98 protein-coding genes, 1 pseudogene and 1 riboswitch (1 of these 100 cut by a window edge) are annotated in these 115343 nt (G+C 68.8%); of the genes and pseudogenes, 60 read left to right on the top strand and 39 right to left on the bottom strand.

Translation table 11 applies throughout. The features are described 5' to 3' along the window. Positions 1-59: 59 nt before the first annotated feature. Positions 60-497, bottom strand: a complete 438-nt coding sequence (locus ACLJO0_RS14820) for a PPOX class F420-dependent oxidoreductase (protein WP_410579109.1) — start codon at positions 495-497, stop codon at positions 60-62. A 375-nt stretch (positions 498-872) separates the two neighbouring features. Between ACLJO0_RS14820 and ACLJO0_RS14825 the strand changes: the two genes are divergently transcribed. Genes ACLJO0_RS14825 through ACLJO0_RS14840 form a run of 4 tightly spaced genes read left to right on the top strand, consistent with a single transcriptional unit; the run spans position 873 to position 7891 of the window. Next, positions 873-2324 (top strand): hypothetical protein, encoded by a 1452-nt coding sequence (locus ACLJO0_RS14825; RefSeq protein ID WP_410579309.1) that lies wholly within the window; start codon positions 873-875, stop codon positions 2322-2324. Positions 2325-2371: 47 nt separating this feature from the next. Continuing rightward, on the top strand, positions 2372-3112 hold the full coding sequence (locus ACLJO0_RS14830) for a hypothetical protein (protein WP_125794026.1): 741 nt from the start codon (positions 2372-2374) through the stop codon (positions 3110-3112). Between the two features lie 10 nt (positions 3113-3122). Next, a complete protein-coding gene (locus ACLJO0_RS14835) occupies positions 3123-7628 on the top strand; it encodes a hypothetical protein (protein WP_410579110.1) in 4506 nt (1501 codons plus the stop codon). Continuing rightward, positions 7625-7891, top strand: coding sequence for a type II toxin-antitoxin system Phd/YefM family antitoxin (locus tag ACLJO0_RS14840; RefSeq protein ID WP_410579111.1), 267 nt, complete (start codon positions 7625-7627; stop codon positions 7889-7891). Before ACLJO0_RS14835 ends, ACLJO0_RS14840 begins: the two co-directional genes overlap by 4 nt. Before the next feature lie 140 nt (positions 7892-8031). Here ACLJO0_RS14840 and ACLJO0_RS14845 read toward each other — a convergent pair whose 3' ends face one another. After that, on the bottom strand, positions 8032-8970 hold the full coding sequence (locus ACLJO0_RS14845; protein ID WP_410579112.1) for an AraC family transcriptional regulator: 939 nt from the start codon (positions 8968-8970) through the stop codon (positions 8032-8034). Between the two features lie 87 nt (positions 8971-9057). Between ACLJO0_RS14845 and ACLJO0_RS14850 the strand changes: the two genes are divergently transcribed. From ACLJO0_RS14850 to ACLJO0_RS14880, 7 genes are all read left to right on the top strand, one after another. After that, a complete protein-coding gene (locus ACLJO0_RS14850) occupies positions 9058-9486 on the top strand; it encodes a nitroreductase family deazaflavin-dependent oxidoreductase (protein ID WP_410579113.1) in 429 nt (142 codons plus the stop codon). A 345-nt stretch (positions 9487-9831) separates the two neighbouring features. Next, positions 9832-11019 (top strand): winged helix DNA-binding domain-containing protein, encoded by a 1188-nt coding sequence (locus ACLJO0_RS14855; protein WP_410579114.1) that lies wholly within the window; start codon positions 9832-9834, stop codon positions 11017-11019. Between the two features lie 178 nt (positions 11020-11197). Further along, a complete protein-coding gene (gap, locus tag ACLJO0_RS14860) occupies positions 11198-12202 on the top strand; it encodes a type I glyceraldehyde-3-phosphate dehydrogenase (protein WP_125793806.1) in 1005 nt (334 codons plus the stop codon). 9 nt (positions 12203-12211) lie between these two features. After that, positions 12212-13420 (top strand): phosphoglycerate kinase, encoded by a 1209-nt coding sequence (locus tag ACLJO0_RS14865; RefSeq protein ID WP_410579310.1) that lies wholly within the window; start codon positions 12212-12214, stop codon positions 13418-13420. After that, positions 13420-14205 carry a triose-phosphate isomerase gene (gene tpiA / locus ACLJO0_RS14870; protein ID WP_410579115.1) on the top strand — a complete coding sequence of 262 codons (786 nt, stop codon included), beginning with the start codon at positions 13420-13422 and terminating at the stop codon, positions 14203-14205. The genes ACLJO0_RS14865 and tpiA overlap by 1 nt, the downstream gene beginning before the upstream one ends. A gap of 140 nt (positions 14206-14345) precedes the next feature. After that, positions 14346-14576 (top strand): preprotein translocase subunit SecG, encoded by a 231-nt coding sequence (secG, locus tag ACLJO0_RS14875; RefSeq protein WP_125783705.1) that lies wholly within the window; start codon positions 14346-14348, stop codon positions 14574-14576. Between the two features lie 65 nt (positions 14577-14641). Continuing rightward, positions 14642-14983: an RNA polymerase-binding protein RbpA gene (locus tag ACLJO0_RS14880; protein WP_034311760.1), complete on the top strand. Its 342-nt coding sequence runs from the start codon at positions 14642-14644 to the stop codon at positions 14981-14983. Positions 14984-14990: 7 nt separating this feature from the next. Here the strand turns inward: ACLJO0_RS14880 and ACLJO0_RS14885 are convergent, their stop codons facing one another. The 7 genes from ACLJO0_RS14885 to tkt all read right to left on the bottom strand — a co-directional run bounded on the left by ACLJO0_RS14885 (position 14991) and on the right by tkt (position 24938). Further along, complete coding sequence (locus ACLJO0_RS14885; protein ID WP_199748962.1) at positions 14991-16193, bottom strand: sensor histidine kinase; 1203 nt, start codon at positions 16191-16193, stop codon at positions 14991-14993. Positions 16194-16803: 610 nt separating this feature from the next. Beyond that, positions 16804-17559, bottom strand: a complete 756-nt coding sequence (pgl, locus tag ACLJO0_RS14890; RefSeq protein ID WP_410579116.1) for a 6-phosphogluconolactonase — start codon at positions 17557-17559, stop codon at positions 16804-16806. Next, entirely contained in the window at positions 17556-18557 is a 1002-nt protein-coding gene (gene opcA / locus ACLJO0_RS14895) for a glucose-6-phosphate dehydrogenase assembly protein OpcA (protein ID WP_410579117.1), read from the bottom strand. Before opcA ends, pgl begins: the two co-directional genes overlap by 4 nt. Further along, the gene (gene zwf, locus ACLJO0_RS14900; protein ID WP_125674953.1) at positions 18554-20083 is read right to left on the bottom strand and encodes a glucose-6-phosphate dehydrogenase; all 1530 of its coding nucleotides are present in this window, start codon (positions 20081-20083) and stop codon (positions 18554-18556) included. The genes opcA and zwf overlap by 4 nt, the downstream gene beginning before the upstream one ends. Continuing rightward, entirely contained in the window at positions 20080-21699 is a 1620-nt protein-coding gene (locus tag ACLJO0_RS14905) for a glucose-6-phosphate isomerase (protein WP_410579118.1), read from the bottom strand. The genes zwf and ACLJO0_RS14905 overlap by 4 nt, the downstream gene beginning before the upstream one ends. 8 nt (positions 21700-21707) lie before the next feature. Continuing rightward, the gene (gene tal, locus ACLJO0_RS14910) at positions 21708-22820 is read right to left on the bottom strand and encodes a transaldolase (protein ID WP_410579119.1); all 1113 of its coding nucleotides are present in this window, start codon (positions 22818-22820) and stop codon (positions 21708-21710) included. 15 nt (positions 22821-22835) lie between these two features. Next, complete coding sequence (gene tkt / locus ACLJO0_RS14915; RefSeq protein WP_410579120.1) at positions 22836-24938, bottom strand: transketolase; 2103 nt, start codon at positions 24936-24938, stop codon at positions 22836-22838. A gap of 299 nt (positions 24939-25237) precedes the next feature. Here tkt and ACLJO0_RS14920 point away from each other — a divergent pair, with 299 nt between their 5' ends. The 5 genes from ACLJO0_RS14920 (at position 25238) to ACLJO0_RS14940 (ending at position 30699) form a co-directional block, all read left to right on the top strand. Next, entirely contained in the window at positions 25238-26218 is a 981-nt protein-coding gene (locus tag ACLJO0_RS14920) for a heme o synthase (protein WP_410579121.1), read from the top strand. 145 nt (positions 26219-26363) lie between these two features. Beyond that, the gene (locus tag ACLJO0_RS14925) at positions 26364-27545 is read left to right on the top strand and encodes an MFS transporter (RefSeq protein ID WP_410579122.1); all 1182 of its coding nucleotides are present in this window, start codon (positions 26364-26366) and stop codon (positions 27543-27545) included. Between the two features lie 70 nt (positions 27546-27615). Continuing rightward, the gene (locus tag ACLJO0_RS14930) at positions 27616-29871 is read left to right on the top strand and encodes a HelD family protein (protein WP_410579311.1); all 2256 of its coding nucleotides are present in this window, start codon (positions 27616-27618) and stop codon (positions 29869-29871) included. Positions 29872-29881: 10 nt separating this feature from the next. Next, positions 29882-30454: an FKBP-type peptidyl-prolyl cis-trans isomerase gene (locus ACLJO0_RS14935; RefSeq protein ID WP_410579123.1), complete on the top strand. Its 573-nt coding sequence runs from the start codon at positions 29882-29884 to the stop codon at positions 30452-30454. Next, the gene (locus ACLJO0_RS14940; protein WP_410579124.1) at positions 30454-30699 is read left to right on the top strand and encodes a cold-shock protein; all 246 of its coding nucleotides are present in this window, start codon (positions 30454-30456) and stop codon (positions 30697-30699) included. The genes ACLJO0_RS14935 and ACLJO0_RS14940 overlap by 1 nt, the downstream gene beginning before the upstream one ends. 62 nt (positions 30700-30761) lie before the next feature. Here ACLJO0_RS14940 and ACLJO0_RS14945 read toward each other — a convergent pair whose 3' ends face one another. Together ACLJO0_RS14945 and ACLJO0_RS14950 are read right to left on the bottom strand one after the other, a co-directional pair. Then, on the bottom strand, positions 30762-31298 hold the full coding sequence (locus tag ACLJO0_RS14945; protein WP_410579125.1) for a GNAT family N-acetyltransferase: 537 nt from the start codon (positions 31296-31298) through the stop codon (positions 30762-30764). Next, positions 31295-32266, bottom strand: coding sequence for a quinone oxidoreductase family protein (locus ACLJO0_RS14950; protein ID WP_410579126.1), 972 nt, complete (start codon positions 32264-32266; stop codon positions 31295-31297). The genes ACLJO0_RS14945 and ACLJO0_RS14950 overlap by 4 nt, the downstream gene beginning before the upstream one ends. A gap of 95 nt (positions 32267-32361) precedes the next feature. On the opposite strand from ACLJO0_RS14950, the gene ACLJO0_RS14955 reads away from it, so the two are divergent. Then, positions 32362-32670: a hypothetical protein gene (locus ACLJO0_RS14955; RefSeq protein WP_125783724.1), complete on the top strand. Its 309-nt coding sequence runs from the start codon at positions 32362-32364 to the stop codon at positions 32668-32670. Next, entirely contained in the window at positions 32667-33533 is an 867-nt protein-coding gene (locus ACLJO0_RS14960) for a RimK family alpha-L-glutamate ligase (protein ID WP_125793817.1), read from the top strand. Before ACLJO0_RS14955 ends, ACLJO0_RS14960 begins: the two co-directional genes overlap by 4 nt. A 121-nt stretch (positions 33534-33654) precedes the next feature. On the opposite strand, the gene ACLJO0_RS14965 is transcribed toward ACLJO0_RS14960, so the two are convergent. The 5 genes from ACLJO0_RS14965 to mptB form a co-directional block, all read right to left on the bottom strand. After that, positions 33655-34602 carry an acyl-CoA desaturase gene (locus ACLJO0_RS14965; protein WP_410579127.1) on the bottom strand — a complete coding sequence of 316 codons (948 nt, stop codon included), beginning with the start codon at positions 34600-34602 and terminating at the stop codon, positions 33655-33657. A gap of 116 nt (positions 34603-34718) precedes the next feature. Then, positions 34719-35687 carry a COX15/CtaA family protein gene (locus ACLJO0_RS14970; protein WP_410579128.1) on the bottom strand — a complete coding sequence of 323 codons (969 nt, stop codon included), beginning with the start codon at positions 35685-35687 and terminating at the stop codon, positions 34719-34721. Between the two features lie 64 nt (positions 35688-35751). Then, on the bottom strand, positions 35752-36552 hold the full coding sequence (locus ACLJO0_RS14975; protein WP_410579129.1) for an ABC transporter permease: 801 nt from the start codon (positions 36550-36552) through the stop codon (positions 35752-35754). Beyond that, entirely contained in the window at positions 36549-37475 is a 927-nt protein-coding gene (locus tag ACLJO0_RS14980; protein ID WP_125783734.1) for an ABC transporter ATP-binding protein, read from the bottom strand. The genes ACLJO0_RS14975 and ACLJO0_RS14980 overlap by 4 nt, the downstream gene beginning before the upstream one ends. Positions 37476-37494: 19 nt before the next feature. Next, on the bottom strand, positions 37495-39081 hold the full coding sequence (gene mptB / locus ACLJO0_RS14985) for a polyprenol phosphomannose-dependent alpha 1,6 mannosyltransferase MptB (protein WP_410579312.1): 1587 nt from the start codon (positions 39079-39081) through the stop codon (positions 37495-37497). Positions 39082-39367: 286 nt separating this feature from the next. Between mptB and ACLJO0_RS14990 the strand changes: the two genes are divergently transcribed. The 8 genes from ACLJO0_RS14990 (at position 39368) to ACLJO0_RS15025 (ending at position 46403) form a co-directional block, all read left to right on the top strand. After that, the gene (locus ACLJO0_RS14990) at positions 39368-40129 is read left to right on the top strand and encodes a helix-turn-helix transcriptional regulator (protein WP_410579313.1); all 762 of its coding nucleotides are present in this window, start codon (positions 39368-39370) and stop codon (positions 40127-40129) included. 38 nt (positions 40130-40167) lie between these two features. Next, positions 40168-41574, top strand: coding sequence for a Fe-S cluster assembly protein SufB (gene sufB / locus ACLJO0_RS14995; RefSeq protein ID WP_410579314.1), 1407 nt, complete (start codon positions 40168-40170; stop codon positions 41572-41574). Positions 41575-41576: 2 nt separating this feature from the next. Then, on the top strand, positions 41577-42749 hold the full coding sequence (gene sufD, locus ACLJO0_RS15000) for a Fe-S cluster assembly protein SufD (protein WP_410579130.1): 1173 nt from the start codon (positions 41577-41579) through the stop codon (positions 42747-42749). 36 nt (positions 42750-42785) lie between these two features. Beyond that, positions 42786-43556, top strand: coding sequence for a Fe-S cluster assembly ATPase SufC (sufC, locus tag ACLJO0_RS15005; protein WP_410579131.1), 771 nt, complete (start codon positions 42786-42788; stop codon positions 43554-43556). 38 nt (positions 43557-43594) lie between these two features. After that, complete coding sequence (locus tag ACLJO0_RS15010) at positions 43595-44884, top strand: cysteine desulfurase (RefSeq protein ID WP_125793824.1); 1290 nt, start codon at positions 43595-43597, stop codon at positions 44882-44884. Continuing rightward, positions 44884-45333 carry a Fe-S cluster assembly sulfur transfer protein SufU gene (gene sufU / locus ACLJO0_RS15015; protein ID WP_125783745.1) on the top strand — a complete coding sequence of 150 codons (450 nt, stop codon included), beginning with the start codon at positions 44884-44886 and terminating at the stop codon, positions 45331-45333. Before ACLJO0_RS15010 ends, sufU begins: the two co-directional genes overlap by 1 nt. Beyond that, complete coding sequence (locus ACLJO0_RS15020) at positions 45330-45737, top strand: metal-sulfur cluster assembly factor (protein ID WP_125783747.1); 408 nt, start codon at positions 45330-45332, stop codon at positions 45735-45737. The genes sufU and ACLJO0_RS15020 overlap by 4 nt, the downstream gene beginning before the upstream one ends. A gap of 336 nt (positions 45738-46073) precedes the next feature. After that, the gene (locus ACLJO0_RS15025) at positions 46074-46403 is read left to right on the top strand and encodes a YnfA family protein (protein ID WP_125793826.1); all 330 of its coding nucleotides are present in this window, start codon (positions 46074-46076) and stop codon (positions 46401-46403) included. 128 nt (positions 46404-46531) lie between these two features. Here ACLJO0_RS15025 and ACLJO0_RS15030 read toward each other — a convergent pair whose 3' ends face one another. Both ACLJO0_RS15030 and ACLJO0_RS15035 read right to left on the bottom strand, forming a co-directional pair. Beyond that, on the bottom strand, positions 46532-48496 hold the full coding sequence (locus tag ACLJO0_RS15030) for an ABC1 kinase family protein (RefSeq protein WP_410579132.1): 1965 nt from the start codon (positions 48494-48496) through the stop codon (positions 46532-46534). Between the two features lie 13 nt (positions 48497-48509). Continuing rightward, positions 48510-49727, bottom strand: coding sequence for an MFS transporter (locus tag ACLJO0_RS15035; protein ID WP_410579133.1), 1218 nt, complete (start codon positions 49725-49727; stop codon positions 48510-48512). Between the two features lie 89 nt (positions 49728-49816). On the opposite strand from ACLJO0_RS15035, the gene ACLJO0_RS15040 reads away from it, so the two are divergent. The 4 genes from ACLJO0_RS15040 to ACLJO0_RS15055 are packed head-to-tail and all read left to right on the top strand — an operon-like array spanning position 49817 to position 53331. Next, entirely contained in the window at positions 49817-50386 is a 570-nt protein-coding gene (locus tag ACLJO0_RS15040) for a TetR/AcrR family transcriptional regulator (RefSeq protein ID WP_410579134.1), read from the top strand. A 9-nt stretch (positions 50387-50395) separates the two neighbouring features. Continuing rightward, on the top strand, positions 50396-51625 hold the full coding sequence (locus ACLJO0_RS15045) for a sensor histidine kinase (protein ID WP_410579135.1): 1230 nt from the start codon (positions 50396-50398) through the stop codon (positions 51623-51625). Then, positions 51622-52275 carry a response regulator gene (locus tag ACLJO0_RS15050; RefSeq protein WP_125793832.1) on the top strand — a complete coding sequence of 218 codons (654 nt, stop codon included), beginning with the start codon at positions 51622-51624 and terminating at the stop codon, positions 52273-52275. Before ACLJO0_RS15045 ends, ACLJO0_RS15050 begins: the two co-directional genes overlap by 4 nt. 18 nt (positions 52276-52293) lie before the next feature. Further along, positions 52294-53331, top strand: coding sequence for a serine hydrolase (locus tag ACLJO0_RS15055; protein WP_410579136.1), 1038 nt, complete (start codon positions 52294-52296; stop codon positions 53329-53331). 291 nt (positions 53332-53622) lie between these two features. Here ACLJO0_RS15055 and ACLJO0_RS15060 read toward each other — a convergent pair whose 3' ends face one another. Next, positions 53623-55122 carry a caspase domain-containing protein gene (locus ACLJO0_RS15060; RefSeq protein ID WP_410579137.1) on the bottom strand — a complete coding sequence of 500 codons (1500 nt, stop codon included), beginning with the start codon at positions 55120-55122 and terminating at the stop codon, positions 53623-53625. Beyond that, the gene (locus ACLJO0_RS15065) at positions 55109-55465 is read right to left on the bottom strand and encodes an effector-associated constant component EACC1 (RefSeq protein ID WP_410579138.1); all 357 of its coding nucleotides are present in this window, start codon (positions 55463-55465) and stop codon (positions 55109-55111) included. The genes ACLJO0_RS15060 and ACLJO0_RS15065 overlap by 14 nt, the downstream gene beginning before the upstream one ends. A 519-nt stretch (positions 55466-55984) precedes the next feature. Here ACLJO0_RS15065 and ACLJO0_RS15070 point away from each other — a divergent pair. Beyond that, positions 55985-56128: a hypothetical protein gene (locus ACLJO0_RS15070; protein ID WP_410579139.1), complete on the top strand. Its 144-nt coding sequence runs from the start codon at positions 55985-55987 to the stop codon at positions 56126-56128. A 172-nt stretch (positions 56129-56300) separates the two neighbouring features. On the opposite strand, the gene ACLJO0_RS15075 is transcribed toward ACLJO0_RS15070, so the two are convergent. Continuing rightward, entirely contained in the window at positions 56301-56942 is a 642-nt protein-coding gene (locus ACLJO0_RS15075; protein WP_410579140.1) for a TetR/AcrR family transcriptional regulator, read from the bottom strand. A 91-nt stretch (positions 56943-57033) separates the two neighbouring features. On the opposite strand from ACLJO0_RS15075, the gene ACLJO0_RS15080 reads away from it, so the two are divergent. Then, a complete protein-coding gene (locus ACLJO0_RS15080) occupies positions 57034-58011 on the top strand; it encodes an SDR family NAD(P)-dependent oxidoreductase (protein WP_410579141.1) in 978 nt (325 codons plus the stop codon). A gap of 43 nt (positions 58012-58054) precedes the next feature. Here the strand turns inward: ACLJO0_RS15080 and cysC are convergent, their stop codons facing one another. Beyond that, positions 58055-59881: an adenylyl-sulfate kinase gene (gene cysC, locus ACLJO0_RS15085; protein WP_410579142.1), complete on the bottom strand. Its 1827-nt coding sequence runs from the start codon at positions 59879-59881 to the stop codon at positions 58055-58057. Further along, a complete protein-coding gene (cysD, locus tag ACLJO0_RS15090) occupies positions 59881-60789 on the bottom strand; it encodes a sulfate adenylyltransferase subunit CysD (RefSeq protein ID WP_410579143.1) in 909 nt (302 codons plus the stop codon). Before cysD ends, cysC begins: the two co-directional genes overlap by 1 nt. 77 nt (positions 60790-60866) lie before the next feature. Here cysD and ACLJO0_RS15095 point away from each other — a divergent pair, with 77 nt between their 5' ends. Continuing rightward, on the top strand, positions 60867-61343 hold the full coding sequence (locus ACLJO0_RS15095; protein WP_410579144.1) for a nuclear transport factor 2 family protein: 477 nt from the start codon (positions 60867-60869) through the stop codon (positions 61341-61343). Positions 61344-61381: 38 nt separating this feature from the next. Here ACLJO0_RS15095 and ACLJO0_RS15100 read toward each other — a convergent pair whose 3' ends face one another. After that, positions 61382-62257, bottom strand: a complete 876-nt coding sequence (locus ACLJO0_RS15100; RefSeq protein WP_410579145.1) for a helix-turn-helix domain-containing protein — start codon at positions 62255-62257, stop codon at positions 61382-61384. 87 nt (positions 62258-62344) lie between these two features. On the opposite strand from ACLJO0_RS15100, the gene ACLJO0_RS15105 reads away from it, so the two are divergent. Genes ACLJO0_RS15105 through ACLJO0_RS15115 form a run of 3 tightly spaced genes read left to right on the top strand, consistent with a single transcriptional unit; the run spans position 62345 to position 65464 of the window. Continuing rightward, positions 62345-63514, top strand: a complete 1170-nt coding sequence (locus tag ACLJO0_RS15105; protein WP_410579146.1) for a hypothetical protein — start codon at positions 62345-62347, stop codon at positions 63512-63514. Beyond that, complete coding sequence (locus ACLJO0_RS15110) at positions 63511-64293, top strand: SDR family oxidoreductase (protein WP_410579147.1); 783 nt, start codon at positions 63511-63513, stop codon at positions 64291-64293. Before ACLJO0_RS15105 ends, ACLJO0_RS15110 begins: the two co-directional genes overlap by 4 nt. A gap of 10 nt (positions 64294-64303) precedes the next feature. After that, positions 64304-65464 (top strand): sulfotransferase family protein, encoded by a 1161-nt coding sequence (locus ACLJO0_RS15115; RefSeq protein ID WP_410579148.1) that lies wholly within the window; start codon positions 64304-64306, stop codon positions 65462-65464. A 79-nt stretch (positions 65465-65543) separates the two neighbouring features. Here ACLJO0_RS15115 and ACLJO0_RS15120 read toward each other — a convergent pair whose 3' ends face one another. Together ACLJO0_RS15120 and ACLJO0_RS15125 are read right to left on the bottom strand one after the other, a co-directional pair. Beyond that, positions 65544-67226: an EAL domain-containing protein gene (locus ACLJO0_RS15120; protein ID WP_410579149.1), complete on the bottom strand. Its 1683-nt coding sequence runs from the start codon at positions 67224-67226 to the stop codon at positions 65544-65546. Positions 67227-67298: 72 nt separating this feature from the next. Further along, positions 67299-68426: a lycopene cyclase family protein gene (locus ACLJO0_RS15125; protein ID WP_410579150.1), complete on the bottom strand. Its 1128-nt coding sequence runs from the start codon at positions 68424-68426 to the stop codon at positions 67299-67301. 41 nt (positions 68427-68467) lie between these two features. Here ACLJO0_RS15125 and ACLJO0_RS15130 point away from each other — a divergent pair, with 41 nt between their 5' ends. The 5 genes from ACLJO0_RS15130 (at position 68468) to ACLJO0_RS15150 (ending at position 76233) form a co-directional block, all read left to right on the top strand. Beyond that, positions 68468-70030 (top strand): deoxyguanosinetriphosphate triphosphohydrolase family protein, encoded by a 1563-nt coding sequence (locus ACLJO0_RS15130; protein ID WP_410579151.1) that lies wholly within the window; start codon positions 68468-68470, stop codon positions 70028-70030. Positions 70031-70243: 213 nt separating this feature from the next. Further along, complete coding sequence (locus tag ACLJO0_RS15135; protein WP_410579315.1) at positions 70244-73123, top strand: S8 family serine peptidase; 2880 nt, start codon at positions 70244-70246, stop codon at positions 73121-73123. 280 nt (positions 73124-73403) lie between these two features. Beyond that, on the top strand, positions 73404-74072 hold the full coding sequence (locus ACLJO0_RS15140) for an acVLRF1 family peptidyl-tRNA hydrolase (protein ID WP_410579152.1): 669 nt from the start codon (positions 73404-73406) through the stop codon (positions 74070-74072). Between the two features lie 144 nt (positions 74073-74216). Continuing rightward, positions 74217-75845 carry an ABC-F family ATP-binding cassette domain-containing protein gene (locus ACLJO0_RS15145; protein ID WP_125793848.1) on the top strand — a complete coding sequence of 543 codons (1629 nt, stop codon included), beginning with the start codon at positions 74217-74219 and terminating at the stop codon, positions 75843-75845. 178 nt (positions 75846-76023) lie between these two features. Continuing rightward, entirely contained in the window at positions 76024-76233 is a 210-nt protein-coding gene (locus ACLJO0_RS15150; protein WP_003071237.1) for a helix-turn-helix domain-containing protein, read from the top strand. Here the strand turns inward: ACLJO0_RS15150 and ACLJO0_RS15155 are convergent, their stop codons facing one another. Beyond that, positions 76234-77535 carry a glycosyltransferase 87 family protein gene (locus tag ACLJO0_RS15155; protein WP_410579153.1) on the bottom strand — a complete coding sequence of 434 codons (1302 nt, stop codon included), beginning with the start codon at positions 77533-77535 and terminating at the stop codon, positions 76234-76236. 145 nt (positions 77536-77680) lie between these two features. Here ACLJO0_RS15155 and ACLJO0_RS15160 point away from each other — a divergent pair, with 145 nt between their 5' ends. Next, complete coding sequence (locus ACLJO0_RS15160) at positions 77681-79546, top strand: ABC transporter ATP-binding protein (RefSeq protein WP_410579154.1); 1866 nt, start codon at positions 77681-77683, stop codon at positions 79544-79546. Between the two features lie 110 nt (positions 79547-79656). Here ACLJO0_RS15160 and ACLJO0_RS15165 read toward each other — a convergent pair whose 3' ends face one another. Next, complete coding sequence (locus ACLJO0_RS15165) at positions 79657-80385, bottom strand: SIS domain-containing protein (protein ID WP_125783797.1); 729 nt, start codon at positions 80383-80385, stop codon at positions 79657-79659. Positions 80386-80516: 131 nt separating this feature from the next. On the opposite strand from ACLJO0_RS15165, the gene ACLJO0_RS15170 reads away from it, so the two are divergent. From ACLJO0_RS15170 to ACLJO0_RS15185, 4 genes and pseudogenes are all read left to right on the top strand, one after another. Then, positions 80517-81212, top strand: a complete 696-nt coding sequence (locus tag ACLJO0_RS15170) for an alpha/beta hydrolase (protein ID WP_410579316.1) — start codon at positions 80517-80519, stop codon at positions 81210-81212. Between the two features lie 21 nt (positions 81213-81233). Continuing rightward, positions 81234-82496, top strand: coding sequence for a class I SAM-dependent methyltransferase (locus ACLJO0_RS15175; protein ID WP_410579155.1), 1263 nt, complete (start codon positions 81234-81236; stop codon positions 82494-82496). A 127-nt stretch (positions 82497-82623) separates the two neighbouring features. Next, entirely contained in the window at positions 82624-83799 is a 1176-nt protein-coding gene (locus tag ACLJO0_RS15180) for an LCP family protein (protein ID WP_410579156.1), read from the top strand. A gap of 137 nt (positions 83800-83936) precedes the next feature. Continuing rightward, a pseudogene (locus tag ACLJO0_RS15185) lies at positions 83937-84323 on the top strand (GNAT family N-acetyltransferase); the annotation flags it as partial. Positions 84324-84454: 131 nt separating this feature from the next. Here ACLJO0_RS15185 and ACLJO0_RS15190 read toward each other — a convergent pair. From ACLJO0_RS15190 to ACLJO0_RS15235, 10 genes are all read right to left on the bottom strand, one after another. Then, entirely contained in the window at positions 84455-84919 is a 465-nt protein-coding gene (locus tag ACLJO0_RS15190) for a peroxiredoxin (protein ID WP_410579157.1), read from the bottom strand. Positions 84920-84937: 18 nt separating this feature from the next. Then, complete coding sequence (locus ACLJO0_RS15195) at positions 84938-86785, bottom strand: putative bifunctional diguanylate cyclase/phosphodiesterase (RefSeq protein WP_410579158.1); 1848 nt, start codon at positions 86783-86785, stop codon at positions 84938-84940. Positions 86786-86994: 209 nt separating this feature from the next. Beyond that, on the bottom strand, positions 86995-88440 hold the full coding sequence (locus ACLJO0_RS15200) for a cytochrome P450 (RefSeq protein ID WP_410579159.1): 1446 nt from the start codon (positions 88438-88440) through the stop codon (positions 86995-86997). 136 nt (positions 88441-88576) lie between these two features. Next, positions 88577-90850: a 5-methyltetrahydropteroyltriglutamate--homocysteine S-methyltransferase gene (gene metE, locus ACLJO0_RS15205; RefSeq protein ID WP_410579160.1), complete on the bottom strand. Its 2274-nt coding sequence runs from the start codon at positions 90848-90850 to the stop codon at positions 88577-88579. 98 nt (positions 90851-90948) lie between these two features. Further along, positions 90949-91163: riboswitch (cobalamin riboswitch) on the bottom strand. A 91-nt stretch (positions 91164-91254) separates the two neighbouring features. Then, positions 91255-92331, bottom strand: coding sequence for a ribonucleotide-diphosphate reductase subunit beta (locus tag ACLJO0_RS15210; protein ID WP_396561158.1), 1077 nt, complete (start codon positions 92329-92331; stop codon positions 91255-91257). Positions 92332-92414: 83 nt separating this feature from the next. Further along, positions 92415-95402, bottom strand: a complete 2988-nt coding sequence (locus ACLJO0_RS15215) for a ribonucleoside-diphosphate reductase subunit alpha (protein ID WP_410579161.1) — start codon at positions 95400-95402, stop codon at positions 92415-92417. A 222-nt stretch (positions 95403-95624) separates the two neighbouring features. Then, a complete protein-coding gene (locus ACLJO0_RS15220; RefSeq protein ID WP_410579162.1) occupies positions 95625-96233 on the bottom strand; it encodes an acetoacetate decarboxylase family protein in 609 nt (202 codons plus the stop codon). Next, complete coding sequence (locus tag ACLJO0_RS15225; RefSeq protein WP_410579163.1) at positions 96230-97069, bottom strand: enoyl-CoA hydratase-related protein; 840 nt, start codon at positions 97067-97069, stop codon at positions 96230-96232. Before ACLJO0_RS15225 ends, ACLJO0_RS15220 begins: the two co-directional genes overlap by 4 nt. 41 nt (positions 97070-97110) lie before the next feature. Next, positions 97111-97590 (bottom strand): tetratricopeptide repeat protein, encoded by a 480-nt coding sequence (locus ACLJO0_RS15230; protein ID WP_233611581.1) that lies wholly within the window; start codon positions 97588-97590, stop codon positions 97111-97113. Next, complete coding sequence (locus tag ACLJO0_RS15235) at positions 97587-97979, bottom strand: MerR family transcriptional regulator (protein WP_410579164.1); 393 nt, start codon at positions 97977-97979, stop codon at positions 97587-97589. Before ACLJO0_RS15235 ends, ACLJO0_RS15230 begins: the two co-directional genes overlap by 4 nt. Positions 97980-98029: 50 nt before the next feature. Between ACLJO0_RS15235 and ACLJO0_RS15240 the strand changes: the two genes are divergently transcribed. The 13 genes from ACLJO0_RS15240 (at position 98030) to ACLJO0_RS15300 (ending at position 113859) form a co-directional block, all read left to right on the top strand. Beyond that, the gene (locus ACLJO0_RS15240) at positions 98030-98890 is read left to right on the top strand and encodes an NAD(P)-dependent oxidoreductase (protein ID WP_410579165.1); all 861 of its coding nucleotides are present in this window, start codon (positions 98030-98032) and stop codon (positions 98888-98890) included. 276 nt (positions 98891-99166) lie between these two features. Then, entirely contained in the window at positions 99167-99961 is a 795-nt protein-coding gene (locus tag ACLJO0_RS15245; RefSeq protein WP_410579166.1) for a TIGR03084 family metal-binding protein, read from the top strand. Continuing rightward, positions 99958-101649 (top strand): acyclic terpene utilization AtuA family protein, encoded by a 1692-nt coding sequence (locus ACLJO0_RS15250; RefSeq protein ID WP_410579167.1) that lies wholly within the window; start codon positions 99958-99960, stop codon positions 101647-101649. The genes ACLJO0_RS15245 and ACLJO0_RS15250 overlap by 4 nt, the downstream gene beginning before the upstream one ends. Continuing rightward, positions 101646-102794, top strand: a complete 1149-nt coding sequence (locus ACLJO0_RS15255) for an acyl-CoA dehydrogenase family protein (protein WP_410579168.1) — start codon at positions 101646-101648, stop codon at positions 102792-102794. The genes ACLJO0_RS15250 and ACLJO0_RS15255 overlap by 4 nt, the downstream gene beginning before the upstream one ends. Then, positions 102791-104389: an acyl-CoA carboxylase subunit beta gene (locus ACLJO0_RS15260; protein WP_410579169.1), complete on the top strand. Its 1599-nt coding sequence runs from the start codon at positions 102791-102793 to the stop codon at positions 104387-104389. Before ACLJO0_RS15255 ends, ACLJO0_RS15260 begins: the two co-directional genes overlap by 4 nt. 5 nt (positions 104390-104394) lie before the next feature. After that, positions 104395-106347: a biotin carboxylase N-terminal domain-containing protein gene (locus tag ACLJO0_RS15265; protein ID WP_410579170.1), complete on the top strand. Its 1953-nt coding sequence runs from the start codon at positions 104395-104397 to the stop codon at positions 106345-106347. After that, entirely contained in the window at positions 106344-107510 is a 1167-nt protein-coding gene (locus ACLJO0_RS15270) for an acyl-CoA dehydrogenase family protein (RefSeq protein ID WP_410579171.1), read from the top strand. Before ACLJO0_RS15265 ends, ACLJO0_RS15270 begins: the two co-directional genes overlap by 4 nt. Positions 107511-107522: 12 nt before the next feature. Next, positions 107523-108413, top strand: a complete 891-nt coding sequence (locus ACLJO0_RS15275; RefSeq protein WP_410579172.1) for an SDR family oxidoreductase — start codon at positions 107523-107525, stop codon at positions 108411-108413. Then, positions 108410-109042: a TetR/AcrR family transcriptional regulator gene (locus tag ACLJO0_RS15280; protein ID WP_410579173.1), complete on the top strand. Its 633-nt coding sequence runs from the start codon at positions 108410-108412 to the stop codon at positions 109040-109042. The genes ACLJO0_RS15275 and ACLJO0_RS15280 overlap by 4 nt, the downstream gene beginning before the upstream one ends. Positions 109043-109129: 87 nt before the next feature. Beyond that, positions 109130-109399 carry a hypothetical protein gene (locus ACLJO0_RS15285; protein WP_101606846.1) on the top strand — a complete coding sequence of 90 codons (270 nt, stop codon included), beginning with the start codon at positions 109130-109132 and terminating at the stop codon, positions 109397-109399. Positions 109400-109602: 203 nt separating this feature from the next. Further along, positions 109603-110070 carry a hypothetical protein gene (locus ACLJO0_RS15290; protein WP_410579174.1) on the top strand — a complete coding sequence of 156 codons (468 nt, stop codon included), beginning with the start codon at positions 109603-109605 and terminating at the stop codon, positions 110068-110070. 203 nt (positions 110071-110273) lie between these two features. After that, complete coding sequence (locus tag ACLJO0_RS15295; RefSeq protein ID WP_410579175.1) at positions 110274-112271, top strand: hypothetical protein; 1998 nt, start codon at positions 110274-110276, stop codon at positions 112269-112271. Positions 112272-112320: 49 nt separating this feature from the next. Continuing rightward, the gene (locus ACLJO0_RS15300; protein WP_410579176.1) at positions 112321-113859 is read left to right on the top strand and encodes an amino acid ABC transporter substrate-binding protein; all 1539 of its coding nucleotides are present in this window, start codon (positions 112321-112323) and stop codon (positions 113857-113859) included. 267 nt (positions 113860-114126) lie between these two features. On the opposite strand, the gene ACLJO0_RS15305 is transcribed toward ACLJO0_RS15300, so the two are convergent. Then, a complete protein-coding gene (locus tag ACLJO0_RS15305) occupies positions 114127-115077 on the bottom strand; it encodes a chitinase (RefSeq protein ID WP_410579177.1) in 951 nt (316 codons plus the stop codon). 229 nt (positions 115078-115306) lie between these two features. Between ACLJO0_RS15305 and ACLJO0_RS15310 the strand changes: the two genes are divergently transcribed. After that, positions 115307-115343 carry the 5' portion of a GGDEF domain-containing protein gene (locus ACLJO0_RS15310; RefSeq protein WP_410579178.1) on the top strand. It continues 1223 nt past the right edge of the window, so the window shows 37 of its 1260 coding nt (coding positions 1-37); its start codon is at positions 115307-115309; the stop codon falls past the right edge of the window.

Genomic DNA, 115343 nt, shown 5'->3' on the forward strand with positions numbered 1-115343 from the left:
CTTCACTCGGCTCAGCCGAGGGAAGGGGGCCTTCACGCGCTATAGCGTCGGAGAGCGGGTCAGCCGGCGATGTCGGCCCGCGCGATCACCTTCGTGATCCGTGCGCGCACCAACGACTCCTCGGGCACGGCGTTCCGCTTGCCGTAGGCCTCGGCCTGCTCGGCGCCCATGTACCGGCCACCGAGCTTGGTCGCCCATTCGAGCATCTCGTCGAGGTCGTTGTGCAACACGGCTTCGGCGGTGAACTGCACATACGAATAAGGCGGCTTCTGGTCGTCGACGGCCAGCGAGAGCCGCGGGTCGCGCCGCAGCGCCTTCCCTTTGAGGGTCTCCGTGCCGGTGGTGAAGATCAGCTCGTCACCGTCCGGCCCCTCGTTCAGCAGGAACCACACCGGCGTCACGATCGCCGCCCCGTTGGCGCGGACCAGGCCGAGCATGCCCGTCCGGGTGCCCTCGCTCGCGAACTTCCACCATTCGTCCCGGCTCATCTCACGCATGGACCAGACGCTACCGGGACCCGCGATGGCGAGCAGTCCTGGTCACTCGTGGGGGTGCTGCCCGACCCCCGGTGACCGGCAGGCGAGCCGGATGATCTTCACGCCCTCGTCGTCGTGGACGCGGTGCCAGGTACCAGACGCGTACACCGCCCCGCCGCCTTTCCCGGCGAGGTCGATGGCGAACCGCAGCGCGGAACGGCGCTGGCCGGGACTACGACGGCGGTGACCGGACGATCCTGCAGCATCGAGGGGACACCGGGCCCTCGATCCTGATCCACTCCCACATCCACACCTGAGCTCACCCCGGTCACCCGTGCGGGTCGCCGGGGGTGGCGACTAGCCTGGCCTGCTGTGCGAGACGACGAGCTGACCGGGATGGGGCTGGCCGACGAGGGGCTGACCCGCCGCCTCAAGGCGCTGGCCTGCACAGCGCCCTTGCACGACCTCGACGCGCGCAAGGCGAAGCTGGACTGGGCGGACGCCACGATTTACCAGATGGCCGAGATCGCGCTGCACACGATCGACCAGGTCACCGTGTCGATGGACTTCGACACCGGCGCCGATCACGAACAGGTGATCGCGCGGTTGCTGCCGTTCGTCGCGCTCCAGGCGCCCGGCCGGACGCCGGACGAGCACGCCAAGGTCGCCCGGTGGGTCCTCGACAACCTGATCAACGTCGGCACCACCGATCGCGGGTTCCGCCGCGTCTACGGTTCCATCGGCCCCGGCGGGGGTTACCAGCGCCGCCAGTTCGACTTCAAGCTGCTCGTCGAGCTGGCCGCACCCGACGGCGAGGTCTACCTGCGTGCCACCGACGAGGCGATCAACGTCCTCGTCGGCGCGCTGGACACCGACGTCGAGTCCGCCCAGATCGCGGCCGAGGTCAAACTGGAGAACCTGATCAACCGCGGCCGCCTCGCCGACGCGAAGCTCGCCGCCGAACAGGCCCGCTACCGGACCGTCCAGTACGGCGAGACACTGCGCGCCAAGCTGGACGCCACCCGGCGCGACGTCCGCGCGGTCGACTGGGAGCGCGAGGTCCCGGACCTGCTGGATCAGGCGCTGTCCCATATCGAGTCCCGGTTCCGGGCCGAGAACGCGATCCTCAAGAACATCACCGCGTCGCGGGACGAGACCGAGGACCTCGACCGCAAACGCCGCGCGGCCGAACTCGTCGACATCGTCAGCGACTGCATCCGCCGCCACACCCGGCTCCAGTCGAGGCTGGCCGACGCCGGTGCGGTGTTCCGCGCCGAACAGGACCGCCAGCAGTTCTCCGGGCCGCCGCAGCGTGCGACGATCGACCTGTTCGGCCAGCTCCTGATGCCGACGCTGGGCCTGCCGATCGCCGAGGCCGTCGCGCCCGCCGAGTCGTTCTTCCACGCCGGCGCCGGCATCTCCCCGCCGACCGTGCCGTCGCTGTCTTCGCTGGTGTCGCTGCTGCTGCGGCCGGCACCGGAACGCGACCAGCTCGTCGGCGAGATCCCCGAGCCCGAGCTCATGCCCGCCGAGGTCACCGACAAGTTCGGCGACGAGCAGTGGCGCCTCGCCGACGACCTGCTCGACCTGCCGGAGGTGCCGCGACGGCTGTCCGGGCTGCTCGAAGAGGCCCGCCGGATCGATCCCGGGCTGCCGGCCCTGGTCGCCCTGCGGGCGGTGCACGCCTACAGTCCCGAGGTCGGCGCGGCGCTGCGACTGGGGCAGCGCCAAGTGCTGCTGGCCGTCGACGACGGCACGCTGCTCGAAGATCCCGAGTTCGGCGGAGCGGATCTGCTGCTTTCGTCGGCCGCAGTGGATCGCCAAGAAGAAGAGGAGGAGGTCGCGTGACGACAACCGGGGACGTCGAATCCGCGGCCAGGCTGGTTTCCTTCGGCATGCGCCCGAAGCAGTTGCCGTCGCGGGACGTCGTGTACGGCGATCTCGTCCGGCGCTACGGCGAGGACAGGGCGTTCAAACAGCTCACGCACGCGGTCGCGGCCGGGCTCGGGCTGATGGTGCTGGAGGTCAACCTCCAGGCCGGCGCCGTGCTGGCGGCGACCGACGAGTCCGTCTTCGAGATCAAAATGGACAGCTACGCGCGGCAGAGCAAGATCCGCGAACGCCGGGAGACCGAGAAGGTCCTGCACGGGCTCGTCCACCTGGCCACCGCCGCGCTCGGCTACCCGCGCCCGGACGACCTCGCCAACGACACCTACATCGGCCGCGTCAGCGTCGAGCAGGTGGACGCGATGGTGCGTGAGGCCTGCCGGATCCTCGACGAGCGCGCGGCGGCGGCCGAGGCGAACAACGACCCGCTTGCCGACGCGCCCGAGCTCGAACAGGCTTGGCGCGCCTACGCCCGGCGTCCCGCGGCGGCGGCGACCAAGGACGGCAGGCTGGCTTCGGACACCACGCGCGGCATGGTCGCGCGGGCCCTGCGCTTTCTCGCCGATCAAGGCTTTCTCGTCCAGGTCAGCGGGGAACAGGGCGGGACCTACCGGACGACGCCGCGCTATCAGGTGCAGGTGCGGGAACTCGCCGCCGACGCGGCCTTCGACGATCTGCTCGAGCTGAACGTGGTCTCGGTCGCCAACGGCGGCGGGACTTTGCGCGCGGCCGCGTCGGACACGCTCTAGAGGGGAAGAGATGTACGAGCTTTCGCGGGTTCGCCTGCACTCGGTGGGCCCGGCGGGCGCGCGGTACCAGGACGTCGTGCTGGACTTCAGCGGCGTCGGCGCCGCCATCACCGCGCCCAAACAGGACGCGCTGTTCAGCGCCGGTATCCACCTGGCAGGGGAGGGGCCGCCGCGGCGACCGTCGCCGGCGAGCGTGCTGTTCCTGGAGAACGGCGGCGGTAAATCCGTCCTGATCAAGCTGATCTTCTCGGTCATGCTGCCCGGCCGCCGCCAGGTCGTCGGCACCACGAACACCAAGGTGCTGGAGAAGTTCGTCACCGCGAAGGACGTCTCGCACGTCGTGCTGGAGTGGCTGCAGGTCGAGACCGGCCACCGGGTGATCACCGGCAAGGTGTCGGAATGGCGCGGGCACGTGGTGTCGGCGGATTCGGAGAACCTGGTCGATTCCTGGTACTGCTTCCGTCCCACCCCCTCGCTCGATCTGGACTCGCTGCCGCTGACGTCGGACGGCAGGCTGCTGACGATGTCCGGTTTCCACGACCAGCTCGACAAGGTGCACGGCGGCGAACCGGAACTGGAGCTGTTCTGGACCCGGCGTCACCACGAATGGACGTCCCGGCTCGACGGTCTCGGCCTCGACACCGAGCTTTTCCGGTACCAGCGCGCGATGAACGCCGGTGAGGGCGAGGCGGCGGACGCCTTCGCGTTCAGCACCGACGAGGCGTTCGTCGAGTTCCTGTTGCGCGCGGTCCTTTCGGAGGAGGAGCCGAAGGACCTCGCCGAGGTCGTCGCGACCTACGCGCACAACCTCGCCCAGCGGGGGGATCTGCTGTCGGAGCGGGACTTCGTCGCGGGTGCCCTCGATCTGCTCACGCCGCTGGCGGAAGAGGAAGGCGTCGCGGCCGCGTCACGGAAGCTCGCCGACGCGGCACGCGCCGAGATGCGGACGCTGGCCGGTCAGGTAGCCGCGCGGGACAAGCTGGAGAACGAGCGGCTGAGCGGGCTCGAACAGCACGTCGACGAGGTGAAGTCCGCGGAGAAACTGGCCGAGGGCGATCACCGTCGTCTCACCGCCGGCGTCACCGAACTTCGCCGCCTGGTCGGGAAACTGCGGTTCGACGAGGCGCAGGAGAGCAAGAAGCGGATCGACGGCGAACTGGCCGAGGCCAAGACGTCCGCCGAGGCATGGCGGGAATGCGCCACCGTGCTCAACCACCTCAACGCCGCCCGCAAGGCCCGCGATTTCCGGGAACTGGTGGGAAATCGCGAGCAGAAGGCGCAGCCCGCGCTGCAGGCGCGCAACACGGCCGCGGCCGCGCTCGCGCGTGGCCTGCTGGCGCTGGCCAAGAACGCGACCGAGCAGGCGGCGAAGGCCGAGGCGCAGGTCGGCGCCCTGCGTGCCGAGGCGGAAAAGGCACAAGCGGAACGGGACGAGTCGGCGAACCTCGCGGCTTCGCGCCGGGCGGAGGCCCGCGGGCTGGGCGCGCGGATCGCGGAGGTCCGTGAGGAGATCGCGGAAGCCGTCCGGTCCGGCGCGCTCAAGGCCGGGGCCGATGTCGCCGAGGCGGCCCGCGAGGCAAGGAGCGAGGCCGAGACGACCGCCGCGGAACTCGTCCGCCGTGAACAGGAACTCGAACGCGTCGCCGAGGATCTGCGCTCCGCGCAGGCCACGGTCAATGACGCGCACCGGCTCGCCGGGTCCACAAAGGACAGGCTGGAGCGTGCGGCCGACGAGCTCGACCGGGCCGATCGGCGCACCGACGCGCTCGCTGTCGAACCTCGGCTGAGCGAGCTCCTCGGCGCGGACGACGTCGCGCTGGAGACGGATCTCCCAGTGCTGCTCGAACGGCTTCGCGAGGCGGGTTCGGCCGCGGAGAAGGAACAGACCGCGTTGCGGATGGAGGAATCCGTCGACGAGCGCGCGCTGAACGCACTCGGATCGGGCGGTCTCCTGCCCGCCACCGAAGAGGTCCAGGCCGCGTTGGACGCGCTGGAAGCCGCCGGGATGAACGCGTGGTCCGGCTGGCGCTATCTGTCTACTTTGGACAAGAAGCGGCGGGCGGCGGTGCTGGCCCGCGCGCCCCAGCTCGTCTCTGGGATCCTTCTCAACGAGCCGGAGCAGGTCCGGCTCGCCGAGAAGGTCCTGTCGGAGCGGCGTCTGCTGCCCACCACGATCATCCCGGTCGCCACGACCGAGGCCACCACGACCGATCGCCTGCCGGGGGAGGCGGGTATCGAGTTCCTCGTGCCGCCCAACCCGGCCATGTACGACGAAGAGGCCGCCGACGCCGAGCGCCAGGCCATCGCGCTCCGGCACGCGGAACGTCAGCGCCGGCTGGAAGCGCTGGCGACTTCGCTGGCCGACGACAGCGCGTTGTCGTGGAAACTCAAGACGTGGCGCGAGGACTACCCGCCGGGCAGCATCGCGACGCTGGCCGAGCAGCTGCAGAACGCGCGCACCGCGCACGAAACCGCGCAGACCGCGTTGGAGCAGGCGGAAAAGGAGTTCCAGCGCCTCGGCGAGAAGGCGACCGGGCTGCGGGAGCGGGTCCCCGAACTGCGCGCGGCTTCGGCCGAGGCGGGGGAGCGTGCTCGCGGCCTCGAGGCGCTCGCCACGCGCGCCGCGAAGATTCCCGAGTGGACGGACGACGTCGAACGCGCGACGGAGACCGCCGAGCGGGCGGAGTCGACGGCGTCCGAAGCGGCGGTGAAGGCTTCCCGGCTGCGCGAGCAGGCAGGCGAGGAACAGCGCACCGCCGACGGGCACCGGCGCACGGCGACGACCGCGAAGTCCGAACTGGCCGAAGTTCCGGGGTCGAGCGACGTCACCGAGGACGATCCGGTGCCCGCCGAGCCGGTGGACGCGTTGCGGCGTACTTTCTCGTCGGCTTCCGAGGCATACGCGAAGGTCGAGGTCGGCAGCGATCTGCGGGCCGAACTCGAACAGGCCGAAAGTGTCGAGACGTCCGCGCGGGCGGCCGTCGAGGCACTGGACGACGCCGTCCGTGAGCGGGCCTCGTCGCTACTGGAGACGCCGGACGGTTCCGACGCTTCCGCGCGGGCGGCGGCGCAGGCGCGGGCGAACCGGGCGGTCGCCGTGCTGGAGGAGGAACGCACCGAGATCGTCGGGCTCGTCGCGACCCGCAAGGCGGAACTGGCCCAGCTCCCGGAGCTAGCGAGCCCCCAGCTCGCCCTCGACGCCAGGCCGAAGGACATCGAGCACGGCCTGGAACTGATCGACGAAGCGAGCCTCGAAGTGTCCGCCGCCGCGCGGAAATGGGAGGAACTACAGGAGCGCCGCGCCGCGGCCGAAGCGACACTGGAGTCCGCGAAGGCTTCCGCGTCCGGCTTCGGCCTGCTGGCCGAATCCATGGCGCATCTCTTGTCCAAAGAGGACGATGTGGCCGCCTTCGACGGCGATGTCGAATCCGCGCGTGCCAAACACGCCCGGCTCAACACGGCGCTCACGGAGGCACAGGACGCCGCCGACGCGGGCGACCGCCGGGTGCGGGCCGCGGCCGACCAGCTGGCGCAGTACGCGACGGACAAGCGCTTCGAGAAGCTCAGCACGCCGGTGCGGCAGCAGGTGATCTCGGTCCGCCGCGATCAGCTGCCCGCCCATGCCGCGGAATGGGCGGAGGCGCTGCGTCCGCGGTTGCGCACGCTCACCGACGATCTCGCGCAGATCGACCGGCACCGCGGCGGCATCATCACCCGTCTGCAGGGCATGGTCGACGGTGCGCTGCGCACTCTTCGCGCGGCACAACGGGTTTCGCGGCTCCCGGACGGTCTCGGCGACTGGTCGGGCCAGGAGTTCCTGCGGATCCGCTTCACCGAACTCGAAGAGAACGTGCTCGCCGAGAAACTGGGCGAGGTCGTCGACGAGGCCGCGGTGGGGAAGACCTCCGACGGCCGGGACGTCAAGCGAGACGGGCTTTCCCTCGTGCTGCGCGGCGTGCAGGCGGCCGCCCCCAAGGGGTTCCGGGTCGACATGCTGAAGCCGGACTCCGTACTGCGGACCGAACGCCAGCGTGTCTCCGAGATCCGGGACGTGTTCTCCGGCGGACAGCAGCTGACCGCGGCGATCATCCTGTACTGCACCCTGGCGGCACTGCGGGCGAACAACCGCGGCAAGGCGCGCAACCGGCACTCCGGCGTGCTGTTCCTCGACAACCCGATCGGCCGCGCTTCGGCGGGTTACCTGCTGGAACTTCAGCGGGCGGTGGCGGAGGCGCTGGGCGTCCAGCTGATCTACACCACCGGCCTGTTCGACGCCGGCGCGCTGAGCGAGTTCCCGCTGATCGTGCGGCTGCGCAACGACGCGGACCTGCGGGCGGGCCGCAAGTACCTGTCCGTCGACGCGACGATCCGGAACGCGACCGACGAACTGGGGGAGCCGGACGGAGTCGCCCGCCTTTCGGCGACGCGGCTGTTCACGCGGCCAGCGGAGGAGCCGGAACCGGAGGAGGAGACGGCCGACGGCTATGTGGCACAGGGTGTCAGAGTGGACACATGAGCGTTCAGCATGAGATCTCCCAGCGTGATCTCCGGAACCGGTCCGGTGAGATCATGGACGCGGTCGAGCACGGTGAAACCTTCACCGTGACCCGTAGCGGCTCGCCCATCGCCCAGCTGGTCCCGCTGTGCCGCAGGCACGCCGTGTCCCGGGACCAGTTCACCACCGGCTCGGCCAACGCTCCGCTCATCGACCCGGACAGGTTCCGCGCGGACCTCGACGGCGCTTTCGAAGGGGAGGCGGGCGATCCCTATGGCCGCTGAGGTTCAGGCCTGCTCGACACGACCGTCCTCATCCTGCGCCGGACGATCGATCACGCTCAGCTTCGCGCACCGAATGCCCCTGTACACCACCAACCCGCAGGATTTCGAAGGCCTGAAGGAACTCCTCGACGTCGTTCCGGTCACCCGGCCGGCTTGAGGCTTTCCCGGGTCGAGGTCCGGTACTGCCCCGGCGCCTGACTTCGAGCCCGCCGGAAGGCCCGGCTGAACGCGTACACCGACGTGTAGCCGACAGAGCGGGCGATGGTGTCCACCGTGTCGTCGGTGTCGCGGAGCCGGACCGCGGCCAGATCCATCCGCCACTGGGTCAGGTAATCACCGGGAGTCCGGCCGGTCGTTTCGCGGAAGCGGCGGGTCAAGGTGCTGCGCGAGGTCGCCAGTTCCGCCGCGAGCAGGTCGGTGGTCCACGGTTTCGCCGGCGCCTCGTGGATCTTGGCCAAGGCCACGCTGATCAGCGGATCGCCGAGGACGCCGAGCCAGGTTCCCCGCGTCTCGGCCGGTTTCTCGGTCCGCCACGCGCGGAGTAACTGCACAAGCAGGATGTCGACGAGCCGGTTGAGGACGAACTCGGTGGCGATCTGCGGAGAGGCCAGCTCCCGCGACAACAGCCGGACGGTGTCGTCCAACCCGCCGCCGACGTGGTTCGCGCGGATGTGCACCAGCTCCGGCAAAGTGGCCATCACCTGGGTGGACACCGCCGGGTCGTAGTCGTAGGACGCGCCAAGGACATGGGTCTCGACCTCCCCTGAACCGAGGCGCAGTACTCCGCCGCACTCTCGCGCCTTCTCCGCCGCCGTGCACAGGTTGGGAATGATCGCGACGTCCGGGGCGCTGCGCAGGGTGTGCTCCGGTCCGTTCGGCAGCAGGACGACGTCGCCGGGCATGAGCCGCCGCGGCGGATGGCCCGCCACGTCCAGCCAAGCCGTCCCGCAGGTGACGGCGTAGAAGGCCGCACCGGCGATGCCGTGCCAGAGGATCCCCCACGGCCCGGACGCTTCGATCCGAGCGCCGGCGGTGCCGCGGACGCCGCCCACGGCGAGGGTTTCGGCCAACAGGTCCATGCCGCCGAGCATAGTGCGACAAATGGATATGCTCGTGGCGTTTTCAGCCATCGATACGGTCACGCGATGCGCCATACGATCGAGGTCATGGCAGACACGATCGACTTCGACTTCGACGAGATCAACCGCGGCGTGATCGCCGAATTCCGCGAGACCGGCGGCAAGGCGGGTGGCATGTTCGAGGGCTTCCCGCTCGTCCTCGTCCACCACACCGGCGCGAAGTCCGGCACCGAGCGGATCGCACCGCTCGTCCCGCTCCTCGAGGGCGACCGGATCTACATCTTCGGCAGCAAGGGCGGCTCCGACGAGAACCCGGCGTGGTTCCACAACCTGGTGGCCAACCCGGACACGAAGGTCGAACTCGGCACCGAGACCTTCGCGGTCCGCGCCCGGTTGCTCACCGGCGCCGAGCGCGACGACGTCTACGCCAGGCAGTCCGCCGTCATGCCGCAGTTCGCCGAGTACCAGCGCAAGACCAGCCGGGTCATCCCGGTGTTCGAACTGGAGCGGGTCTAATCCCTCGTGAGTGGTAAGGACGGTTAGGACCAGCGGTGTTCTAGGTGCCTACGGCGGGTGGCGGGTCGGGATCGGAGGCCCTCGCTACATGTCGGGCTGAGCTCGGTACATGAAGGACCCCATCCTTGCGCCTAGGTACAGGAAGGGGTCCTTCACGACATCCCCACGACCGCGAAACTCTCGTGAGCGCCTGACTGGAGTCCTTCACGGACTTGAGCCTGAGCTCAGACCGCAGCCGGAATCCACGTAGGTACCTAAGGGAAGCCTCGCCAGAACCGTCCCTACCACTCACGACCCCACACCTCACCGCAGGATTTTGTCGGGCCCCGGTGATAGAACCGATCCGTGACCCTCAAGATCGGCATCCGGCAGCGCCGCGCCCGCCTCGCGACACGTCATCGCCTGACCACGCCCGCCGGCTCGGTGCACGCCGCCGCGGACGCGGTCGTCGCGCTGCATGCCACGGATCCGGCGTCGGTGCACCTGTCGGCGTGGGCGCGAGTGAAGGGCGACGGTGTCGCGGAGGTGGAGAACGCGCTTTACGACGAGCGCACGCTGATCCGGATGCTCGGCATGCGCCGCACGGTCTTCGTCGTCGGGCACGAGAACGCGGCGCTCATCCAGGCCGCCTGTTCCGCCGACATCGCCAAGAAGCAGCGCCGCCTGCTCGAACAGCACCTCGGCACGCAGGGACATCCGGAGAACGTGCCCGATCCGGCACGCTGGCTCGCCGAGGTCGAGGACGCGACCGAGCGTGCGCTGAAGGCCCGCGGTTCCGCGACCGCACAACAGCTGAGCGAGGACGAGCCGCGGCTCAGGCAGCAGCTGTTGATGGCGAAGGGAAAGCCGTACGAGGCGATCGCCAATGTCACCAGCCGCGTCCTGTTCCAGCTCGCGGTCGACGGCCGTATCGTGCGCGGCCGCCCGCGCGGCAGCTGGATCAGCAGCCAGTACTACTGGGCCCCGATGGCGGACTGGCTGGCACAGGGCCTCGTCGAATGGGATGCCGACGCCGCCAGGGTCGAGCTCGCCCGAAAGTGGCTCTATGCCTACGGTCCCGCTCCGATCGCGGACCTCCGCTGGTGGACGGGCTGGACGGCGGGCCAGACGAAGAAGGCACTCGCGGAAATTCAACCGGTCGAGGTCGACCTCGACGGCGTTCCCGGCGTCGTGCTCGCCGACGACGTGGAGCCGGTCGCGGAGCCCGGACCCTGGGTCGCGCTGCTCCCGTCCCTCGACCCGACGTCGATGGGGTGGCTCGAGCGTGACTGGTACCTGGGCCCGCACAAGGCGCCGCTGTTCGACGGCACCGGGAACATCGGGCCCACCGTCTGGGCCGACGGCCGGATCGTCGGCGGCTGGGCACAGCGTCCGGACGGCGAGGTCGTCCACCACTTCCTGGAGGACGTGGGCGCGGACGTCGAACGGGCCGTCGAGACGGAGGCGAACCACCTGGCCGAGTGGTTCGGAGAGGTGCGAGTCACGCCACGGATGCGCACGCCGCTGGAGCGACGGCTAGCACAGCGAAGCTGAGAGTTTTCCCAAGACGTCCTGGTGGCGATGCACTTGATCGATTCTTGACCTGACCCACCGAGTGGTGGAAGTCTCGTCAGGGCAAAGAGGGCCGCCCGAGCACGCACGCTAGGGTTGCGCCCGAGTAAAGGACGTCTTTCCGGGGCGATCCCGGACGAGTCTCAAGGGAGTGGCAGCAGTGACGGTTCGCGTAGGTGTCAACGGCTTCGGCCGCATCGGCCGCAACTTCTTCCGGGCCGTGCAGGCCGCCGGTCACGACATCGAGGTGGTCGCGTTCAACGACCTCGGCGACGTCGCCACCATGGCCCACCTGCTGAAGTACGACTCCATCCTCGGCCGCTTCCCGGGCGAGGTCAGCGTCAGCGACGAGGGCATCGTCGTCGACGGCAAGACGATCAAGGCCCTCGCCGAGCGCGACCCGGCCAACCTGCCCTGGGGCGACCTCGGCGTGGACGTCGTCGTCGAGTCGACCGGTTTCTTCACCAACGCCGACGCCGCCAAGGCGCACCTCGCCGGCGGCGCGAAGAAGGTCATCATCTCCGCGCCCGCCAAGGGCGAGGACCTGACCGTGGTGCTCGGCGTCAACGACGACAAGTACGACGGCTCGCAGAACATCATCTCGAACGCCTCCTGCACCACGAACTGCCTCGGCCCGCTGGCCAAGGTCCTGCAGGACTCGTTCGGCATCGAGCAGGGCCTGATGACCACCATCCACGCGTACACGCAGGACCAGAACCTGCAGGACGCGCCGCACAAGGACCTGCGCCGCGCCCGCGCCGCCGCGCTGAACATCGTCCCGACCTCGACCGGTGCCGCCAAGGCCATCGGCCTGGTCCTGCCGGAGCTGCAGGGCAAGCTGGACGGCTACGCGCTGCGCGTCCCGATCCCGACAGGCTCGGCCACCGACCTCACCGTCACGCTGACCAAGAGCGCGACCCTCGAGGAGATCAACGCCGCGTACAAGGCCGCCGCCGAGGGCCCCCTGGCCGGCATCCTCCGCTACAACGAGGACCCGATCGTCTCGGCCGACATCGTCACCGACCCGGCGTCCTGCATCTACGACGCGCCGCTGACCAAGGTCATCGGCAACCAGGTCAAGGTCATCGGCTGGTACGACAACGAGTGGGGCTACTCCAACCGCCTCGCCGACCTCGTCAAGCTCGTCGGCAACAAGCTCTCCTGAGCCATGGCGCTGAAGAACCTCGAAGACCTGCTGGGCGAGGACGTCTCGGGCCGGTTCGTACTCGTGCGATCCGACCTGAACGTCCCGCTCGACGGGGACAAGATCACCGACGACGGCCGCGTCCGCGCGGCCCTGCCGACCCTCAAGCGGCTCGCCGAGGCGGGCGCGAAGGTGGTCGTCACGGCGCACCTCGGCCGTCCCAAGGGCGAGCCGGACCCGAAGTTCTCGCTCGCGCCTGTCGCCGCGAAGCTCACCGAGCTGCTCGGCGTGGACGTCCCGCTGGCCGGTGACCTGGTCGGCGAGTCCGCCAAGGCCACCGTCGCGGGCCTGACCGACGGCCAGGTGGCCCTGCTGGAGAACGTGCGTTTCGACGCGCGCGAGACCAGCAAGGTCGAGGCCGAGCGGCAGGAGCTGGCCGCGGAGCTGGCCGCGCTCGTCCCGGGCGGCGCGTTCGTCTCCGACGGTTTCGGTGTCGTGCACCGCAAGCAGGCCTCGGTCTACGAGATCGCGCGGGCGCTTCCGGCGTATGCCGGCGGGCTGGTGCTGGCCGAGGTCGACGTCCTCAAGAAGCTCACCGAGGACCTCGCACGGCCGTACGTCGTCGTCCTTGGCGGCGCGAAGGTTTCGGACAAGCTGGGCGTCATCGCCAACCTGCTGACCAAGGTCGACAGGCTGCTCATCGGCGGCGGCATGGCGTACACCTTCCTCAAGGCCCAGGGTCACGAGGTCGGGAACTCGCTGCTGCAGGAGGACCAGCTGGAGCAGGTCCGCGGTTTCCTCGCCGAGGCGGAGAAACGCGGCGTCGAGCTGATCCTGCCGGTGGACGTCCTCGCCGCGACGGGCTTCGCGGCCGACGCGGAGTTCGACGTCGTCGACGCGAAGGCCATCCCGGCCGACCGCATGGGTCTCGACATCGGCCCGAAGTCGCGTGAGCTGTTCGCGGGCAAGCTGGCCGACGCGGCGACCGTGTTCTGGAACGGCCCGATGGGCGTGTTCGAGTTCGAGTCCTTCGCCGGCGGCACCCGCGCCGTGGCCGAAGCGCTGGTCAAGAGCGACGCCTTCACCGTGGTCGGCGGTGGCGACTCAGCCGCCGCCGTGCGGCAGCTGGGCCTTCCCGAGGACGGCTTCTCGCATATCTCGACCGGCGGCGGCGCGTCGCTGGAGTACCTGGAGGGCAAGGAACTGCCCGGAGTCGCTGTGCTGGGAGAGAACGACTAGTGGCGCGCAAACCGCTCATCGCCGGCAACTGGAAGATGAACCAGAACCACCTCGAAGCCATCGCGCTGGTTCAGAAGATCGCCTTCGCCCTGCCGGAGAAGTACTACGCGAAGGTCGACGTCGCGGTCCTGCCGCCGTTCACCGACATCCGCAGCGTCCAGACGCTGACCGACGGCGACAAGCTGTCGCTCACCTACGGCGCCCAGGACCTGTCGCCGCACGACTCCGGTGCCTACACCGGCGACGTGTCGGGCCCGATGCTGGCGAAGCTGGGTTGCAGCTTCGTCACCGTCGGGCACTCGGAGCGGCGTGAGTACCACGGCGAGTCCGACGAACTGGTGAACAAGAAGGTCAAGGCCGCGCTCAAGAACGGCATCAAGCCGATCCTGTGCGTGGGGGAGAAGCTCGAGGTCCGTGAGGCGGGCGAGCACATCGCCCACACCACGACCCAGCTGGTGGATGGCCTCAAGGGGCTCAAGGCCGAGCAGGTCAAGGACGTCGTCGTCGCCTACGAGCCGGTCTGGGCCATCGGGACCGGCAAGGTCGCGACCCCGCAGGACGCCGAGGAGGTGTGCGGAGCCATCCGCGCCACCCTCGCCGAAAAGTACGGTGCCGAGGTCGCTTCCTCGGTCCGCGTGCTCTACGGGGGCTCGGCCAAGGCCAACAACATCAGTGACCTCGTCGCCTGCGAGAACATCGATGGTGCGCTCGTTGGTGGTGCCAGCCTGGATGGTGACGAATTCACCAAACTCTGCGCACTCGCCGCGGGCGGGCCCCTGCCCTGATCGGGGCACCTACCGGGTAACCTGGGTATCTGGTCCGTCACACAGCAGTGGACGAGTCCAGGAGTACGGTGTGTTCTGGCGGTCGACAGCCGTCGGTGGCACACCGTTTTCCTGCATTCTCCAAGAGCGCAGAGGATGACATGAAGCTGTTCCTGCAAATCCTGTTGATCGCCTCCAGCTTTTTCCTGGTGGTCGCCGTGTTGCTGCACCGCGGCCGTGGTGGCGGTCTGTCTTCGCTGTTCGGTGGCGGTATGCAGTCGAGCCTGTCCGGTTCCAGCGTGGCCGAGAAGAACCTCGACCGGATCACGGTGCTGCTGGGTTCGGTATGGCTGATCAGCATCATCGGCCTCGGGCTCCTGCTCAAGGTCTGATCGATCCAGGTGTTTCGGCGTGCCTATGGGGGGCGCGCCGCCGATCCCTATAGGTGTGAGGATTCATGGTTGGCGGTAACGCGATTCGGGGCACCCGTGTGGGTGCCGGACCTTCGGGCGAATCGGAACGGGGTGAGTCGGCGCCACGGCGCCGCATTTCCTACTGGTGCGCCAACGGGCACGAGGCACAGCCCTCGTTCTCGATGGACGCCGAGATTCCCGACGAGTGGGACTGCCCGCGCTGCGGGCTGCCCGGCGGACAGGACGAGAAGAACCCTCCTGCCGCGCCGCGGACCGAGCCTTACAAGACTCACCTCGCGTACGTGAAGGAACGGCGTTCCGACGCCGACGGCGAGGCCATTCTCGCCGAGGCGCTGGAGCGGTTGCGCCAGCGCCGGGAGATCTAGCCGCTGGTCACCGGTCGAGCGGGTACCGGGCACGCACCCGGAACCCGCCGTCCTCGGTGTCGGCGGTCTCGAAGCTCCCACCCAGCAGTCGAGCGCGTTCGGCCAGTCCGGTCAGCCCGTGCCCTCCCGAGGGCAGGGCCGCACCGGCTGTCCGGGCGCGCTCGTTGCGTATTTCGACCTTGAGGGAACCGTGCTCACCCTGGATCCGGATGGTCGCGGTGGCGCCGGGCGCGTGCTTGTGCACGTTGGTCAGGCATTCCTGCACGGTCCGGTAGGCCGCCGCCGAAACCTGGCTTGGCAGGAGATCAGGGATCCGCTCGACGGTGAGGTGCACCGGGACGTCCGAGCCGCGGATCAGCCGGTCGAGTTCGTTGATCCCCGGCCGCGGTCCGTCGTCTTCTGAGCCCGAGCGCAGCACACTCACGAGTGACCGCAGTTCCTCGAGTGTTTTGGTGCTCAGTTTCCGGATGACCTGCGCGGTTTCGAGCGAACGGGCGTCGGTGGTCTGCGCCTGGAGCGCGCCGGCCTGCATCGCGATCAGCGTGATCTGGTGCGAAACGACGTCGTGCATCTCCCGGGCGAGCCGGGCGCGTTCCTCCGCGCGGACGGCGTCGGCGTGGAAGCGGCGCTCGCGGTCACGGCTGGCGGCGAGTTCGGAGAGCTTCTGCGAGATCTCGGTCCGCGCTCCGATGAGCAGGCCGATGGCCACCGGCATCCCGGCGACGATGACGCCGTAGATCCCGTCCAGAACGTGTTCGCGCCAGCTGAGCTCGACGAAGTCGGCCAGCGGCCATTGGACGAACCGGCAGGTGAAGACGAGGGCGAACCCGGTCCAGGTCTGCCAGTGCATCTGCTTGCGGGTGGCGAGGAAGCCGAGCGCGATCATCGCGGCCAGCTGGGACCAGCCCGCCAGGAAGCCGGGGACGGTGACGATCACCGCGAGGAACGGCAGCTTGCGGCGGAACGCGAGACCGAGGCACGCGGCGCCGGAGAGGTAGATGGAGTACGGCTGGGCCTTCTCGGGGATCACCAGCCAGACATCGAGCGCGGCCAGGAAGATCGCGAGCGTATCGACGCCCAGCGCGACCAGCGCCGGACGTTTGATCTTGGCGAACGACATGACCCCGGCGGCACGGCGCATCCGGTCGGCGGCGTCCGCTCCGGAGCCGCCCACCGAGATACCTGGCATCGAGAGACCCTCTGTGCTCATCGCTGGCGACCTCACTCGTCTTGTGGACTTGAATGGTGAGACGTGTTCTTCGCCCGATCGGGACGCGCAGGAACGAACAAATGTGCGGATGCTAACGGGTGGATGTGCAAGGGCGGTAAGTTTCCCCCAGTCGGGCTAGCGACTGTCCGGTCACTGTCCGTTCTGCGGACAAGTGCATGAACGTTCGGTCGGTCAAGGCGCGGACCGGACCACCCGGGCTCGGTGGTCCGTTGATCGTTCCGACGCGCGAACGGACCGTCTCTGATGCCGAGGCCGCCGGAAGTTGATCTACGTCACGTTTCGTGGCCGCGCGGTGACCCTGCCGCGCGTCGTTCCCGACCTTCAGAGTAGGGAAGAGAGACCTTCCGGGACTTCCGCCATGGGGGTGTCACCGCTGAACCCACGTTGGGTCGTGATCAGACCCGTAACTCGCGTGATCGAAGACGTAACTCACGTGATTGAAGCCGTACAACCGAGTTACGCCTCTGATCACGCGAGTTACGTCTCCAAGCACGCGAGTTACGACTTGGGGACCTCGCCAGAGGCTCCCTGAAGCGCGTGAAGGCCCCCTTCCCTCGGCCGAGGGAAGGGGGCCTTCACGCGCAAAGCGTCAGGCTGACGGAGTCTCGTAGACCTTCGTCAGTTTCGAGGCGGAACCCCGGTCCAGCAGCCAGAGCGTGCGACGGCTGCCGCGGACTCCCGCCACCGGGATCTGGACCTCGCCCGCACCGGCCAGCGCCTGCGCGACGGCGTCCGCCTTGGCGTCGCCGCCGGTGACCAGCCAGATGTCCTGCGCGCGACGGATCGCGGGCAGGGTCAGCGAGATCCGGGTCGGCGGCGGCTTCGGGCAGTCCCGCACCGCGACGACCGAACGCTCCTTCTCGTACACCGCCGGGCTCTCGGGGAAGATCGAGGCGGTGTGCCCTTCACCGCCGAGGCCCAGCAGCATGATGTCGAACGCCGCGTCGTTGGCCGCCAGGACCTCCGCGTAGGCCGCGGCCGCCGCGTCGACGTCATCGCCGAACTCGCCGTCCGAGGGTGCCATGGCGTGCACCCGCTTCGGGTCGAGCGGGACGTGGTCGAGCAGCGCCTCGCGGGCCTGCTTCTCGTTGCGGTCGTCCGAGTCCGCCGGGACGAAGCGCTCGTCGCCCCAGTAGAGGTCCAGACGTGACCAGTCGATGGCGTCACGGGCACTGGAGTCGCGCAGTTCGCGCAGGATCGCGATCCCGGTGCCGCCGCCGGTGAGAACCACCGAAGCGGAGCCCTTGGCGGCCTGGACGTCGACGATCCGGGTGACCAGCCTGGCCGCCGCGGCGGCGGCCAGGAGGTCCGGGTTCTCGTAGACGACGACCTCGGTCTTGCTCATGAGGTGCTCTTCCCGGTCTTGGCGGGCGCCTTCTTCGCCGCCGGAGCCGCCTTCTTCGCCGGAACGGCCTTGGCCGCCGTGCCCGACGAGATCTTGGAGAGCCCGTGGAGCGAAGCCTCGTAGACCTCGTCCGGGTCGAGCCGCCGCAGCTCCTCGATCAGGCAGTCCTTGTTGTTCCGCCGCTGCAGGGCGATGCGGCGCGTCGGCTGGCCCGGCTGGGTCAGCGTGCCGACCCGGCCGTCCGGCCGGTGCAGTTCCACCGCGCCGGAACGCCGGTCCAGCGTCACCGAGATGATGCCGGCGGCGCCGCTGCTCTTGACCCGCTTCACCGGAACCTTGAGGTACTCGGCCAGCCAGCCTGCGAGCAGTTCGGTCGACGGCGAGTCGGCCTCACCGGTCACCGTCGCGCCGGTGACCTTCTCATGCGGCGGAAGGTCCAAAGCGGACACCAGCTGCGCGCGCCAGCTGGTCAGCCGGGTCCACGCCAGGTCGGTGTCACCCTCCACATAGGACTTCGCCCGCGTGGTGAGTGCTCTTATGGGCGCCTTTTCCGCCGCCGAGTCGGTGATCCGGCGTTGTGCCAGCTCACCGAGCGGATCCTTGGCCGGGGCCTTCGGACCGGTACCCGGCCACCAGGTGACGATCGGCGCGTCCGGCAGCAGCAGCGGCACGACCGCGCTCTGGCCCTGCGAGGCCAGCGGACCGTAGAGCCGCAGGACGATGACCTCGCTCGCGCCGGCGTCGCCGCCGACCCGGATCTGGCCGTCGATCCGCGGCGCGGCGGTTCGCGCGCCCTTGGCCACCACGATCACCCGCGAGGGGTGTTCCCGGCTGGCTTCGTTGGCAGCTTCGATCGCCTCTTCGAGTTTGTCGTCGTCGTCCGCCACGATGACCAGCGTCAGCACGCGGCCGAGCGCCACCTGCCCGCCCTGTTCGCGGATCTCGACGAGCTTCTTGTTCAGCTGCGACGTCGTGGTCGACGGCAGGTCGATGATCACGGACGCCTCCAGTTCCGGCCGGTACGTTCCAGCATTTCGTCCGCGGACGGCGGTCCCCACGAGCCGGGCGGGTACGCCTCGGGCGCGCCCTTCTTCGCCCAGTGGTCGAGGATCGGGTCCAGGATCTCCCAGGACAGTTCGACCTCTTCGTTCACCGGGAACAGCGACGGTTCGCCGAGCAGCACGTCCAGGATGAGCCGTTCGTAGGCCTCCGGGGACGACTCGGTGAACGCGTGCCCGTAGCCGAAGTCCATGGTGACGTCGCGGACCTCCATCGTGGTCCCCGGCACCTTCGACCCGAACCTCAGCGTGATGCCCTCGTCGGGCTGCACCCGGATCACCAGCGCGTTCTGGCCCAGTTCCTCGGTCGAAGTGGAGTCGAACGGCAGATGCGGCGCCCGTTTGAACACCACGGCGATCTCGGTGACCCGGCGGCCCAGCCGCTTGCCGGTGCGCAGGTAGAACGGCACCCCCGCCCAGCGGCGGTTCTGCACCTCCAGCGTCACCGCGGCGTAGGTCTCGGTCGTCGAGTCCTTCGCGAAACCGCCTTCCTGCAGCAGGCCCGGCACCTTCATACCGCCCTGCCAGCCGCCCGCGTACTGTCCGCGCGCGGTGGTCTCGTCGAACGGTGCCAGCGGCTTGGTCGCCGAGAGCACCTTGACCTTCTCCGCGCGGAGAGCGCGCGGAGCGAATGAGACCGGCTCCTCCATCGCGGTCAGCGCGAGGAGCTGCAACAGGTGGTTCTGGATGACGTCGCGTGCGGCGCCGATACCGTCGTAGTACCCGGCGCGGCCGCCGAGGCCGATGTCCTCGGCCATGGTGATCTGCACGTGGTCGACGTAGTTGGCGTTCCAGATCGGCTCGAACAGCTGGTTCGCGAAGCGCAGGGCCAGCAGGTTCTGCACCGTCTCCTTGCCGAGGTAGTGGTCGATGCGGAACACCGACTCCTCGGGGAAGACGTCGTTCACGATCCCGTTGAGCTCCTTGGCGCTCTTGAGGTCGCGGCCGAAGGGCTTCTCGATGACGACGCGGCGCCAGGTGTCCTCACTCGCCTCGGCGAGGCCGGAGCGGGCGAGCTGCTTGGTCACCACCGGGAACGCGCTCGGCGGGATCGACAGGTAGAACGCGGTGTTGCCACCGGTGCCACGCTCGGCGTCGAGATCCTTGACCGTCTGCGCGAGCCGGTCGAAGGCGTCGTCGTCGTCGAAGGTGCCCTGGACGAACCGGATGCCTTCGGCGAGCCGGTTCCACACCGACTCCTTGAACGGCGTCCGCGCGTGCTCCTTGACCGAGTCGTGCACGAGCTCGCCGAAGTCCTGGTGCTCCCAGTCCCGGCGGGCGAAACCGACCAGCGAGAACCCGGCGGGCAGCAGCCCGCGGTGGGCGAGGTCGTAGATCGCCGGCATCAGCTTCTTGCGGGCGAGGTCACCGGTGACCCCGAAGATCACCAGGCTGGAGGGCCCGGCGATCCGCGGCAGCCGCTTGTCGCGCGGATCGCGCAGCGGGTTGTTCCAGGCACGTGTCACTCGCCGGCCTCCTGTACCGCGCGGACCAGTTCGGCCAGGCCGGCGGCCCGGTCGGTGAGGTGCAGGCGCAGCACCGGACGACCGTGCTCCGCGAGCACCTGGCCGTCGCCGAGTGCCTGCGCGTGCTGGAGCACACCGAGCGTGTACGGCCGGTCCGGCACGTCGAGATCTTCTTCGACGGCGCCGGTGATCTGCAGGAAGACACCGTTCTGGTGCCCGCCCTTGTGGTACTGCCCGGTCGAGTGCAGGAACCGCGGCCCCCACCCGAAGGTGGTCTGGCGGCCGGTGCGCTTGGCGATCTCACCGCGCAGGACCGCGGTCGACGCGTCATCGAGCCGGTCTAGGTACGCCTGCACCGCGATGTAGCCGTTCTCCGGGGCGGAATCGAAGAAAGCCCGCAGAATGTCCGCGAGCTTTCCGTCGGTGGCCACGCCCGCCGAGCCGAACACCTCGACCGCGCCGTCCACAGTGGACGGCTTCTCGCCGCCCTTGAGCGCGTCCGGGTTGTCGAGCAGGGAACGGGCGGCCTTCTTCGCGGCCTCGACGTCGGGCTGGTCGAACGGGTTGATCCCGAGCAGCCGTCCGGCGAGTGCGGTGGCGAATTCCCACAGCAGGAACTGCGCGCCGAGCGGCCCGGTCACGGATATCTTCGCGGCGCCTTCCGCGGGGCCGACCGCCACCGGGGTGGCGTCGGCCTTGGCGTCGGCGAACCCGGGGGAGTCCGGGCCCTCGACGGCGACGGGGAGGAGCCCGGTGCCCTGCTTGCCGGTGGACTCGGCGATCAGCTGCTCCGCCCAGTCGGCGAAGCCCTTGATGTAGGAACCCGTGTCACCGATGACGACCTTCTCGGCGCCGCGCTCATGTGCCGCGACCCACGCCGAAGCGAGCTTGATCGCTGGGTTGTCGATGACGTCGTCGGCGAGGTTGCCCGCGACGGCAGCGGCCTGGTCGAGCAGACGGGCGACGTCCGCGCCGGCGAGACCGGCCGGGACGAGCCCGAACGCGGTCAGCGCCGAGTAGCGGCCGCCGACGTTCGGGTCGGCGAGGAAGACCTTGCGGTAACCCTCCTTTTCGGACAGTTCCGCGAACGGCGAGCCGGGGTCGGTGACGACCACGATCCGCCGGGCCGCGTTGATTCCCGCGTCGGCGAAGGCCTTCGCGAAGATCCGCCGGTGGCTGTCGGTCTCGACGGTGCCGCCGGACTTCGACGACACCACGATGACCGTGCGCTCCAGGTCACCGGCGAGCGCGTCGGCGACCTGGCCCGGGTCGGTGGTGTCGAGGACGGTCAGCGCGACGCCGTCCGTCGCGGTGATGACCTCGGGGGCCAGCGACGAACCGCCCATGCCCGCGAGGACGACGCGGTCGACGCCCTCGGAACGCAGGTCGGTCCGCAGTGCCTCGATCTCGCCGATCAACGGCCGCGAGGACTTGTGCAGCGTCGTCCACGAGAGACGGATCGACGCTTCGGACTCGGCTTCGGGACCCCACAGTGTGGCGTCCTGGGACGCCAGTTTCGATGCGACCTGGTCGGCGACGAGCCGCTCCGCGAACGGAGCGGCTTCGCCGGCCAGGGCGGCGTCGACGATGTCGACGCCTGTCGTTTCCCCTGCCATGGTCCAGATCAGTCCTTTGCCTTTTCGAGCTGCCCGGTGACGGTCTCGAGAAGCTCCACCCAGGACTTCTCGAACTTCTCGACGCCCTCGTCCTCGAGGACCTTGAAGACGTCGTCGATGTCGATGCCGACCACACGCAGCTTGTCGAAGACGATCTGCGCGTCGGGACCCTTGCCGGTCACCGTGTCACCGGTGATCTCGGCGTGGTCGCCCGCGGCGTCGAGGGTCTTCTCCGGCATCGTGTTGACCGTGTCCTTGACGACGAGCTGGTCCACGTAGCGGGTGTCGGAGTACTGCGGGTCCTTCACGCCGGTGGAGGCCCACAGCGGACGCTGCGCGTTCGCGCCTGCCTCCGCGAGCGCCTTCCAGCGGTCCGAGGCGAAGAGCTCCTCGAACGCCGCGTACGCGAGACGCGCGTTGGCGATGGCGGCCTCACCGCGCAGCGCGATGGCGGCCTCGGTGCCGATGGCGTCGAGGCGCTTGTCGATCTCGGTGTCCACACGGGACACGAAGAACGACGCGACCGAGTGGATGCCCTTGAGGTCGTGGCCGTTGGCCTTGGCCTGCTCCAGCCCGGCGAAGTAGGCCTCGATGACCGCCCGGTACCGCTCGGCCGAGAAGATCAGCGTGACGTTGACGCTGATGCCCTCGGCCAGGGTCTTGGTGATCGCCGGGAGACCCTCTTCGGTGGCCGGGATCTTGATCAGCACGTTCGGCCGGTCCACGGTCTTCCACAGGTCCTGCGCCTCGGCCACCGTCTTGTCGGAGTCCTTGGCCAGCCGCGGATCCACCTCGATGGACACCCGGCCATCGACCCCGTTCGTGGCGGTGTAGACGTCGCGGAACAGGTCCGCGGCGTTGCGCACGTCGGTGGTGGTCAGCTCGCGGATGGTGGCCTCGACGTCGGCGCCGCGGGCGGCGAGCTCCTTGGTCTGCTCGTCGTACGCCTCGCCCTTCGACATCGCGTTGGCGAAGATCGTCGGGTTGGTGGTCACGCCCACGACGTGCTTGTCGCGGATCAGGTCGGCGAGGTTGCCGGTGTTCAGGCGCTCACGGGACAGGTCGTCGAGCCAGATCGACACTCCGGCCTCGGACAGCTGAGCGAGCTTGTCGTTGCTCATGCTTTCCCCTTCAGTTCAGTTCTTGGTGTTGGCGATCGAGCGACGGGCGGCGTCGACGACGGCTTCCGCGGTGAAACCGAACTCGCGGAACAGCGTGGCGGCGTCGGCCGAAGCACCGAAGTGCTCGATCGAAACGTTCTCCCCGGCGTCACCGGTGAAGCGGTGCCACGACTGGGCGATACCGGCTTCGACGGAGACGCGTGCCTTGACCGACGGCGGGAGGACGGAGTCCTTGTAGGACTTGTCCTGCGCGTCGAACCACTCGACACACGGCATCGAGACGACGCTCGCCGGGATGCCGTCGGCTTCGAGGGTCTTGCGGGCCTCGACGGCCAGCTGGACCTCGGAGCCGGTCGCGATCAGCACGACCTCGGGGTTGCCGTTGGACGCTTCGGCGAGGACGTAACCGCCCCGCTTGACGCCTTCGGCGCTGGTGCCCTCCAGCACCGGCACGTTCTGCCGGGTCAGCGCGAGGCCCGACGGGTGGTGGACGTCCTCCAGGACGGCCTTCCACGCGTACGCGGTCTCGTTGGCGTCCGCCGGGCGGACGACGTTGAGGCCGGGGATGGCGCGCAGGGCGGAGAGCTGCTCGATCGGCTGGTGGGTCGGGCCGTCCTCGCCCAGGCCGATCGAGTCGTGCGTCCACACGTAGGTGACCGGCGCCTTCATCAGCGCGGCCAGCCGCACGGGCGGGCGCATGTAGTCGGAGAAGATCAGGAACGTCGCGCCGTAGGGGCGGGTGCCGCCGTGCAGCGCGATGCCGTTGAGGATCGAGCCCATCGCGTGCTCGCGGATGCCGAAGTGCAGCGTCCGGCCGTACGGGCTGGTCTTCCACATTTCGGTGGAAGCCTTCTCCGGGCCGAACGAGTCGGCCCCCTTCATGGTGGTGTTGTTGCTCTCCGCGAGGTCCGCGGAACCGCCCCACAGCTCGGGAAGCGGCTCGGCGAGCGCGTTGAGCACCTCACCGGAGGCCTTGCGGGTCGCGATGCCCTTGGCGTCCGGCTCCCACGTCGGCAGGTTGTCCGCGAAACCCTCGGGCAGCGTGCGGGTCGACATCCGGTCCGCGATCTTCTTGCGCTCCGGGTTGGCGGCGCCCCACGCCTCGAACTTCTCCTGCCATTCGGCGCGGGCGGTCTTGCCGCGGTCGACGGCCTGTCGGGTGTGCGCGATGACCTCGTCGTCGACCTGGAAGTTCTGCGCGGGATCGAAGCCGAGGATCTCCTTGACCGCGGCGACCTCTTCGGCACCGAGCGCGGCACCGTGGGCCTTGCCGGTGCCCATCTTCTTCGGCGCCGGGTACCCGATGACGGTCTTCAGCGCGATGAACGACGGGCGCTCGGTCTCGGCCTTCGCGGCCTTGATGGCCTCTTCGATCGCGACGACGTCCTCGCCACCCTCGACGACCTGGGTGTGCCACCCGTAGGCCTCGTAGCGCTTCACGACGTCCTCGGACAGCGCGATCTTGGTGTCGTCCTCGATCGAGATCTCGTTGTCGTCCCAGAAGACGATGAGATTGCCCAGTTCCTGGCGGCCGGCGATCGAGGAGGCCTCGGCGGTGACGCCCTCTTCGATGTCACCGTCGGAGGCGACGACGTAGACGTAGTGGTCGAAGATGCTCTCGCCCTGAGGGGCGTCCGGGTCCAGCAGGCCACGCTCGCGGCGGGCCGCCATCGCCATGCCGACCGCGTTGGCCAGGCCCTGCCCGAGCGGGCCGGTGGTGGTCTCGACGCCCTTGGTGTGGCGGTACTCCGGGTGACCCGGGGTCTTCGAGTCCCACTTGCGGAGCTGCTTCAGGTCTTCCAGCTCCAGGCCGAACCCGGCGAGGTACAGCTGGATGTAGAGGGTGAGGCTCGAGTGACCGGCGGAGAGGACGAAGCGGTCACGCGCGGGCCACTCGGGGTCCGCCGGGTCATGACGCAGCGTCCGCTGGAAAAGCGTGTACGCGAGCGGCGCCAGGCTCATCGCGGTGCCGGGGTGACCGCTGCCGCAGTTCTCGACCGCGTCCGCGGCGAGCACCCGAACGGTGTCGACGGCCCGCGTGTCGTTCTCGGTCCAGTCGGCGGGCACGTTGCGCCGGAGGAGTGGGTTCTTCTCGCTGGTAGAGGCGGTTTCGGACACTGAACTCGAACTCCCCGTCATCAGGTTGTGGCTTCTCTTCCCTCGTGGGTAACCCACGTGTACCGCTACTAATCTCAATCGATCCGGAAGGGACGATATTCCTGGTCCGGGCCGTTCGCAGGGGCACGCCGCGAGCTACCGCGGCCAGCCTAATGGTTCGACCGGTCGAGGACCCGCGATCACCCTCTGGAAACAGCACGTCTAACATCGGGGAAGGGTTCAGAACACTCCGGATCCGGGGCCGCCACATCACCCGGAAGCCTGGTGGACCCGGCCCGAAAACTGACGCAGGGAGTGAAATGTCGTTGGTGAACGCTGCGCACGGACGCAGTGACAGCACCAGCGCCGTACATCCGACCGGTGAACGACCGCACGGTGGCCGGCGAACAATCCGCCAGGTCGTCGGCGCGTACGCCGCCCTCGCGAAGCCCAGGGTGATCGAGCTACTCCTCGTCACCACGATTCCCGCGATGTTCCTGGCAGGCAGGGAAATCCCGTCGCCGTGGCTGGTGCTCGCGACGCTCGTGGGCGGCACCATGGCCGCCGGCAGCGCCAACGCCTTGAACTGCGTCATCGACGCGGATATCGACAAGGTGATGAACCGCACCAAGCGCCGCCCGCTGGTGAAGGAATCGGTGCCCCGGCGCGGCGCGCTCGTCTTCGGTCTCGCGCTCGGCGTCCTGTCGGTCATCGTGCTCTATTTCACGGTGAACCTGCTGTCGGCGATCCTCGCCGTCGCGACGATCCTCTTCTACATCTTCGTCTACACGCTGGTGCTGAAGCGGCGTACGTCACAGAACGTGGTCTGGGGCGGTGCGGCGGGCTGCATGCCGGTCATCATCGGCTGGGCGGCCGTCACCGGCACCGTCGAGTGGCCCGCGTTCGTGATGTTCGGCGTCATCTTCTTCTGGACCCCGCCGCACACCTGGGCGCTGGGCATGAAGTACCGCGACGACTACGAGCGCGCCGGCGTGCCGATGCTGCCGGTGGTCGCCACCCCGCAGCACGTGGCACGGCAGATCGTCATCTACTCGTGGGTGATGGTCGCCTGGACGCTGCTGCTGGTCCCGGTGACGAGCTGGATCTACACGACGTTCGCGATCCTGGCCGGGGGCTGGTTCCTCTTCTACGCGCACAGCCTGAACGCGGCGGTGCGGCGCGGCGAGGAGACCAAGCCGATGTCGTTGTTCCACCGGTCGAACACGTACCTGATGATCGTGTTCGTCGCGCTGGCCGTCGACTCGGCCATCGGCCTGCCGGTCATCGGCCTGCCTTTCTGATCTTGTAAGTGCGGCCCGCTTGTCCCGAAGGTCCCCTTTGAGACGATGAACGTCCTGAAGGGGCCCTTCGGGACGTTCGGACCCGGCTTCCCACCTGCTGGAGCGCGCTACCCGGCCCGCCTACCCGTCGGTACCGTCCGGCGGAGTGACGAGTACAACCGAGCGCCCGGCCGCGGTCCGAGCCGAGCGCAGGACCATGGCGGTCGCCTGCCTGGTCGTCTTCACCGCGCAGATGGCGACGACGATCTACCTCCCCTCCCTCCCGATGATCGAGCGCGACTTCGCGGTGTCGCGCGGCTTCGCGGCGCTCTCGGTCTCCCTCTTCGTCGTCGGCGCCGCGGCGCCGGTGGTGCTCTGGGGCCGCGCGGCCGACCGGCTCGGAAGGCGTGCCGCGATGCTCAGCGCGGTGGGCCTGTTCGTTCTCTCCAGCGCGGTCCTCATCGTGAACACCTCACCGGCGTGGCTACTCGTTCTCCGTTCCCTGCAAGGGATCGGTGCCGGAGGTGCGGCCATCATCGCCCGCATCGCCGTCCGGGACCTCGGCGGCGGCGACGCGCTCGCCAAACGGCTTTCAGTGCTGTCCATCGCGTTCGTCACCGCGCTCGGCGGCGGGCAGTTCGTCGGCGGGCTGATCGGCGGGTGGCGGGGCGGGTTCGTCGTGCTGACGGCGGCGGGTGGGCTCTGCGTCATCGGCACACTCACGATTCCGCTTGGCCGGGGCCGCGAGGAGAAGACGGGCATGCTCCGGATCTACCTCCGGATCCTCAGCGTCCCGGCGTTCCTGCGGCCGACGATCGCGGCGGGGCTCGGCTTCGCGACGATCGTGCTCCTCCAGGAGGTCGCGCCGTTCGTCTTCCAGCAGCACTTCGGGCTGAGCGTGGACCAGTACGGCAGCCTCGGCCTCCTGTTCGGGCTGGCCTACTTCGGCGGCGCGTTGCTGGTCAACCGGCTGGCGGGCCGCAAGGGTTCGCCGTGGCTGATGCGGGCGGGCGCGCTGGTCATGACCGGCGCCGGTGCGCTGACGATCGCCTTGTGGCTGGTGCCCGCGATCCCGCTCACGGCCGCGCTCGTGACGTTCATCGCGTTGTATTGCGGAATCACCTTCGGTCAGGCCGCGCTCTTCCCGAGCAGCATGGCCGTCGCGGTGAGCGAGGTCCCCGGACAGGGCGCCTACGCCGTCGCGCTGTGCGGGTTCGTCGCGCAGTCCATCGCGGGCGTCGCGGCCACCTTCGCCGCGCTGCTCCACGAAAATGTCGTGTGGGCGAGCGTCGCCACCGGTCTGTCCCTCGGGGCCTTCCTCCTGGTCCGGGTGACCGCGAGGGAATGAGATGATGGCAGGCGCCGTTGTAACCCTTTCGGCCCCTGTCCCACCTCTCGAAAGCAGGCTGCTTTTGTCCGTGTCCCCGGACCGGGAACTCGACGCGCTCGAGCAGGACGTCGCGCTCGAGCAGGAGTACGTCACCACCCTTTACCGCAAACTCGACGTCGAACGCGCGGACGCGCAGCGCAGGCTCGACCAGACCCTGCGCCAGACCGGCGGCACCCCGCAGGCGCGCACCGAACGCGACGTCGCCACGACGCTGTACACCGACAGGCTGGCCCAGTTGAGCTCCGTCGAGCAGGGCCTGTGCTTCGGCCGCCTCGACTTCCTCCCCGAACACACGGAGGAGACCACCTACATCGGGCGGCTCGGGCTCTTCGACGAGGATGACGACTACCGCCCGCTGCTCGTCGACTGGCGCGCGCCGGTCGCGCGGCCGTTCTATCTGGCGACCGCCGCTTCCCCCGAGGGTGTCCGCCGGAGGCGGCACATCCGGTCGCTGAGCCGGAAGGTCGTCGGCGTCGACGACGAGATCCTCGACCTCTCCGCCGCGGACCAGGGGCAGGACCTCGGTCTCGCGGGGGAGGCGGCGCTGCTGGCCGCGCTCGAACGCCGTCGCACCGGTGAGATGAGCGACATCGTCGCCACCATCCAGGCCGAGCAGGACCGCATCATCCGTGCGACGCCCAACGGCGTGCTCGTGGTCCAGGGCGGGCCGGGCACCGGCAAGACCGCGGTCGCGCTGCACCGCGCCGCGTATCTGCTCTACACGCACCGGCAGCAGCTCACCACGCGCGGCGTGCTCGTGGTCGGGCCGAACAGCACGTTCCTCCGCTACATCGGGCAGGTCCTGCCGTCGCTCGGCGAGACCGGCGTGCTGCTGGCGACGATCGGGCAGCTGTACCCGGGTCTGGACGCCACCGGCGCGGTCACGCGTGAGGCCGCCGAGGTCAAGGGCCGAGCGGTGATGGCCGACGTGCTGGCCAACGCCGTCCGCGACCGTCAGCGGGTGCCGCAACCGGTGCTGGAGATCGAGTTCGAGCGTGAGATCCTGATGCTCGACCGCAAGACCTGCACCGAGGCGCGGACGCGGGCCCGTCGCTCGCGCCGTCCGCACAACCTCGCCCGGCGGATCTTCGTCTCGGACCTCCTCGACGCGCTGACCCGTCAGGCCGCCCGGAAACTGGGGGAGGACCTGCTCGACGCGCGGGACGTCCAGGACATCCGGGCCGAGGTCGCCGCCGACAAGAACGTGGCCGCCGCGATCGACGGGCTGTGGCCGACGCTCACCCCCGAGATCGTGCTCGACGAGCTGTTCGCCGACCGCGAACGGTTGCGCGTCGCGGCCGGGAAAGCCTTGTCCGAAACCGATCGTGAGCATCTCTACAGCCCGACGGACACGCCGTGGAGCCCGGCCGACGTCCCGCTGCTCGACGAACTCGCCGAGCTGCTCGGTGAGGACGACACCGACGCCCGCGCCGAGCGCGCGCGGCGCGAGCGGGAAGACCGTGCCTACGCGGAAGGCGTGCTCGACATCCTCGAACAGGACGAGGAGATCATCGACGAGGAGCTGCTGCGCGTGGGCGACGTGCTCGACGCCGAGCTGTTCGCCGAACGTCAGCAGCGCCGCAGCGAGATGACCGCGGCGCAACGGGCCGCGCAGGACCGGACCTGGACCTTCGGGCACGTGATCGTCGACGAGGCGCAGGAACTGACCGCGATGGACTGGCGGCTGCTGATGCGCCGCTCCCCGAACCGGTCGATGACGCTGGTCGGTGACGTCGCGCAGACCGGCGCTTCCGGTGGCGCGCGATCCTGGGGCGAGGTGCTCTCGCCCTACGTCGCCGACCGCTGGCGGCTCGAAGAACTGACGGTGAACTACCGGACCCCGGCCGAGATCATGGCCGTCGCGTCCCGCGTGCTCGCCGACGTCAACCCGGAGCTCGAAGCGCCGGTTTCGGTGCGGGAGACGGGTTTCGAGCCTTGGCTGCGTTCCGTGGAGCCGTCGGAGCTCGGCACCGGACTGCCGGGGATCGTCGACGCCGAACTGTCCGCTGTGGACGGTGGGACGGTCGCCGTGCTGTGCCCGGCCTCCCGGGTCGCTTCCGTCTCCGAGACGCTCGGCGAGGCGGGGGACCGGGTGTCGGTGATGGCGGTGGACCGGGCGAAGGGCCTCGAGTTCGACTCCGTGGTGCTGATCGCGCCGGACGAGGTCGTCGCCGAGTCGCCGCGCGGGCTCAACGATCTTTATGTGGCCCTGACCAGGGCGACCCGTCGGATGGGCGTAGTGCAGACCGGTGACCTTGTTCCGGCGCTGGAGGGTCTTGGCTAAGGTCGGCCGCATGCGCACATTCGGCAAGATCGTGGTCATCGGCGCGGGCGTCCTCGCCCTGGCGGCCTGTGGCGAGAAATCGAACACCGCAGGTTCCGCCCCGTCGTCCTCCGGCGCGGCTCCCGCTTCGGCGTCGTCTTCGGCTCCGGCCGCCCCGACGGGCAAGGAATGCACGGCGGAGGACGTCAAGACCACCGGGAAGTTCGGGGAGGCGCCGACCATCACCATCCCGGACGACTGCGACCCGCCGAAGAAGCTCATCACCAAGGACCTCGAGCCCGGCACCGGTGAGGGCGCCAAAGCGGGCGCGAAGCTGCAGATGAACTATTCGCTGGTCACCTGGTCCAACAAGCAGAAGCTGGACAGCTCGTTCGACCGGGGCGAGCCGTTCGACCTGACGCTCGGCGCAGGCGACGTCATCAAGGGCTGGGACCAGGGCCTCGACGGGATCAAGCAGGGAGCGCGGCGCCTGCTGATCATCCCGCCGGACCTCGGCTACGGCAAGGGCGGCAACGGCATCGCGCCGAACGAGACCTTGGTGTTCGTGACCGACGCCGTGACCGTCCCCACCGCCAAGGGCTGATGGGCACTCCGGACGGGCGGGTCCACCGCGGCCGGGTCCGTTCCTGGCTGGATGACGACGGCTGGGGAGTCGTCGAGTCGGCCGATTTCGCCGACCCGATCTGGGTGCACTACTCGATGCTGGAGGGTTTCGGGCCCGGCGAGTTCCGGAAGCTCGACGTGGGCGACGAGGTCGAACTGACCGTCGAGCACGCGGAGCAGGACGAGTTCCGGCTGCGGGGGCTCTGGGTGCGCTCAGCCGGCTGAAGTCCGTGAGGGCCTCCTTCCCTACCTTCAGAGTAGGGAAGGAGGCCCTCACGGCGTTCTGCTCAGCCGGCGTACTCCCAGGTGAGCAGAGTGACCTCGACGCCCTTCTCGATCTCGACCTTGGGCGGCAGGTCGGCGGGGACGTAACCCGCGCGGCGGGCGACGGCCTCGCTCGCCGCGTTCTGAGAGTCGATCCGCAGCCGTAGCGGGCTGAGCCCGAGCTTCAGCGCGTACGCGGTGAGCACCCGGAGAGACCGCGCCGCGAGGTCTTGGCCGCGGTGGGCGCGCCCGACCATGTAGCCGAGTTCGACCGGGTCCGACGGTTCTCCCGGCAGCATCAGCACCACCTCGCCGAGCGGCTCGCTCCCGTCGGTCGTGATGGCGAACCGGAGTCCCTTGCATTCCGCACGGCGGGTGACGCACTTCGCGTAGTGGGCCTTCGCGGCCACTTCGTCGAACGGTGAGGCCAAGGGGGTGAACCGCGCGACGGCGGGGTCGTCGAACAGCTCGGGCATCCCCGCGACGTCGTCTTCGGTCCACTCCCGTAGGACGAGTCCCTCGCCTTCGAGCCGGACCTCCTCCGGCCAGAGCACCGTCACGGGATCAGCAGGAGCTTGCCGGTGGTGCGGCGCCCCTGGAGGTCTTCGTGCGCCTGACGGGCGTCTCCCAACGGGTAGCGGCCGCCGATCCGGATGTTCAGCGAGCCGTCCTGAACGGCGGCGAACAGTTCGTTCACCCGCCACTCCAGTTCCTCGCGGGTGAGCACGTAATGCGCGGAGGTCGGGCGGGTGAGGTACACCGAGCCGCTGCGGTTGAGCAGTTGTGGGTCGATCGGCGGCACCGGGCCGCTGGCCGCGCCGTAGAGGGCGAGCAGGCCGCGGATCTTCAGGCTCGCCAGGCTGCCGTCCACAGTGGACTTGCCGACGCCGTCGTAGACCACCTCGACACCCTTGCCGCCGGTGAGGTCTCGGGTGGCCTTCGCGAAGTCGACCTGGTCGTAGCGGATGACGTCGTCCGCGCCCGCCTGTTTGGCGAGTTCGGCCTTCTCGTCGGTGGAGACGGTGCCGATCACGCGGGCCCCGCGCGCCTTGGCCAGCTGGACGAGCAGCAGGCCCATCCCGCCCGCGGCGGCGTGGATCAGCACGTCGTCACCGGCCTTGACCTCGTAGGTCGAGGCGATCAGCGCGTGCGCGGTGATGCCCTGGAGCATCGTGGCGGCGGCGGTCTCCTCGGTCACGCCTTCGGGGATCTTCACCGCGATCGTGGCGGGGAGCAGACGGCGCTGGGCGTAGCTGCCGAGCGAACCCTGCCAGGCGACCCGGTCGCCGACGGCGAAGCCGGTCACGTCCGCGCCGACCGCGGCCACCGTGCCCGCGCCTTCCATGCCCAGCACGAACGGCGTGTCGACCGGGTAGATGCCTTCGCGGTGATAGGTGTCGATGTAGTTGACGCCCGCCGCCGCGACGTCCACGAGCAGTTCGCCGGCTCCGGGTTCGCCGACCTCGACTTCGGAGAGCTCAAGGACTTCGGGACCGCCGGTTCGCCGGATCTGCACTGCCGTGGGCATACATCCTCCTCGTTCAAGGTCGTTCCGACCGGGACAACTATGGCCGACGCCACGGTTATTCCGCGTCGCGGGCTTTTCGCGGTTAAGCTCTGGCCGTGGCTGAGACCGAAGAGAAGACCGAGACCGCCGCCCCCACGTCGCGCCAGGTCGCGGCCGCCCGTGACTTCGTGAAGCGGCACGGGAAGCCGTCACGCGCGGTGGTGGAGAACATCGGCCGGATCGGCGCCAGGGTCGTGCTCGTGGGCGCCGACGGCGCGCTCGGCGACGTCGTCGTCGCCTCCGTGGAGGCAGGCGAGGCGCTGGTCGAGGCCGTCGAAGACCTCGAGCCCGCCGAATGGGACAGCGAGACCGTGAAGGCCACCAAGATCGGCCCCGAGCACCGCCGCCGGATGGCGGGGAAGTGAGCGGATCCGCGATCTTCGTCGCCTGCTCCGCCCTGCCGGAGGGCGACGGCGACGAGCACGCCGTTCCCGAGGCGCTGGCCGACCTCGGTTTCAAGACCCGCTGGGCCGCCTGGGACGACACGACCGTCGACTTCGGCGCGGCGGACATCGTCGTGCTGCGCGCCACCTGGGACTACGCCGAGCGCCGCGACGAGTTCCTGTCCTGGACCGAATCCGTGCCGACGCTGGCCAATGCGGCCGAAGTCGTGCGGTGGAACACCGACAAGTCCTATCTGGCCGAACTGGGTGACGCCGGGGTCGCGGTCGTGCCGACGACCTTGATCGCGCCGGACGACCAGGCCCCGCGCTGGCCCAAGGGCGAGTTCGTGCTGAAGCCCGCCGTCGGTGCCGGCTCGCGAGGAGCCGGCCGGTTCACAGCGGGCGACGCGGCCGCCGCTCATCTCGCCGGCCTGCAAGCCGACGGGAACACCGTGCTGCTCCAGCCGTATCAGTCCAGTGTGGACAGTGAGGGCGAGATCGCGCTGGTGTACTTCGGTGGCGTGTACTCGCACGCGTTCTCGAAGGCCGCGATGCTGGGCCGGGAGCTCGACGAATCCGGCCTGTACGTGACGGAAAAGCTCGCGCCCGTGCAGCCAGCCGCGGGCTTCCGCGCCTTGGCCGAAGACGCCCTGGACGCGACAGCGGCGCTGCTCGGCATCCTGCGCGCGGAACTGCTCTACGCCCGCGTCGACCTCGTCGCCGGGCCGGACGGCAGGCCGCTGCTGCTGGAACTGGAGCTCGTCGAGCCTTCGCTCGGCTTCCGGCAGACCGACCCCGCCGCCGCTTGGCGCTTCGCGTCGGCTGTCCGCCAGCAACTCGCCTGACCCGCCCCTCGCGATGCTATGAAAGGTCCTTTCCTTGCAAATTTTGCAAGGAAAGGACCTTTCATAGCAGCTGTCGCCCAGGGCAACCACCGCAAGTAGATGACGAATTGCGAAGAGGGTGTCAGGCAGGCTTGGCGAGCTTCGCGGCCAAGCGCTCCGGCTTCGGCCACCGCACATCGCGCGCCCAGCCGAACTTCTCGAACAGCCAGATCACCCGCGCCGACACATCGACCTGCCCGCGCAGGACACCGTGCCGCGCGCAGGTCGGATCGGCGTGGTGGGAGTTGTGCCACGACTCGCCCATGGACAGGATCGCCAGCGGCCAGAAGTTCGCCGCCTTGTCGCGGCTGGCGAACGGGCGCTCGCCGACCATGTGGCAGATCGAGTTCACCGACCAGGTGACGTGGTGCAGGAACGCGATCCGGACCAGCCCGGCCCAGAAGAACCCGGTCACCACACCCCACCACGACCAGCTGAGCAGCCCGCCGAGCACCGCGGGCAGCAGGAGGCTCAGCGTGATCCACAGCCAGAAGTAGCGGTTCACGACGCGAAGGTCCTTGTCGGCCACCAGGTCCGGCGCGAAACGGTCGTAGTTGGTCACTTCACGGCTGAACATCCAGCCCATATGCGCGTGCCAGAAGCCGCGCAGTAGCGCCGACGGCGACGTCCCGAACAGCCAGGGGGAGTGCGGGTCGCCTTCGCGGTCGGCGAAGGCGTGGTGGCGACGGTGGCTGGCCACCCAGAAGATGACCGACCCCTGCACCGCGAAACTCCCGGCGATGGCGAGCGCGATCCGGAGCGGCCGTCCGGCCTTGAAGGCGCCGTGGGTGAAGTAGCGGTGGTATCCGACGGTCACCCCGAGCGTCCCGACGGTGTAGAACACGGCCGCCAGCACGAGATCGACCCAGGTCATGCCCCAGCCCCACACGATCGGCACCGCGGCGAGCAACGCGACGAACGGGACCAGCAGGAAGGTCTTGAGGATCAGCATCTCCCCGGAGCCGCGCCGGTGGGAGATCAGGGGTTTGGACGGACTGGCCGGTGCGTCCGGCTCGGTGCTGGCGGTCATACGACACCTCGTGCCTCGACTCGGTGGTGAACCCCCGTGCGGGGCACCGAAACGCAGCGTAAGGGCAGTGTCTGGCGAGCACGCCGCCCGGGGGTTACGTCCGGTTTGCCAGGGGGTCAGTTCGAAGTGGCGAGTTCCCGCTCAGAGGCGTGGGAAACCGGCGCCGGACCACGATCACGTGAGCCGCACCACAGTGCCGCGGTCGAGATGATCACCAGTGCGGAGCCGAGGACGTGGAACGACACCAGCGCCTCCGGCACGCCGAGGGCGTATTGCACCGAGCCCACGACGCCCTGGAGGACCGCGACGATCCACACGATGGTGTAGCGCCGCCACAACTGCTTCGGCGTCTCCCCTCGCATCAGCTGGAGCCCGAAGACGGCCAGCACGATCAGGTAGGCCACCAGCAGTCCGCCGTGCACCTGGGTGAGCGTCTCGATCGGGGCCTGGAGCCGGTGGGTGCCGGGGTCGCCGCCGTGCGGGCCCGCGCCGGTCACGGTGGTGCCCGCCACGAGGACGGCCCACATCGACGCGGCGAGCGCGATCAGCGTCTTGCGGCCCGCGTCCGGGATCAGCCAGCGGGCGGGCTCGTCACCCTCCTTGAACGCCCGCAGCAGCAGCACCGCGAGCCAGACCAGGGGAGTGGAGGCCAGGAAGTGGAGCGCGACGGTCCACCATTCGAGTTTGGCGAGCACGGTGATCCCGCCGACGACGGCCTGCAGCATCACGCCGGCGGGCATCGTCCAGGCCAGCTTCACCAGACGGCGGCGGCTCGGGTGTTCGATCTGCACCCGCCACGCGGTGATCACGCACAGCGCGGCGACGGCGATGACGACGCCGGTCAGCATCCGGTTGCTGAACTCGATCCACTGGGTGAGCGCGTCGAACTCGGGGTGTGCGACCGGCACGATGCTGCCTTCGACGCACTGCGGCCAGGTCGGGCAGCCGAGGCCCGAACCCGTCACCCGGACGACCGAGCCGGTGACGCCGATTCCGGCCTGGGCGATCACCGCCGCCATCGCGACCGCTCGCTGGACCGCGAACGAGGGATACGGCAGACGCGCTACAAGGCTCTGGAACGGCACCGTCCGATGCTAGAACGCCGTTCCTGAGAGCGTTCCACCGGCCGGACCCGCTGTGTCGGCCGCCTCAGGTCAGCTTCGTGGTCTTGCTCGCCAGCGCACCCGCGACGACGCCCCAGCCGACGAGTACCGCGAACGGGCCCCAGCCGAACGAACCGTCCAGCAGCACCGACCGCAGTCCTTCGGCGAGCGCGCCCGAGGGCAGCAGTTCGACGATCCACGCGACGCCGGACGGCATCGTCGACGGTGCCAGCAGGATGCCGCCCGCGAGCAGCAGCACGAACCAGACGATGTTCGCCAGCGCCAGCACGGCCTCCGCGCGCAGCGCCCCGCCGAGCAGCAGGCCCAGCGCGCCGAACGCGAGGGTGCCGACGAGCAGGAACGGGATCGCGCCGAGGAGTCCGCCCAGCGACGGCGACCAGCCCAGCAGCGCGGCCACGGCACCGAGGAGCACCGCCTGCAGCGCGACCACGACCAGCGCGGCGGCCACCCGGCCGGCGATGAGCAGCCACCGGGGCAGCGCGGTGGCGGAAAGCCGTTTGAGGACGCCGTAGCGGCGGTCGAAGCCCAGCGCGATGGCCTGTCCGGTGAACGCGGACGACATCACCGCGAGCGCCAGGATCCTCGGCGTGATCCAGTCCACTTTGGACGCCGAACCGAGCTGGGCCGACGGCAGGATGTCCAGCAGCGACAAGCCGATCAGCAGCGCGAGCGGGATGAGCAGGGTCAGCAGGATCTGCTCGCCGTGGCGCAGGGTCAGGCTCGCCTCGACCTTCGCGTGCGTGCGCAGCATCTTGCCGAGCGAACCGCGGCCGGGGGCCGGGGTGAACGTGCCCGCGGCGAACCGCGGCGTTGGCGTGGTGGTCATGCGCGCAGTTCCCGTCCGGTCAGCTCCAGGAAGACCTCTTCCAGCGTGCGCCTGCCGACCTGCAGCTCCTCCGGCATGACGCCCTGCTGGGCACACCACGCCGTCACCGTCGACACCACCTGCGGGTCGATCGCGCCTTCGACGAGGTACGTCCCCGGTGCCGACTCGTGCACGAGATGCCCCTCGGGCAGCGCCGCGGTCAGCAGCGCGGTGTCGAGCCGCGTTCGGGCCTTGAAACGCAACTGCGCCGTCTCACCGGCCTCGACGGTCAGCGACTGCGGAGTGCCTTCGACGACGACCTTGCCGTGGTCCACGATCACCACGGTGTCGGCCAGCGTTTCGGCCTCCTCCATCAGATGCGTGGTGAGCAGCACGCTGACGCCGTCGGCGCGCAGTGCGCCGAGCAGATCCCAGACCAGGCGGCGGGCCTGCGGGTCCATGCCCGCCGTCGGTTCGTCGAGGAAGAGCAGTTCCGGGCGGCCGACGAGCGCACAGGCGAGCGAGAGCCGTTGCTGCTGCCCGCCGGACAGTCGTTTGAACGGTGTCTTCCTCGCTCCCGAAAGACCGAGGACATCCAGCAGCCAGGCGGGTTCGAGCGGGTTCGCCGCACACGCGGCGACCAGTCCGAGCATCTCGTCGGCGCGGACGCCGGGATACGCGCCGCCGCCCTGGGGCATCACGCCGATCCGCGGCCGCAGCGCGGATCCGTCGTGCGAAGGATTGAATCCCAGCACGCGGACTTCGCCTTCGTCAGGCCGCAGGAAGCCTTCGCAGATCTCGACGGTGGTGGTCTTGCCGGCCCCGTTCGGGCCGAGCAACGCGAGCAGCGTGCCACGTTCCATCCGCAGGTCGAGTCCATCGACGGCGGTGGTGGATCCGTAGCGTTTCACCAGCCCGGTGATCTCGACGGCGGGGGTGTTCACGACAGGTCACGATACGGCGTCACGCCGGGACCGAATGCTCCGGGGACGGTCTGGACAGCAGCAGTGGTGAGAGGCGGTGGACGATGAACAGCCCCAGTAGCGTGACGACCCCGGCGGCGGCCCACGCGAACGGCAGGACGAAGCCGCGGCCTTCGAAGGTGCTTCCCGTCGTCGGCAGCAGGAACGGCAGGACGGCGGTGACGATCGTCGCCGCGATGCGGAACCGCGAGGTCCCGGCCGCCGCGGCGAGCGGGATGATGGCCCACAGCAGGTACCAGGGCTGGAGCGCGACGTGCAGCACCATCACCGCGCCCAGCGAGACACCGAGGCCGATGATCGGCCGGTAGCGCCATTTGAAGCTGTCCCAAAGGAACTTGACCGTCACCGCGCCCGCGACGAGATAGCCGAGCGCGCCGAGGATCGGCACCATCGCGTTGGTGTGGTTGCCGAGGCCGAGCACGATGCCGAGGACGCCACCGAGCGCGGCGAGTTCCGACGTCGGCGAGATCCACGAGCGGACCAGTCCCGGCGTCCCGAGCGCGCCGACCCAGCCGAAACCGAGGCCGGTGCCGTAGCAGACCGCCACCAGGACCACCCCGAACAGCAGCGCCATCGGCACCGCGGCGGTGACCAGGTCCTTGATCCGGCCGTGCCAGCGTCTGGCCACCATCACGGTGAAGAACGGCAGCGCCAGGATCGCGTTGATCTTCACCGCGACGCCGAGGGTGATGATCGCCACCCCGAGCGCGATGTAGAGCAGTTCACCCTTGGCCAGCGGGGGAGGCGCGTCGTGCTTGAACCGCACCGGCATCCGCTGGAGACCGACCTCCAGCCCGGCCACCATGAGCCCGATCGCCAGCGCGTCGTTGTGGGCGCCCGCGACGAAGTGGAAGATCAGCAGCGGGTTCGCCGCGCCGAGCCACAGCGCGGTCGCGGGCTGCACGCCGAACCGCCGGGCCAACCGCGGGAGCGCCCAGATGATCAGGATGACGCCGATGAGCGCGAGGCCGCGCTGCAGCAGTACGCCGGTGACGATGTTGCCGCTGCTCAGCGGGGCGAGCCAGCCGCCGAGGCGCAGCAGCAGCGGGCCGTAGGGCGCCGGGGTCTCCCGCCACATGTTGGAGACGCCCGAGGTCAGCGGGTCCGAGACGCCGAGCGCTTCGGCCGGGCCGAGGGAGTAGGGGTCCATCCCGCGGGCGACGATCTCGCTCTGCGCGAGATAGCTGTAGACGTCGCGGGAGAACAGCGGCGGGATGACCAGCAGCGGCGCGCACCAGAGCGCGATGGTGCGGGCGAGCTGGCCCTGGGTGGCGAGGCGGCGGCGCGCGGGTTGCGCGAACCGGCCGAGCAGCAGCCAGCTGAGCACGATGATCGCCATCCCGGCCAGGCCCATCGCGAGCGAGACCATCGGGATGCGGGTGAACAGCCGCAGGACCGGGATCTCTTGCACCGGGTTGATCACCGGCGCGGCGCCCGCGCCGAGCGAGCCGAGCGCGAGGAACAGGGAACCGACCGCGCCGAACCGGCGGACCACGTTCAGGCCCCGCAGTTCCTTGTCGTCCAGCGGCTCCGGTTCGTGCGGGTGCCCGGGGGTGAGCGTCGCCACCGAACCCGCCGCCGGGTCTTCCGGCTCTGCCCCGTCCGTGTCCCGCTGCGCCGGGTGATCGCCCACTGCCACTCAGGAAGGGTAGCGATGCCGGGAACAACGCAACTCGGCACCTGGTTGCGGTGGTTGCGCGTGCAAGGAGCGCAACCTGGCACCTACTTGCGTCAGAGCAGGCGCGAAGTGACCCACGCCACTCCGTGAGGCACCCCTCTTTGCCGTCTCCCCGGAAATACGTCACACTTGTGTTGTGAAAAAGACGGGGACGCGGAACGAGGCCGGTGGCGACATGCCCCGCGCCGAGGTTCAGCCTGTCCCCGCGCAGATCGGCCCCGAGGGCCGGACCAGGCACGAAGTGGCCCGCTTGCTGCTGGAACAGGGTCCGATGACCGCCGTCGTGGTGGCCGAGCAGCTGGGCATCAGCGCCGCCGCCGTCCGTCGTCACCTCGACGCGCTGCTCGCCGACGGCGAGGCCGAAACCCGGGACGCGCCCCGCCGCGGTCCCCGCGGACGTGGCCGTCCCGCCAAGAACTTCCTCCTGACCGAAGCCGGCCGGGCCCGGTTCGGGCACGCCTACGACGACCTCGCTTCCTCGGCCATCCGCTTCCTCGCCGATCACGCCGGGGAAGACGCCGTGAAGGCCTTCGCGGAGGCTCGGGTCGCCTCGCTGGTCGGCCCGCATCAGGACGCGATCACCCAGCACGCGGACCCCGCCGCTCGCGCCGAGGCCCTCGCTGCGGCGTTGACCAGGGAGGGTTACGCTGCGTCGACCCGTCAGGTCGGTGTCGGTGAACAGCTCTGCCAGCACCATTGCCCGGTCGCCCACGTCGCCGCCGAGTTCCCTCAGTTGTGCGAAGCCGAGACAGAGGCTTTCGCGGAACTTCTGGGTACCCACGTCCAGCGACTGGCGACCATCGCACGCGGTGACAACGCGTGCACCACACACGTACCCGTCGTTTCGGCGGGTCACCCGGCCACACCAGGGCCGGGAAGCACGGCGCCCTCTTCTGGGCGCACAGCACGGATCCCGAATGGAGGGAAACCCGCATGACTGCCGCTGCCGAGCAGCGCACTCCCACCACCGCGCCCATGAGCCAGGAAGAGACCATCGAGTCCCTTGGCAAGTACGCGTTCGGCTGGGCGGACTCCGACGAGGCGGGCTCAACGGCCCGTCGAGGACTGAACGAGGACGTCGTCACCGACATCTCCTCGAAGAAGTCCGAGCCGGAGTGGATGCGCGAAGCACGACTGAAGGCGCTCAAGCTCTTCGACTTGAAGCCGATGCCCAACTGGGGTGCGGACCTCTCCGGGATCGACTTCGACAACATCAAGTACTTCGTGCGGTCCAGTGAGAAGCAGGCCACTTCCTGGGAAGACCTGCCCGAGGACATCAAGAACACGTACGACCGGCTCGGCATCCCCGAGGCGGAGAAGCAGCGCCTCGTCGCCGGTGTCGCCGCGCAGTACGAGTCCGAGGTCGTCTACCACTCGATCCGTGAGGATCTGGAGGCGCAGGGCGTTCTGTTCCTGGACACCGACACCGCGCTCAAGGAGCACCCGGAGATCTTCAAGGAGTACTTCGGCTCCGTGATCCCGGCCGGGGACAACAAGTTCTCCGCGCTGAACACCGCGGTGTGGTCGGGCGGTTCGTTCATCTACGTGCCCAAGGGCGTCAAGGTGGACATCCCGCTGCAGGCCTACTTCCGGATCAACACCGAGAACATGGGTCAGTTCGAGCGGACCCTGATCATCGTCGACGAAGACGCCTACGTGCACTACGTCGAGGGTTGCACCGCGCCGATCTACCAGTCCGACTCGCTGCACTCGGCGGTCGTGGAGATCATCGTGAAGAAGGGCGCCCGCTGCCGTTACACGACCATCCAGAACTGGTCGAACAACGTCTACAACCTGGTCACCAAGCGCGCCAAGTGCGAAGAGGGCGCGACCATGGAGTGGATCGACGGCAACATCGGTTCCAAGGTCACGATGAAGTACCCGTCCGTGTTCCTCATGGGCGAGCACGCCAAGGGTGAGGTCCTCTCGGTCGCGTTCGCGGGCGAAGGCCAGCACCAGGACGCCGGCGCGAAGATGGAGCACCTGGCGCCGCACACCTCCTCGACCATCGTGTCGAAGTCGGTGGCGCGCGGCGGTGGCCGCACCTCGTACCGCGGCCTGGTCAAGGTCGCGAAGCGGGCGCACCACTCGCGGTCCAGCGTGGTCTGTGACGCGCTGCTCGTCGACACGATCTCGCGGTCGGACACGTATCCGTACGTCGACATCCGCAACGACGAGGTCTCCATGGGCCACGAGGCGACCGTCTCGAAGGTCAGCGAAGACCAGATGTTCTACCTCATGTCGCGCGGTCTCGACGAGGCCGAGGCCATGGCGATGATCGTGCGCGGGTTCGTCGAGCCCATCGCGCGTGAGCTGCCGATGGAGTACGCGCTCGAGCTGAACCGCCTGATCGAGCTTCAGATGGAAGGGTCCGTCGGCTAGTCATGTCGGTTACCGAGAACAACGTTTCCGAAGCGATGCGCGAAGGGGTCGTCATTCCGGCGACCTCTCGCGCGGAGCGCTTCACCTCCTACGACGTCGAGGCCTTCGAGGTTCCCGGCGGCCGTGAGGAGAACTGGCGTTTCACTCCGATGAAGCGGCTGCGCGGCCTGCACGACGGGTCCGCCGCCGCTTCGGGTTCGGCCACAGTGGACGCCGACGCCGCGCCCGAACTGAAGATCGAGCAGGTCGGCCGGGACGACGAGCGCCTCGGCGCCGCGGGTGTCCCGAGCGACCGGATCGCCGCGCAGGCGTACTCCTCGTTCACCGAGGCCACCGTCATCACGGTGCCCAAGGAGACGAAGACGTCGAAGCCGTCGACGGTGAAGATCACCGGCCCCGGCGAGGGCAAGGTCGCCTACGGGCACATGCAGGTGCGCGCCGAACAGTTCTCCGAGGCCGTCATCGTCCTCGACCACGTCGGCTCCGGCACCTACGCCGACAACGTCGAGTTCGTCATCGGCGATTCGGCGAACGTGACCGTGGTCAGCGTCCAGGACTGGGCCGACGACGCGGTGCACGTCTCCGAGCAGCACCTCAAGCTCGGCCGCGACGCCACGCTCAAGCACATCGTCATCACCCTGGGCGGTGACCTTGTCCGCGTTTCGCCGACGGCGACCTTCGCCGACAAGGGCGGCGACGTCGAGATGCTCGGCCTGTACTTCGCGGACGAAGGTCAGCACCAGGAGCACCGTCTCTTCGTCGACCACGCGGTGCCGAACTGCAAGTCGCGCGTGATGTACAAGGGTGCGCTGCAGGGCGACGGCGCGCACACCGTGTGGGTCGGCGACGTGCTGATCCGGGCGGCCGCCGAGGCCACCGACACCTACGAGCTCAACCGCAACCTGGTGCTGACGCCGGGCGCGCGGGCGGACTCGATCCCGAACCTGGAGATCGAGACCGGCGAGATCGAAGGCGCCGGCCACGCGAGCGCCACGGGAAGGTTCGACGACGAGCAGTTGTTCTACCTTCAGTCGCGCGGAATCGGCGAAGACGCCGCGCGCCGCCTGGTCGTACGCGGGTTCTTCCACGAGATCCTGGTCAAGATCGGCGTTCCCGAGGTGCGCGAGCGTCTCGAGGCCGCGATCGAAGCCGAGCTCGAAGCCGTGGGCGTCTAAGCCCTCGTCCGTCCACATCAGACTTTTAGGAAAGAAATGCCTACGCTGGAAATCAAGGATCTGCACGCCTCGGTCACGACCGAGGAAGGCCCCAAGGAGATCCTCAAGGGCGTCAACCTGACCATCAAGTCGGGCGAGACCCACGCGATCATGGGCCCCAACGGTTCGGGCAAGTCCACGCTGTCCTACGCCATCGCCGGTCACCCCAAGTACGAAGTCACCTCCGGGCAGGTCCTGCTCGACGGTGAGGACGTGCTGGAGATGAGCGTCGACGAGCGCGCCCGCGCGGGCCTGTTCCTCGCCATGCAGTACCCGGTCGAGGTGCCGGGCGTGTCCATGTCCAACTTCCTCCGCACCGCGGCCACCGCGGTCCGTGGCGAGGCCCCCAAGCTGCGCCACTGGGTCAAGGAGGTCAAGGAGGAGATGGGCAAGCTGGAGATCTCGTCCGAGTTCGCCGAGCGTTCGGTGAACGAGGGTTTCTCCGGCGGCGAGAAGAAGCGCCACGAGATCCTGCAGCTGGCGCTGCTCAAGCCGAAGATCGCCATCCTCGACGAGACCGACTCCGGCCTCGACGTCGACGCGCTGCGCGTCGTGTCCGAGGGCGTCAACGAGTTCAAGGCCAACAACGACGCCGGCGTCATGCTGATCACGCACTACACGCGGATCCTGCGGCACATCACGCCCGACTTCGTGCACGTCTTCGCCGGCGGCAAGATCGTCGCGTCCGGTGGCCGTGAGCTCGCGGACGAGCTGGAGGAGCACGGCTACGTCAAGTACGCCGGCTCCACCGAGACCGCCGCCGTCTGATCACTGTTTCCGCGACTACACCGAGAGGAGTTGGCCCGATGACCACCACCACGGCTAACTCTGCTGCACCGCTGGACGTAGCGGCCATCAGGGCCGACTTCCCGATCCTGACCCGCACGGTGCGGGACGGGAAACCCTTGGTGTATCTGGATTCCGGTGCGACGTCCCAGAAACCGGCGCAGGTGCTCGAAGCCGAGCGCCGGTTCCTGGAGACCTCGAACGCCGCGGTGCACCGCGGCGCGCACCAGCTCGCCGAGGAAGCGACCGACGCCTACGAATCCGCCCGCGTGCGGATCGCGGAGTTCGTCGGCGCCTCCCCCCACGAGCTGGTGTTCACCAAGAACGCCACCGAGGGCATCAACCTCGTCGCCTACGCGATGAGCAACGCCGCCACGGCCGGTCCCGGGGCCGAGCGGTTCAAGATCGGTCCCGGCGACGAGATCGTCATCACCGAGATGGAGCACCACGCGAACCTGGTGCCGTGGCAGCAGCTCTGTCAGCGCACCGGCGCGACGCTGAAGTGGTTCTCCGTCACCGCGGACGGCCGCCTCGATCTGTCCAATGTGGACGAGCTGATCACCGAGCGGACCAAGGTGCTGGCGTTCACGCACCAGTCCAACGTGCTCGGCACGATCAACCCCGTCGAGTTCCTGGTGAAGAAGGCCCGCAAGGTCGGCGCGCTGGTCGTACTGGACGCCTGCCAGTCGGTGCCGCACTTCCCGGTGGACTTCCACGCGCTGGACGTCGACTTCGCCGCCTTCGCCGGGCACAAGATGGTCGGCCCGTACGGCATCGGTGTCCTTTATGGACGCCGTGAACTGCTCGAAGCGATGCCGCCGTTCCTGACCGGCGGCTCGATGATCGAGCTGGTCCGCATGGAGCAGACCACCTTCGCCGCGCCGCCGCAGCGGTTCGAGGCAGGCACCCCGATGACGTCGCAGGCCGTCGGCCTCGGCGCGGCCGCGGACTACCTGTCGGCGATCGGCATGGAACGGGTCGCCGCGCACGAACACCTTCTCACCGAGGCGGCGCTGGCCGGGCTCGGCGAGATCCCCGGTGTGCGGATCATCGGCCCCACCGACATGACCGACCGCGGCGGACTGGTGTCGTTCGTCATCGACGGCGTCCACCCGCACGACTCGGGCCAGGTGCTGGACAGCCTCGGCATCGCCGTCCGCGTCGGGCACCACTGCGCGTGGCCGCTGCACCGGGCCTGCTCGGTGCCCGCGACCGTGCGCGCGTCGTTCTACGTCTACAACACGCTGTCCGAGGTGGACGCGCTGGTGAACGGCGTGCGTGAGGCGCAGAAGTTCTTCGGGGTGGCTTGATGAATCTCGAGAGCATGTACCAGGAGATCATCCTGGACCACTACAAGAACCCGCACGGCCGCGGTCTGCGCGAGCCGTTCGACGCCGAATCGTTCCAGGTCAACCCGACCTGTGGCGACGAGGTGACACTGCGGGTGAAGGTCGACGACGGGAAGGTCGCCGACGTCTCCTACGAGGGACAGGGCTGTTCGATCAGCCAGGCTTCCACTTCGGTCTTGACGGATCTCGTCGTCGGGCACACCGTGGAGGAGGCGTTCACCACCATGGACGCCTTCGTCGAGCTGATGCAGGGCAAAGGGCAGATCGAACCGGACGAGGAAGTGCTGGAGGACGGCATCGCCTTCGCCGGCGTCGCCAAGTACCCGGCCCGCGTGAAATGCGCCCTGCTCGGGTGGATGGCGTTCAAGGACGCCGTCACCCGCACGACCAACGGAGTTGAGACGGCATGACCGAACAGCAGACCGAAACCCGCGAGGGGCGCACGGCCGCCGACCTCGACGCCGAGACCACCGCCGCCCCGGACAGCGCCGACGTGGCGAAGGTCGAGGACGTCGAAGAGGCGATGCGTGACGTCGTCGACCCCGAACTCGGCATCAACGTCGTGGACCTCGGGCTGGTCTACGGCATCCATGTCGAGGCGGACAACACCGCCACCATCGACATGACCCTGACCTCGGCGGCCTGCCCGCTGACCGACGTCATCGAGGACCAGACCGGAGCCGCCCTCGTCGGCGGTGGAACCGGACTGGTCAAGGACTTCCGGATCAACTGGGTCTGGATGCCGCCGTGGGGCCCGGAGAAGATCACCGACGACGGCCGCGAACAGCTGCGTGCCCTGGGCTTCACCGTCTGACCGCTCTTTTGCGCGCTATGAAAGGTCCTTTCCTTGCAAATTTTGCAAGGAAAGGACCTTTCATAGCATTGGGGGCCTTCACGGACTGGCGACCGGAGCGTATAACGGCCTATACCGCGTCGCAGGCGCGAGTCGGAATCGTGAAAGCTTCGGCTCGTTAGAGCCAAGAGTGTCCTAAGTACGTGTCGTCCGGTCGGCATCGGTACAGCGGACCCAATGCCTCACTGGTCACTCCTGTCAGGGAAGGAGTCGGTCGCCGCGAGGGAAAGGCGCCTTCAAGACATGAGGATCGGGGCGCTCAGGCGTGGCTCGGCCGCGCCGCAATAGGCTGCCCGGATGATCGTCCGGTCCATCGCGCTCTTCGCGCTCGCCGCCCTGCTGGAGATCGGCGGCGCCTGGCTGATCTGGCAAGGGGTGCGGGAGCACCGCGGCTACCTCTGGATCGGCGCGGGCGTCGTGGCACTTGGCCTCTACGGTTTCGTCGCGACCTTGCAGCCCGACGCGAACTTCGGCCGCATCCTCGCCGCGTACGGCGGAGTGTTCGTCGCGGGTTCGCTGGCGTGGGGGATGGTCGCCGACGGCTACCGGCCGGATCGCTACGACGTCGTCGGTGCCTTGATCTGCCTGGCCGGGGTCGGCGTCATCATGTACGCGCCCCGGGGCTGAGCGGAACCGCCGGCGTTAGTCTGCGTTTTTCGCCGAAGCGGGTCTTCCCGGGGATCCCTTGTCCGACACCGGATTCCGTACCTCGCGGAACCTCGTGTTCGCCGGTGCCGGGCTCGTCGTCCTCGGTGTCATCGGGACGATCGTGAGCGTTGTCCGGTCCGCCGGAAAACGACGAAGAGCAGCCGCAATCCCACCAGCGCGCTGACCACCAGCAGGTTGTAGCCGAACATCTGGTGCAGCGTGACCCCGGGCAGCATCTGCGGGCCGGTCGCGCTGCCCAGCAGCAGTACGGCCATCAGCCCGGTGGCCGCGCCGACGAACGCCAGCAGGACTTCGTGCACCAGTCCGGTGACCACGTCGCGGTCGCGTTCGTCGGAGAACAGCCGGACGTTGACCGAAAGCCTGCCCTGTTCCAGCGCGTTGCCGATCCGGTCGACGCGGCGGGGCAGCCGTCGCAGCACCGGCAGGAGCGCCATCAGTTCGTTGGTTGCCGTGGAGCGCAACGACTCCGGCCGCAGTCCGGCGCCGACCTGCTCGGCGGCGTAGGCGCGGGATTCGACAACGATGTTGAATCCCGGCGCCAGCGCGGCCAGTGTTCCCTCCAAAGTGGCCAGTGCGCGGAACACCGCGGCGATCGGCGGGGGCACGCTGAGCCGGAAGTCGGCGATCACCCGGAACAGATCGGTGAACATGTCCAGATCCGGCGCCTGTCCGTGGTTGAAATGCTTGGCCACCAACGCTCCCAGCGCCCGCTCCAGCCGTCGCTCCTCGATCTCGTCCGGCCGGTCGACGATCTCCAGCAGACCGTCGCGCAACGCGGCGGGGTCGCCTCGGTCGAGGGCGAGGATGAGGTTCTGCAATCCGGCGCGCAGACCCGAGTCGAGCCGTCCGACGGAGCCGAAGTCGAGCAGGCCCAGTCTGCCGTCGGTGAGCAGCAGGACGTTGCCGGGATGCGGGTCGGCGTGGAAGACGCCGCTGCCCATCACCTGGCCGAGCACGCAGCGCAGCATCGACCGCGCGAGCTTTGCCCGCTCCGCGACCGGGACCTGTTCCCTGGCGGCGGCGAGCGGTTTGCCGTCGAGGCGCCGCATCACCAGGACACGTTCGGTGGACAGTTCTTTGTGGACGGTCGGGATGGCGACTTCGGTGCCGGGGTAGGCCGCGGCGACCGCTTCGATGTTCCTTGCCTCCGTGCGGAAATCGAGTTCTTCGAGCAGCGCGTCGGCGAACCCTTCGGCGAGGTCGACGACGCCGAGCGAACGTGCCCAGTCCGCGCGCAGGTCCAGCGCGGCCGCCACCCGGCGGACGATGTCGAGGTCCCGGTCGACCAGTGCCTGCACGCCGGGCCGCTGCACCTTGACCACCACGTCCTGCCCGCCGCGCAGTTTCGCCCGGTAGACCTGCGCGATCGACGCGGCCGCGATCGGTTCCGGGTCGAATTCGGCGAAGATCTCGTCCGGGTCGCCGCCTAGTTCCTCACGCAGCACCGTCGCGACCTCGTCGGCGTCGGCGAAGGCGACCTGGTCCTGGAGCTTGCTGAGTTCGTCGATGAACACCGGCGGAAGCAGATCGGAGCGCGTCGAGAGCAGCTGGCCGAGTTTCACGAACGTCACGCCGCCCTCTTCCAGCGCCCGCCGCAGCGATCGCGCCAGTTTGGCGTGCCGGACCTTGGCGAGGCCGGGTTCACGGCGGCCGGTGAGGTAGCGGCCGAGGCCGTGTTTGATCGCGATCCGGGTGATTTGCGAGTAGCGCCGCGTCCGGGCCGCGCGCCGGCGCATTGACCGGATCCGGCCGATCAGCCCGAGTCCCGAACCCGATGGCAGGACGAACTCCGCGACGAACAGGAAGATCAGCGTCGCCAGGAACGCGCCGCCCGCCACCGGGATGACGAGCCCGGCGAAGGCCCCGCCCGCGTACATCGGCGTGGGGAACGCGCTGAGGATCCCGCCCGCGACGAGCCAGCCGAAGCCGGCGGCGCAGAACGCGCGGACCACGCCGATCCGCACACCCAGCACGCGGCGGGCGGCGACCACGAGCGGCCACAGCATCAGCGCGTAGACGGGCAGGGTGAGCAGGCCGAGCAGCAGGTTCATGCCGAAGAGCACATCACGCGCAGTCCGCGCTGGATTCCCGCTCCGGCGGGACGGTGCTCACCCTTGAGAGGGAGCGGAGCCCGAAGTTGTACGTCGTGGTCGCCTCCCGCGGCGCGAACAGGACGCCGAGAACGGCGATCGCCGCGGCCGCGAGGAAGCCGGCACGGAGGTCGATGAGATCGCCGAGGAGGCCGATGAGCGGTGCTCCGGCCGCCTGGCCGAGTGCCAGCATCAGGAAGGCGACGCCGACACCGAACGCGGGCGCCGTCGGATAGGCCCTCGTGCCCCACAGGATCAGGACACCGGTCAGTCCGATGTAGACGGCCCCGAAGAGCGCGGCCGCGATGATGAGCGCCGGGAGAGACCGGGTGGCGAGCGCGAAGAGCGCGGTGGCGACGGCGAACAGGACCATTCCCGCCGACCAGGCACGGCGCAGTCCTGCCCGCGAGGTCAGCTCGGCGGTGAACGCGCCTGCCAGGCCGACCGCGCCGAGGACGATCCACACCACCGTCGAGGCGGTCTCGTCGAGCCCGCCGACGCTGACGGCGATGTCGCGGCCGAAGGTCCAGATCGCCGCGCTGGCCAGGCCGAGCGTCGCCGCGGCGGGCAGCAGCCGTCCGGTGGCCGGCGGGAACAGCGGCGACGGCAGCCCGCGTGCGCGGTCGTCCTTGACCGGCGGCACCACCCGGGCGATCCACAAGGTCACCAGCGCCGAGGCCGCGGCGAAGGCCCACCAGGCCATTCGCCAGTCGCCGATGGCCAGCAAGGAGACCGGTCCGGAGATCAGCACACCGAGTCCGGTCCCGGCGTTCACCACGGACTGAGCGCGGTCGCGGCGGGTCACCCGGACGACGCGTGAGACCGCGTCGGCGAGCGAGGGGGAGGCCAGGCCGGTGCTGGCCCCGGCGAGGACGACGCCGAGCGCGAGGACGGCGGTGTTCGGCGCGGACGCGATCAGGGCGGTCCCCGCGGTCGCGGTCACCCCGGCGGCGAGCGCGCCCGCCCGCGCACCCCAGCGGGTGGTGACCGCGGTCGAGGCGACGACGGCGAGGCAGTACGCGACATAGCTCCCCGCCGCGATGGCGCCGAGTGTGCCGCCGTCGAGGCCGAACTCCGTCCGGAGGGTCGGCGCGAAGAGGCCGTACGCGTACCTCGCGAGTCCGTAGGAGACCGCGATCAGCGACAACCCGGCCGCGGTCAGGGTCAGCTCGCGCTTGTGCGAAGACACCATCAGTTCTCCTTCTGAGGTATACCGATCGGTATACCTCAGAAGTGTTACTGCATTTCGCGCTCAGGTCAACCGATCGGTATAGTCGAGGCATGCTGACCCCAGCAGGTGAACGCGTGCTGAGCGCCGCGACCGAGCTCTTCTACCGGGAGGGCCTGAACGCGGTGGGTGTCGCGGCCGTGGCCGAGGCCGCCGGCGTCACGAAGAAGACGCTGTACGCGTGCTTCGGGTCGAAGACGGAGCTCACGGTCGCGTACCTGCGGCGTCGTCACGACGTCTGGTGGGCGTACCTGGAAGAGCGGCTGGCCGCCGCCGACCGGCCTCGGGCGCTGACGGTTTTCGACGCCTACGTCGATCACCCGAAGCTCGGCAGCGACAGGGGTTGCGCGTTCCTCAACGCGGCGGCCGAACTGCCCACCGACCATCCCGGGCTCGACGTGATCCGGCGGCACAAGGCGGCCGTACGGGCGAAGTTCGCCGAGCTCATCCGTGAGGACGCCCCGGACGCGGACGATCCGGAGAAGCTCGCGGAACAGCTCTTCCTCCTGGTCGAGGGCGCTGTCGCGCACACCGGCATCGACGGGGACGCGCATCGGGTCACCCTCGCGAGGGGGATCGCGGAGATACTGATGCGGGATCCGCGTACGGCGGGCACACGCTAGAAAGAGCGCATGCGACTTTTCGGCCCGCTCGTGGACCGGGCGACCTACCGCAGGTGGGTCTACTTCATCCTCGGTGGCGCCCTGAGCGTGCCGTATGTGCTCTTCGCCGCCATCGTGGTGCCGTCGCTGCTGCCCCTCGTCGCGACGGTGGAGCGCGGGCTCGTCATCGCGACGATCACCCTCGTCCTGGTGATCATCGCGTCGTCGTTCATCCCCGCCGTCCGGGTGCTGGAGGGCGCGGCCGTCCGGGAACTGCTGGACGATCCCGTGCCGGGAGTGACATTCGGGCCCGCGGGCGGCTGGCCCGTCCGGCTGCGGTCGACGGCGATGTACCTGCTGCACGTGGGCACCGGTTGCGTCCTCAGCCTGGCGAGCCTGTTCGTCCCGGTCGGCTTCGGGTTCACCGTCGCGGCCCCGTTCAGCGGCCGGATCGCACTGTCCACAGAGGATCCGATCGTGGTGCCGCAGGGCTGGGCGAGCGCGTGGATCCCGGTGGCGTTCCTGCTCGGCGTCGTGGTGCTGGCCTACGTCGTGTGGGGAGCGGGCGCGGTACTGACCCGCTGCGCCAAAAGCCTGCTGGGGATCTCGGCCGCGGAACGGATCGCCCAGCTGGAGAAGCGCACCGAACAGCTCGCCGAACGCAACCGGCTGGCGCGGGAACTGCACGACTCGGTCGGACACGCGCTGAGCGTCGTGACCATCCAGGCCGGGGCGGCGCGACGGACCCTGAGGACCGATCCCGGCTTCACCGAGCAGGCGCTCACCGCGATCGAGGAGTCGGCACGGGCCGCGCTGGACGATCTCGACCACGTGCTCGGACTGCTGCGTGACGAGGCGTCTTCACGGGCACCGCAATCAGGACTGGCGGAGCTGCCCGCGCTGGTCGAGGCCACGCGGCTGGCGGGCGCCGAGGTGACGGCGGAGGTGCGGGGCGAACCGTCCTCGGTGCCGCCGGTCGTCTCCCGCGAGGCGTACCGGATCTTGCAGGAATGCCTGACGAACGCGCTGCGGCACGCCGGTAAGGTTCCGGTGACGGTCCTCGTCGACGCCGGAGCGGAGCTGTTGCGGTTGCGGGTGTCCAACCCACTCGGCACCGCGGCGCCGTCGCGGGACGGGGGCGGCCGGGGGCTGCGGGGAATGACGGAACGGGTGGAAGTGCTCGGCGGCACGATCACCGCGGGCCGCGCGGACGGATGCTGGAAGGTCGAGGTGGCGGTGCCATGGGGGAAGCGGCGATGAGCATCGGGGTGCTGCTGGTCGACGACGAACAGTTGATCCGGGCGGGGCTGCGGGCGATCGTCGCCTCGGAGCCGGACCTGGAAGTCGTTGGCGAAGCGGCCGACGGGGCCGAGGTGCCGGGGCTGGTCTCGCGGTTCCGGCCGGACGTCGTGCTGATGGACGTCCGGATGCCGTCGGTCGACGGGATCCGCGCGACCACGCATCTCATGTCCACAATGGACAACCCGCCGAAGGTGATCGTGGTGACCACCTTCGAGAACGACGACTACGTCTACGACGCCCTGCTCGCCGGTGCGAGCGGGTTCCTGCTCAAACGGGCCCGGCCCGAGGAGATCGTCGGGGCGATCCGGACGGTGGCGGCGGGGGAGTCGCTGCTGTTCCCGGCCGCGATCCGGCGGCTGGCCGCGCAGCAGGCGAACCGGGCGCCGCAGGACGGCCTCGACGGCGCCGGGCTCACCGAACGCGAACGCGAGGTGCTGCGGCTGATGGCGGGCGGACTGTCCAATGTGGAGATCGCGGGCGAGCTGTACCTCGGCGTGCAGACGGTGAAGACACACGTCGGGAACGTGCTCGCGAAACTCGGCGCGAGGGACCGGACGCAGGCCGTGATCAAGGCCTACGACACCGGATTCGTCACGCCTGCCGGCTGAACGCGGTAGGGTTCGCGAGTGGATACCAACGTCAATCGTCGTCGCCTGCTGGGGCTGGGCACGGTCGCCGCCGCGGGCGCGGTGCTCGGGACGGCGCAGGTCGCTCACGCCGCCGAAGAGTCCGAATCGGACACCGCCGCCGCCGACGCTTCGGCCGCCGCACGCCGGATTTCCCAGGTCTACGCCAGGGAGACCGCGAAGGCGGGCGGCACATGGTCGTCCTACGTCAGCGTCGCGGATTCCGCCGGGAACCTGGTTCCCGCCGTCTCCGAGCGGGCGGACGAGGTGGTCGAGGCGTACAGCGTCAACAAGATCGCCGTCGCCACCGCGGTGCTCGACAAGATCGACCGCGGACTGCTCACCTTGGACCAGCGCGTCGACGTCACGGCCGACATCGTCATCAAGGACACCGACGGCATCTTCGCCCTCGACGGGGCGTACCCGAGTTCGGTCACCCTCGGGCACGCGATGGCCGCGCTGCTGACGCTGTCCGACAACACCGCCGTCCGCCTGTGCGGCCTGGTCTGCCCCGCCGCGGAACTCAACGAGATCCTGCGCGGCAAGGGATTCGTGCACACCCAGGTCGTTCCCGTGGCGAACCCGAACCGGTTCTTCCTCGGCAAGACCACCCCGGCCGAGACGCATACGCTGCTGCGGAAACTGGTCGGCGGGACTCTGCTTTCGGCGAAGTCCACCGACTACCTGCTGAACATCCTGCGTTCGCTGAGCGCGTTCACCGACGGCGTGCGGCTCGGCCTGACCTCGGCCGAGCGGCTGCGGGTCGCCACGAAGGCGGGCTGGTTCAACAACGGCCGCAACGAGGCAGGCGTGATGTTCAGCGCCGACGGCAAGCCGATCCTGACCTATTCGCTGTTCGCCTCCGGTGAGTTCGCGGGCGATCCGGCGGTCACCAAGGACGACTACGCCGCGACGCATCCGGCGTTGAAGGCGCGGGCGAAGCTCGGGAAGACGATGTTCCGGTCGGTCGAGAAGCTGACGGCCGCCACCGCGCGCACCTACGCGGCCGCTCTGTATCGGGCATCCAACGGCGGCTGAGGTTCCCCGTGGACGGCCAGTCACACGGTCAGTGATCGCAGCAGGTTCGTCGGCCGGCGCGGCCGTGTCAGTCATGCCGCGAGGTTGCCGCGAAGGCCCTCTTCTGCCGAAAAGCGGGAGTGGGAATTGATCATCGTCAATTTCGCTACCCGGCTGATGGCAAGCTGTACGACGTCAAGATTCACGTTGCCAGAATCGCCTCTGCTGGACAGTTTCCACATCTGGCTCAGGAGCGCACTCTGTGCCGATGATCGCGTCGGCCTCGCGCATCGCCGATGGTTCAAGGGGCGATCACGGCTGTGTGTATTTGTCGCCGCCAAAGTAGGCAAGCGCATCACGGACGTACGCGAGCTGTTCGTCTTCCCCTCCGCTGACGGTAACCGTAGACATGGCGCAGAGCCACCATCCGCCTTTGACACGGTGGTTGAGGGGGATAGACGGGTGGGGCGGATGGCCGTTTTCGGTCCAGGCCACGAGGATCGAGCCGCGGCCGGCGCCCATGAGGCTGACGTGGTGCACGCTGTTCCAGCGGATTGCCATGGTAGTGCTCGTGGACCGTCGCATCGTCCTTTTCTCGATAGCCAGCCCGTCTGGGCCGATCGTCAGGATGATACGGCGATAGCAGGCCCCCCATATCATCCCGATGAGGACAGATCCAAATACGAAACCGACGATGATCGCGGGTAGGCTTCGCCACTCCTGATTCGTGATCTGGGAGCTCCCCCAGATCTCGGAATTCAGAATCTCGCCGCCGATTATAACTCCCAGAAGAAGCAATGTCGAAAAAAAGCCGATTGTGATGCCGGTTCGTGCGTTCTCCAATCTGGGACGCGTGAGCGTCACGGGCGCTGCACGTATGTCGGCGAGCCCGGGTTTGGTGTGTGCCTGGGGCTGGGGTGGCCGATGGTATGGGCCGAGGTAGTGCGCTCCTGGTGTGGCTGGCCGCGTACGCCGCTTTCCTCGCGGTGCCGCGGCCGGCTTCACCACCGCCTGAGCCGCAGGTGGTTCATCGGAGATGTGGGGGGTCCAGGCGGCGTTGCGGGCGAGGAGGAGTTCTTCGGCGGTGTCCACTGCCAGGGTCGTCGGTTCTGGCCGCAGGTGGTCTTCGGGTAGATCCAGGTGTCGGAACCGGGTACTGATCTCGGTGTGCAGGTCATTGAGGGCCAGGTGTGGGCCCGCGCTGGGGATGCCGTCGTGGACGACCTCGGTGAGGATCTTGGTGAAATAAGTTAGCCCATCCGGGCCGTCCTGGTGCAGGGCTTTCTGGGAAGATCGGGAGGCGGCCAGCGTGTAGGCGCCCTCGACCTTGGTGATCTGGCGGACCTGTTTGGCCAAGTCGTCGCCTTGGCTGTTGCGGGTGGCCAGACCCGCGAAGCAGCAGTCCAGGATCACGACCTGGACCCGTGCGGTGCAGCGGTACTTCAGCTCGTGGCGCAGGTGGCTCAACCGTAGCGAGGTGGTGTAGCGCATACGGGGGTCGCGGTGGGTGTCGGCCAGGGCCAGCCCGAGGTCCTCCCCGTCCAGGAGTTGGCCGTGGCCGACGTAGTAGAACAGCAGCACGTCGGCCGTGTCGTGGATGAGCGTGGCGATCCGCTGGTCTACACCATCGCGGGTGCTCTTGTTCAGCAGTGACGTGATGCGGGATTTCGGCCAGTTGCACAGCGGGCCGCTCAACAAGGCGTGCATCTCCGTCAGGCTGTTGGCTGCGGCCTCCATCTGCTCAAGCCCTGCGGTGTAGTGGGAGGTGCCGACCAGGATCACCCGCGACCGGGAGAAGTCAATCGCGCTCATGCCCGCCACGAGCCTCGATCTCACCGGCCGCTTGTACCAGCCGCGTCAGGGCCTCGGGATCAGGTCCGCGCAACTCCATCTCGGTCTGGCCGACCACCACCCGCGCGTGGGTCACTTTCGACTCGATCCACGTGGCTAAGGCGTTTACCGCGACAGTCACAGCGCCGCCGGTGCCGCACAACACACTCAGGAAATCCCACGCGTCACCCTGTTCGCCTGTCCGCGACACGCCCGCCACCGGTTCGACCAGGACCCCGGGCACATCCTGCAGCCACGCCTGCAGCGATCCGATTCCATCGTTGCCAGCCAGGTAAACCTGTATCTCGATCTTCTCCGTGTCCATCCCCACCGTCCCCTCCGCGCGCCCGCGGGCGCAGGCCACTAGCCAGCAGGGCGGACTGCTCCCGCTGGCGTACACATCCTCCCGTCAGTCTGGCGTCGTCCACCCAACGCCACGTTAAGTCCGATCGAAACCACTCTGCTGGCCTACTCTTCGCCGACGGATGAGGAAACGGACGGGTGTTCGGAAGGCGATTGCTTGCTGATGTCAAGAGGCTCTGTAGGCGATCACTATCGAGGAGCAGGTCGTCGCCAATCAAGAACCGTTGCTGGGCGAGGGAACGCCCGAACACGCTGACCGCACGGATAAACCTCGCTATCTCGTACCGGCAGGCGGACCGCATAAGCGAAGTCAACACTTTTCCCGAGCAGGTAGTCGCCGATATGGCGCGGTTACTCGACGAGGAGCACTCGGACACGTGGCCGCAGCTAAAGCATTAGAGCTTTTCCGCAGTTGCAACGTCCCCGACGAGGACTAAACCGACCCCACCTGTACGTCGGGTGCACGGCATGGCAGCTCTGTTTGACCAGCCGCGAATCACGCGGTGACCCCATCGGCACCGTCGCCGCCGCCATGTACGTGCTGTACAGCCCGGCTGAACAGACGTTGGCCACCGTCATGATGGACCACACCGTGCGCCTCTGGGACATGAGCGGCCTGGGCTAGTGGAGCACCCCGGCTTTTGCTGCGGGGATCGCCAAACGCCTTCTCGACACCGACTACGGCCCGGCCAGCGCGTAGGCAGCGTCCGCTCCGCTGCACGCATGCGAGCGTCATGCGCGTGCGCCTCTGATGTCGGTCATCGGTGGGCGCGGGTTGCCTTTGCGCCGTGGGAAGCCTACGGAGCGGCGTGCTCAGTGGAGTTGGGCGTGTCAAGTGTTTCCGCGTGGTGCAGGGCGATCTCCGCTGCCTGTTGCATCGCGGCGCGGGTCCGTTCGGGGGGCTCGCCGAGTTGGAGGCTGGTGACGGCGGCGGCGCTGATGGCACCCATCAGCGCGCCGACGACGCCGGCTGCGGTGATCTCGGTGAGCTTGTCCGGGTACGCCTTGTGCAGCGCTGCGGCGATTCGGGTCTGTGCGGTGAACATGGTGTGCAGCACGCGGGCCTGAACGGCGGGCGTGGTGACCACCAGCCGGGCACGGAGCGCTGCCAGCCCGTTCGGCAGGTCACCGGCGGCGGTGTGGGCGATCATGTTCTTCGTCGCCTCTGTCAGTACCTCGCGCATCGGCGCGTCGGGCCGCCGTCCCTCGATGGCCCGCACAGCCAGGTCGGTCCTCGAGTCGCCGTCGGCCAGCAGCACGTCTTCCTTGGTGGGGAAGTGCAGGAAGAACGTGCGTTTGCTGACGTCGGCGGCTTCCGCGATGTCGGCCACGCTCGTCTGGTCATAGCCCTGTTCGGTGAACAGGCGGACGGCCGCGTTCACCAGCGCCTGCCGGGTGAGCAGCTTCTTGCGTTCACGACGTCCAAGTTCGTCTGGCACAGGGCGAGCATAGTGCACCATATAACTCAATACACCGAGTGTATGAGTATGCTGAGTGCATCAATGGCGAAGAGTGTCGAGAGGTGTCGTGATGGGCGAGTTGACTGGACGGACGGTGCTGGTGACCGGTGCCGGGCGGGGTATCGGCCGGGCAGAGGCGCTGTACCTGGCGGCCCGCGGCGCGAACGTGGTCGTGAACGACCCCGGCGTGGAGATCGATGGACGTGGGGGAGATGAGGGGGTGGCCGCTGCCGTGGTCGACGAGATCCGCGCGCGGGGCGGGCGGGCGGTGGCCGACACCGGCAGCGTCACCGATTGGGTGGACGCCCGGCGCATGGTCGAGTTGGCCGTCGCGGAGTTCGGCGACCTGCATGCGGTGGTCAACAACGCCACCATCGAGGTCAACAAAGGGCTCGAACGGTTGACCGAAGCGGAGTTCGACGACGTTGTGGCGGTCAAACTGAAGGGGACCTTCGCGGTGAGCCGCTGGGCCACGGAGTACTGGCGTGGCCGGGTGGACGACGGAGTGCGCACCGACCGTGCCATCGTCAACACCGCCTCGGGCTCCGGGCTGCTCAATCCACTGCCCACGCAGACGAACTACGCCGCGGCGAACGCCGGAGTCGCCGCCATGACCACGGTGCACGCGGTGGAACTGCGGCGGTTGGGGGTCAGGGTGAACTGCGTCAGCCCGTCGATGGTGCGCACTCGGTTGACGAACCCGGTGCCCGGCATGGACCGGACACCGCCAGAGGGGGAACTGGACCCGAAGGACCCTGTCGTGGTGGCCCCGCTCGTCGCCTACCTGGTCAGCGAGGGCTGTCCGCTGACCGGCCAGGTGCTGTCGGTGCGCGGCGGCTCGATCGCGGTCAACCACGGCTGGACGCGCGGCGAGCAGATCAACAAGGACAGCGAACTCTGGACGGTGCCCGAACTCGCGGAAAACCTGACCGCGCTGCCGCTTGAGGACCCGTTCGACCGGTTGGCGATCGCGGTCGGTGGTGCCTTGGGCATCGACGGCCGCGACGCATTCGAGGCGATGGTCAACGCGGAACTCGACAAGAGCTGAGCGGCGCGGCTCGCGACAAAAGAGCAGCGGAAAGGGCTTAGGCCTATTCCAGGGCGGCGAGGATCAGCGAGGCCATCGCGGCGGGGTCCCCGTTTTCCGGGCGTAGCACCAGATCCGCGCTCTCGGGTCGCTCGTAGGGAGCGTCCACGCCGGTGAACCCGCTGATCTCGCCCGCCCTCGCCTTCGCGTACATCCCCTTGGGATCGCGGTCTTCGCAGACCTCGAGCGGGGTGTCGACGAAGACTTCCAGGAACGGCAGCCCGGCCGCCTCGTGCGCGGCGCGGGCGAGTTCGCGGTCGGCCCGGTACGGGCTGATCAGGGAGACCACCGACACCACACCGGCGTCGGCGAACAGCTTCGCGACCTCGGCGACGCGACGGACGTTCTCGGCGCGATCGGCGGGGCTGAAGCCGAGGTTCCCGTTCAGCCCGTGCCGGAGATTGTCGCCGTCCAGCAGATACGCGGGCCTGCCGGACGCGACCAGCCGCCGCTCCAGTTCCACGGCCACACTCGACTTCCCGGACGCGGAAAGCCCGGTGAGCCAGACGGTGAGCCCGCGCGTCGCGCGTTCCGCCCTGGTGACCGCGGCGGTGTGCCAGACGACGTTCGACGCCGTCACGCTCGGCCCGGTGATCATGCCCGCCGCGACCGTCGCCCCGGAGTGCTCGTCGACGAGGAGGAAACCGCCGGTGGAGCGGTTGCGGCGGTAGGAATCGAACAGCAGCGGTTGCCGCGCGCGGAGCCGGATTCGGCCGATCTCGTTGAGGGACAACGAGTTCGCGGTCTCGTCACGGTGCAGGGTGGTCACGTCGAGCCGGTAGTCGAGGTCGCGGATCTCGGCCTTGGTCTCACGCGTGGTGTGCCGCACGAGGTAGTTCGAGCCGGGCGTCAGCGAGCCTTGTTCGGAGAACCAGCACACCATCGCGTCGACGTCCCGGCCGGTGTGCGGACGGTTGCCGGGGCGGCAGATCAGGTCGCCGCGGCCGAGGTCGAGGTCGTCCGCGAGTTCGATCGTGACGGCCTGCGAGGCGAAGGCTTCGGTGACCGTGGTGCCGCCCGGTCCCCAGATCGCGCGCACCGTCGTGGTGAAACCGGACGGCAGCACGGCGACCTCGTCACCGGGTTTGAACACCCCGCCCGCGACGGTGCCCGCGTACCCGCGGAAGTCACGGCTGTGTTCCCGGATCACGTACTGCACCGGGAATCGCGCGTCGATGAGATTGCGATCCGAGGCCACGTGAACCTGTTCGAGGTGGTGTAGCAAGGAAGTCCCTTCGTACCAAGGCATCCCGGCGCCCCGGTGCACGACGTTGTCGCCGTGCAGCGCCGACATCGGCACGAAGGTCAGGTCGGACACTTGGAGTTTCATGGCGAAGCGGCGGAAGTCCTCACGGATCTCCTCGAAGCGCTCCTGCGACCAGTCGACCAGGTCCATCTTGTTGACGCACACCACCAGATGCTGGATGCCCAGCAGGGTCGCCAGGAACGCGTGCCGCCGCGACTGTTCGAGCACGCCTTTGCGGGCGTCGATCAGGATCAGCGCGAGATCCGCCGTGGACGCCCCGGTGACCATGTTCCGGGTGTACTGCACGTGCCCCGGCGTGTCGGCGATGATGAACTTCCGTTCGGGGGTGGCGAAATACCGGTGGGCGACGTCGATGGTGATGCCTTGTTCGCGTTCGGCGCGCAGGCCGTCGGTCAGCAGAGCGAGGTTCGGATACGCCTCGCCGCGGTCGCGGCTGGTGCGTTCGATGGCTTCGAGCTGGTCGGTGAACACCGTCTTGGAATCGAACAGCAGGCGGCCGATGAGGGTCGACTTCCCGTCGTCGACGCTGCCCGCTGTCGCGAGGCGGACCAATGAAGCACCCATCAGAAGTAGCCTTCCTTCTTCCGGTCTTCCATGCCCGCCTCGGAGATCCGGTCGTCGGCGCGGGTGGCGCCGCGTTCGGTGAGCCTGCTGACGGCGACCTCGGCGACCACTTCGCCCGGTGACGTCGCCGTCGACTCGACGCAGCCGGTGCAGGTCGCGTCGCCGACGGTCCGGAAGCGAACCGTTGCTTCGTAAGGGGTTTCGCCTTCGCCCAAGGTGAGGAAGCGGGTGTGCGCGAGCAGCATGCCGTCCCGCTGGACGACCGGGCGCCGGTGCGAATAGTAGATCGACGGCAGGTCGACGCCCTCGGCCTCGATGTACTGCCAGATGTCGAGTTCGGTCCAGTTCGACAGCGGGAAGACGCGGATGTGCTCGCCCTTGCGGTGCCTGCCGTTGTAGAGATTCCAGAGTTCCGGCCGCTGATCGCGCGGATCCCATTGGCCGAACTCGTCGCGGAAGCTGAACACCCGTTCCTTCGCGCGGGCTTTCTCTTCATCGCGCCGCGCGCCGCCGAACACGGCGTCGAAGGAATGCTCGCGGATTCCCCGCAGCAAGGCCGCGGTCTGAAGGCGGTTGCGGCCCGCCTTCGGATCTTCGACGACCCTGCCCGCGTCGATGTCGTCCTGGACACTGGTGACGACGAGCCGGAGCCCGTAGGTGTCGACCGTGCGGTCCCGGAATGCGATGACCTCGTCGAAGTTATGCCCGGTGTCGACGTGCATCACCGGGAACGGCGGTGGTGACGGCCAGAACGCCTTGGCCGCCACGTGGAGCATCACCATCGAGTCCTTGCCGCCGGAGAACAGCAACACCGGCCGTTCGAAGGTCGCCGCGACCTCGCGGAAGATGTGCACGGCTTCGGCTTCCAGTGCTTCGAGATGGGTGAGCTCGTATGCCGGGGACGCCATCGTGACCTCCGTGGTTCGAGATCAGAAAAGTAGAACAAGTTCTTGTGCTTGGTCAAGGGGAGGAGGACGCTGTCGGCATGGACCTGGTCGCACTCGAAGAGATCCGACGCCTCAAAGCCCGTTACCTCCGGTGCCTCGACCTCAAGCTGTGGGACGAGATGGCCGGGACCCTGACCGTCGACGCGCACGCGCGGTACGGCACGCCGTCCTACGGCAAACCGCTGACCTTCGAAGGCCGCGACGCGGTCATCGAGTTCTTCCGGAACGCCGTCGGGCCCGGCATCACGACGGTGCACTTCGCCGGGCAGCCGGAGATCGACGTCGACGGCGACACCGCGACGGGCACCTGGCTGATGCGGGACAAGGTGATCGTGCCCGAGCACCGGGTGGTGATCGAGGGTGCGGCGTACTACGAGGACACCTACCGGCGGGTGGACGGCGCGTGGCTGACCGCTTCGACCCAGTACGACCGGCTGTACGAGACGATGATGTCGATGGACGACGTGCCGAGCCTGAAACTGACCGCGAACCGCTGGTCCGACCCCCGCAATTAGTCACCTACTTGCGAGCGTCGATCCCCGCAAGTAGGTGACTAATTGCGGGGCAGGCCGCCCGATTCGGTGGTGACGGCGTCGGCGGCGGCGACCAGCGCCGCGCCCCGGCGCGCGATCTCGGCGCCGGTGATCGGCTCGCCGACCGACAGCGTGAGCACCAGCTCCTGCCGCCCCGAAGCGTCGAACGTCGGCGCGGCGAGCAGGCTCACCGCGTGCTTGCGGCGCGGCTCCAGATCGGCGCCGAGGTAGACGCGCTCGCCGAGGCTCGACACGAGTTCTCCCACCAGGCCCCGCACTTCCGGCGGCAGCTCCTCCGCGCCGACGCCGGCCATCAGCGCGTAGAGCCGGCGGCCCGCGGTGGTCAGGCTCTCCACCAGGTAACCGTGCTCGCGGCATTCGGCGACGACGCGGCGAAGGTGCGCTTCGTCCAGCCGCACCGGCACCGCCGGGGGTTTGGCGAGCCAAGCGTCGAACGCCGCGTCGGAGTCCCACAGCACGTACATCAGGCCGACCGGCGGAGCGAAGGGATAGGTCTCGCCCAGTTTCACCCGGCCGGGACCGGCGCTCTGCAGCATGAGGATCCGGTCGCCGACCACGGCCGACGCCGTGCACGTGGCGCCGTATCGCCTGCTCAGCTCCTCGAGATGCCGGCGCGCGACCTCGCTCGCGCCGAAGCCTTCGCCCGCGACGCGGCCCGCAGCGACCATGGCGGGCCCTAGCCGGTAAGTGACCGGCTGAGGGTCCCGGACCAGGTAGCCGCCCGCCGTCAGCTCGGTCACGATGCCGAGGCAGGTCGGTTTGGCGAGGTCCAGCTCGCGCGCGAGTTCCGACAGTCCGAAGCGGCGGCCGGGGTGCGCGGCGAAGAAGTCGAGCAGCCGCACGACCCGCTCGGTGGGCGGTGAGCGTCGGGTCATTGACCCATCCTTAGAACGCGTTCTAGTCTGATGTCGCGAAGAACGTACCAAGCCGGTACGTATTTGTACCAGTATGAGGAGTCGCAGGTGCTCACTCAACCGTTCGCGGACGCGATCGTCGAAGCCGAGAAGGTCATCGCGGAGGCGCCGCACATCCGGACCGAACAGGATCTGGTCGAGGGGTACGACTACCTCGCCGGCAGCATCCGCGCGTCCTTGCAGATGGCGTGGGCCTACGAACGGGACTATCCGTTCTTCACCCAGTCCACCGGGCCGTACACGAAGATGGGCCTCGACAATCCGGACACGCTGTACTTCAACGCGAACATCCGCGAGGACCGCGAGTACGTCGTCACCGGGACGCGGGGGAGCACGGCCGACGTCAGTTTCCAGGTCCTCAACGGCGACTACTCGCCCGTCGAGGTGCCCGACAGCCTCGCCGCCTTCGACGACCGTGAGATCGAGATCGCCGAGGACGGCTCGTTCGAACTCCGCTTCGGACCGGCGAAACCCGACCCGGGACCCAACTACTTCGTCCTCGGCCCTGGTTCGTCGATGCTCGTGGTGCGCGAGGTCTACAGCGACTGGGCCACCGAACGCCGCGGCACGATCCAGATCCAGTGCGCCGACACCGCGGGCGGCGCACCCGCGCCGCTCACCCGCGACGGGCTGGCCAAACGCTACGGCGTCACCGGCAAGATCCTGCTGAGCAGGCTGCGCACCTTCCTCGCCTTCCCGAAGTGGTTCTACCTGAACCTGCCGGTGAACACGATGACCGAGCCGCGGCCCACGCCGGGCGGCCTGACCACGCAGTACTCCTCGGCCGGGCACTACGAACTGGGCGACGAAGAGGTCATGATCGTCACGGTGCCGCGGTCCGACGCGCCGTACCAGGGCATCCAGCTCGGCAGCGTCTGGTACCTCTCGCTGGACTACATCAACCATCAGACGAGCCTCACCGCGGACCAGGCGCGGGTCGATCCGGACGGCAAGATCCGCTTCGTGATCAGTGAACGCGACCCCGGCCTGGCGAACTGGCTCGAACGCACCGGGCACGACCGCGGATACGTCCAGATCCGCTGGCAGCGCCTGTCCCGCGCGCTGGACGAAGCCGACGGTCCCGAGGTCGAGGTCGTGAAGTTCGGCGAACTCGCCGACCGGCTGCCGTTCCACGACGAGGCGCGCGTGACCCCGCAGGAGTGGGCGGATCGGATCTCGGCCCGTCAGAAGGCTGTCGCGGCGAGGATGCTGGGATGACGGATCTCTTGCAGGACAAGGTGATCGTGGTCTCCGGGGTCGGCCCGGGGCTCGGCAGGTCGATCGCCGTGCGCTGTGCCGCGGCGGGCGCCGACGTCGTCCTCGCCGCCCGGACCGAATCCCGGCTCGCCGAGGTCGCCAAGGAGGTCGACGCGCTCGGCCGGCGCGCGGTCACCGTGCCCACCGACATCACCGACGGCGCTTCGGCGGCGAACCTCACCGAGTCCGCGTTGAAGGCGTTCGGCCGGGTGGACGCCTTGGTGAACAACGCTTTCGCCATCCCGCCGATCATGGATCTCGCCGACGTCGACCTCGCCGACGTGCGAGCGGGCTTCGAGACCAACGTGCTCGCCGCGCTTCGGCTCACACGGCTGTTCACGCCTTCGCTCGCCGAGAGCGGCGGTTCGGTGGTGATGATCAATTCGGCCGTGCTGCGGCATTCCCGGCGGACGTTCGGCGCGTACAAGATGGCGAAAGCGAGCTTGCTCGCGCTCGCGCAGAGCCTCGCCTCGGAACTCGGGCCGCGCGGGATCCGGGTCAATTCCGTGGCACCCGGCTACATCTGGGCGGATTCACTGAAGTGGTATTTCGCCTACCTGGCCAAGGAACGCGGGGTTCCGCCGGAGCAGGTGTACGCCGAAACGGCGGAGACGATCGACCTGCGCCGCCTCCCGGAGCCGGACGAGATCGCCGACACCGTCGTGTTCCTCGCCTCGTCGCTCGCCCGGTGCGTCACCGGTCAGTGCCTCGACGTCAACGCCGGCGAATACCACCACTGAAGGGGAGAACATGCTGCCAGGGCGGGAAAACGTCGGCACCGTGGACGATCTGCACGCGTCGGCGGCGAAACTCACCGGGCTCTACGACTTCGGCGGCGAAGACCACCTCGAAGGTCTCCGCGTGCTGCTGGATTCGTACGCGGGCGAGGCGGGGCTGACCCCGTACGGCAACAAGATCCATCGCGCGTTCCTGCGCGGGGCCCTGGTGGCGAGGTCGTTGAGCGAGGCGTCCTGGAAGCAGAATCCGGAGTACGCCGACGTTCCCGTCGAGCGGCCCATCTTCGTCACCGGCCTGCCGCGGACCGGGACCACGGCACTGCACCGGCTGCTCACCGAGGATCCCGCGCACCAAGGGCTGGAGGTCTGGCTGACCGAGGTGCCGCAACCGCGGCCGCCGCGCGAAACGTGGGCGGAGAACCCGGTCTTCCAAGGGATCCAGGCGGGATACGAGAAACACCACGTGGAACATCCCGAGTTCATGGGCCTGCACCACATGTCCGCCGATCAGGTCGAGGAATGCTGGCAGCTCCTGCGGCAGTCCCTGAAATCGGTGTCCTACGAATGCCTCGCGCACGTGCCGTCGTACTCGCGGTGGCTGGACGGGCAGAGCTGGACCGACGCCTATCGCAGGCATCGGCGCAACCTGCAGCTCATCGGCCTGCCGGATGCCGGACGCCGCTGGGTGCTCAAGAACCCGAGCCACCTCTTCGCGCTCGACGCGCTGCTGGAGGTGTACCCGGACGCGCTGATCGTCCAGACCCATCGCGCGCCGAGCACGATCGTCGCGTCGGTGTGCAGTTTGAACGAGCAGGCTTCGGCGGGCTGGTCCGACGTCTTCCGCGGTGACGTGATCGGCCGCAGCCAGCTGGATCTGTGGGCGCGTGGTGCGGAAAAGTCTTTGGAGGCAAGAAAACGGCACGATCCGGCGCAGTTCTGCGATGTCCGGTACGAGGATTTCGTCGCCGACCCGATCGGTACGGTCGAAGGCGTCTACCGGCATTTCGGGCTCCCGCTGAGCGAGGCCGCCCGGAACGCGATGACCATGGTGCACGCCGAAAGTCGTTCCGGGGAAAGGAAACCCGTGCACCGGTACGACCTCGCGGACTTCGGGCTCACCGTCGGCGAGGTCGACGAACGCTTCTCGGCCTACCGCGCCGCCTACGCCCTCTGAAACCCCCGCAATTCGTCATCTACTTGCGATGATCGCTCGCGCGAGGATCATCGCAAGTAGATGACGAATTGCGGCGGGGTCAGAAGCCGGCGGCGCGTTGGGCGGGGAGGCCGCGGGTCGTGATCCCGCGCAGCACCTCGACGCGGTCCGAACCTGGCCGCCCGAGCACCCAGCTCGACCCGGGGACCTCCTTGGCCTGCTTCTTCAGCGGCGCCAGGAGCCGGGAAGCGTCCTTGTAGGACCCGATCGCGCCGTTCCCGCACACCAGGGTCGCCAGGGAAACCGTCACCGGCAGCCCGTCGGCCGACCACGGCGTGTCCAGCAGCGCCGCGGCGACCGTGCCGATCTCGTCGACGTCGCAGGCGATCAGGAAGTCGTCCCCGCCGACGTGGCTGACGCGCATCCGGCGCAGCCGGGCCTCGAGGTCGGTGAGTGTCCGGCCGAGCGTGCGGATCAGGTCGTCGCCCGCGGCGAATCCGGCCGTGTCGTTGACCGTCTTGAACGAGTCGACGTCCAGCCAGGCCGCGACGAACGGCTCCCGCGCGTTGATCCGGCGGTCGACGTCCCTGGCGACGGCGTCGCTGCCGGGCAGCCGGGTCAGCGGGCTCAACGAGACCGCCTCCTCGACCTTCGCCTCCGCGACCCCGCGGACGACCTCGTTCACCAGCACCACGCCGACACACCGGCCGCGGTCGTCGACCACCACGACGTCGTCGCCGGTCCGGCCCCAGTCCGCGTCGGTGACCAGTTCGAGGAATTCGAGCGCGCTCGCGTCGGCGTGGATCGTGTGCGGCCGGTCGGCGAGCCGTGACGCCGGCCGTTTGGCGTGCAGGGCGTGGCCGTACAACCCGGTGACCGCGACCAGGAACCGCGTCCGGTCGATCGACCACTGTGGACGGTGCCGGTCGTCGATGCCGACGATGCCGCTCGGCCCGTCGGCGGCGGCCAGTACCTCGCGCACGTCGTCGCAGGTCGCGTCTTCCGGCAGCGTGGTCGCGGGCCGGAGGAAGTCGCCGACGCGGCGGGCGCGGGCGGTGCCGGGGACGAACGGGCCGGGCGCGTCCGGCGCGGGCAGCGGCGCGTGGTCGCCGTCCGGCGGGGCGAGCAGGTTGCCCTGCGCGATGCGCACGCCGAGCCGCCGGGCGGACTCCAGCTGCTCGGTGGTCTCGAGCCCGGTCGCGACCAGGCGGTTGTCGGTGCGCGACGCGAAATGCAGCACCGCTTCGACCACCGCGACGGCGGCCGGGTCGTGCGGCAGGCCGCGCAGCACACTGCGGTCGAGTTTCACCAGGTCGACGGGCGCCGAAGCGAGCAGGGTGAGCGGGAGGTCGCCGCGGCCGAGGCCGTCGAGCGCGAGCCGGAACCCGAGGTCGGTGAGCCGTCGCATACCGGTGAGCAGCAGGTCGGCGGGGATCTGCGTGAACGGCGGCCCGATCTCCAGCACGACGTCCCTGGTCCGGCGGCCCGCCAGGCTGAGCGCCTCGGTCAGCGGGTCGAAGTGCCCAGGCGGTGCCGCCACCGTGCGTGCGGACAGGTTCAGGTGCAGGGGGAGGGCGGCCTGCGGCTCGCGCAGCTGCCGGACGGCCTCGGCGGCCAGCCCGACGTCGACCTCGGCCAGCCTGCCGCTGCGCCGGGCGTCGGCGAGCAGTTCGTGGGCGGTGCCGCGGCCCGGCCGTGCCAAGGCTTCGAACGCGACGACGCCACCGGTGTGCAGGCTGTACAACGGCTGGTAAGCGAAGCGGACAGCGATCTGCAACGTCACAAGCGCATATTCGCGGGTGGCGGCAGGAAACGAAATACGTGTCAACTGATGTTCATCGTGAAGGCACCTGGGTTACCTAGAACGGCGTAACGCACGCCACCCGATCAGGTGTTTTCTTACTTGCCATGGTGACAATCGGAAAAGCGCCGACATCGCTTCGACGGTACCCGGAACATCTTCGCGGCCGCTGGTGAAAGCCCGCTGGAGCGGGGTGGGCAGCGTGAAGAACAGATCGAAGAACACCGGGACCGTTCCGGGCGGCATCCCGCACAGCGCGCGCAGCCCGTGTCGCCGCAGCCCGTGCACGGTGCGCGCCGAAGACGGCCACAGCGCCCGGTGCGCGGCCGACGCGGCCGCGGCCGGCCCCCGGTCCCAGGCCAGGGCGACGGCGTCGGCCACCGGTTCAGCGAGCCGGATCGACGTCGCGACGCTGTATCCGGTCGCCGGATGCACCAGCCCGGCGGCGGCGCCGAACGGCACCGTCCGGCCGCGCGGGGGCACCGGCGCGTCGAGCACGATCCGCACGCGTTCTTCGCGCCCGCGTGACGTCAGCCCGACGGCCTTGAGCCGGGCGCGCAGCCGCGCCGCCAGGATTTCCAGCGGCAGACCGGGTTTGCGAGCCAGCGAGGTCTCCTCGACCAGGACGGTGCCATCGCCGAGCGGCAGCACGTACAGGAACCCGGACTCGGTCTTCCGCCAGTCCATGAACACGGCGGTATCCGGGCCGTCGACCAGCCGCAGCGCGTCCTCGGCGGGGAGGACGGCGCCGAACGCCGTCTGTTCGTACCGGTCGCCGCGCGGCCGGGCACCGGAGGCGTCGACATAGAGACCCGTCGCGAGGACACGGCCGTCCTCAAGGCGCACCGACGAACCCTGCCCGCCGTGGTCCACGCCGGACACAGTCCCGGTGACGACGTCGTAGCCGCCGTCCAGCCACGTGCGCAGGCCTGCGTTGTCCAGCACCAGGTACTGCCGATCGAGTACATGCGGCCCGGTTCCGAAGGCCAGTGTGGTCGAAGGCGCGCAGGCGACGGCGCTCTCCGGCAACGCGGGCAGCTCGTCGGTCCACAGCCCGTAGGTCGCTCGCCAGCGCCTGCCAGGCGCCGGGTCGATCAGGGTCGTCTCCAGGCCGCGCCGGGCACAGGCACGCGCGAGCGCCCGCCCGGCCGGACCGCCGCCCGCGATCACCACGTCCGCCACCTGGGCAGTGTCTCAAAGCCGCGACGGATACGGTGTGACGCATGGAACAGACGGACCCGAGGGCATGGCGGCGCGATCCGGAGAGCGCGAACGCCGGGTTCAGCGATCTCGCCACGAGCCCGTTCCGGATCGACCGGGACCGGATCGCCGCTTCGCCGTTCTTCGCCAGGCTCGGCGGCGTGACACAGGTCGTCAGCGCCGGGGGCGCCGGGTTGCTGCACAACCGGCTCACGCACAGTCTCAAGGTCGCGCAGGTCGCGCGCGCCATCGCCGAGCGGATCAACGCGAGCAGCGATTCCGCCGAACTCGCCGCGAAACTGGGTGGCTGCGATCCGGACGTCGCCGAGGCCGCCTCGCTCGCGCACGACCTGGGGCATCCACCGTTCGGGCACCTCGGCGAGCAGACCCTGGACCGGATCGCGCGCCACCGCTTCGGCCTCGCCGACGGTTTCGAAGGCAACGCGCAGTCGTTCCGGATCATCACCACCACCGACGTGCGCGGCCCGTCGGCCTCCGGGCTCGACCTCACCACGGCGGTGCGCGCCGCGGTGCTGAAGTACCCGTGGGCGCGGTTGCACGTGCCCGATCCGCATCCGACGTCGATGGCCGTCCAGCCGCGCGGCGCCGCCGAACCCGCCGACGCTCCCGGCACCGGTGCGAGCAAGTTCTCCGCCTACAGCACCGAACTCGATGACTTCACCCAGGCGCGGGCCCCGTTCGACGGCCGGATCGAACCCTGGCAACAGACTGTCGAAGCGTCCGTGATGGACACCGCGGACGACATCGCCTACGCCATCCACGACCTCCAGGACTTCCACCGGATCGGCGTGCTGCAGCACGCGCCGGTCGCGGCCGAGTTCACCGGCTGGGTCGACCACGCGCTGGAACTGGCCGGGCTGGACGACGCGACCTTGACCGCCGAACGGCGGCTGCCCGGCCGTTCACTGGAACGGCTGCGCCGCCGGATGCACGCCAAAGACGGCTGGATCGTCGACGACGACGCCTTCACCAGCGCCGTCGCCCGTGTCCGCGCCGAACTCGTCGACGGCCTGCTCGCCACCGGGTTCGACGGTTCCATCGAGTCCGAGCAGGCCACCGCCGCCTTCTCCTCGAAGTGGACCGCGCGGCTCGTCGACGGTGTGCAGGTGGTGGCGTCGCCTTCGGCCCGGACAGGGCATCTCACCCTGCGGCCCGCGCAGTGGCACGAGGTGCAGGTACTGAAATTCGTGCACCGGCGATTCGTGTTGCTGCGCCCGGAGCTCGCGTTGCACCAGCGCGGGCAGGCGAGCCTGGTGACCACCTTGGTCGACGCCCTCGACGCGTGGCTGCTGGACCGTGACGAGTTCTACCGGCTTCCTCGACGGTTGCACGATTTGGTGGAGCTGGCGCGGTCCGAGTTCTCCGCGCTGGCGCGGACTTCGCCGGAACTGCTCGTCGGAGCGACCGGGGAACCGGTCACCGGTGCCGACGCCGTGCGCGGTCTGGCGCGAGGGCGGGCTGTGGTCGACTTCGTGGCGTCGCTGACGGACAAACAAGCGGTGACCCTTTTGGACGGCTTGTCGGGCCGTGCTTCCCAGCCTTGGTCGGATTCGTTCGTCCTGTAGCGACCCGATTACCCTGAACGGCCCACGGCCTGCGGCCGAATCCGGAAAATCTCCATCCGACGTCACCCGAACGGCTCCTGCCGCCGGTGCGCGCTCGGTACTTAGCTTGATCGAGCCGGTGATCGCCGGCGTCGGTCAGCGTGAGTCGGGGCACGCGCCTAGGTATCGGAGGCGCACGTGCGTCCAACCCGTTCCAGTAGGAGAAGAAGAACGATCCTGACCGCGGGCACCGCTGCCCTCGTCACCGCGCTGGGCCTGGTGAGCCCGCCCGTCGCGGCCGCGGAAAGCGGATCGTCCCCGGACGCGTTCTCGGAGAACACCGTCCGGCAGATCGAAGCTCTGCAGTCGATCAAGAAGAGCCAGCACACCGGCGAGTCCAAAGTGGACAGCCGACTGCTCGTCGAACAGAAACTCCGCGATCGGCGGATGTCGGCATCCGCGGTTCCCGCACTGGGGTCTGGGGCGAATGTCTCCGCGGCCGGCACCGTACTCGTGGACATCCGGGGCCAGGTCTCGGAAGAACTCCTCAAGGGACTGCGGGAATCCGGTGCGGGGATTCGCGCGGTGTCCGAACGGTACGGCAGCGTGCGCGCCGAGGTTCCGCTGAACGCGGTCCCGGCGATCGCGGCCCGCGCCGACGTCAAGAAGGTCGAGACCGCCAACGAGGCGTTCACCGCCCGGCAGCTCGCCGAACCCGCCACCGCGGGCAAGCGGGAGAGCAAGGAAGAGAAGGCCGCCCGGATCGCCGTCGAGCTGAAGAAAGCCGTCGAAGCCAAGGGGCAGCCCGGTATCGCGGCCGGACCGGTCAACAGCGAGGGCGACCGCGCGCACAACGCCGACACCGCGCGTCAGCAGTTCGGCGTCACCGGCGTGGGCACCAAGATCTGCGCGCTGTCCGACGGCATCGATTCGCTCGCGACCTCGCAGGCACGCGGCGAACTCCCGGCGGGCGTCGACGTGATCCCCGGACAGGAAGGCGACGGTGACGAGGGCACCGCGATGCTCGAGATCATCCACGATCTCGCGCCGAACGCGTCGCTCGGTTTCGCCAGCGCGTTCAACTCCGACGCCAGTTTCGCCGACAACATCCGCAAGCTGCGGTTCGACGCGGGCTGCGACGTCATCGTCGACGATGTCCTGTACTTCAAGGAATCGCCGTTCCAGGACTGGATCATCGCCCAGGCCGTGAACGACGTGACCGCCGACGGCGCGCTGTACTTCTCCTCGGCCGGTAACGAGGGCAACGTCACCGACGGCACCTCGGGCCACTGGGAAGGCGACTTCGTCGACTCCGGCAAGGGCGTCGGCAAGTTCGCCGGTACCGCGCACAACTTCGCCGGTGCCGCGGGCAACCAGATCTTCGAGCCGATTTCGGACCTCTCCTCGGCACGGGTGCCGGTCACGCTGTTCTGGTCGGACCCGCTGGGCGCCTCGAACAACGACTACGACCTGTACTTGCTGAACGCGGCGGGCAATGTCGTGGACTTCAGCCAGGACAACCAGACCGGGACACAGGACGCCTACGAGCGAGTGGACACACCCGCCGCCGGCGGGATCGGGCTCCGGCTGGCCATCGTCAAGTTCTCCGGTGAAGGCCGCTACCTGTCGCTTTCCGCGCTGCGCGGTCGTTTCTCCGACTCGGCCGACGGTCTCAAGGCCTACACCAGCCCCGGCGTGACCGTGGGCCACTCGGCCGCGCGGGACGCGTTCAGCGTCGCGGCGGCCCCGGCGGCCAAGGCGTTCCCGCGTGCCCTCGAACCGGGCGACCCGGCCAACCCGGCGGGCCCGTTCCCCGGTGCCTTCGGCGCGACCACGAAGGTCGAACGGTTCACTTCGGACGGTCCGCGGCGGGTCTTCTTCCAGGCCGACGGCACGCCGATCACCCCGGGCAACGTGTCCGCGACCGGTGGTGAGGTCCGCGCCAAGCCGGACATCACCGCTGCCGACGGCGTCTCCACCAGCGTCACCGGCTTCACCACGTTCTACGGCACGTCGGCCGCCGCGCCGCACGCCGCCGCGATCGCGGGCCTGGTGCTTTCGGGTAACCCGGGGCTGCCCCCGGCCGACGTACGCGAGGCGCTGATCAACACCGCCGTCGACATCCTGGCCCCGGGCCGCGACAACTCCAGCGGCGCGGGCGTCATCCTCGCCGACAAGGTGCTCGCCTACACCGGAGCCAGCCCGCAGCCGCTCGCGTCCGCGGGACAGCCGACGGTCACCCCGGCCGACGGCGGCTCCGCGCTCGACCCGGGCGACACCGCCAAGGTGACCGTGCCGGTGACCAACCGCGGCGACGGCACCGCGACGTCCACCAGCGTCGTGCTCTCCAGCTCGACCCCCGGTGTCACGGTGGCGCCGCGGTCGAAGTCGTACGGCACGATCAGCCCCGGGCAGACCGGCGTGAACGACTTCACCATCACCGTTCCCGCCACGCAGGAACTCGGTGTGCCGGTGGTGCTGAACGCGCGCGTGACCTTCGCGGGGTCGTTCTCGCCGACCACGTCCACGTTCTCGCTGCCGGTCGGCACCCCGTCGCCGGTGACGCGGGACTTCGCCTACGCCGGGGCCGCGGTGGCGATCCCGGACAGCGATCCGACCGGCGTGACCGTGCCGATCACGGTGAGCGGGGTCGGGCGCGCGTCGAAGCTGACGTTCTCGGTGGACGGGGCGACCTGCAACGCCGACCAGACCTCGACGACGGTGGGCATCAACCACTCGTACGTCGGTGACCTGGTCGGCACGTTGACCTCGCCCTCGGGTGCGAAGGCGACCGTGTTCCAGCGCAGCGGCAGCTCGGGCAACAACCTGTGCCAGGTCGTCTTCGCCGACAACGCGGCCACCGCGTTCAGTTCGGTGAGCGCGGCGAACGCGCCGTTCACCGGCACCTACAAGCCGGTGCAGGCGCTCGGCGGCCTGGCCGCCGGTACCGCAGACGGCATCTGGAAGTTCACCGCGGCGGACGTCGTCGGTGGCGACACCGGGTCGATCCGCTCGGTCTCCTTGCACGTCAACGGTTTCGTTCAGCCCGCCGTGGCTGAGCGGCCCGCGGGCGTCGGGAAGTCGGTGGGGCGCGGGCCGGTGAAGCCGGTCTAGTCCTTTCGGTGTGCGCGTGAAGGCCTCCTTCCCTCGGCTCAGCCGAGGGAAGGAGGCCTTCACGCGCGTTGGGGTGAGTCGGGGCGAAGACGTGACTCGCGTGATCAGAGACCGCACTCGCGAGTTTGCCCGGCGAGCCGGGAGAGCGTCGCGAAAGCCACTTTCGCGACGTCTGAGGTCCCGAAAGTGGCTTTCGCGACATCGAGCCGAGCCTGCCGTAGCCGCGGAACGGCAACGGCCGATCCCTGCCGATCCCAGCCGGGCCCCGTACGTTGGACCCATGGCGAAGGAGCGGCAGGTGGCGGGCGGGGGACGCGCGATCGAGGTCGCCCCGGACCGCCTCGAAGGCTGGTACGCCCGCTTCGCCGTCCGCAACGACGGTGTCCGCTCGACGGAACTCGCGGCGGACACCGTCACGGTCACCGCGGACAACGGCGTCGTCGCCGTCGCGACCGTCCCTTTCGGACCGCTGAACGCCGAAGGAACCATGCCGGGTCTCGCTGTCGGCCCGCTCGTCGAACACGCGCTGATCTCGCGAAGGATCGCGCTCCTGCTGGTGCGCCGCGGCGGGCACAGCGTCGGGATCGCGCGCGGGGGAGTGGTCGTCCAGTCCAGGACGGACCGGCATCTGGTCCAAGGCCGGTCCGCGGCGGGTGGCTGGTCGCAGCAGCGGTTCGCGCGGCGCAGGGAAGGGCAAGCACGCACAGCGCTCAGGTCCGCCGCGGATGACGCGTTCGAGATACTCGTCCCGCAACTGTCCGAAGTGGACGCCGTCGTGCTCGGCGGCGACCGCCGGGCGCTGGAAACACTGCGTGAGGACAGGCGGCTGGCGCCGTTGTTCAAGCGTGCCGAACGTCGTGTGCTCGACATCGCCGAACCGCGCCGCACGGTGCTCGACGACGCCGCCGAACGCGCGGTCGCGGTCGAGATCACCCTCTCCGGGCCGTGACGTCGGGCACGGTCGGATAAAACCGCTCGACAGCGGCCCGTACACTGATCGTGTGGACATCCTCTTGGAGTGAGCTCCTCGCCTGCCCGACGGCAGGCGAGTCGCAGCTGTCCGCTCATCCACCCCCTTTTACCGGGAGTTCCCGTGATCACGGCCTCTGGCCTGCAGCTGCGCGCCGGCTCGCGCATTCTGCTCGACGAAACCAACGTCCGCATCCAGCAGGGCGACCGCATCGGCCTGGTCGGCCGCAACGGCGCCGGCAAGACCACCTCGCTCAAGGTGCTGGCGGGGGAGGGCGAGCCGCATGCCGGCGAGGTCCGCCGCAGCAGCGAGCTCGGCTACCTGCCACAGGATCCGCGTGAGGGTGACCTGTCCGTCACCGCGAAAGACCGCGTGCTCTCCGCCCGCGGCCTCGACTCGTTGATGCGCAACATGGAAAAGGCGCAGACCGCGATGTCGGAGCTGGTGGACGACAAGGAACGCGACAAGGCGATCAGCCGCTACAGCCGTCTTGAAGAGCGCTTCGCCTCCCTCGGTGGGTATGCCGCCGAGAGCGAAGCGGCGCGGATCTGTTCCAACCTCGGCCTCGCCGACCGCGTGCTCGAACAGACGCTGCAAACGCTCTCGGGTGGTCAGCGCCGTCGCGTGGAGCTGGCCCGGATCCTGTTCGCCGCCGCCGAAGCGGGCGCGGGCGGCAAATCCGAGACGATCCTGCTGCTCGACGAGCCCACCAACCACCTCGACGCCGACTCCGTCACCTGGCTGCGCGGATTCCTCAAGCAGCATGACGGCGGTCTCGTCGTGATCAGTCACGACGTCGACCTGCTCGCGGACGTCGTTAACAAGGTGTGGTTCCTCGACGCGACCCGAAGCGAGCTGGACCTGTACAACATGGGCTGGCAGCGCTACCTCGACGCGCGCGCCACCGACGAGAAGCGCCGCCGCCGCGAGCGGGCGAACGCCGAGAAGAAGGCGGCCACGCTGCAGCAGCAGGCCGCGAAACTCGGTGCCAAGGCGACGAAGGCGGTGGCCGCCAAGAACATGGCCCGCCGCGCCGAGCAGATGCTGTCCGCGCTCGACGAGACCCGGCAGGCCGACAAGGTCGCCCGGATCAAGTTCCCCGAGCCCGCCCCGTGCGGCCGGACGCCGATGACCGCGGAGGGGCTCTCGAAGTCCTACGGTTCGCTCGAGATCTTCACCGGAGTGGACCTCGCGATCGATCGCGGTTCGAAGGTCGTCGTACTCGGATTGAACGGTGCCGGAAAGACGACTTTGCTCCGCTTGCTCGGCGGAATGGAAACTCCGGATACCGGCGGGGTCATTCCGGGTCACGGATTGCGTTTGGGCTATTACGCACAGGAACACGAAACGCTCGACCACGATGCGTCCGTGTGGGAAAATATCCGTCACCTCGCCCCGGACACGGGAGCGCAAGAGTTGCGGAACCTTCTCGGGTCGTTCCTCTTCACCGGCGAGCAACTCGATCAGCCCGCCGGCACGCTCTCCGGTGGTGAGAAGACGAGGCTCGCGCTCGCCGGTCTGGTGTCCAGTGCTGCCAACGTTTTGCTGCTCGACGAGCCGACGAACAACCTGGACCCGGCCAGCCGTGCCCAGGTCCTGGACGCTTTGCGCAGCTTCGCCGGAGCCGTCGTCCTGGTGACGCACGACCCGGGCGCCGTCGAGGCACTGGAGCCGGAACGCGTGATCCTGCTGCCGGACGGAACCGAGGACCATTGGTCGGCGGATTATCTGGAACTTGTCCAGCTTGCGTGACGCCTGCGTCCGTTCGGGTGCTTGATCGATGCCATCCGGCCACTGAAATGGCCCAATGTGATCGCGGTTTCGGCAGTTTTGCGCTCGTCGTCTGGCATTCCGGCGCTCAGTGTTCGATCATTGCGGCGACAGGGGCCGTTATGTGGCCCAGAACACTCTCGGCGGGAAGGCGATCGACGTGGCTGATCTCAAGAAAGGCGCGCGGATCACCGGCAACACGCGTGACAAGCTGGCCGCTGACCTGAAGAAGAAATACGAGAAGGGCTCGAGCATCCGCGCCCTCGCGGAGTCCACGGGTCGCTCGTACGGGTTCGTGCACCGGGTCCTCTCGGAGTCCGGCGTCCAGCTGCGCGGCCGTGGCGGTGCCACCAGGGTCAAGAAGAAGTAGTCACGAGGGAGTAGCGGACTGCTGCGCGGGGGGCGCAGTTCCCTTTCCAGGGATCGCTGTTTCACGGGTTTCCGCGGCCAGGAAGGCCAGCCTGGCACCGAGCAGGACCAGCGGATACACCAGGTACCCGTACCTGGTCGCCGGAGTGAGCATGATCAGCGCGACGAGGCCGACGGCCATGCGCAGCAGCGCGTCCGAACCGGTCGCGGGAGGACGGCGCAGCAGCCAGACCAGGATCGCGACGGCCGCGATCCCGAGCAGGGTGAAGGAAATCGCCGTGCCCACCGGGCCGAGCGAGGCGATGAGGTGGCCGGGCAACGGGCTCGCCGCCGGTGACTTGATCACGCCGATTCCCAATGGGAACCGGAAGACGTGTTCGACGAAAGCCTTGGGGTCGACCAGGTAAACGGGTACGTGCAGAACGAGGGTCGTCACCACGAGTGCCGCGGCGAATCCGCCCAGTGCGCGAGGGCCACGCCGTGTGATCACCAGGACACCCAGCACCACGATCGCGGGCGCGACGATGAGTTTCGCGCTGACCACCAGCGCCAGCACCAGACCCGACAGCATCGCGCGGCCGGTCGCGGCCAGCGCGAAGGACAGCACCAGCAGGCCGACGATGGCCAGATCCGGGCCGGCGACCGCCCAGGTCAGCGCGGTCAGCGGGCAGGCGAGCGCGAGTTGCGCCGCACTGACCGGGATCTTCGGCCACTTCAGCAGCCGCAGCGTCAGCAGCACGCACGCGACGGCCGCCAGCGCGAACATCCAGCGCGCGTCGGTGAGGGCGTTCGCGACCGGTCCACCGCCGGACAAGGCACGCGGCAGACCGAAGACGGTCATCACCGGACCGTATGGTGTGTAATCGTTTACTTCCACCGCGCGACCGAGCGCGGTGACGTCGACGTACGGGGTTCCGTTCTCCAGAAGGAGTTTCGCCGACCGTTCGATCACCCAGACCTCGGGCTGGGCGGCCCACGAGTTCGGCGTGACGAGCCAGTCCACTCCGGTCAGACGGCGAATGACGAGCATTCCCAACGGAAGGATCATCGCGAACAGGCCGATCGCCCCGATACCGATCCACCGCGAACCGAGCATGCCGGACGGGCGTTCGCCGCGCCGGGCGGCGACCAGCAGCCAACCTGAGTGGGCCACGGCGAGGCCGTAACCCGCTACAGCGAAGTTCGCCCACACGCGATAACCGTAGAACTCCGCGACGGCCGTGTTCACGACGGCGAAGACGAGGCAGCCCGTGTAGAAGACCAGGTCTGTGGTCAGTCGTCGCCGGTCGGGGTCCATGGTCACCGGCTCAGGCTACCGACGTGGCCGCGTCCGCCGGAAAGAGGACGCGGAAACCGGGAAGCATCCGGTGTGCTCCGGTGTTGGTGATGCTTATATCCGGGAAAACCCTCGACTAATATCGAGGTTCTGGGGGTAAGAGAGGGTTCTCATGGACAACACTTGGTCGCTGATGAACTCGGCGATGAAGTCGGCCGACGTTCCGAAGGGGCTGCACAAGGGCACGCTCCGCCGCGTCGCGCGGTTCGCCAGGCCGCATTGGCGGAGGCTGCTGGTATTCCTGGTGCTCACCGTCGTGTCGGCGGTGCTGGCGGTGAGCACGCCGGTGCTGGCCGGGAAGGTGGTCGACGCGATCATCGGCGGGCACGACGTCGCGCTGGTGGTGTGGCTGGCCGTGGTGATCGCGGTGCTGGCGCTGATCGACGCCGGGCTCGGGCTGGCGGAACGGGCGCAGTCGTCGAGGATCGGCGAGGGGATCATCCTCGACCTGCGGCTCGCGGTGTACCGGCACGTGCAGCGGATGCCGGTCGCGTTCTTCACGCGCACTCGCACCGGCGCGCTGGTGAGCAGGCTCAACAACGACGTCATCGGCGCGCAGCGCACGTTCACCGCGACACTGTCCGGATTGGTCACCAACGTGATCCAGCTCGTGCTGTCGCTGGTGGTCATGATGACGCTGTCCTGGCAGGTCACGCTGCTGGCGCTGGTGCTGCTGCCGGTGTTCATCCTGCCGACGCGGCGGCTCGGACGGCGGATGGCCGCGCTGCAGCGGGAGGCGGGGCACCTCAACGCGTCGATGACCACGCAGATGACCGAACGGTTCTCCGCGCCGGGCGCGACGCTGGTGAAGCTGTTCGGCGACCCGGCGCGCGAGGTGGGCGACTTCGGCTCGCGGGCCGGGCGGGTGCGCGACATCGGGGTGCGGACGGCGATGCTGACGCGCTGGTTCCTGACCAGCCTGACCACGGTCTCCGCGCTCGCGCAGGCCCTGGTCTACGGGCTGGGCGGCTACCTCGCGCTGACCGGGGCGCTCGCGCCAGGCACCGTCGTGGCACTGGCGTTGCTGCTGACCAGGCTGTACTCGCCGCTCACCGCGCTGGCGAACGTCCGAGTGGACGTGATGACCGCGCTGGTGTCGTTCGAGCGGGTCTTCGAGGTGCTCGACCTCAAGCCGATGATCGAAGAGAAGCCGGAGCCGCGCCGCGTTCCCGAAGGCCCGGTTTCGGTGGAGTTCTCGGACGTCCGGTTCGGCTACCCGGCCGCGGACCGGTACTCGCTGGCATCGCTGGAAGATGTGTCCACCTTGGATCACCGAGGTGGCGAAGAGGTGTTGCACGGCATCAGCTTCCGCGCCGAACCCGGACAGATGGTGGCGCTGGTCGGTTCGTCCGGGGCGGGCAAGTCGACGATCGCCTCGCTGCTGCCGCGCCTCTACGACGTCGACGCCGGATCGGTCCGCTTGTCCGATGTGGACGTTCGCGACCTGGGTTTCGCCGCGCTGCGGGAAACCGTCGGCGTGGTGACCCAGGACGGGCACCTCTTCCACGACACGATCCGGGCGAACCTCGAATACGCGCGGCCCGGCGTCACCGATGCCGAGATCTGGTCGGCGCTGGAGAAGGCACGGCTGGCCGAGCTGATCCGGGACCTGCCGGACGGGCTGGAGACCCTGGTGGGGGAGCGGGGCTACCGGCTCTCCGGCGGGGAACGGCAGCGGCTGACCATCGCCCGGCTCCTGCTGGCGCAGCCGAGGGTCGTCGTCCTCGACGAGGCGACCGCGCATCTGGACTCGCAGTCCGAGGCCGCCGTTGGCGAGGCGCTGACCGACGCGCTCGACGGGCGGACCGCGCTGGTCATCGCGCACCGGTTGTCGACGGTGCGGGCGGCCGACCAGATCCTGGTGATCGAGCACGGGGAGATCGTCGAGCGGGGAACGCACGAAGAGCTCCTCGCGCGGGAAGGGCGCTACTCGGCGCTGTACCTGACGCAGTTCTCGGAGGAGCCTGCTGCGGCGTGACCTCAAGAGCGCTATGAAGGGACCTTTCCTTGCAAAATTTGCAAGGAAAGGTCCCTTCATAGCGCGCGGGAGGCCCGACGGCAGCGCGCACGTCATCCGCGCGCGAGGAGCTAGCGGAGAGCGGGGACCCGCTCGCCGTACTTGGCCAGCAGCGCGGCGTTGGCCTCGTCGCCACCGTCCACGTTGGAACTGCGCCACAGCGGGATGTCGACGCCCTGCGCCGCGCCGAGGTCCACGACCTCGGCGAGGACGAGGTTCCACAGGAACGCGTTGATCACAGTGGACAGTGGCGCGGTCCGCGGCGCGTCCGGCGGGTAGCTCGAGTCGCCGGGGCGGACGTGGGAGTCGAGCACGATGCTCGCTTCTTCGATCAGGGTCGTCGCCGCGCGTTTGGGCGCCGCGGCCACGGACGCGGCCGAACTCACCGCGATGACCGACGCCCCGCGCTTCCGCGCCCCGGCGGCCAGTTCGACCGGGTACGGGTTGACGCCCGAGGTCGAGAACACCACCAGCAGGTCGTCCGGCCCCGGCGCGCGCTCGGCCAGCACCTCTTCGGCGAGCCCGGAGCGGCGCTCGGTCTTGGTGCTGTGCTGCGCGCCGTGCAGCGGCAGCAGTTCGGGGTGGTAGACCGGGTACACGCAGGCGAGGCCGCCCGCGCGGTAGAAGGTCTCGGCGACCGCGGCCAGCGAATGCCCGGCCCCGGCGGTGAACACCAGGGCGTCCGCCCGGATGACGTCCAGGATCAGCTCGGCCGATTTCCGGATCTGCGCCGCGTTACCCCGTTCGGCTTCCGCGAGCCGTTCGGCGACGTCTGCATAACGTTCGGTGGTGCTCACCACATCCGCCCTTCCGTCTGGAGGTCAGCGACGAATGTATCGCGTGGACCAATGGCCGAAGTGGAATACATCGGGTCATGATCGAGGTTGACCCGATCACTGCGGCCGGGGTTTCGGAGACTGGAGGGCCCAGGGTGAACGAGGCGGATCCCGCGGTGCGGACTTGGCGAGCACGCGGCCAGGTGAAAGCCGTGGTGCTGGTACTGCACGGCGGCGCGGAGCACAGTCATGCCCGCGTGGCGCCGTGGCGGCTGGCGTACCAGCGGATGGTGCCGCTGGCGAAGGACGTCCACCGGGCGTGCCGGGAGCACGGGGTCGAGGTGCGGCTGCTGCGCAACCGGATCTACGGCTGGAACGACCACGGTACCGACGCGCTCGCCGACGCGCGCTGGGCTTTGAAACAGATCCACGACGATCACCCGGATGTGCCGGTGATCCTCGTCGGTCACTCGATGGGCGGGCGGGTCGCCCTGCGCGTCGCCGACGATCCGGCCGTGGTCGGCGTCTGCGCGCTGGCACCGTGGACACCACCGGGTGAATCCATCGACGCCGTCGGCGGTCGCGCCGTGCTCATCGCGCACGGGACCAAGGACCGGATGACCGATCCGGTGGCCTCACACGCTTTCGCCGAACGTGCCGAGAAGGTGACGTCGCGGTCCGCACGGTTCGAGATCGGTGGCGAAGGGCACGCGATGCTGCGCAGATCTCGCGTCTGGAACCGCCTCGTACGGGCTTTCACCCTCGAGCTGATCGAAGCCGGGGGAATCGACGAAACACTGAGCGGGGCCTGGGGACGGCCGACCTCGGAACGGCTGCGGATCCCGGTCTGAACCGGGTGGGAGGGAGTACTCATGTCCACGTTCAGCGTCGATCGGGCGGCAGGTTCGTCCGGTCTGCCCGTCCCTGACGAAACCCGGTGGCCGGGGCTGGCCACCCCGCCGCATTCCCCGTTCCGGGCGCGGATCGCCGAGCAGTTGTTCCGGCACGCGGTGCGCCCGTTGAACGTCCGCGTGCGCATGCCCGACGGCTCGCAGCTGGGCGCGGGCGGCCCGGACGCGCCCGAGATGCGGCTCAACCGCCCCGCCGCCTTCTTCCACCGCCTCGGCGTGGACGCGAAGATCGGCTTCGGCGAGGCCTACATGGTCGGCGACTGGACGAGCGACGCGCTCGCCGAGGTGCTGACCCCGTTCGCCGAGCGGATGGCGACGCTCATCCCGCCGCTGCTGCAACGGTTCCGCCGGTTCGTCGACCGCGGCCACCCCGCGGCCGAGGAGAACACCATCGAGGGTTCGCGGGCGAACATCCATCGCCACTACGACCTGTCCAACGAGCTGTTCGGCACGTTCCTCGACCCGTCGATGATGTACTCGTCGGCGTTGTTCGGCCCGGACGACGACCTCACCACCGCGCAGCACCGCAAGATCGACAGTGTCCTCGACTACGCGGGGGTCCGCGAGGGCAGCACGGTGCTCGAGATCGGCACCGGCTGGGGCGAACTCGCGATCCGGGCCGCCGCACGCGGGGCCAAGGTCACGTCACTGACCATTTCCGAGGAACAGGCGAAGCTGGCGACCGAGCGCATCGCGGCGGCGGGCTTCGCCGACCGCGTCGAGGTCCGGCTGTGCGACTACCGCGACTCCTCAGGCGAGTACGACGCCGTGGTCAGCGTCGAGATGATCGAAGCAGTCGGCGAGTCCTACTGGCCCACGTTCTTCGAGACCATCGGGAAGCGGCTGAAGCCGGGCGGCAGACTGGGGCTCCAGGCCATCACCATGGACCACGAGCGCATGCTCGCCGCGGCCCGCTCGTACACCTGGGTGCACAAGTACATCTTCCCCGGCGGGCTCATCCCCTCGACCACCTCGGTCGAAGAAGGGATGCTGGAGCACACCCGGCTGACCCTGCAAGGGGTGCGCGAGTTCGGCCAGGACTACGCGCACACGTTGCGGCTGTGGCGGGAGAGGTTCACCCGGCGGTGGGACGACATCACCGAACTGGGCTTCGACGACGTCTTCAAGCGGATGTGGGAGTTCTACCTGGCGTACTCCGAAGCGGGGTTCCGCTCGGGGTATCTCAAGGTCCACCAGTTCGGATTCGCCGAAAACGGACGGTGAACGCCACCCAACCGATGCGGGGTGCCGGACGTCCTTCACCTAGGGTCTGCGGTTGACTGGGCCCTACACGCGAAATCGGGACGGGTGATTCGGCATGACGTATGGAGGCGACGACCGAGGGCGACGGATGCCGCCACAGCGGCCGCCGTCCGGCCGCCCCCGGCGGCACCAGCCGGCACAGATGATGCCGCTGCCGGGCCGGGGGAGCAGCCCGTACGACGAGCGGACCGCGCCCATGGGGCACGGGGGCCGGGAACGCCCCGCCGGTCCGCCACCGCGTCGTCCCGGCCCGCCGCAGCCCCCTCCCGGGCGCCCTGCCGACGGCGCGAGGCCGCCGGCGCGACGCAAGCGCTGGGGTTTCGGCAAGGTGCTGGTCACCCTGCTGACCGTGTTCGTGGTGTTCCTCGCCGGCGTGTGGGTGTACCTGGAGTTCTCCATCAACCGCGTCGACGCGCTGGCCGAATACTCCGGCCGCCCCGTCGCGGCCGAGGGCACCAACTGGCTGATCGTGGGCTCCGACAGCCGGGACGGGCTGACGCCCGAGGAGCAGGAGAAGCTGGTCACCGGCGACTCCAAGGCCGCCGGCGGCGGCAAGCGGACCGACACCATCATGATCGCGCACGTCCCGTCCAACAGCACCAAGCCGACGCTGCTGAGCCTCCCGCGCGACTCGCAGGTGGCCATCCCGGGGCACGGCAAGAACAAGATCAACGCCGCGTTCTCGATCGGCGGCCCGGCACTGCTCGCGCAGACCGTCGAAGGCGCCACCGGCCTGCGCATCGACCACTACGCCGAGATCGGCTTCGGCGGGTTCGCCAAGATCGTCGACGCGATCGGCGGGGTCCACATGTGCGTCGAGAAGCCGATGGAGGACACCCTCACCGGGATCAAGATCCCCGCGGGCTGCCAGGACCTCCAGGGTCCGCAGGCGCTCGGGTTCGTCCGCATGCGGCACAGCGACGCGACGCCGCGCTCGGACCTCGACCGTGTCGCCAACCAGCGCAAGTTCATCGGCGCGCTGGTCAGCGAGATCGGCAGCCCCGGCACCCTGCTGAACCCGTTCTCGCTGTTCCCGCTGCTGTCGACGGGACCCGACGCGCTGACGATGGACACCGGCGACCACGTGCACAACCTGGTGGGGCTGGCGCTGGCGATGCGCGGGATCTCCTCGGGCGGCGTCGTCACCACGACGGTGCCGGTGACCAACGGCTCGGCGGAGAACTGGGACAAGACGAAGTCGAAGCTGCTTTTCGACGCGTTGAAGAACGACACGGAGATCCCGGACAGCGCGATCCTGACCTGATCATCGGTCCTTCCGGCGCCATGAACGGTCCTTTCCTTGCAAAATTTGCCAGGAAAGGACCGTTCCTAGCGTCTGCGAGGCCGTCCAGGGCCCGAAAACCGGAGGCGCCCGGAGCGAAGGCGAGTCACCATGGGCGGATGGAAGCGCCCGCCGAGACCCTCGCCGACGAAGTCGTCACGCTGCGCCGCTGGCAGCCGCGGCAACTCGAAACCCTCGCCGCCGCCGCGGGGGATTCCGCCGCGCATCTCGGCGCGTGGATGCTCTGGGCCACCAACGGTTACGGCCGTCGCGAAGCCGCCGACTTCCTGGAGAACACCGTAAGGAACTGGGCCGAAGGCAAGACTTACGATTTCGCGATCCTCGCCGAGGACGAGGTCGTCGGCGGCACGGGCATGATCATCCATCCGGACCGGATCGAGATCGGCTACTGGCTCGGCAGGCACCACACCGGTCGCGGCTTCGTGACCAGGGCCGCGAAGCTCCTGGCCGACGAGGCCTTCCGGCTCGGCGCGCTGGAGGTCGAGATCCGGCACGACGAGAACAACGTCGCGAGCGGCGCCGTGCCCGCGCGGCTGGGGTTCACGATGATCGGCGACGAGGCCACCGAACCGCCGCTCGCCCCCCGCCTGCGCGGGTGTCACCAGGATCTGGCGGCTCAAGCGTCCTTAGTCTTGCGCTCGCGCAAGGCGGCGAGTGCCTTGTCGGCGTGCACGGTGAACTTCAGTTCGCTCTTGATCACTTCGAGCACCTTGCGGTCGGTGTCGATGACGAAGGTGTGCCGCTTGGCGTGCAACGGGCTGAACTTGCGCCACACGCCGAACTGTTTCGCCACCACACCGTCCACATCGGACAGCAGGGGATAGTCGAAGCCGTGTTGGGCCGAGAACTCCTGCTGTTTGGCGACGGCGTCCGGGCTGATCCCGACGCGATGCGCGCCCACCTCGGCGAATTCGGCGGCCAGATCGCGGAAGTGGCAGCTTTCCGCGGTGCAGCCGCTGGTCATCGCGGCGGGGTAGAAGAACAGCACGACCGGGCCGGACGCGAGGAAGTCCGACAGCGTGCGCTGCTCGCCCTTGTCGTCGGGAAGGGTGAAGTCCGGGGCGATGTCACCTTGGTCCATGGACGCGATCCTGTCACGTCAGTGGGCGTGGCGTTCGATGAGCTCGTCGACCTCGTCCCCGGTCGCGGAATCCGCGACGAACGAACCGCGCGCCGCGAGCACGCCGTACCGTCGGAGCCGCTCGGCCTGTTCGTGATTGTGGACGCCTTCCGCGCCGATGCGGAGTTTCAGCTCCTTGGCCCTGGCGACCAGCTGGCACAGGTGGCGGACGTCTGCCTCGTTCTCGCCGTCGGCCAGCGCGTCGACCACGGCGCCGGACAGGATCACGTGGCGGACCGGCAGCCGGTGCCGCGGGATCAGCTCGAGATCGTCGGAGCCGGAGATCGTCAGCACGAGCTGGGCGCCCAGATCGGCCAGTACGGCGAAGGAGTCGAGCACCTCGCCGCCTTCGTCGAGGATGGATTCGCGGTCCGTGCACAGCCGCAGCGCCTGGGCGGGCAGGCTGTGCCGGTCGAGCTGTTCCTTGACCAGCAGCACCAGATCGGGCTCGATGGCCAGCCGGTTCGGCAGCCGCACGCAGACGTCGGGCGCGGCTTCGCCGAACCTGTTCCGCCACCTCGCGGTGGCGGCGAGCGATTCGGCCAGCAGCCACCGGCCGAGCGGGATGGTCATCCCGGTGATCTGGGCGAGCGGGTAGAACTCGTCCGAGTCCAGTTCGCCCTTCTCCGGGTGGCTCCAGCGCAATCCGGCGTTGACCGCGGCCAGCTGGTCGGGGTTCGCGAGTTTCACCGTCGGCTGGTAGATCAGCGAGAACTCGCCGTTCTCGAGCGCGCCCGCGATGACCGCGCCCAGCTGGTAGCGGCCCCGGTCACGCGCGTCGAGTTCCGGATCGAACAGCATCCATTGCGCCTTGCCGGCCTCCTTGGCGCGGTGCAGGGCGATTTCCGCGGCGCGAAGCAGGTCTTCGGGTCCGCCGTCGGCGACCGGGCGGACGACGATGCCCGCGCTCGCGCTGACCCCGATACCGTGCCCGCCGAGGTAGATCGGCTCGACCAGTTCCTCCAAGGCCTGCTCGACCAGTGCGATCACCTCGGGCGAGGTGAAGTCGCCGCGCAGCAGGACGGCGAACCCGTCGCCGGACAGCCGGGCGACCGAACCGTCGTGCCTGCCGGTGAAGACGGACGTGAGCTTCTTCGCGACCCCGCGCAGCACCTGATCGCCGACGCCGGCGCCCAGACCGTCGTTGATCACCTTGAAGCCGTCGACGTCGAGGTAGACGAGCGCGATCTGCTCGCTGCCGGACCCCGCCAGTGCGGCTTCGAGCGCGTTGCCGAAGGCGGTGGCGTTCGGCAGGCCGGTCAGCGGGTCGTGCACGTTCTGGTGCAGCAGTTGTTCCTGCAGCAGGTGGATCTCGTTGGCGTCGGCGACCATCAGCACCGGATAGGTCGAACCGGGCCGGTCACCGGGCAGATCGGTCAGGGTCACGTCGACCCAGAGCGGGCCTTCCTCGCTGTGGGTCAGCAGCAGACGTTCCTGCTGGGTCGGCCTGCCCGCCGTCATGAGTTGCGAGAGCGCGTTCCGCAGCCGGGCGACGTCGTGGTCGGCGGAGCCGAGATCGGGGATCTCCCGTCCGCGCAGTGTGGCGGGACGGCAGCCGAGGAGTTTGCCGAGGGCGGCGTTCGCCTCGACGATCGTGCCGTGGGGATCGGCGAGCGCGATCCCGATGGGCGAGGCGGAATAGAGCTTGGAGAAGCGCCGCACAGCGGGCTGGTGATCGGGCTCGGCCCGCACGGCGTCCTTGGCGACGCCGAGCAGCAGCTGTTCGAGTTGCTCCTTGGGAAGCGATACTCCTTTAGTGTCAGCGAGCGTCTCGGCCCATCTCCGAGCTACGTCCACCAACCCTGGCGCGGAACCAGGCTCGGGCACACTTCACCTCTTCATGCGCGGTTTATGGCCAGCTCAGACCGGGTGTCCGAGCTCATGGGCCCACACTAGGTATGAGCCGACCGGGTGTAGTGCCACGGCATCATGCGCGATCCGGGCTGTCTACCGGCTGAAAGGGTGATCGCTACTACACGAGTGGTGACCGGATGTCACCAAGAGTACTCGATCGTGAATGTCCGTTTGGTCGGAGTTCAGCGCGTTGTCAGCCGGATCGGCAGGCCGTCCGCGGGAACGGGCAGCGAGACATAGTCCCAGCGTGCGGTGTAGTCCTCCGGGACCGACCACCGATACGCCCGCAGCATCTCGTGCAGCAGTGCCTTCACCTCGAACGTCCCGAAATGCAGGCCGATGCACTTGTGCGCGCCGCCGCCGAACGGCATCCACGCGTAGCGGTGCGACTTGTCCTCGCGGCGTTCCTCGCCGAAACGGTCCGGGTCGAACCGCATCGGGTCGGTCCAGTACTCCGGCGCGAAATGGTTGACGGTGGGGGAAACCCCGACGAGTGTCCCTTCGGGAATGAAGTGGCCGAGAACCTCGGTGTCCTTCACGGTCTTCCTTGTCAGCGAAGGAACCGGCGCCACCAGCCGCAGGGCTTCCTTGATCACCAGGTCCAGCGTCGTCAGGGTCTCCAGCGCCTCGATGTCCGGCACGTCGTCGCCGAGAGCGAGGGACTCCTGGCGGGCACGTTCCTGCCATTCGGGGTTCTTCGCGAGGTGGTAGACGGCCGCGGCGCTGGTGATGGTCGACGTGTCGTGCGCGGCCATCATCAGGAAGATCATGTGGTTGACGACGTCGGAGTCGGTGAAGCGATCACCGTCTTCGGTGGTGGCGTGGCACAAGGCGGTGAAGAGGTCGTCGCCGTCGCTCGCCCGTTTCGCGGGCAGATTCGCCGAGAAGTAGCGTTCGAGGACCTTGCGGCCGTGCAGACCCGCCGCCCAGCGGCCGCCAGGAACGGGAAAGCGCACGATGGCCGTGCCCGCGCGCACGGAATTCACGAACGCGCGGTTGATAGAGGCCGCGTCGTCGCCGGACCGCATGCCCATGAACACCCGCGTCGCGACGTCGAGCGTGAGTTGCTTGAGGGACCAGTAGATCCGCGGGTTCGGCCGGTCCGCCCACGTGGCGATGCCCTCGCGCAGGGCCGGGCCCATCTGGTCGACGTAGCCGGTGAGCCGTTGCCGGGTGAACGCCGCCTGCATGATCCGGCGGTGCAGGTGATGCTCGCCGAAGTCGAGCAGCATCAGGCCGCGGTCGAAGAACTGCTCGATGAAGAACTTCCAGCCCTCCTGGGAGAAGGCCTTGTCCTTGTTCACCAACGCGATCTGCGTGGCCTCCGGGCCGGAGAGCGCGACGATGCGGCGGCCGAACGCGCCCATCCACGACACCGGGCCGTAGGTCTCGTAGCGTTTGAGGCCGAACTCGATGCCGAAGCGCATGAAGTCCAGCGCGTGCCCGATGACCGGCGGGCCTTCGTCGCCGAGGACGGGTTTGAGGCCCGGCGGGGCGGGCGCCAGTTCGCGGACCGGCCAGGTCGCGCCGAGCCAGCGCTGGTCGACCGAACGCGGCAAGGGGATCGACGTGAGCGGCGGGACCCGCTCGCGCAGCGCCCCGGTGACCTTTTCGACGGCGTTCGCCATGGTGACCATCTCCCCGCTGAGATCGGCTACCGCTCCACCATCGCACCCTTATTGACGTTCTGACAATACCTCGGCGGAAGTCCGTGAGGGCCTCCTTCCCTACTTTGAGGGTAGGGAAGGAGGCCCTCACGGAACGTCAGGAAAGCTCGGCGCGGACCGCTCGGGCGGCCGCGACCAGGTTCCGCAGGGCGGGCTCGACCTCGGCGTACCCGCGCGTCTTCAGGCCGCAGTCCGGATTGACCCAGATCCGCTCGGCGGGCACGGCGCCGACGGCGGTCCGCAACAGCCCGCTGACCTCGTCGACACCGGGGACGCGCGGCGAGTGGATGTCGTACACGCCCGGCCCGACGCCGCGGCCGAAGCCCGCCGCGCCGAGGTCGGTGACGACCTCCATCTTCGACCGCGCGGCCTCGATGCTGGTGACGTCGGCGTCGAGCGCGTCGATCGCCTTGACCACCTCGCCGAACTCCGAGTAGCACATATGCGTGTGGATCTGCGTCGCGTCGTCGATCCCGGACGTCGCGAGCCGGAACGACGAAACCGCCCACGCGAAGTACGCCTCATGCGCCGCCGCGCGCAGCGGGAGCAGTTCGCGCAGCGCCGGCTCATCCACCTGGATGACGCGGATGCCCGCCTTCTGCAGGTCGTGCACCTCGTCGCGGATCGCCAGCGCCACCTGGCGGGCGGTCTCGCCCAGCGGTTGATCGTCGCGGACGAACGACCAAGCCAGGATCGTCACCGGACCGGTCAGCATCCCCTTGACGGGCTTGCCGGTCAGGCTCTGCGCGTAGCGCGCCCACTCGACGGTCATCGGCTCCGGCCGAGAGACGTCGCCGTACAGGATCGGCGGCCGGACACATCGTGAACCGTAGGACTGCACCCAGCCGAAGTCGGTGGCCGCGAACCCGGCCAGCCGCTCGGCGAAGTACTGCACCATGTCGTTGCGTTCGGGTTCGCCGTGCACCAGCACATCCAGCCCGAGCTCCTCCTGCAGCCGGACGACGCGCTCGATCTCGGCCTTCATCGCGGCCTCGTAGCCCGCGTCGTCCAGCGAGCCCGCCTTGTGCGCGGCCCGCGTCTTGCGGACGCCGGTGGTCTGCGGGAACGAGCCGATCGTGGTGCTCGGCAACGGCGGCAGCTCCAGCGCGGCCTGTTGCGCCGCCGCGCGCTCGGCGTAGGGGGAGCGGACGGTGTCCTCCGGCCGCAGCGCCTCCAGCCGGGCACGCACCCCGGCGTCGGCAAGGTCGGCCGCCGTCGCGCGATCCGCGGCCGCGGAACGAGCGGCGGAGAGGTCGACGCCGTCTTCCTTCAACGCGCGTCCGAGCAGGACGACCTCGTCGACCTTCTGCTTCGCGAACGCCAGCCAGCCCTTCAGCCGCGGATGGAGCCCGTCCTCCCGCTCGACGTCGTAGGGCACGTGCAGCAGCGAGCAGGACGTCGACACGCTGACCGACCTGGCGGTGCCGAGCAACGTCGCCGCCCGGCCGAGCGCGCGGGCCGGGTCGGTGCGCCAGACGTTGCGTCCGTCGACGACACCGGCCAGAACCTCCTTGTCCCGCAAGGCGGGTTCGGCCGCGACCGCGTCCACAAAGGACTCATCGGTGACGAGGTCGACGGCGATCGCGTCGATCGGGGAGCGCGCGAGCACGCCCAAGCCACGACCGAGACCGCCGAAATACCCGGCGACCAGGATCTTCGGCCGCGAGCTCTCCTTCGCCAGCCGGTGGTAGACGCGGATGAGTGCGTTGAGCTCCCGCTCGGTGCGGTCCGCGGCGAAGACGGGCTCGTCGAACTGGACCCACTCGACGCCTTCGTCATGCAGGCGCCTTAACAGCTCGACGTAGCCGTCAAGAAGGTTGTCGAGCAGATCCAGTGGACGGAAGCCCTCCGGAGCGGTCTCGCTCGCCTTCGCGAGCAGCAGGAACGTCACCGGGCCCACCAGTACCGGCCGCGTCTCGACGCCGATCGCGCGGGCCTCGCGGTACTCATCGAGCGGTTTGGTGCCGGAGAGCGCGAACGACGTCTCCGGGCCGAGTTCGGGGACGATGTAGTGATAGTTCGTGTCGAACCACTTCGTCATCTCCATCGCCGGCGCGTCCTGCACCCCGCGCGCGGCGGCGAAGTAGGTGTCGAGCGGCGAAAGACCGAGCGTCGTGAAGCGCTCCGGCAGCGCTCCGAACAGCTCGGCGGTGTCGAGCACCTGGTCGTAGTGGGAGAACGTGTTGGAGGGGACGGAATCCAGCCCCGCGTCCTTGAGTTCCCGCCAGGCCCGGGTGCGCAGCGCGCGGCCGGTGCCCAGCAGTTCGGCCTCGTCGATCTTGCCCGCCCAGTAGCGTTCGAGTGAACGCTTGAGTTCCCTGTCCGGTCCGATCCGGGGGTAGCCCAGCACAGTCGTGCCGATTTCGGTCACAGCTCTCTCCTCGCGAGCTTGTCGTGAGAGCCCGGAGCGCGCAGGAGTGACCGCCGTTCGGTCGCGCCCATCCCACGAGGCCCGGACTCACGCACGCCGTCGGCGCGCGTACCACGGGCAGGTCTTCGGACTCGTGGGCGGCTCGCTCGCTCCTACCGGCCGTCGCTTCCCGGGGCGCCATGTCCCAGTGCTTTACCGTGTCTCGCACGGTGACGGCTTTCGTTCCCACATACCGCTGCGGGGCAGTCCCGGAATCACACCGGGTTCCCTGTTACCTCGACCAGCCTGGGAGGCCGGTCGAACCAGTAGCACTCCGGAGCGTACTCAGGCCCACAAGTACATGAAGGCCCCCTTCCTGTACTTAGGCGCAAGGAAGGGGGCCTTCATGTACTACGGGCGGGGGGTCAGTCCCAGTCGAGGGCGCCGCCGGACTGGTACTCGATGACGCGGGTCTCGAAGAAGTTCTTCTCCTTCTTGAGGTCCATTGCCTCCGACATCCACGGGAACGGGTTCTCGGTCTCGCCGAAGATGGGCGCGAGGCCGATCTGCTGCGCGCGACGGTCGGTGATGAAGTGCATGTACTGCTCGATCAGTTCGGCCGAGAGCCCGAGCATGCCGCGCGGCATGGTGTCGCGGGCGTAGGCGACCTCGAGTTCGCACGCCTCGGTCAGCATGCCGCGGATCTCGGCCTGGAACTCCTCGGTCCACAGGTGCGGGTTCTCGATCTTGATCTGGTTGATGCAGTCGATGCCGAAGTTCAGGTGGATCGACTCGTCGCGCAGGATGTACTGGTACTGCTCGGCGATGCCGATCATCTTGTTCCGGCGGCCGAGCGAGAGGATCTGCGCGAAGCCGGTGTAGAACCACATGCCCTCGAAGATCACGTAGAACGCGACCAGGTCACGAAGGAAGTTCTGGTCGGCCTCGGGGGTGCCGGTCTCGAAGTCCGGGTTCTCCAGGTTCTGCGTGTACTTCAGCGCCCACGCGTCCTTCTCCGAGATGGACGGGACCTCGCGGTACATGTTGAACAGCTCGCCCTCGACCAGGCCGAGGCTCTCGCAGATGTACTGGAAGGTGTGCGTGTGCACGGCCTCCTCGAACGCCTGGCGCAGCAGGTACTGGCGGCATTCGGGGTTGGTGATCTGCCGGTACACCGCGAGCACGATGTTGTTGGCCACCAGCGATTCCGCGGTGGCGAAGAAGCCGAGGTTGCGCTTGAGCATGGTGCGCTCGTCCTCGGTGAGGCCGTCGGCCGACTTCCACAGCGCGATGTCGGCCTGCATGGCGACCTCGGTCGGCATCCAGTGGTTGTTGCAGCCGGCGAGGTACTTCTCCCACGCCCAGGTGTACTTCATCGGCAGCAGCTGGTTGACGTCGGCACGGGCGTTGATCATCCGCTTGTCGTCGACGTTGATGCGGGCGGCGCCGACTTCGATCTCACCGAGCCCGGTGGCGTCGGTGGCGGGGTCAAAGGTAGTCATGGAGGCTCACTTCACGTGTGGGTCGAGTGGGTCGTGAGTGGCGATTCGGGTTAGAACACGAATCGCCACTCACGACCGGGAGGTCACTGGCAGGCTTCGCAGTCGGGGTCGTCGATCCGGCAGGCGGCACCGTCGGTGGCGACGAAGTCGACGTCCGAGACCTGCGGCATCTCCTTCGGCTCCGGCTTGGCGGCCGGGGCCGGGGCGGTCACGGGGACGGCCGGGACCGCGGCGGAAGCCGACGGGGCGGGCGAAGCGGCGGCGGCCGGGGCGGCGGGCTTGGGTGCCGATGGTGTGGCCGGGGCCGGGGTGGCCGAGACCGCGTTCAGCTTGCCGTCGGTGCCGCGCAGGGTGCTCTTCTCCACGTGCGTCGCGGACCGCGCCCGCAGGTAGTACGTGGTCTTGAGGCCCTTGTGCCAGGCGTAGCGGTACAGCTCGTCGAGCTTGCGGCCGCTGGGCGCCGCGATGTACAGGTTCAGCGACTGCGCCTGGTCGATCCACTTCTGGCGCCGCGAACCGGCGTCCACCAGCCACTTCGACTCGATCTCGAACGCGGTGGCGTACAGCGCCTTCAGATCGTCCGGCACCCGGTCGATCTGGCCGAGGCTGCCGTCGAAGTACTTCAGGTCCGAGACCATGACCTCGTCCCACAGCCCGCGCTCCTTGAGCGAGCGGACCAGGTGCGGGTTCACCACGGTGAAGTCACCGGACATGTTCGACTTGACGAACAGGTTCTGGAACAGCGGCTCGATCGACTGCCCGACCCCGCAGATGTTGGAGATCGTCGCGGTCGGCGCGATCGCCATCACGTTGGAGTTGCGCATGCCGACGGTCTTGACCCGCTCACGCAGCGGCGCCCAGTCCAAAGTGGACGAGGTGTCGACGTCGAGCGCGTCGCCCTGGCGGGCGTCGATCAGCAGCTGCAGCGAGTCGATCGGCAGGATTCCCTTGCTCCACAAGGAACCCTCGAACGTCTGGTACTGGCCGCGCTCCTCGGCGAGGTCGGTCGAAGCCGAGATCGCGTAGTAGCTGATGTGCTCCATGCTGGTGTCCGCGAACTGGACGGCCTCGTCCGAGGACAGCGGGACACCGATCTCGAACAGCGCGTCCTGGAAGCCCATCAGGCCGAGGCCGATCGGACGGTGGCGCAGGTTGGAGCGGCGCGCCTCCGGGATCGTGTAGAAGTTGATGTCGATCACGTTGTCGAGCATGCGGACCGCGGTGCGCACGGTCTTCTCGAGCCGCGCGGTGTCCAAGCCCTCGGGCGTGACGTGCTTGAGCAGGTTCACCGAGCCGAGGTTGCAGACCGCGACCTCGTCGGTGGTGGTGTTCAAGGTGATCTCGGTGCACAGGTTGGACGAGTGCACGACACCCACGTGCTGCTGCGGCGAGCGCAGGTTGCACGGGTCCTTGAAGGTGATCCACGGGTGGCCGGTCTCGAACAGCATGGTCAGCATGCGGCGCCACAGGTCGACCGCGCGGATCTTGCGGAACACCTTCAGCTCACCGCGTTCGGCGGCGGCCTCGTACTCGCGGTAGCGCTCGGCGAACGCGGTGCCGTAGAGGTCGTGCAGGTCCGGGGTCTCGTTCGGCGAGAACAGCGTCCACTGCGCGTCGGCCTCGACGCGGCGAAGGAACTCGTCGGGCACCCAGTTCGCGGTGTTCATGTCGTGCGTACGACGACGGTCGTCACCGGTGTTCTTGCGCAGGTCGAGGAATTCCTCGATGTCCACGTGCCAGGTCTCGAGGTACGCGCAGGCCGCGCCCTTGCGCTTGCCGCCCTGGTTCACCGCGACCGCGGTGTCGTTGGCGATCTTGAGGAACGGCACGACACCCTGCGACTGGCCGTTGGTGCCCTTGATGTGCGCGCCGAGGCCGCGGACCGGGGTCCAGTCGTTGCCGAGGCCGCCCGAGTACTTCGCCAGCAGCGCGTTGTTCTTGTACGCCTGGAAGATCGAGTCCAGGTCATCGTCCACAGTGGTCAGGAAGCAGGACGACAGCTGCGGGCGAGTGGTGCCCGAGTTGAACAGCGTCGGGGTGGACGCCATGAAGTGGAACGTCGAGAGCAGCTCGTAGAACTCGATCGCGCGGGCTTCACGGTTGTCCTCGCGGATCGCCAGACCCATCGCGACGCGCATGAAGAACGCCTGCGGCAGCTCGAAGCGGATGCCGTTGTGGTGCTGGAAGTACCGGTCGTACAGGGTCTGCAGGCCGAGGAAGCCGAAGTCGAGGTCGCGCTCGGCGTGGATGGCCGCGGTGATCTTGTCCAGGTCGAAGGTCTGGAGCTCGGGGTTGACCAGCTCCAGCTCGATGGCGCGCTTGAGGTAGTCCCGGAAGTACTGCGGGTACCGCGCGGTCATCTCGTTCTGGCTGGCCAGCTGCGGCGTGCCCGCGAGGTAGGTGAGCGCTTCGCCGCGGAGCTTGTCCGCGAGCAGCCGGGCGCTGACGTAGGAGTAGTTCGGCTCCTGCTCGACGAGCACGCGCGCGGCCATGATCTGGGCGAGGGCGAGTTCGTCGGCGCTGATGCCGTCGTAGAGGTTGCGCTTGGCCTCGGCCAGCACCGGCTCGGCCGAGACGTCATCCAGGCCGGCGACGGCCTCGCCGACGACGTGCGAGACACGAGCCCAGTCGAGCGGACGGAGCGAGCCGTCGGCCGCCTTGACGCTGATGGCGACGTCGGACGAAGCAGGCTTCTCGGCGTCACGGGCCTTCGCGCGCTCATCGCGGTACAGGACGTACGCGCGGGCGACCTTGTGGTGCTCGCCGCGCATCAGCGCGAGCTCGACGATGTCCTGGATCTGCTCGATGTGCAGCGCGGTCTCGGGACCGGCGTGGCGGAGCAGGGTGGCTTCGATCTGTTCGGTCAGTTCGTTGACCAGGTGGTGGATCCGCGACGAGGCGGCCGCGTCACCGCCCTCGACGGCGAGGAAGGCCTTGGTCACGGCGACCGAGATCTTGTTCGCGTCGAAGGGGGACACGCTGCCGTCCCGCCGGATGACTCGCACGGTCGCGGGCGTCGTGTCCGAGGACGAGGGCGGCCGCTGACCGGTTTCCGAGTTGACCACTGTCATGCATGACTCCAAGAGGGCGCGTTGAAGCACCACAAGGCCTCACAAGGCCGTGCGCTGCACGTTCACAAAGCTGTCCGACCACCGCTCCCGAGCGGTCTCCCCGTCGCTGGGCGGTGCCGGTTCCCAGAGACTACATGTAGGGGTCGGAGCCTGCACGTGCCCCAATGGGTGGCGTGTCGTGGTCTCACCCTGGCGGGTTAGACGATCACGCTGAGCGGCTGGTCAGCCCCCGAAAACGAGCTTGAAATCGCGCAGGCAGGCGCTCAGGACGGGCCGCTGACCGGCGAGGAAGCCGAACGGGCCGGATTCGTTGATCCGCCAATCCGCGGTCGCGGGACGCGGGTTCGCCGTCGCTCGGACGGGGCTTCTTTTGAGACGGCCGTCCAGCATTTGGACGACGTCGAAGGCCGCGGGTATCCGCACCGGAAGGCTCGGACGGGCGGTGAAGGCCGCCGTCGCGATCCAGTCCTCGTGGGTGGCCGCCGAGGCGGTGAAGGTCCGCCCGTGGGCGAAGTCGAGCGCGGCGAGGTCCTTGGGAATGCCCCACAACGCGCGTCCGCCGGCGAGGGAGACCTCGCTGTCGACCCAGATGTCGGTGATCGAGCTGGAGAGACGCTTGCCGCGGACCGCGACGGTCGCCAGCAGCTCGTGATACTGAAGCTGTCCGGGCTCCTGGTAGTCGATCCAGGCGGTGAACACCTGCGCGCTGCCGCCCAGTACGACGGGTTCGGCGCCGTCGGGCAGCGCGGGCAGTTCGCTCACCGGGACACGCCAGACCGACAGGTACGCCTGACCCGCCAGGTTCCAGGGCTCCGGGGGATAGGCGGTCATGCGTTCCGCCACGGCAGGTAGGCGGGCTGGTCGGTGTCGACGCGCATGGAGAACTCCGGTGGTCGTTTCTGCAGGAAGGACAGGACGCCTTCGACGGCGTCCGGGCTGGAGCCGAGGCCGCCGATCAGCTTGGAGTCCAGTTCGTGCACGGGGAACGGCGACTCCGCGCTGGCCATCCGGTACAGCAGCTGCCGGGTCACCGCGACCGAGACGGGTGAGGTGGTCCTGGCTATCTCGAGGGCCAGTTCGCGTGCCTTGCCGAGCACTTCTTCGGGCTCGTGAACACTGTGGACCAGCCCGGCGGTTTTCGCTTCCTCGGCGTCGAACACGCGGCCGCTGATCATCCAGTCGAGTGCCGTGCCCATCCCGACGAGCCGCGGGAGGAACCACGCGGACGCGCCTTCGGGGTAGATCCCGCGGCGGACGAACACGAAACCGAACCGGGAGTCCGTGGACGCCAGCCGGTAATCGCACGACAGTGTGATCGTGATGCCGCCACCGACGGCAGCGCCCCGCAGAGCCGCGATCACCGGCTTGTTCATCGTGAAGATCCGCTTCGAGCAACGTCCCGCCGGCTCCTGCCATGCCGCGTCCGGACCGGTCTCCGGGTCGAAGTCGAAGCCGCCTTGGGTGAGATCGGCGCCAACCGAGAAGTCCTTGCCGTTGCCGGTCAGGATCACCACCCGGACGTCTTCGTCGCGGTCGGCCCGGTCCATCGCGTCGCCGAGTTCGTCGGCCATGCGGATGGTGTAGCCGTTGCGGGCCTCTGGCCGGTTGAGCGTGACCGTCGCGATGTGGTCGGCGACCTCATAGGTGATTTCGGCGTACGCGCTCATGACGTGAAAGTAAGGCTATGTTGACAAGGTGTCAATAAGGCTCATTCGACGTCGTCCAGATGGTCCGCGTAGTACTCGACCGCCCGCCGGTACCGCTGCACACCGTCGTCCGCGCTCGTCGCCGCGAGCACCTTCAGCAGCGTTCCCGCCGCTTCGCGCGCCTCGCCGACGTTGTAGAGCGCCATCGCGAGGAAGGTCCTCAGCGCCGCGTCGTCCGGGAACTCGCCGAGGCCGCGGCGCAACGTCTTGAGCGACTCGTCGTACCGGCCGAGGACGCGATACGTGCTGCCGAGCCCGACGAACACGCCGTGCCTGTCCTCTGTGGACAGACCTTCGCCCGCGAGAGCCTGCTCGTAGAACGGGGCCGCTGCCGCCTCCAGTCCGGCCGAATCATGCGCCCACGCGGTTTGGTAGGCGATCACGGCGTCCCGAGGGTTCCGCGCGGCCAGCTCGATCAACCGCAGGCGGGCCTCGTCGGTGCCCTGCTCCCGCAGCCGGACCGCTTCCTGTGTCTCGTTCACGCGGCGGCGCCGTCGAAGGGCGGATAGGCCTCGCCGCCGACGCGCTCGGCCACGACGATGTAGTCGGCCAGCGCGTCACGCGAACGCGCCAGCTTGGCCAGCTGCTCGTCCAGGCGTCCGAGCCGCTCGCGCATCGCGGCCAGCAGTTCGGGGCAGCCGATCAGCTCGGGCTCCTCGCCGATCGCGCAGGGCAGCAGATACGCGATGTCCTCGGACGACAGGCCGGCGGCGAGCAGATGCCGGATCTGCTTCACCCGCAGCAAGGCCGTCTCGTCGTACTCGCGGTAGCCGTTCGTGCCGCGGCTCGCCTCCAGGAGGCCTTGGGCTTCGTAGTAGCGCAATTGATGTGTGTTGACGCCCGTCCGGTGACTCAGTTCACCGATTCTCATCGCTTTCCCCACTTGACCTTCATACCGGTATCAATGTCGACGATCGTGCCATGACTGACAACGCGAACACCCCGGTATCGGTCGTCGGCCTCGGTCTCATGGGCACCGCGCTCGCCCGCGCGTTCCTGAAGGCCGGGCATCCCACGACCGTGTGGAACCGGACGGCCGCCAAAGCCGACTCCTTGGTCGCCGAAGGGGCGCGGCTCGCGCCTTCGATCGGCGAAGCGCTCGGTGCGGGCGGCGTGACGATCCTGTGTCTTACCGACTACTCCGCTGTGCGTGACCTGCTCGGCGACGCTGGACTGGAGGGCGCGACCCTGGTCAACCTGTCCTCGGGCAGCTCCGCCCAAGCTCGCGAAACCGCCGCCTGGGCCGAAAAACAGGGCGCCGGCTACCTGGACGGCGCGATCATGGCCATCCCGTCGACGATCGGGACCGCCGAAGCGATGATCCTGCTCAGCGGGCCGCGGCCGGACTTCGACCTCGGCGCGCTCGGCACGATCAGCCATCTCGGCGAGGATCCCGGGCTGGCGTCCCTGTACGACGTCGCCGGGTTGACCATGATGTGGAGCGTCCTGAACGCGTGGCTTCAGGGCACGGCGATGCTCAAGACCGCCGGTGTCGACGCCGCGACGTTCGCGCCGTTCGCGCGGCAGATCGCCGCCGGGGTGGCCGATTGGCTGCCCGGATACGCCGAACAGGTCGACAAGGACTCCTTCCCGGCCGAGGTCGCCGCCTTGGAGACCGACGCGCGGGCGATGGCTCATATGGTCGAGGAGAGTGAGGCGCTGGAGGTGAACGCCGAGCTGCCGAAGCTGCTCAAGGCGATGGCCGACCGCGCGATCGCCGCCGGGCACGGGGGAGAGCAGTACCCGGTGCTGATCCGGGAATTCGAACGAGCGGGTGAGTAAGACGGCGGCCGGGGGGTCGCTCGCCGGTCCGTGAGGGCCTCCTTGCCTACCCTGAAGGTAGGGAAGGAGGCCCTCACGGACCTGGCCGCCACTTGCGCCCCAACAGCACCACCAGTCACAACAGCCGAAGTACATGAAGGCCCCCTTCCTTGCGCCTAGGTACAGGAAGGGGGCCTTCATGTACCTCGAACCCTGCAGTCGGCCGACAAAACAATCAGGCGTGCTTGATTTTTCCGGCGGCGGGTGCCAGCCTGAAGAAGACGCGAGGAGGCGGGCATGGCTGACCTGGGCGTGATCCTTGGGGATCTCGCGGCGGAATCGCAGGCCATCGACGACGTGGTGGCGGATCTGCCCGCGTCGGACTGGGCGAGGCGGACTCCGGCCGAAGGCTGGACGATCGCCCATCAGATCGCTCATCTGGCTTGGACGGACAAGAAGGCGCTGATCGCGGCGCGCGGTTCCGAGGCCGAGTGGCAGGCCGAAATCGAAGGGCTGCTCGCGACGGGCGAGTCCTACGTCGACGACGGCGCCGCCGAGGGCGCGAAGACACCACCCCGTGAGCTGCTGGCCGAGTGGCGCGCCGGCCGCGCGGAGCTCGCCGAAGCGCTCGCCGCGGTGCCCGACGGGCAGAAGATCCCCTGGTACGGCCCGCCGATGAGCGCCGCGTCCATGGTGACCGCGCGGCTCATGGAGACCTGGGCACACGGCCAGGACATCTTCGACGCGCTCGGCCTGGAGCGGGAGAACACGGCCAGGATCTGGCATATCGCCCGGTTCGGGACCCGCACCCGCGACTTCGCCTACAAACTCAACTCGCTCTCCCCGCCCGCCGCGGAATTCCGTGTCGAGCTGACCGCGCCCGACGGCACCACCTGGGCGTTCGGCCCCGAGGACGCCGAGCAGCGGCTCACCGGGAGCGCGGTCGGCTTCTGCCTCGTCATCACCCAGCGGCGTCATCCCGCCGACACCGACCTGGTCGCCACGGGCAAGGACGTCGAGGAATGGCTCGGGATCGCGCAGGCCTTCGCCGGGCCTCCCGGCGCCGGACGGAAACCGGGGCAGTTCGCATGACCCCGATCAGGATCGGCAACGCGTCCGGGTTCTACGGCGACCGGTTCTCCGCCGTCCACGAGATGCTCACCGGCGGCCCGCTCGACGTGCTGACCGGCGACTACCTGGCCGAGTTGACCATGCTCATCCTCGGCCGCGACCGGATGAAGGACCCGAATCGCGGGTACGCCAAGACCTTCCTGCGCCAGATGGAACAGAATCTCGCGCTGGCCAAGGAAAAGGGCGTCAAGATCGTGGCGAACGCCGGTGGGCTCAACCCCGCCGGCCTCGCGGACGCGCTTCGTGAACTGGCCGCGAAACTCGGCGTCGACGTCGCCATCGCGCACGTCGAGGGCGACGACCTCGTCCAGCGGGCGGAAGAACTCGGCTTCGGCAAGACCCTGACCGCCAACGCGTATCTCGGCGCATGGGGGATCGCGGAATGCCTGAACGCGGGCGCCGACATCGTGGTGACCGGCCGCGTCACCGACGCATCGGTGATCGTCGGCCCGGCCGCCGCGCACTTCGGCTGGGCGCGCGACGACTACGACGCGCTGGCGGGCGCGGTCGCGGCCGGGCACGTGATCGAATGCGGTACGCAGGCCACCGGTGGCAACTACGCCTTCTTCACCGAGCACGAGATCGGTGTCCCGGGGTTCCCGATCGCCGAGATCTCCGCCGACGGCTCCAGCGTGATCACCAAACACCCCGGCACAGGCGGCGTGGTGAACGCCGGAACCGTTACCGCGCAACTGCTCTACGAGATCACCGGCGCCCGTTACGCCGGGCCGGACGTCACGGCGCGGTTCGACACGCTGACGCTCACCGAGGACGGCCCGGACCGCGTCCGGATCAGCGGCGTCACCGGTGAGCCGCCGCCTCCGACGCTCAAGGTCTGCCTGAACGGGCTCGGCGGTTTCCGCAACGAGACGACGTTCGTCCTCACCGGACTCGACATCGAAGCGAAAGCCGCGTTGGTCAAGGAACAACTCGAAGGCGCGCTCAAGGCCAGGCCGCCGGCGGACGTCCAGTGGACGCTCGCCCGCACCGACCGTCCCGACGCCGAAACCGAGCAGCAGGCGAGCGCTCTGCTGCACGTCGCGGTGAAGGACGCCGATCCGGAGGTCGCCGGGCGCGCGTTCAGCGGCGCGGCGATCGAACTCGCGTTGGCGAGCTACCCCGGCTTCCACGTCACCGCGCCGCCCGCGGCCGCCTCGCCCTACGGCGTGTACCGGCCCGCGTTCGTCGACGCGCACGAGGTGTCGCACGTCGCCGTCCTGCCGGACGGGACGCGCCGCGACATCGCGCCCGCCGCCGAAACACTGCCTCTGTCCGAAGTGGACGAAAGCCGGTCGCCCGCGCCCTTCACCCAGGCACAGGTCCGCCGGGCACCGCTGGGCAGGGTGATCGGCGCCCGCAGCGGCGACAAGGGCGGCAACGCGAACGTCGGTGTCTGGGTGCGCTCCGACGAGGCGTGGCGCTGGCTCGCGCACCGGCTCACCGTCACCGAGTTCAAACTGCTGCTCCCGGAGACCGCGGACCTCGAGGTCCGGCGGCATCTGCTCCCGAACCTGCGGGCGATCAACTTCGTCGTCGAAGGCATCCTCGGCGAGGGTGTCGCGTCGCAGGCGCGGTTCGACCCGCAGGCGAAGGCGCTCGGGGAATGGCTGCGCTCCCGCGAGATCGACATCCCGGAGGCCCTCCTGTGACCGACCCCTTCTCCACGCCGGAACGCGCCGAACTGCGCAAGACCGTGCGGCGGTTCGCCGAAACCGAGATCCTGCCCCACCTCGAAGGCTGGGAGCGCGAGGGCGAACTGCCCCGCGACCTGCACCGCAGGGCCGGGGAACTCGGGCTGCTCGGCGTCGGCTTCCCCGAGGAGGTCGGCGGCGGTGGCGGTGACTACCTCGACGCGGTCGTCATCGCCGAGGAACTGCACTACGCGGGTGGTTCCGGCGGCCTGTTCGCCTCGCTGTTCACCTGTGGCATCGCCGTCCCGCATATCGCGGCGGCCGGGGATCCGGTGCAGATCGAACGCTGGGTCCGGCCGGCGCTGGAAGGCAACAAGATCGGCTCGCTCGCGGTCACCGAACCCGACGGCGGCTCCGACGTCGCCGGGATCCGCACCACCGCGGTGCGCGAGGGCGACGAGTACGTCATCAACGGTGCCAAGACCTTCATCACCTCGGGCTGCCGCGCCGACTTCGTGACCACCGTGGTCCGCACCGGTGAGGCAGGCGCCCACGGGCTCTCGCTCATCGTGGTCGAGCGCGGCACGCCGGGTTTCACCGTCTCCCGCAAGCTGGAGAAGATGGGGTGGCTCTGCTCGGACACCGCCGAGTTGTCCTATGTGGACGTCCGCGTGCCCGCGGAGAACCTGATCGGCGCCGAGAACAGCGGGTTCGCGCAGGTCGCCACCCAGTTCGTCACCGAACGGGTCTCGCTGGCGGTGCAGGGTTACGCGCACGCCCAGCGAGCGCTCGACCTGACGCTGGACTGGTGCCGCCTGCGCGAGACCTTCGGCCGCCCGCTGATCTCCCGCCAGCTGGTGCAGCACAAACTCACCGAGATGGCCCGCAAGATCGACGTCGCCCGCACCTACACCCGGCAGGTCGCCCAGCGGCACGTCGCGGGCGAAGAGGTCATCGCCGAAGCCTGTTTCGCGAAGAACACCGCCGTCGAGACCGCCGAATGGGTGGTCAACGAGGCCGTGCAGCTGCACGGCGGACTCGGCTACATGCGGGAGTCCGAAGTGGAGCGTCACTACCGTGACGTGCGCATCCTCGGCATCGGCGGCGGGACCAACGAGATCCTCACCGGCTTGGCCGCGAAGCGATTGGGATACACCGCATGAGCACCATCAGGTCCACTGTGGACACGCGAGGCGAAGAGTTCGCCGCCAATCGCGAGTCCATGCTCGGCAAACTGGCCGAGATCGATGGCGAGCACGCCAAGGCGATCGCGGGCGGCGGCGAGAAGTACGTCGCCCGCCACCGCAAACGCGGCAAACTGCTGGCTCGTGAACGGATCGAGCTCCTCCTCGACGAGGACTCGCCGTTCCTGGAACTGTCGCCGTTGGCGGCCTGGGGTTCGGACTACCAGGTCGGCGCCAGCGTGATCACCGGGATCGGCGTCGTCGAAGGCGTCGAATGCATGATCTCGGCGAGCGACCCGACGGTCAAAGGCGGGGCGAGCAACCCGTGGACGGCCAAGAAGAGCTACCGCGCCGCGGACATCGCCGCGCAGAACCGCTTGCCGGTGATCAACCTCGTCGAGTCCGGCGGCGCGGATCTGCCGACGCAGAAGGAGATCTTCATCCCCGGCGGCCGGATCTTCCGCGACATCACGCGTTCGTCGGCGGCGAAGGTGCCCACGATCGCCCTGGTGTTCGGCAACTCGACCGCCGGCGGCGCGTACCTGCCCGGCATGTCGGACTACGTCGTGATGGTCAAGGAACGGGCGAAAGTGTTCCTCGGCGGGCCGCCGTTGGTCAAGATGGCCACCGGTGAGGAGTCCGACGACGAATCGCTCGGCGGCGCCGAGATGCACGCCCGCACCTCCGGCCTGGCCGACTACCTCGCGGCGGACGAAGAGGACGCGATCCGGCTCGGCCGCAGCATCGTCAAACGGCTCAACTGGACCAAACAGGGGCCGACGCCGAAACCGGACTACGCCGAGCCGCTGTACTCCGCCGAGGACCTGCTCGGCATCGTGCCCACCGACCTCAAGGTGCCGTTCGACCCGCGCGAGGTGATCGCCAGGGTCGCCGACGGTTCGGACTTCGACGAGTTCAAACCCTTGTACGGCAGCAGTCTCGCCACCGGTTGGGCGAGTATCCACGGCTACCCGGTCGGCATCCTCGCCAACGCCCAAGGCGTGCTCTTCGGCGAGGAGTCGCAGAAGGCCGCGCAGTTCATCCAGCTGGCCAACCAGATCGACACGCCGCTGGTCTTCCTGCACAACACGACCGGCTACATGGTCGGCAAGGAATACGAGCAGAGCGGCATCATCAAACACGGCGCGATGATGATCAACGCCGTGTCGAACTCCAAGGTGCCGCATCTGTCGGTGCTCATGGGTGCCTCGTACGGCGCCGGGCATTACGGCATGTGCGGCCGGGCCTACGATCCCCGGTTCCTTTTCGCTTGGCCCAGCGCGAAATCCGCGGTCATGGGGCCGCAGCAGCTGGCCGGTGTGCTGTCCATCGTGGCCCGCGCCGCAGCCGCGTCGCGAGGCCAGGACTACAACGAGGAACACGACGCCGCCATGCGCGCCATGGTGGAGGGGCAGATCGAAGCGGAGTCGATGCCGATGTTCCTCTCCGGAATGCTCTACGACGACGGGATCATCGATCCCCGCGACACCCGCACGGTGCTCGGGCTCAGCCTGTCCGTGATCCACAATGGACCAGTGAAGGGCGCCGAAGGCTTCGGCGTCTTCAGGATGTGAGCGGCATGATCGAGAAATTGCTGGTCGCCAACCGCGGCGAGATCGCCTGCCGCGTGTTCCGCACCTGTCGCGACGCCGGAATCGGCACGGTCGCGGTGTTCTCCGACGCGGACGCCGACGCGCCGCACACGGCCGAGGCGGACGTCGCCGTCCGCTTGCCGGGCAACGCGCCCTCCGACACCTACCTGCGGGCCGAACTCCTGATCAAGGCGGCCGTCGAGACCGGCGCCGACGCGATCCACCCCGGCTACGGCTTCCTGTCCGAGAACGCCGCCTTCGCCCGCGCCGTGATCGACGCCGGGCTCACCTGGGTCGGCCCGCCGCCGGAAGCCATCGAGAGCATGGGCTCCAAGGTCGAGTCCAAGCGGATGATGGCCGACGCCGGTGTCCCGATTCTGTCCGAATTGGACCCGGCCGAGGTCACCGAGGCCGACCTTCCCTTGCTGGTCAAGGCTTCCGCCGGGGGTGGCGGACGCGGCATGCGCGTCGTGCGCTCGCTCGGCGAACTCGCCGAGGCCGTCGAAGGCGCGAGTGCGGAGGCCGCCTCGGCGTTCGGCGACCCGACCGTGTTCTGCGAGCGGTACCTGGAGACCGGCCGTCACATCGAGGTGCAGGTGCTCGCCGACACCCATGGCACGGTGTGGGCGGTGGGGGAGCGTGAGTGCTCGATCCAGCGCCGCCACCAGAAGGTCGTCGAAGAGGCGCCGTCGCCGTTCGTCGACGAAACCATGCGTGAGGCGCTGTTCGACGCCGCGCGCAAGGCCGCGCAGGCGATCGACTACGTCGGCGCCGGGACGGTCGAGTTCCTCGCCGGACCGGACGGGCGGTTCTACTTCCTGGAGATGAACACCCGGCTCCAGGTGGAGCATCCGGTCACCGAGGCCACGACCGGACTCGACCTCGTCTCGCTGCAACTGCGGGTCGCCGAGGGCGAGCACCTCCCGATCGAGGAGCCGGAGACGCGGGGCCACGCGATCGAGGTCCGGCTTTACGCCGAAGATCCGGCTGCGGGCTGGCAGCCGCAGAGCGGCACCTTGCACCGCTTCGAACTGCCCGCCGCGCAACGGGCATTCGAAGTCGGTCCGGGTGTCCGGCTGGATTCCGGTTTCGTCAGCGGCCAGACCGTCGGCGTGCACTACGACCCGATGCTCGCCAAAGTCATCGCCTACGCCCCGGATCGCCGGAGCGCGGCGCGGGCACTGGCAGGCGCCTTGGCCGGAGCGGAGATCCACGGCGTGGTGACCAACCGCGACCTGCTGGTGAACGTCCTGCGCCACGAGGCCTTTCTCGCCGGCGAGACCGACACGGCGTTTTTCGACCGGCACGGACTCGAAACCCTGGCACGTCCACTGGCCACTGTGGACACCGTACGGATTTCGGCGCTGGCGGCCGCCTTGGCGGGTGCGGCCGCGAACCGCTCGCACGCGCGAGTGCAGGAGCGGCTGCCGAGCGGCTGGCGCAACGTCCGCTCCCAGGGACAGCGCAAACGTTTCCGCACCGGCGAAGACGAGATCGAGATCGTCTACACCCTCGGCCGCGACGGTCTGCGCGCCGACGGTTTCGAAGGCGTCGAACTGGTTTCCGCCGAGAGCGACGGCGTGGTCCTGGAGATCTCCGGGGTGCGGCGGAAGTTCGCCGTCGCCCGGTACGGCGGCACGGTGTACGTCGATTCGCCGGCAGGCGCGGTCGAGCTGGGTGTGGTGCCGAGGTACACCGATCCCGACGCGGCGCTCGCCGCCGGATCGCTGGTGGCGCCGATGCCGGGCACGGTCGTCCGGCTCGCGGTGGAAGCGGGCGACACCGTCAAAACCGGCGATCCGTTGCTGTGGCTCGAAGCGATGAAGATGGAACACCGGATCGCGGCGCCAGCCGACGGCGTCGTGACGGAACTCCCGGTGGTGGTCGGACAACAGGTCGAAGTGGGCACGATCCTCGCGGTGGTAGGAGACAACGAATGAACGCGATGAACTTCACCGAGCCCGAGGAGCGCGTCGCGCTGCGGGCCGCCGTCGCCGAACTCGGCAAGAAGTACGGGCACGAGTACTACGCGAAACAGGCTCGCGCCGGGCTCAAGACCGACGAGCTGTGGGCCGAGGCCGGACGGCTCGGCTACCTCGGCGTCAACCTGCCCGAGGAGTACGGCGGCGGGGGAGCGGGCATCGCGGATCTCGCCGCGGTGCTCGAAGAACTCGCCGCGGCGGGCTGCCCGCTGCTGCTCATGGTCGTCTCGCCGGCGATCTGCGGCACGGTCATCTCACGGTTCGGCACCGAGGAGCAGAAGAAGCGCTGGCTGCCCGGGATCGCCGACGGCAGCGGGCGGATGGTCTTCGCGATCACCGAACCGGACGCGGGGTCGAACTCGCACAAGATCACCACCACCGCGAAACGCGACGGTGACGGCTGGGTCCTCAGTGGACGGAAGGTCTTCATCTCCGGTGTCGACGAGGCGGACGCCGTCCTGGTCGTCGGCCGCACCGAGGACGCGAAGACCGGCAAGCTCAAGCCCGCGCTGTTCACCGTCCCGACCGACGCGCCCGGCTTCGAGTACAAGCAGATCGACATGGACATCATCTCGCCGGAGAAGCAGTTCGGCCTGTTCCTCGACGACGTCCACCTGCCCGCCGACGCGCTGGTCGGCGAGGAGGACGCGGCGATCGCGCAGCTGTTCGCCGGGCTCAACCCCGAACGCATCATGGGCGCGTCGTTCTCGCTCGGCATCGCCCGCTACGCGCTGGGCAAGGCCGTCGGCTACGCCAACGAGCGCAAGGTGTGGGGCGCGCCGATCGGCACCCACCAAGGGCTCGCGCATCCGCTGGCCGAGATCAAGATCGAACTGGAACTGGCGAAGCTGATGACGCAGAAGGCGGCGTCGTTGTACGACTCCGGCGACGATTTCGGGGCGGGCGAGTCGGCGAACATGGCCAAGTACGCCGCCGCCGAGGTCGCCATCCGCGCGGTCGACCAGGCCGTGCAGACCCATGGCGGCAACGGCCTCGCCAGCGAATACGGGCTGGGCACGCTGGTCACGGCCGTCCGGCTGGGCCGGATCGCGCCGGTGAGCCGCGAGATGGTGCTCAACTTCGTCGGCCAGCACAGCCTCGGCCTGCCGCGGTCCTACTGAGAGGCGCGAATCATGAGCACGCTCCACGGCAAGACGATCATCATCTCCGGTGGCAGCCGGGGCATCGGCGAGGCCATCGCGGTCCGCGCCGCCCGTGACGGCGCGAACATCGCCTTGCTGGCCAAAACCGCCGAGCCCCATCCGAAGCTGCCGGGAACGCTCTACACCGCGGCCAAGGCGATCGAGGACGCCGGCGGGCAGGCGTTGCCGATCGTCGGCGACGTCCGCGACGACACGTCGGTCGAGGCCGCGGTGGCGCGGACCGCGGAGCAGTTCGGCGGTATCGACATCGTGCTCAACAACGCCAGCGCGATCGACCTGACGCCGACCGAAGCGGTCAGCATGAAGCGTTACGACCTGATGCAGGACGTCAACGCGCGCGGTTCGTTCCTGCTGTCGAAACTCGCCATCCCGTACCTGAAACTGTCGGAGAACGCGCATATCCTGACGCTGTCGCCGCCGATCAGCCTCGACGAGAAGTGGTTCCAGGCCGGGCATCTCGCGTACAGCATCGCGAAGTACTCGATGAGCCTGGTGACCGTCGGGCTCGCCGCGGAACTGCGGCAGTTCGGGATCGCGGCGAACTCGCTGTGGCCGCGGACCACCATCGACACCGCGGCGATCCGCAACGTCGTCGGCGCCGAACTCGCGGCGAAGTCGCGGACGCCGGAGATCATGGCGGACGCGGCGCACGCGATCCTCACCAAACCGAGCCGCGAGGCGTCCGGGCACTTCTACATCGACGACGAGGTGCTCGCCGCCGAGGGAGTCACGGACTTCTCGAAGTACCGCATCGGTGAGCGCGAGGAAGACCTGCAGCTCGATTTCTGGGTCGAAGCACGCTTTCCCGCTGAGGCCCCATCAGACGCCGTCGAAAGCCGTACCCCAGAGCCAGGGCCATGATCCGCGAACCACAGCAGGAGCGAAGCCGCACGACTCGGCGGCGGCTGGTCGAAGCCGCCGTCGAGACGATCGGGGAGCTCGGCTGGAACGGGACCACCGTCGCGCTGATCGCCGAACGCGCCGGGGTCTCGCGCGGTGCCGCCCAGCATCACTTCCCGACCAGGGAGGATCTGGTCGCGGCCGCGGTCGAGCACGTCGGCGAGATCCAGATCGTGGAACTGCGCGCCCGCGCGGCGGAACTGCCGTCGGGGCGGTCGCGGATCGAGCGGGCCGTCGACATGGTGCTCAACCTCTACAGCGGGCCGATGTTCCGCGCCGCGCTTCATCTGTGGGTGGCGGCGTCGACCGACGAGTCGCTGCGCGCGACCCTGGTGCCGCTGGAGGCCAGGGTCGGCCGGGAGGCGCACCGGGTGACCGTCGAACTGCTCGGCGTCGACGAGTCCCACCAGGGCGTTCGCGAGCTGGTCCAGGCCACTCTCGATCTTGCCCGCGGCCTGGGTCTGGCGAACCTGCTGACCGATGACACCAAGCGGCGCAAGCAGATCGTGGCGCAGTGGGCGCGGGTACTGGAGCCCACCCTGTCGTCCGCGAAAATCTCACGGAACCGGAAAGCCGACGACAACGTCTGAGATGTTGTTAACACTGATGGAGCAGCGACCGATAACACCGTGTAAGTGCTGCTGATTCAGGTGGCTGATCGAGAGAGGTACAAACCGGTGTCCGGTTCAGAGGTCGAACTGTCCCATCGAGCCATGGCGATGCTGCGAGCGGTCGCGGCGCGCCGTGCCCAGATGTCGTGCAGCTGCGAGCCGGATCTTTTCATCGACGGGTTCGCCTGTTGCGATCAGATGACCGCGCACGCGCTGGCTCACGGTGGCTACATCCGCCCCGCCGAGTCCACCGGCCTCTCCGCGGTCACCGGCCGCGTGCCCGCCGAGCTGACCGAGGCGGGCGAGGCCGCGATCGCGGTCACCGCGGCTGCCTGACCTTTCACCGCATCGTCCGTCCGCAGTGGACGACGATCGTTTACAAACCGCCTCCCGCGTTCCTAGGATCCACCCCGGGATGAGGCCGTCGTGCGATCGACGGACCGGGTTGGGAGGTGCCGATGGCACGCACGGCTCGCCGCGATGCCGGTGGGAACGCCCTGAGCTCGCCGCGGGTTCACCAACAGACACTGAGCGAGTTGATGCGGAAAGCCGGTGCGTCGCCCCGTCGCCGGGGACCGCGCGGGCCCAAGCACCGCGCTCCGGACACCGCCGCTCCCGGTAACAGGAAGATCCGGCGGATTTCGGCGCTTTCGGCGGGCGGAGTCGTCGTCGGCGGTGTGCTGGTCTTCCTGCTCACTCCGGCCGACCCGGTCGAGGTCGTCCCGGGGACGCCGCTCGCGCCGCCGTCGCTGATCATCGCCCCGCAGGCTGTCGATGCCCCGGACGACGCGGCTTCTTCGACCACCCCGTCGGGGCCTTCGGGCGGCAGTGTCGCGCCCCCGCCACCCATGACGGCGTCGATGCACGGCTCGGAGACGCCGTCACCGACGCCCACCCCGGTCCGTGAGGAACGGCCGGATCCGCGCGCCGGTCACCACGAGTGGTATGACGACTGGTACCACGGCGGATATCCGGGTGGCGGCCGCTGGCCGCAGTGGGGCAAATAGCGCCGTTCGGGTGATCGGCGGCGTCGCTCACCGTCGAACAAGAATCACGATTCGCTCCGGATCTCGTCCTTTCGTGTCTGGTGCCCCTTTTCCCGTGTGCGGGCTTCGGCCCGGTATCTACGATGGTTCGCACTCTCCATTTCGTCCGGAGCAGAGCGAGGGGCTGAACAGGAAATATGAGTGTGGGGCGACATTCTCCCGCGGTGCAGCTCGCCCGGAGAATGCTGATCAACCGCGAGGTCGGGAATCCGTCCCGTCCGCAGCCGGTGACGCTGCTGCTCGGGCCGGTCGGTTCGGGTAAGACCACGGCATTGGAAGCGATCCGTCAGGATCTGGGCTGGGGTGTCGTACACGCCGGATTCGATTTCGGGCACGGCGGCAGGGCGGGCACGATCGACGTGCTCACGAAACTGGCCTACTCGTTGTCGAGTAAATGGCGGAATCGGCCGAAACCGCAGTTCGTTCGTTTCACCATCGCGCTGATCGCGGTTCAAGCGGAGCTTTCCGGGCGAAATCGTGACGAAGATCTGGTGCAGCTGAAATCGTTGATCAACAGTTTCCACGGAATCATCTGGACACCGGCGCTTGACAAAGCACTCGCCACGCTGACCGAGGCGGCGAAGGCGACCGGCCTCGTCGAACCGCCGTATGCGGATCTGTTCCGCCAGACGTTCCCGCATCTGGTCCGGAACATCCGGCCCCGGCTCGGCAAGGCGCTGCGGTCGCTGGCCGACTTCCCCAACGCCGAAGGGAGATCCCCGTTCGACGCGCTGCTCGAACTCAACCGGCTCGCGCACGGCACCGCCCGCGACGCCAAGGCCGTGACCGAATGGCTGATGGCGGCGTTCCTCGGTGACGTCCGGGAGAACCATCCGCGGATGGCGAGACCGGAGGAGAAGAGCCCTTGCGCCTGCGACATCACGCAGCAGCGCAGGCACTGGCACAACTGGGTGGTGGTACTCGACGACGTCGACCACGCCGGCGGGACCGAGTTCCTCGCCCACCTGATCACCGCACGGGAACGGCACGCTGTCCAGCACCCGAACGACCGGGAGGCCCACGACGCGCTGCTGGTCATCGCCACCAGCGGGCGGTGGCACGACGATTGGGGCACCGCCTGGCTGGCGCCGTGGAAACCCGCCTCCGGCGCGCCTTCCGCCGTCCGGCCGATGGCGGACTGCGAGGAGGCCTCCTACGACGACTGGGCGAACCCCGCCCACGGCGCGCTCGATTCGGCGTACTACCCGGTCCGGATCTCGCCTCAGCCGATCGGGCGGATCGCGCGTGTCCTCGATTCCGGCGCGCTGACCCCGAAGGTCACGCTCGCGCACCGGGCGACCGGCGGGCTGCCGTCGGCGGTCGAGCAGCTCGCGACGCGGTTGCGGGAGAGCGACGTGCGCGAAGGCGACCGCGGCCTGCTCACCACCGATCCCCGCGGTGAGCAGGATCCTTGCCACCGCAGGCTGGCCGAACTCGGCCTGACCGAGCATCTCGACGACGTCGACCTCGACGACTTCGTGACCGCCGCCCCGTTCGCGACCGCGCCCTGGCTGATCCCGGACGCCGCGCAGAGCCGGATCGACCAGCCGCACGTCGGGCGGATCCTGACCGAGCTGCGCACCTCGTTGTGGGTGACGGCGAGGAACTCGCCCGGTACGACGGACGACCAAGCGGCGCTGCATCCGTGGATCGCCGCGAACCTGGTGTCCGCACTGGCCAGGCGCGGGGAGGGGCCGACCTATACGGATCAGTTCAAGGCCCTGCGAGACGACCCGGACACCGCACAGGATCCGGTGCGCCTGGCCTACTGCAACCTCGCGCTGGGCGACATCGGCGAGGTGGTCACCTTCTTCGAGCGGGAGTTCAACCGGATCCCGCACGCGGAATGGGTCGCGAAGCTCGAACTGGTCCTCAACGCACCCGACGATCTGCCACCCGGGCGGGATCACGCGGAGCTGTACGAAGAACTCGTCAAACTGGACAACGCGCGATGCCCGGACGACCGGTCCGACATCCGGAACAACGTCGCCCGGCTCATCGCGGCGGGCTGGCTGACCGCCGACCCCTTCGCGGTCCGCGGGCAGGGCCAGCACCAGGTGATCGCGAACGCCTTCGCCGCGCTGGCCACCACCTCGCACCAGCCGGACGTCGGCGCGCTCGTGTCGGCCAAGGAAGCCGCCCGGCGCGGCGAATTCCCCTGAACCTGAACGGAACTCTGTGATGTCCTGGCTCGATTCGTTGAGAACACGTATGTCCGAGGCCCGTGAACGCGCGGTGACGGGGCCGCCGGTGCGGCCACGGGGCTGGGGGCGCCGCCATCGGGTGCTGCTGATCGCGGTCGTGGCCCTGCTGGTGAGTGCCGTGCTGGTGTCGATCAGACCCTGGGAGTCCTGCGGTCCGGGGCTGCGGGCGGTGGACGCGGACGAGGAGTCGGCCGGCTCGTCGTACGTCTGCGTCGGGCTGAACCTCGACTCCGGCCCGGTGCGGGACGACGACCCGCTCGACCCGCTCGAAAAGCTCATCAAGAGCCGCAACGAGAAGGCGGGCGACAACTTCAAGACCATTGTGATGCTGGAGAACCTCACGCCCGATCCGAAGGTCGACAGCCAGCCGTTCCCGTTCATCCAGCGGGAGGTCCAGGGCGCGATCACCGCCGCCTGGCCGAAGAACGGGCCCCCAGGGATCAAGCTCCTGCTGGCCAACTACGGGAGCAACGCCGACCACTGGCGTGTCGCCGCCGAAGAGATCGTCGCCGCGGCCGCGGCCCAGCGCATCGTGGCGGTCACCGCTGTCGGCAACAGTTCGGAGAACAGCCGGGCGCTGGTGGCCGAGCTGTCCCGGCACGGCATCGCCACGATCGGCGCGACCCCCACCGCGGACAACATGAACACCGACCCGAAGGGCGTGCGGATCGACAACTTCTTCCGGGTGGGCCCCACGAACACCGACGAGGCCCGCGCCGCGGCCGGATACATCGCCGCGCACGGGTTCAAGCGCGTGATGATGATCCAGGGAGTGAGCAAGGAGGACACCTACGCGACCACGCTCGCCGAGGCGTTCCAGAACTCGTCGAAGATCCCGGTCATCTTCACGAAGACCTACGACGTCAAGCCGTTCACCGACATTTCGCGCGAGGGCTATCTGCGAGGCCTGTTCAGCAAGTGGCACAACGACATCTGCGGCGCGAGGCCCGATCTGATCTACTTCGCCGGCCGTGGGCTCGATGTCGGCGCACTCGTGGCGGCGCTGGCGGGCGACGGCGCCTGCGAAGGGCTGGACACGGTGACCGTGATGACCGGGGACGACGCGAGCACACTCGCCGGGAACCCCTTGCCGTTGAACGGGGACATCAGTGTCCGCCTTCGCTACACGGCACTCGCCTATCCCGACCAGTGGGATATGTTCACCGCCGATCCGGCGCATCCGGCGTACAAGAAGAACTACGACAACTTCGTCGCCGAATTCACCGGAACCCACGGATTTCCCAAGGCGGAACTGTGGGACGGTGCCGCGATGATCGAACACGACGCCGTCGCCGCGGCGGTCGAAGCGGCGGTGCAGAACGTGTCGGCGGATCCGGTTTCGGTGGCGGATGTGTTGCGCGCCATCGACTGCAACTCACCGGTGCCCGGCGCCACCGGATTCGTCGCGTTCGACCAGGCGACCGGGAACCAGCTCGACAAGGCGTTGCCGATCCTGTCCATCGATCCGGATGGTTCGGTGCATCCGGTCGACCTCGTGTGGTCGCGCGGGCGGCCGTTGAACACGAAGCCGGATTGCGGTCGCTGACGGGCGAAGGTCGTGAAGGGGTCGTGAGTGGCATTGATCGTTCTAACGATCAATGCCACTCACGACCCACCTCGAGAACCGCACATCTAGCCATCAATCAGACATTTCACCGCTCAAAGTGTCCCTTGTGGACACTCGGGTGCTTGAAGCGTGCCTCGAGTAGCTCACGACCCAGAACCGAACAGCGATTATCCGACTTTGCCGGGATCCTGACCTTGAGAGTAGGGAAGGAGGCCTTCACGGACTGACACCGGTGGGGAACGGAAGTCAGCCGGTGTAACCCGCCACGATCTTGGTGTAGTCGTACTTGCCCTGCGCGATTCCCGCGCAGTTGTCGCAGTCGCGGTTCACCGCCCAGAACGACAGCCGGGCGAGATGTTTGCTCGCCGCGTAGTCGCGGATGGCCCGGAAGTCGGCGACGCTGACGGTTTCACCCGCCACGTCGGTCTTCCCGTTCATCGACGAAAGCCCGCTGCGCCGGTAGGCCGCGTCGTCGCTCAGGCCGAAGGTGGACTTCACGACGTTCTTCAACCCGTCCACGGCACTGCGGGTCTTGCCTGCCATGTCGCCGCCGCTGGAGAAGTCGAACGGCATGACCGACCACGCGTCGACTCCCGCGCCGAGCGCCTTCGACTGGTTGATCAGCCGCTTCCCGTGTGCGTTGGGGCCGCCGACCTCGGTCGGGATGGTGATGACCACGCGCAGGCCGGGGTTCTTCTGCTTCGTGATTTTGACGGCGTTCAGGATCCGGTCCTGGACCGTGTAGTTCTCGAACTCGTCGGTGTTTTCGACGTCGAGGTCGATCGCCTTGAGTTTGTAGGCGTCGATGACCTTCTGATAGGCGCCGGCGAGTGCCGCGGGGGTGCCGCATTTCGGGCCGAGTTTCGTGCCGGACCAGCCGCCGAACGACGGGATGACGTCGCCGCCCTTCGCCCGGATGTTGGTGATCATCGTGGCGTCGGCGCCGGTGAGCGAACGGCTGCCGTCCCATTTCGGGTTGCAGCCGCCGTCGGAGAGGATGAACGCGAGGGTGAACGCCTTGACCCCGGTGGCGTTCATCGCGGCGATCGGATCCGTCTGTCCCGACCATTGGTACAGATAGGGCGAAGCGAGCACCGCGTCCGGGGCCGCCGAGGCGACCGGGGCGAGGCCGACGGCCGTGGCGAGCGCGGCGCCGACGGTGGTGGCCAAGGTCGCCCAGCGTCGTAGTGATTTCATCGGTCCTCCAACTGGTACGCGCGCGGCGAGGGCGCGCAGGTGTGGAGCACCTCCGTCTTGACGCGGCGGATCAACCGGGAGGTAACTGTGTGCTCACTCACAGTGGACTGGACCAATGAGGACTGTCAAGAATTCACCGGAATTCCCGGTGGAAACGACCGACCTTAGTAGGGGGTCTTGACCCGGAAAGCGGATCGACACCACCGCGATTACCGGCTAGTTTGCCGAAATGGTGGGGGACTCCCTGATGGCGACCGGAAGCCGCG

The sequence above is a fragment of the Amycolatopsis sp. lyj-108 genome, from assembly GCF_046549005.1.
In the GTDB taxonomy this organism is placed as follows: Bacteria; Actinomycetota; Actinomycetes; order Mycobacteriales; family Pseudonocardiaceae; genus Amycolatopsis.

Excerpts from the sequence above, each read along its gene's own strand:
- ACLJO0_RS14820 (WP_410579109.1), bottom strand. The coding sequence starts at position 497 with ATGCGTGAGATGAGCCGGGACGAATGGTGGAAGTTCGCGAGCGAGGGC.
- ACLJO0_RS14825 (WP_410579309.1), top strand. The coding sequence starts at position 873 with ATGGGGCTGGCCGACGAGGGGCTGACCCGCCGCCTCAAGGCGCTGGCC.
- ACLJO0_RS14830 (WP_125794026.1), top strand. The coding sequence starts at position 2,372 with ATGCGCCCGAAGCAGTTGCCGTCGCGGGACGTCGTGTACGGCGATCTC.
- ACLJO0_RS14835 (WP_410579110.1), top strand. The coding sequence starts at position 3,123 with ATGTACGAGCTTTCGCGGGTTCGCCTGCACTCGGTGGGCCCGGCGGGC.
- ACLJO0_RS14840 (WP_410579111.1), top strand. The coding sequence starts at position 7,625 with ATGAGCGTTCAGCATGAGATCTCCCAGCGTGATCTCCGGAACCGGTCC.
- ACLJO0_RS14845 (WP_410579112.1), bottom strand. The coding sequence starts at position 8,970 with ATGGACCTGTTGGCCGAAACCCTCGCCGTGGGCGGCGTCCGCGGCACC.
- ACLJO0_RS14850 (WP_410579113.1), top strand. The coding sequence starts at position 9,058 with ATGGCAGACACGATCGACTTCGACTTCGACGAGATCAACCGCGGCGTG.
- secG (WP_125783705.1), top strand. The coding sequence starts at position 14,346 with ATGAAGCTGTTCCTGCAAATCCTGTTGATCGCCTCCAGCTTTTTCCTG.
- ACLJO0_RS14880 (WP_034311760.1), top strand. The coding sequence starts at position 14,642 with ATGGTTGGCGGTAACGCGATTCGGGGCACCCGTGTGGGTGCCGGACCT.
- ACLJO0_RS14885 (WP_199748962.1), bottom strand. The coding sequence starts at position 16,193 with ATGAGCACAGAGGGTCTCTCGATGCCAGGTATCTCGGTGGGCGGCTCC.
- pgl (WP_410579116.1), bottom strand. The coding sequence starts at position 17,559 with ATGAGCAAGACCGAGGTCGTCGTCTACGAGAACCCGGACCTCCTGGCC.
- ACLJO0_RS14905 (WP_410579118.1), bottom strand. The coding sequence starts at position 21,699 with ATGGCAGGGGAAACGACAGGCGTCGACATCGTCGACGCCGCCCTGGCC.
- tal (WP_410579119.1), bottom strand. The coding sequence starts at position 22,820 with ATGAGCAACGACAAGCTCGCTCAGCTGTCCGAGGCCGGAGTGTCGATC.
- ACLJO0_RS14920 (WP_410579121.1), top strand. The coding sequence starts at position 25,238 with ATGTCGTTGGTGAACGCTGCGCACGGACGCAGTGACAGCACCAGCGCC.
- ACLJO0_RS14935 (WP_410579123.1), top strand. The coding sequence starts at position 29,882 with ATGCGCACATTCGGCAAGATCGTGGTCATCGGCGCGGGCGTCCTCGCC.
- ACLJO0_RS14940 (WP_410579124.1), top strand. The coding sequence starts at position 30,454 with ATGGGCACTCCGGACGGGCGGGTCCACCGCGGCCGGGTCCGTTCCTGG.
- ACLJO0_RS14950 (WP_410579126.1), bottom strand. The coding sequence starts at position 32,266 with ATGCCCACGGCAGTGCAGATCCGGCGAACCGGCGGTCCCGAAGTCCTT.
- ACLJO0_RS14965 (WP_410579127.1), bottom strand. The coding sequence starts at position 34,602 with ATGACCGCCAGCACCGAGCCGGACGCACCGGCCAGTCCGTCCAAACCC.
- ACLJO0_RS14975 (WP_410579129.1), bottom strand. The coding sequence starts at position 36,552 with ATGACCACCACGCCAACGCCGCGGTTCGCCGCGGGCACGTTCACCCCG.
- ACLJO0_RS14990 (WP_410579313.1), top strand. The coding sequence starts at position 39,368 with ATGCCCCGCGCCGAGGTTCAGCCTGTCCCCGCGCAGATCGGCCCCGAG.
- sufB (WP_410579314.1), top strand. The coding sequence starts at position 40,168 with ATGAGCCAGGAAGAGACCATCGAGTCCCTTGGCAAGTACGCGTTCGGC.
- sufD (WP_410579130.1), top strand. The coding sequence starts at position 41,577 with ATGTCGGTTACCGAGAACAACGTTTCCGAAGCGATGCGCGAAGGGGTC.
- sufC (WP_410579131.1), top strand. The coding sequence starts at position 42,786 with ATGCCTACGCTGGAAATCAAGGATCTGCACGCCTCGGTCACGACCGAG.
- ACLJO0_RS15010 (WP_125793824.1), top strand. The coding sequence starts at position 43,595 with ATGACCACCACCACGGCTAACTCTGCTGCACCGCTGGACGTAGCGGCC.
- sufU (WP_125783745.1), top strand. The coding sequence starts at position 44,884 with ATGAATCTCGAGAGCATGTACCAGGAGATCATCCTGGACCACTACAAG.
- ACLJO0_RS15020 (WP_125783747.1), top strand. The coding sequence starts at position 45,330 with ATGACCGAACAGCAGACCGAAACCCGCGAGGGGCGCACGGCCGCCGAC.
- ACLJO0_RS15025 (WP_125793826.1), top strand. The coding sequence starts at position 46,074 with ATGATCGTCCGGTCCATCGCGCTCTTCGCGCTCGCCGCCCTGCTGGAG.
- ACLJO0_RS15030 (WP_410579132.1), bottom strand. The coding sequence starts at position 48,496 with ATGAACCTGCTGCTCGGCCTGCTCACCCTGCCCGTCTACGCGCTGATG.
- ACLJO0_RS15035 (WP_410579133.1), bottom strand. The coding sequence starts at position 49,727 with ATGGTGTCTTCGCACAAGCGCGAGCTGACCCTGACCGCGGCCGGGTTG.
- ACLJO0_RS15040 (WP_410579134.1), top strand. The coding sequence starts at position 49,817 with ATGCTGACCCCAGCAGGTGAACGCGTGCTGAGCGCCGCGACCGAGCTC.
- ACLJO0_RS15045 (WP_410579135.1), top strand. The coding sequence starts at position 50,396 with ATGCGACTTTTCGGCCCGCTCGTGGACCGGGCGACCTACCGCAGGTGG.
- ACLJO0_RS15050 (WP_125793832.1), top strand. The coding sequence starts at position 51,622 with ATGAGCATCGGGGTGCTGCTGGTCGACGACGAACAGTTGATCCGGGCG.
- ACLJO0_RS15060 (WP_410579137.1), bottom strand. The coding sequence starts at position 55,122 with ATGAGCGCGATTGACTTCTCCCGGTCGCGGGTGATCCTGGTCGGCACC.
- ACLJO0_RS15065 (WP_410579138.1), bottom strand. The coding sequence starts at position 55,465 with ATGGACACGGAGAAGATCGAGATACAGGTTTACCTGGCTGGCAACGAT.
- ACLJO0_RS15080 (WP_410579141.1), top strand. The coding sequence starts at position 57,034 with ATGGGCGAGTTGACTGGACGGACGGTGCTGGTGACCGGTGCCGGGCGG.
- cysC (WP_410579142.1), bottom strand. The coding sequence starts at position 59,881 with ATGGGTGCTTCATTGGTCCGCCTCGCGACAGCGGGCAGCGTCGACGAC.
- cysD (WP_410579143.1), bottom strand. The coding sequence starts at position 60,789 with ATGGCGTCCCCGGCATACGAGCTCACCCATCTCGAAGCACTGGAAGCC.
- ACLJO0_RS15095 (WP_410579144.1), top strand. The coding sequence starts at position 60,867 with ATGGACCTGGTCGCACTCGAAGAGATCCGACGCCTCAAAGCCCGTTAC.
- ACLJO0_RS15100 (WP_410579145.1), bottom strand. The coding sequence starts at position 62,257 with ATGACCCGACGCTCACCGCCCACCGAGCGGGTCGTGCGGCTGCTCGAC.
- ACLJO0_RS15110 (WP_410579147.1), top strand. The coding sequence starts at position 63,511 with ATGACGGATCTCTTGCAGGACAAGGTGATCGTGGTCTCCGGGGTCGGC.
- ACLJO0_RS15115 (WP_410579148.1), top strand. The coding sequence starts at position 64,304 with ATGCTGCCAGGGCGGGAAAACGTCGGCACCGTGGACGATCTGCACGCG.
- ACLJO0_RS15130 (WP_410579151.1), top strand. The coding sequence starts at position 68,468 with ATGGAACAGACGGACCCGAGGGCATGGCGGCGCGATCCGGAGAGCGCG.
- ACLJO0_RS15140 (WP_410579152.1), top strand. The coding sequence starts at position 73,404 with ATGGCGAAGGAGCGGCAGGTGGCGGGCGGGGGACGCGCGATCGAGGTC.
- ACLJO0_RS15160 (WP_410579154.1), top strand. The coding sequence starts at position 77,681 with ATGGACAACACTTGGTCGCTGATGAACTCGGCGATGAAGTCGGCCGAC.
- ACLJO0_RS15175 (WP_410579155.1), top strand. The coding sequence starts at position 81,234 with ATGTCCACGTTCAGCGTCGATCGGGCGGCAGGTTCGTCCGGTCTGCCC.
- ACLJO0_RS15180 (WP_410579156.1), top strand. The coding sequence starts at position 82,624 with ATGCCGCCACAGCGGCCGCCGTCCGGCCGCCCCCGGCGGCACCAGCCG.
- ACLJO0_RS15190 (WP_410579157.1), bottom strand. The coding sequence starts at position 84,919 with ATGGACCAAGGTGACATCGCCCCGGACTTCACCCTTCCCGACGACAAG.
- ACLJO0_RS15200 (WP_410579159.1), bottom strand. The coding sequence starts at position 88,440 with ATGGCGAACGCCGTCGAAAAGGTCACCGGGGCGCTGCGCGAGCGGGTC.
- ACLJO0_RS15210 (WP_396561158.1), bottom strand. The coding sequence starts at position 92,331 with ATGACTACCTTTGACCCCGCCACCGACGCCACCGGGCTCGGTGAGATC.
- ACLJO0_RS15215 (WP_410579161.1), bottom strand. The coding sequence starts at position 95,402 with ATGACAGTGGTCAACTCGGAAACCGGTCAGCGGCCGCCCTCGTCCTCG.
- ACLJO0_RS15220 (WP_410579162.1), bottom strand. The coding sequence starts at position 96,233 with ATGACCGCCTATCCCCCGGAGCCCTGGAACCTGGCGGGTCAGGCGTAC.
- ACLJO0_RS15225 (WP_410579163.1), bottom strand. The coding sequence starts at position 97,069 with ATGAGCGCGTACGCCGAAATCACCTATGAGGTCGCCGACCACATCGCG.
- ACLJO0_RS15235 (WP_410579164.1), bottom strand. The coding sequence starts at position 97,979 with ATGAGAATCGGTGAACTGAGTCACCGGACGGGCGTCAACACACATCAA.
- ACLJO0_RS15240 (WP_410579165.1), top strand. The coding sequence starts at position 98,030 with ATGACTGACAACGCGAACACCCCGGTATCGGTCGTCGGCCTCGGTCTC.
- ACLJO0_RS15245 (WP_410579166.1), top strand. The coding sequence starts at position 99,167 with ATGGCTGACCTGGGCGTGATCCTTGGGGATCTCGCGGCGGAATCGCAG.
- ACLJO0_RS15250 (WP_410579167.1), top strand. The coding sequence starts at position 99,958 with ATGACCCCGATCAGGATCGGCAACGCGTCCGGGTTCTACGGCGACCGG.
- ACLJO0_RS15260 (WP_410579169.1), top strand. The coding sequence starts at position 102,791 with ATGAGCACCATCAGGTCCACTGTGGACACGCGAGGCGAAGAGTTCGCC.
- ACLJO0_RS15265 (WP_410579170.1), top strand. The coding sequence starts at position 104,395 with ATGATCGAGAAATTGCTGGTCGCCAACCGCGGCGAGATCGCCTGCCGC.
- ACLJO0_RS15270 (WP_410579171.1), top strand. The coding sequence starts at position 106,344 with ATGAACGCGATGAACTTCACCGAGCCCGAGGAGCGCGTCGCGCTGCGG.
- ACLJO0_RS15275 (WP_410579172.1), top strand. The coding sequence starts at position 107,523 with ATGAGCACGCTCCACGGCAAGACGATCATCATCTCCGGTGGCAGCCGG.
- ACLJO0_RS15280 (WP_410579173.1), top strand. The coding sequence starts at position 108,410 with ATGATCCGCGAACCACAGCAGGAGCGAAGCCGCACGACTCGGCGGCGG.
- ACLJO0_RS15290 (WP_410579174.1), top strand. The coding sequence starts at position 109,603 with ATGCGGAAAGCCGGTGCGTCGCCCCGTCGCCGGGGACCGCGCGGGCCC.
- ACLJO0_RS15300 (WP_410579176.1), top strand. The coding sequence starts at position 112,321 with ATGTCCGAGGCCCGTGAACGCGCGGTGACGGGGCCGCCGGTGCGGCCA.
- ACLJO0_RS15305 (WP_410579177.1), bottom strand. The coding sequence starts at position 115,077 with ATGAAATCACTACGACGCTGGGCGACCTTGGCCACCACCGTCGGCGCC.